The sequence below is a fragment of the Pseudomonas sp. WHRI 8519 genome (genome assembly GCF_040224055.2).
GTDB classification, from domain to species: Bacteria; Pseudomonadota; Gammaproteobacteria; order Pseudomonadales; family Pseudomonadaceae; genus Aquipseudomonas; species Aquipseudomonas putida_X.
This window is the reverse complement of sequence record NZ_CP167996.1, coordinates 4,788,026-4,900,976: the sequence shown is the minus strand read 5'-3', so window position 1 is coordinate 4,900,976 and position 112,951 is coordinate 4,788,026. Positions and strand designations below refer to the sequence as shown.

Annotated in this window: 105 protein-coding genes and 1 pseudogene (2 of these 106 cut by a window edge); 69 read left to right on the top strand and 37 right to left on the bottom strand. The window is 62.6% G+C overall.

What is annotated here, in order from left to right:
• Positions 1–1,151, top strand: partial view of a formate-dependent phosphoribosylglycinamide formyltransferase gene (gene purT / locus ABRP30_RS22395; RefSeq protein ID WP_267818355.1) — the 3' portion only. 31 nt of this gene lie to the left of the window's left edge; 1,151 of the gene's 1,182 nt are visible here — the last part of the coding sequence; the start codon falls outside the window, past its left edge; it ends in the stop codon at positions 1,149–1,151.
• A 107-nt stretch (positions 1,152–1,258) separates the two neighbouring features.
• On the opposite strand, the gene ABRP30_RS22390 is transcribed toward purT, so the two are convergent.
• The 3 genes from ABRP30_RS22390 to ABRP30_RS22380 all read right to left on the bottom strand — a co-directional run bounded on the left by ABRP30_RS22390 (position 1,259) and on the right by ABRP30_RS22380 (position 4,862).
• A complete protein-coding gene (locus ABRP30_RS22390; RefSeq protein ID WP_349974762.1) occupies positions 1,259–2,560 on the bottom strand; it encodes an MFS transporter in 1,302 nt (433 codons plus the stop codon).
• A 277-nt stretch (positions 2,561–2,837) separates the two neighbouring features.
• Positions 2,838–4,043: a transporter associated domain-containing protein gene (locus ABRP30_RS22385; RefSeq protein WP_349974761.1), complete on the bottom strand. Its 1,206-nt coding sequence runs from the start codon at positions 4,041–4,043 to the stop codon at positions 2,838–2,840.
• A gap of 9 nt (positions 4,044–4,052) precedes the next feature.
• A complete protein-coding gene (locus ABRP30_RS22380) occupies positions 4,053–4,862 on the bottom strand; it encodes an inner membrane protein YpjD (protein ID WP_241804334.1) in 810 nt (269 codons plus the stop codon).
• Between the two features lie 295 nt (positions 4,863–5,157).
• Here ABRP30_RS22380 and ffh point away from each other — a divergent pair, with 295 nt between their 5' ends.
• From ffh to ABRP30_RS22350, 6 genes are all read left to right on the top strand, one after another.
• On the top strand, positions 5,158–6,534 hold the full coding sequence (ffh, locus tag ABRP30_RS22375) for a signal recognition particle protein (protein ID WP_241804335.1): 1,377 nt from the start codon (positions 5,158–5,160) through the stop codon (positions 6,532–6,534).
• 235 nt (positions 6,535–6,769) lie between these two features.
• Positions 6,770–7,021, top strand: a complete 252-nt coding sequence (gene rpsP, locus ABRP30_RS22370; RefSeq protein ID WP_012315971.1) for a 30S ribosomal protein S16 — start codon at positions 6,770–6,772, stop codon at positions 7,019–7,021.
• A 5-nt stretch (positions 7,022–7,026) separates the two neighbouring features.
• A complete protein-coding gene (rimM, locus tag ABRP30_RS22365) occupies positions 7,027–7,563 on the top strand; it encodes a ribosome maturation factor RimM (protein ID WP_241804336.1) in 537 nt (178 codons plus the stop codon).
• A gap of 3 nt (positions 7,564–7,566) precedes the next feature.
• Positions 7,567–8,319, top strand: a complete 753-nt coding sequence (trmD, locus tag ABRP30_RS22360) for a tRNA (guanosine(37)-N1)-methyltransferase TrmD (protein WP_008094486.1) — start codon at positions 7,567–7,569, stop codon at positions 8,317–8,319.
• A 42-nt stretch (positions 8,320–8,361) separates the two neighbouring features.
• Positions 8,362–8,712 carry a 50S ribosomal protein L19 gene (gene rplS / locus ABRP30_RS22355; protein WP_008094487.1) on the top strand — a complete coding sequence of 117 codons (351 nt, stop codon included), beginning with the start codon at positions 8,362–8,364 and terminating at the stop codon, positions 8,710–8,712.
• A 94-nt stretch (positions 8,713–8,806) separates the two neighbouring features.
• Positions 8,807–9,214 (top strand): acyl-CoA thioesterase, encoded by a 408-nt coding sequence (locus tag ABRP30_RS22350; RefSeq protein WP_267818343.1) that lies wholly within the window; start codon positions 8,807–8,809, stop codon positions 9,212–9,214.
• A 4-nt stretch (positions 9,215–9,218) separates the two neighbouring features.
• Here the strand turns inward: ABRP30_RS22350 and ABRP30_RS22345 are convergent, their stop codons facing one another.
• Positions 9,219–11,045: a sodium:proton antiporter gene (locus ABRP30_RS22345; RefSeq protein ID WP_349974760.1), complete on the bottom strand. Its 1,827-nt coding sequence runs from the start codon at positions 11,043–11,045 to the stop codon at positions 9,219–9,221.
• A 68-nt stretch (positions 11,046–11,113) separates the two neighbouring features.
• Between ABRP30_RS22345 and xerD the strand changes: the two genes are divergently transcribed.
• The 6 genes from xerD (at position 11,114) to ABRP30_RS22315 (ending at position 16,764) form a co-directional block, all read left to right on the top strand.
• Positions 11,114–12,010 (top strand): site-specific tyrosine recombinase XerD, encoded by an 897-nt coding sequence (xerD, locus tag ABRP30_RS22340; RefSeq protein ID WP_349974759.1) that lies wholly within the window; start codon positions 11,114–11,116, stop codon positions 12,008–12,010.
• A 152-nt stretch (positions 12,011–12,162) separates the two neighbouring features.
• The gene (gene dsbC, locus ABRP30_RS22335) at positions 12,163–12,924 is read left to right on the top strand and encodes a bifunctional protein-disulfide isomerase/oxidoreductase DsbC (protein ID WP_241804340.1); all 762 of its coding nucleotides are present in this window, start codon (positions 12,163–12,165) and stop codon (positions 12,922–12,924) included.
• 82 nt (positions 12,925–13,006) lie between these two features.
• Positions 13,007–14,311, top strand: coding sequence for a homoserine dehydrogenase (locus ABRP30_RS22330; protein WP_241804341.1), 1,305 nt, complete (start codon positions 13,007–13,009; stop codon positions 14,309–14,311).
• A 157-nt stretch (positions 14,312–14,468) separates the two neighbouring features.
• Positions 14,469–15,878 carry a threonine synthase gene (gene thrC / locus ABRP30_RS22325; RefSeq protein ID WP_241804342.1) on the top strand — a complete coding sequence of 470 codons (1,410 nt, stop codon included), beginning with the start codon at positions 14,469–14,471 and terminating at the stop codon, positions 15,876–15,878.
• Positions 15,879–16,004: 126 nt separating this feature from the next.
• Positions 16,005–16,403: a histidine kinase gene (locus ABRP30_RS22320; protein ID WP_267818336.1), complete on the top strand. Its 399-nt coding sequence runs from the start codon at positions 16,005–16,007 to the stop codon at positions 16,401–16,403.
• Between the two features lie 79 nt (positions 16,404–16,482).
• Positions 16,483–16,764 carry a DUF3509 domain-containing protein gene (locus ABRP30_RS22315; protein WP_267818334.1) on the top strand — a complete coding sequence of 94 codons (282 nt, stop codon included), beginning with the start codon at positions 16,483–16,485 and terminating at the stop codon, positions 16,762–16,764.
• A 128-nt stretch (positions 16,765–16,892) separates the two neighbouring features.
• Here ABRP30_RS22315 and ABRP30_RS22310 read toward each other — a convergent pair whose 3' ends face one another.
• Together ABRP30_RS22310 and ABRP30_RS22305 are read right to left on the bottom strand one after the other, a co-directional pair.
• Positions 16,893–17,711 (bottom strand): TIGR02285 family protein, encoded by an 819-nt coding sequence (locus ABRP30_RS22310; RefSeq protein WP_372490505.1) that lies wholly within the window; start codon positions 17,709–17,711, stop codon positions 16,893–16,895.
• 56 nt (positions 17,712–17,767) lie between these two features.
• Entirely contained in the window at positions 17,768–18,967 is a 1,200-nt protein-coding gene (locus tag ABRP30_RS22305) for a CaiB/BaiF CoA-transferase family protein (protein ID WP_349974757.1), read from the bottom strand.
• Positions 18,968–19,099: 132 nt separating this feature from the next.
• Here ABRP30_RS22305 and ABRP30_RS22300 point away from each other — a divergent pair, with 132 nt between their 5' ends.
• Positions 19,100–19,642, top strand: coding sequence for a YaeQ family protein (locus tag ABRP30_RS22300; RefSeq protein WP_046784361.1), 543 nt, complete (start codon positions 19,100–19,102; stop codon positions 19,640–19,642).
• Positions 19,643–19,654: 12 nt separating this feature from the next.
• Positions 19,655–21,364, top strand: a complete 1,710-nt coding sequence (gene recJ, locus ABRP30_RS22295; RefSeq protein ID WP_349974756.1) for a single-stranded-DNA-specific exonuclease RecJ — start codon at positions 19,655–19,657, stop codon at positions 21,362–21,364.
• Positions 21,365–21,476: 112 nt separating this feature from the next.
• On the opposite strand, the gene ABRP30_RS22290 is transcribed toward recJ, so the two are convergent.
• Both ABRP30_RS22290 and ABRP30_RS22285 read right to left on the bottom strand, forming a co-directional pair.
• On the bottom strand, positions 21,477–21,740 hold the full coding sequence (locus ABRP30_RS22290; RefSeq protein ID WP_115274004.1) for a DUF3077 domain-containing protein: 264 nt from the start codon (positions 21,738–21,740) through the stop codon (positions 21,477–21,479).
• A 139-nt stretch (positions 21,741–21,879) separates the two neighbouring features.
• Positions 21,880–22,161, bottom strand: a complete 282-nt coding sequence (locus tag ABRP30_RS22285; RefSeq protein ID WP_241804348.1) for a hypothetical protein — start codon at positions 22,159–22,161, stop codon at positions 21,880–21,882.
• 452 nt (positions 22,162–22,613) lie between these two features.
• Between ABRP30_RS22285 and ABRP30_RS22280 the strand changes: the two genes are divergently transcribed.
• The gene (locus ABRP30_RS22280) at positions 22,614–23,720 is read left to right on the top strand and encodes an NADH:flavin oxidoreductase/NADH oxidase (RefSeq protein ID WP_241804349.1); all 1,107 of its coding nucleotides are present in this window, start codon (positions 22,614–22,616) and stop codon (positions 23,718–23,720) included.
• Between the two features lie 9 nt (positions 23,721–23,729).
• Here the strand turns inward: ABRP30_RS22280 and ABRP30_RS22275 are convergent.
• The 6 genes and pseudogenes from ABRP30_RS22275 to ydcS all read right to left on the bottom strand — a co-directional run.
• Positions 23,730–23,925 (bottom strand): annotated as a pseudogene (locus tag ABRP30_RS22275) (toxin-antitoxin system HicB family antitoxin); the annotation flags it as partial.
• 127 nt (positions 23,926–24,052) lie between these two features.
• Complete coding sequence (locus ABRP30_RS22270; RefSeq protein WP_349974755.1) at positions 24,053–25,477, bottom strand: gamma-aminobutyraldehyde dehydrogenase; 1,425 nt, start codon at positions 25,475–25,477, stop codon at positions 24,053–24,055.
• A gap of 17 nt (positions 25,478–25,494) precedes the next feature.
• Positions 25,495–26,301 carry an ABC transporter permease gene (locus ABRP30_RS22265; RefSeq protein WP_267818319.1) on the bottom strand — a complete coding sequence of 269 codons (807 nt, stop codon included), beginning with the start codon at positions 26,299–26,301 and terminating at the stop codon, positions 25,495–25,497.
• Positions 26,291–27,214, bottom strand: a complete 924-nt coding sequence (locus ABRP30_RS22260; protein WP_349974754.1) for an ABC transporter permease — start codon at positions 27,212–27,214, stop codon at positions 26,291–26,293. The genes ABRP30_RS22265 and ABRP30_RS22260 overlap by 11 nt, the downstream gene beginning before the upstream one ends.
• 1 nt (position 27,215) lies before the next feature.
• Complete coding sequence (locus ABRP30_RS22255) at positions 27,216–28,256, bottom strand: ABC transporter ATP-binding protein (RefSeq protein ID WP_349974753.1); 1,041 nt, start codon at positions 28,254–28,256, stop codon at positions 27,216–27,218.
• Positions 28,257–28,372: 116 nt separating this feature from the next.
• The gene (gene ydcS / locus ABRP30_RS22250; RefSeq protein ID WP_267818313.1) at positions 28,373–29,524 is read right to left on the bottom strand and encodes a putative ABC transporter substrate-binding protein YdcS; all 1,152 of its coding nucleotides are present in this window, start codon (positions 29,522–29,524) and stop codon (positions 28,373–28,375) included.
• Positions 29,525–29,730: 206 nt separating this feature from the next.
• Between ydcS and ABRP30_RS22245 the strand changes: the two genes are divergently transcribed.
• The 8 genes from ABRP30_RS22245 (at position 29,731) to wspR (ending at position 38,916) form a co-directional block, all read left to right on the top strand.
• Positions 29,731–30,420 (top strand): tellurite resistance TerB family protein, encoded by a 690-nt coding sequence (locus ABRP30_RS22245; RefSeq protein WP_241804355.1) that lies wholly within the window; start codon positions 29,731–29,733, stop codon positions 30,418–30,420.
• A gap of 128 nt (positions 30,421–30,548) precedes the next feature.
• Positions 30,549–32,171 (top strand): methyl-accepting chemotaxis protein, encoded by a 1,623-nt coding sequence (locus tag ABRP30_RS22240; RefSeq protein WP_349974752.1) that lies wholly within the window; start codon positions 30,549–30,551, stop codon positions 32,169–32,171.
• Positions 32,172–32,176: 5 nt separating this feature from the next.
• Positions 32,177–32,683, top strand: a complete 507-nt coding sequence (locus tag ABRP30_RS22235; RefSeq protein WP_267818307.1) for a chemotaxis protein CheW — start codon at positions 32,177–32,179, stop codon at positions 32,681–32,683.
• Entirely contained in the window at positions 32,680–33,924 is a 1,245-nt protein-coding gene (locus tag ABRP30_RS22230; RefSeq protein ID WP_267818305.1) for a protein-glutamate O-methyltransferase CheR, read from the top strand. Before ABRP30_RS22235 ends, ABRP30_RS22230 begins: the two co-directional genes overlap by 4 nt.
• Positions 33,921–34,586 carry a chemotaxis protein CheW gene (locus tag ABRP30_RS22225; RefSeq protein WP_267818303.1) on the top strand — a complete coding sequence of 222 codons (666 nt, stop codon included), beginning with the start codon at positions 33,921–33,923 and terminating at the stop codon, positions 34,584–34,586. Before ABRP30_RS22230 ends, ABRP30_RS22225 begins: the two co-directional genes overlap by 4 nt.
• Positions 34,583–36,850 (top strand): hybrid sensor histidine kinase/response regulator, encoded by a 2,268-nt coding sequence (locus ABRP30_RS22220; protein ID WP_267818301.1) that lies wholly within the window; start codon positions 34,583–34,585, stop codon positions 36,848–36,850. The genes ABRP30_RS22225 and ABRP30_RS22220 overlap by 4 nt, the downstream gene beginning before the upstream one ends.
• The gene (locus ABRP30_RS22215; RefSeq protein WP_349974751.1) at positions 36,847–37,860 is read left to right on the top strand and encodes a chemotaxis response regulator protein-glutamate methylesterase; all 1,014 of its coding nucleotides are present in this window, start codon (positions 36,847–36,849) and stop codon (positions 37,858–37,860) included. Before ABRP30_RS22220 ends, ABRP30_RS22215 begins: the two co-directional genes overlap by 4 nt.
• Positions 37,861–37,911: 51 nt before the next feature.
• Positions 37,912–38,916, top strand: a complete 1,005-nt coding sequence (wspR, locus tag ABRP30_RS22210) for a Wsp signal transduction system regulator diguanylate cyclase WspR (RefSeq protein ID WP_349974750.1) — start codon at positions 37,912–37,914, stop codon at positions 38,914–38,916.
• Between the two features lie 39 nt (positions 38,917–38,955).
• Here the strand turns inward: wspR and ABRP30_RS22205 are convergent, their stop codons facing one another.
• Entirely contained in the window at positions 38,956–39,351 is a 396-nt protein-coding gene (locus ABRP30_RS22205) for a hypothetical protein (protein ID WP_267818295.1), read from the bottom strand.
• A 211-nt stretch (positions 39,352–39,562) separates the two neighbouring features.
• Here ABRP30_RS22205 and prfB point away from each other — a divergent pair.
• From prfB to ABRP30_RS22170, 7 genes are all read left to right on the top strand, one after another.
• Positions 39,563–40,658, top strand: a protein-coding gene (prfB, locus tag ABRP30_RS22200; RefSeq protein WP_241804364.1) for a peptide chain release factor 2 whose coding sequence is annotated in 2 segments (ribosomal slippage) — positions 39,563–39,634 and positions 39,636–40,658 — 1,095 coding nt in all. Because the reading frame shifts where the segments join, the coding sequence is not laid out codon by codon here.
• An 89-nt stretch (positions 40,659–40,747) separates the two neighbouring features.
• Entirely contained in the window at positions 40,748–42,250 is a 1,503-nt protein-coding gene (lysS, locus tag ABRP30_RS22195) for a lysine--tRNA ligase (RefSeq protein WP_267818293.1), read from the top strand.
• Positions 42,251–42,509: 259 nt separating this feature from the next.
• The gene (locus tag ABRP30_RS22190) at positions 42,510–43,214 is read left to right on the top strand and encodes a TetR/AcrR family transcriptional regulator (protein ID WP_267824079.1); all 705 of its coding nucleotides are present in this window, start codon (positions 42,510–42,512) and stop codon (positions 43,212–43,214) included.
• 29 nt (positions 43,215–43,243) lie between these two features.
• Entirely contained in the window at positions 43,244–43,792 is a 549-nt protein-coding gene (locus ABRP30_RS22185) for a hypothetical protein (protein ID WP_349974749.1), read from the top strand.
• A gap of 74 nt (positions 43,793–43,866) precedes the next feature.
• Positions 43,867–45,144 carry a flavohemoglobin expression-modulating QEGLA motif protein gene (locus ABRP30_RS22180; protein ID WP_241804367.1) on the top strand — a complete coding sequence of 426 codons (1,278 nt, stop codon included), beginning with the start codon at positions 43,867–43,869 and terminating at the stop codon, positions 45,142–45,144.
• The gene (locus tag ABRP30_RS22175) at positions 45,116–46,039 is read left to right on the top strand and encodes an alpha/beta hydrolase (protein WP_349974748.1); all 924 of its coding nucleotides are present in this window, start codon (positions 45,116–45,118) and stop codon (positions 46,037–46,039) included. The genes ABRP30_RS22180 and ABRP30_RS22175 overlap by 29 nt, the downstream gene beginning before the upstream one ends.
• On the top strand, positions 46,036–46,362 hold the full coding sequence (locus ABRP30_RS22170; RefSeq protein WP_267818286.1) for a hypothetical protein: 327 nt from the start codon (positions 46,036–46,038) through the stop codon (positions 46,360–46,362). The genes ABRP30_RS22175 and ABRP30_RS22170 overlap by 4 nt, the downstream gene beginning before the upstream one ends.
• Positions 46,363–46,436: 74 nt before the next feature.
• Here ABRP30_RS22170 and ABRP30_RS22165 read toward each other — a convergent pair whose 3' ends face one another.
• The 3 genes from ABRP30_RS22165 to ABRP30_RS22155 all read right to left on the bottom strand — a co-directional run bounded on the left by ABRP30_RS22165 (position 46,437) and on the right by ABRP30_RS22155 (position 48,304).
• Positions 46,437–47,225, bottom strand: coding sequence for an OmpA family protein (locus ABRP30_RS22165; protein WP_349974747.1), 789 nt, complete (start codon positions 47,223–47,225; stop codon positions 46,437–46,439).
• Between the two features lie 50 nt (positions 47,226–47,275).
• Complete coding sequence (locus ABRP30_RS22160) at positions 47,276–47,689, bottom strand: DUF4398 domain-containing protein (RefSeq protein WP_267818282.1); 414 nt, start codon at positions 47,687–47,689, stop codon at positions 47,276–47,278.
• A 270-nt stretch (positions 47,690–47,959) separates the two neighbouring features.
• Positions 47,960–48,304, bottom strand: coding sequence for a pilin assembly protein (locus ABRP30_RS22155; RefSeq protein WP_241804372.1), 345 nt, complete (start codon positions 48,302–48,304; stop codon positions 47,960–47,962).
• Positions 48,305–48,474: 170 nt separating this feature from the next.
• Between ABRP30_RS22155 and ppc the strand changes: the two genes are divergently transcribed.
• From ppc to ABRP30_RS22120, 7 genes are all read left to right on the top strand, one after another.
• Positions 48,475–51,102 (top strand): phosphoenolpyruvate carboxylase, encoded by a 2,628-nt coding sequence (gene ppc, locus ABRP30_RS22150; RefSeq protein WP_267818281.1) that lies wholly within the window; start codon positions 48,475–48,477, stop codon positions 51,100–51,102.
• A 257-nt stretch (positions 51,103–51,359) separates the two neighbouring features.
• A complete protein-coding gene (adk, locus tag ABRP30_RS22145) occupies positions 51,360–52,010 on the top strand; it encodes an adenylate kinase (protein WP_267818278.1) in 651 nt (216 codons plus the stop codon).
• A gap of 87 nt (positions 52,011–52,097) precedes the next feature.
• Positions 52,098–52,772, top strand: a complete 675-nt coding sequence (gene tsaB / locus ABRP30_RS22140; protein ID WP_267818276.1) for a tRNA (adenosine(37)-N6)-threonylcarbamoyltransferase complex dimerization subunit type 1 TsaB — start codon at positions 52,098–52,100, stop codon at positions 52,770–52,772.
• Between the two features lie 129 nt (positions 52,773–52,901).
• Entirely contained in the window at positions 52,902–53,189 is a 288-nt protein-coding gene (locus ABRP30_RS22135) for a hypothetical protein (protein WP_267818274.1), read from the top strand.
• Positions 53,190–53,192: 3 nt separating this feature from the next.
• Complete coding sequence (locus ABRP30_RS22130) at positions 53,193–54,062, top strand: DUF72 domain-containing protein (RefSeq protein ID WP_267818272.1); 870 nt, start codon at positions 53,193–53,195, stop codon at positions 54,060–54,062.
• 29 nt (positions 54,063–54,091) lie between these two features.
• Entirely contained in the window at positions 54,092–54,922 is an 831-nt protein-coding gene (locus ABRP30_RS22125) for an oxaloacetate decarboxylase (RefSeq protein ID WP_241804378.1), read from the top strand.
• Between the two features lie 6 nt (positions 54,923–54,928).
• Positions 54,929–55,615 (top strand): extensin family protein, encoded by a 687-nt coding sequence (locus ABRP30_RS22120; protein ID WP_267818270.1) that lies wholly within the window; start codon positions 54,929–54,931, stop codon positions 55,613–55,615.
• A 2-nt stretch (positions 55,616–55,617) separates the two neighbouring features.
• Here ABRP30_RS22120 and ABRP30_RS22115 read toward each other — a convergent pair whose 3' ends face one another.
• Positions 55,618–56,238 (bottom strand): energy transducer TonB, encoded by a 621-nt coding sequence (locus ABRP30_RS22115; RefSeq protein WP_267818268.1) that lies wholly within the window; start codon positions 56,236–56,238, stop codon positions 55,618–55,620.
• A gap of 104 nt (positions 56,239–56,342) precedes the next feature.
• On the opposite strand from ABRP30_RS22115, the gene ABRP30_RS22110 reads away from it, so the two are divergent.
• Positions 56,343–57,119, top strand: coding sequence for a class I SAM-dependent methyltransferase (locus tag ABRP30_RS22110; RefSeq protein ID WP_267818266.1), 777 nt, complete (start codon positions 56,343–56,345; stop codon positions 57,117–57,119).
• Positions 57,120–57,146: 27 nt separating this feature from the next.
• Here the strand turns inward: ABRP30_RS22110 and ABRP30_RS22105 are convergent, their stop codons facing one another.
• On the bottom strand, positions 57,147–57,923 hold the full coding sequence (locus ABRP30_RS22105; protein WP_349974844.1) for an RHS repeat-associated core domain-containing protein: 777 nt from the start codon (positions 57,921–57,923) through the stop codon (positions 57,147–57,149).
• 400 nt (positions 57,924–58,323) lie between these two features.
• The gene (locus ABRP30_RS22100; protein WP_267818264.1) at positions 58,324–58,953 is read right to left on the bottom strand and encodes a TetR/AcrR family transcriptional regulator; all 630 of its coding nucleotides are present in this window, start codon (positions 58,951–58,953) and stop codon (positions 58,324–58,326) included.
• 181 nt (positions 58,954–59,134) lie between these two features.
• Between ABRP30_RS22100 and ABRP30_RS22095 the strand changes: the two genes are divergently transcribed.
• Complete coding sequence (locus ABRP30_RS22095) at positions 59,135–60,235, top strand: efflux RND transporter periplasmic adaptor subunit (RefSeq protein ID WP_267818261.1); 1,101 nt, start codon at positions 59,135–59,137, stop codon at positions 60,233–60,235.
• A gap of 6 nt (positions 60,236–60,241) precedes the next feature.
• Complete coding sequence (locus tag ABRP30_RS22090) at positions 60,242–63,307, top strand: efflux RND transporter permease subunit (protein WP_267818259.1); 3,066 nt, start codon at positions 60,242–60,244, stop codon at positions 63,305–63,307.
• Between the two features lie 36 nt (positions 63,308–63,343).
• Here ABRP30_RS22090 and ABRP30_RS22085 read toward each other — a convergent pair whose 3' ends face one another.
• The 4 genes from ABRP30_RS22085 to plsB all read right to left on the bottom strand — a co-directional run bounded on the left by ABRP30_RS22085 (position 63,344) and on the right by plsB (position 67,473).
• Complete coding sequence (locus ABRP30_RS22085; RefSeq protein ID WP_267818257.1) at positions 63,344–64,033, bottom strand: DUF4197 domain-containing protein; 690 nt, start codon at positions 64,031–64,033, stop codon at positions 63,344–63,346.
• Positions 64,034–64,066: 33 nt separating this feature from the next.
• The gene (locus ABRP30_RS22080; protein WP_267818255.1) at positions 64,067–64,465 is read right to left on the bottom strand and encodes a YbaY family lipoprotein; all 399 of its coding nucleotides are present in this window, start codon (positions 64,463–64,465) and stop codon (positions 64,067–64,069) included.
• Positions 64,466–64,538: 73 nt separating this feature from the next.
• The gene (locus ABRP30_RS22075) at positions 64,539–64,907 is read right to left on the bottom strand and encodes a YbaY family lipoprotein (protein ID WP_267818253.1); all 369 of its coding nucleotides are present in this window, start codon (positions 64,905–64,907) and stop codon (positions 64,539–64,541) included.
• A 79-nt stretch (positions 64,908–64,986) separates the two neighbouring features.
• Positions 64,987–67,473, bottom strand: coding sequence for a glycerol-3-phosphate 1-O-acyltransferase PlsB (plsB, locus tag ABRP30_RS22070; RefSeq protein ID WP_349974743.1), 2,487 nt, complete (start codon positions 67,471–67,473; stop codon positions 64,987–64,989).
• 231 nt (positions 67,474–67,704) lie between these two features.
• Here plsB and ABRP30_RS22065 point away from each other — a divergent pair, with 231 nt between their 5' ends.
• The gene (locus tag ABRP30_RS22065) at positions 67,705–67,914 is read left to right on the top strand and encodes a cold-shock protein (RefSeq protein WP_012315914.1); all 210 of its coding nucleotides are present in this window, start codon (positions 67,705–67,707) and stop codon (positions 67,912–67,914) included.
• A gap of 99 nt (positions 67,915–68,013) precedes the next feature.
• Here the strand turns inward: ABRP30_RS22065 and ABRP30_RS22060 are convergent, their stop codons facing one another.
• The 4 genes from ABRP30_RS22060 to ABRP30_RS22045 form a co-directional block, all read right to left on the bottom strand.
• Positions 68,014–68,391, bottom strand: coding sequence for a hypothetical protein (locus tag ABRP30_RS22060; protein WP_267818249.1), 378 nt, complete (start codon positions 68,389–68,391; stop codon positions 68,014–68,016).
• Between the two features lie 17 nt (positions 68,392–68,408).
• Positions 68,409–69,221 carry a putative RNA methyltransferase gene (locus tag ABRP30_RS22055; protein ID WP_267818247.1) on the bottom strand — a complete coding sequence of 271 codons (813 nt, stop codon included), beginning with the start codon at positions 69,219–69,221 and terminating at the stop codon, positions 68,409–68,411.
• A complete protein-coding gene (dapE, locus tag ABRP30_RS22050; protein WP_241804401.1) occupies positions 69,221–70,372 on the bottom strand; it encodes a succinyl-diaminopimelate desuccinylase in 1,152 nt (383 codons plus the stop codon). The genes ABRP30_RS22055 and dapE overlap by 1 nt, the downstream gene beginning before the upstream one ends.
• Positions 70,373–70,477: 105 nt before the next feature.
• Positions 70,478–73,069, bottom strand: a complete 2,592-nt coding sequence (locus ABRP30_RS22045) for a glycosyltransferase (protein WP_267818244.1) — start codon at positions 73,067–73,069, stop codon at positions 70,478–70,480.
• Between the two features lie 132 nt (positions 73,070–73,201).
• Here ABRP30_RS22045 and tcdA point away from each other — a divergent pair, with 132 nt between their 5' ends.
• A complete protein-coding gene (tcdA, locus tag ABRP30_RS22040) occupies positions 73,202–74,011 on the top strand; it encodes a tRNA cyclic N6-threonylcarbamoyladenosine(37) synthase TcdA (RefSeq protein ID WP_241804403.1) in 810 nt (269 codons plus the stop codon).
• Positions 74,012–74,031: 20 nt separating this feature from the next.
• On the opposite strand, the gene ABRP30_RS22035 is transcribed toward tcdA, so the two are convergent.
• From ABRP30_RS22035 to ABRP30_RS22020, 4 genes are all read right to left on the bottom strand, one after another.
• Positions 74,032–74,442: a SufE family protein gene (locus tag ABRP30_RS22035; RefSeq protein WP_241804404.1), complete on the bottom strand. Its 411-nt coding sequence runs from the start codon at positions 74,440–74,442 to the stop codon at positions 74,032–74,034.
• Positions 74,439–75,644 carry a cysteine desulfurase gene (locus tag ABRP30_RS22030; protein ID WP_267818240.1) on the bottom strand — a complete coding sequence of 402 codons (1,206 nt, stop codon included), beginning with the start codon at positions 75,642–75,644 and terminating at the stop codon, positions 74,439–74,441. The genes ABRP30_RS22035 and ABRP30_RS22030 overlap by 4 nt, the downstream gene beginning before the upstream one ends.
• 82 nt (positions 75,645–75,726) lie before the next feature.
• On the bottom strand, positions 75,727–76,761 hold the full coding sequence (gene dapD / locus ABRP30_RS22025) for a 2,3,4,5-tetrahydropyridine-2,6-dicarboxylate N-succinyltransferase (RefSeq protein WP_349974741.1): 1,035 nt from the start codon (positions 76,759–76,761) through the stop codon (positions 75,727–75,729).
• Between the two features lie 42 nt (positions 76,762–76,803).
• The gene (locus ABRP30_RS22020) at positions 76,804–77,151 is read right to left on the bottom strand and encodes an ArsC family reductase (RefSeq protein WP_241804440.1); all 348 of its coding nucleotides are present in this window, start codon (positions 77,149–77,151) and stop codon (positions 76,804–76,806) included.
• 435 nt (positions 77,152–77,586) lie between these two features.
• Here ABRP30_RS22020 and ABRP30_RS22015 point away from each other — a divergent pair, with 435 nt between their 5' ends.
• On the top strand, positions 77,587–79,233 hold the full coding sequence (locus ABRP30_RS22015; protein ID WP_267818236.1) for a Na+/H+ antiporter: 1,647 nt from the start codon (positions 77,587–77,589) through the stop codon (positions 79,231–79,233).
• Positions 79,234–79,293: 60 nt separating this feature from the next.
• Here the strand turns inward: ABRP30_RS22015 and dapC are convergent, their stop codons facing one another.
• The 3 genes from dapC to map are packed head-to-tail and all read right to left on the bottom strand — an operon-like array spanning position 79,294 to position 84,042.
• Entirely contained in the window at positions 79,294–80,490 is a 1,197-nt protein-coding gene (dapC, locus tag ABRP30_RS22010; protein WP_267818234.1) for a succinyldiaminopimelate transaminase, read from the bottom strand.
• Positions 80,491–80,520: 30 nt separating this feature from the next.
• The gene (locus tag ABRP30_RS22005; RefSeq protein ID WP_349974740.1) at positions 80,521–83,223 is read right to left on the bottom strand and encodes a [protein-PII] uridylyltransferase; all 2,703 of its coding nucleotides are present in this window, start codon (positions 83,221–83,223) and stop codon (positions 80,521–80,523) included.
• 36 nt (positions 83,224–83,259) lie between these two features.
• Positions 83,260–84,042: a type I methionyl aminopeptidase gene (gene map / locus ABRP30_RS22000; RefSeq protein WP_004375406.1), complete on the bottom strand. Its 783-nt coding sequence runs from the start codon at positions 84,040–84,042 to the stop codon at positions 83,260–83,262.
• Positions 84,043–84,456: 414 nt separating this feature from the next.
• On the opposite strand from map, the gene rpsB reads away from it, so the two are divergent.
• The 22 genes from rpsB (at position 84,457) to ispD (ending at position 109,555) form a co-directional block, all read left to right on the top strand.
• Positions 84,457–85,194 carry a 30S ribosomal protein S2 gene (gene rpsB, locus ABRP30_RS21995; RefSeq protein WP_012315900.1) on the top strand — a complete coding sequence of 246 codons (738 nt, stop codon included), beginning with the start codon at positions 84,457–84,459 and terminating at the stop codon, positions 85,192–85,194.
• 185 nt (positions 85,195–85,379) lie between these two features.
• Positions 85,380–86,243 carry a translation elongation factor Ts gene (gene tsf, locus ABRP30_RS21990; RefSeq protein ID WP_008094914.1) on the top strand — a complete coding sequence of 288 codons (864 nt, stop codon included), beginning with the start codon at positions 85,380–85,382 and terminating at the stop codon, positions 86,241–86,243.
• A gap of 183 nt (positions 86,244–86,426) precedes the next feature.
• Positions 86,427–87,170 (top strand): UMP kinase, encoded by a 744-nt coding sequence (pyrH, locus tag ABRP30_RS21985; RefSeq protein ID WP_008094912.1) that lies wholly within the window; start codon positions 86,427–86,429, stop codon positions 87,168–87,170.
• Positions 87,167–87,724, top strand: coding sequence for a ribosome recycling factor (gene frr / locus ABRP30_RS21980; RefSeq protein ID WP_267818224.1), 558 nt, complete (start codon positions 87,167–87,169; stop codon positions 87,722–87,724). The genes pyrH and frr overlap by 4 nt, the downstream gene beginning before the upstream one ends.
• 15 nt (positions 87,725–87,739) lie before the next feature.
• Positions 87,740–88,495, top strand: a complete 756-nt coding sequence (gene uppS, locus ABRP30_RS21975) for a polyprenyl diphosphate synthase (protein WP_241804412.1) — start codon at positions 87,740–87,742, stop codon at positions 88,493–88,495.
• Positions 88,495–89,310 (top strand): phosphatidate cytidylyltransferase, encoded by an 816-nt coding sequence (locus ABRP30_RS21970; RefSeq protein WP_267818222.1) that lies wholly within the window; start codon positions 88,495–88,497, stop codon positions 89,308–89,310. The genes uppS and ABRP30_RS21970 overlap by 1 nt, the downstream gene beginning before the upstream one ends.
• Positions 89,307–90,497 carry a 1-deoxy-D-xylulose-5-phosphate reductoisomerase gene (ispC, locus tag ABRP30_RS21965; RefSeq protein WP_349974739.1) on the top strand — a complete coding sequence of 397 codons (1,191 nt, stop codon included), beginning with the start codon at positions 89,307–89,309 and terminating at the stop codon, positions 90,495–90,497. Before ABRP30_RS21970 ends, ispC begins: the two co-directional genes overlap by 4 nt.
• Positions 90,498–90,558: 61 nt before the next feature.
• Complete coding sequence (gene rseP, locus ABRP30_RS21960; protein ID WP_349974738.1) at positions 90,559–91,911, top strand: RIP metalloprotease RseP; 1,353 nt, start codon at positions 90,559–90,561, stop codon at positions 91,909–91,911.
• A 70-nt stretch (positions 91,912–91,981) separates the two neighbouring features.
• The gene (gene bamA, locus ABRP30_RS21955; protein WP_267818215.1) at positions 91,982–94,336 is read left to right on the top strand and encodes an outer membrane protein assembly factor BamA; all 2,355 of its coding nucleotides are present in this window, start codon (positions 91,982–91,984) and stop codon (positions 94,334–94,336) included.
• 44 nt (positions 94,337–94,380) lie between these two features.
• Positions 94,381–94,884 carry an OmpH family outer membrane protein gene (locus ABRP30_RS21950; RefSeq protein WP_241804417.1) on the top strand — a complete coding sequence of 168 codons (504 nt, stop codon included), beginning with the start codon at positions 94,381–94,383 and terminating at the stop codon, positions 94,882–94,884.
• Between the two features lies 1 nt (position 94,885).
• Positions 94,886–95,941: a UDP-3-O-(3-hydroxymyristoyl)glucosamine N-acyltransferase gene (lpxD, locus tag ABRP30_RS21945; RefSeq protein ID WP_241804418.1), complete on the top strand. Its 1,056-nt coding sequence runs from the start codon at positions 94,886–94,888 to the stop codon at positions 95,939–95,941.
• Between the two features lie 113 nt (positions 95,942–96,054).
• Complete coding sequence (gene fabZ / locus ABRP30_RS21940; protein WP_012315891.1) at positions 96,055–96,495, top strand: 3-hydroxyacyl-ACP dehydratase FabZ; 441 nt, start codon at positions 96,055–96,057, stop codon at positions 96,493–96,495.
• Entirely contained in the window at positions 96,492–97,268 is a 777-nt protein-coding gene (lpxA, locus tag ABRP30_RS21935; protein WP_267818212.1) for an acyl-ACP--UDP-N-acetylglucosamine O-acyltransferase, read from the top strand. Before fabZ ends, lpxA begins: the two co-directional genes overlap by 4 nt.
• Before the next feature lies 1 nt (position 97,269).
• Positions 97,270–98,397 (top strand): lipid-A-disaccharide synthase, encoded by a 1,128-nt coding sequence (gene lpxB, locus ABRP30_RS21930; protein WP_241804420.1) that lies wholly within the window; start codon positions 97,270–97,272, stop codon positions 98,395–98,397.
• Position 98,398: 1 nt separating this feature from the next.
• Positions 98,399–99,022, top strand: coding sequence for a ribonuclease HII (gene rnhB, locus ABRP30_RS21925; protein ID WP_046788313.1), 624 nt, complete (start codon positions 98,399–98,401; stop codon positions 99,020–99,022).
• A gap of 89 nt (positions 99,023–99,111) precedes the next feature.
• Positions 99,112–102,636, top strand: coding sequence for a DNA polymerase III subunit alpha (gene dnaE / locus ABRP30_RS21920; protein ID WP_349974737.1), 3,525 nt, complete (start codon positions 99,112–99,114; stop codon positions 102,634–102,636).
• Between the two features lie 105 nt (positions 102,637–102,741).
• The gene (accA, locus tag ABRP30_RS21915; protein ID WP_241804423.1) at positions 102,742–103,689 is read left to right on the top strand and encodes an acetyl-CoA carboxylase carboxyl transferase subunit alpha; all 948 of its coding nucleotides are present in this window, start codon (positions 102,742–102,744) and stop codon (positions 103,687–103,689) included.
• A gap of 54 nt (positions 103,690–103,743) precedes the next feature.
• Positions 103,744–105,024 (top strand): tRNA lysidine(34) synthetase TilS, encoded by a 1,281-nt coding sequence (tilS, locus tag ABRP30_RS21910; protein ID WP_349974736.1) that lies wholly within the window; start codon positions 103,744–103,746, stop codon positions 105,022–105,024.
• 269 nt (positions 105,025–105,293) lie between these two features.
• Positions 105,294–106,922, top strand: coding sequence for a CTP synthase (locus tag ABRP30_RS21905; protein WP_241804425.1), 1,629 nt, complete (start codon positions 105,294–105,296; stop codon positions 106,920–106,922).
• Positions 106,923–107,117: 195 nt separating this feature from the next.
• A complete protein-coding gene (eno, locus tag ABRP30_RS21900; RefSeq protein ID WP_012315883.1) occupies positions 107,118–108,407 on the top strand; it encodes a phosphopyruvate hydratase in 1,290 nt (429 codons plus the stop codon).
• A gap of 162 nt (positions 108,408–108,569) precedes the next feature.
• On the top strand, positions 108,570–108,851 hold the full coding sequence (ftsB, locus tag ABRP30_RS21895; RefSeq protein WP_012315882.1) for a cell division protein FtsB: 282 nt from the start codon (positions 108,570–108,572) through the stop codon (positions 108,849–108,851).
• Complete coding sequence (gene ispD, locus ABRP30_RS21890; RefSeq protein ID WP_349974735.1) at positions 108,848–109,555, top strand: 2-C-methyl-D-erythritol 4-phosphate cytidylyltransferase; 708 nt, start codon at positions 108,848–108,850, stop codon at positions 109,553–109,555. Before ftsB ends, ispD begins: the two co-directional genes overlap by 4 nt.
• Before the next feature lie 35 nt (positions 109,556–109,590).
• Here the strand turns inward: ispD and ABRP30_RS21885 are convergent, their stop codons facing one another.
• Positions 109,591–110,487: a LysR substrate-binding domain-containing protein gene (locus ABRP30_RS21885; RefSeq protein ID WP_267818200.1), complete on the bottom strand. Its 897-nt coding sequence runs from the start codon at positions 110,485–110,487 to the stop codon at positions 109,591–109,593.
• Positions 110,488–110,594: 107 nt separating this feature from the next.
• Between ABRP30_RS21885 and ABRP30_RS21880 the strand changes: the two genes are divergently transcribed.
• The 3 genes from ABRP30_RS21880 to ispF form a co-directional block, all read left to right on the top strand.
• Positions 110,595–111,707, top strand: coding sequence for an S-(hydroxymethyl)glutathione dehydrogenase/class III alcohol dehydrogenase (locus ABRP30_RS21880; protein ID WP_241804428.1), 1,113 nt, complete (start codon positions 110,595–110,597; stop codon positions 111,705–111,707).
• An 8-nt stretch (positions 111,708–111,715) separates the two neighbouring features.
• On the top strand, positions 111,716–112,570 hold the full coding sequence (gene fghA, locus ABRP30_RS21875; protein ID WP_349974734.1) for an S-formylglutathione hydrolase: 855 nt from the start codon (positions 111,716–111,718) through the stop codon (positions 112,568–112,570).
• A gap of 152 nt (positions 112,571–112,722) precedes the next feature.
• A protein-coding gene (gene ispF, locus ABRP30_RS21870) for a 2-C-methyl-D-erythritol 2,4-cyclodiphosphate synthase (RefSeq protein ID WP_349974733.1) crosses the window boundary here: on the top strand, positions 112,723–112,951 show its 5' portion. 245 nt of this gene lie beyond the right edge of the window; only the first 229 of its 474 coding nucleotides appear in the window; it begins with the start codon at positions 112,723–112,725; its stop codon lies beyond the right edge, outside the window.

Genomic DNA, 112,951 nt, shown 5'->3' with positions numbered 1-112,951 from the left:
CCGCGACCCGTGTACTGCTCTGCGGCTGTGGCGAGCTGGGCAAGGAAGTGGTGATCGAGCTGCAGCGCCTGGGCGTCGAAGTGATCGCCGTGGACCGCTACGCCAACGCACCGGCCATGCAGGTCGCGCACCGCAGCCACGTGGTCAACATGCTCGATGGTGTCGCCCTGCGCGCCATTATCGAGGCTGAAAAACCGCATTACATCGTCCCCGAAATCGAAGCCATCGCCACCGCTACGCTGGTCGAGTTGGAGAACGAAGGGTTCAACGTCGTGCCGACCGCCCGCGCCACCCAGCTGACCATGAACCGCGAGGGCATTCGCCGCCTGGCGGCCGAAGAGCTGGACCTGCCAACCTCGCCGTACCACTTCGCCGACACCTTTGAAGACTACGCCAAGGCTGTGGCCGATGTCGGTTACCCGTGCGTGGTCAAGCCGGTGATGAGTTCGTCCGGCAAGGGCCAGAGCCTGCTGCGCAGCGATGCCGACCTGCAGAAGTCTTGGGACTACGCTCAGGAGGGTGGCCGCGCCGGCAAGGGCCGCGTGATCATCGAAGGCTTCATCGACTTCGACTACGAGATCACCTTGCTGACCGTGCGCCATGTTGGCGGCACCACGTATCTGGAGCCAGTCGGTCACCGTCAGGAGAAGGGCGACTATCAGGAGTCGTGGCAGCCCCAGGCGATGAGCCCGAAAGCCTTGGCCGAGTCGCAGCGTGTGGCGAAGGCGGTCACCGATGCGTTGGGCGGCCGTGGTTTGTTCGGCGTCGAGCTGTTCGTCAAGGGCGATCAGGTGTGGTTCAGCGAAGTCTCGCCACGCCCGCACGATACGGGCCTGGTCACCCTGATTTCCCAGGACCTCTCGCAGTTCGCGCTGCATGCCCGTGCCATTCTGGGCCTGCCGATCCCGGTGGTACGCCAGTTCGGCCCTAGCGCTTCGGCGGTGATCCTGCCTGAAGGCCAGTCGCAGCAGACCAGCTTCGCCAACCTCGGCGCAGCGTTGAGCGAGCCGGATACCGCGATCCGCCTGTTCGGTAAGCCGGAAATCAACGGCCAACGCCGCATGGGTGTGTGCCTGGCACGTGATGAGTCGATCGAAGCGGCGCGCGCCAAGGCGACCCGTGCGGCGCAGGCGGTCAAGGTCGAGTTCTAAGCTTTGAGCTGCAAGCTGCAAGCTGCAAGCTGCAAGCTGCAAGCTGCAAGGGGATGCCTTTGCTTGCAGCTTGAGGCTTGCAGCTTCAAGCCTGCAGCTTCAAGCCTTCAAAGCTCCGTGTGGCGGGTCTCTTTCAGGCACAGCACAGCGATCAGGCTGATTACCGCCGCAACCGATACATACCCACCTACCCAGCTCAGCCCGCCCATGCTCACCAGCTTCTGAGCAAAGAACGGCGCCGCCGAAGCCCCGACGATGCCGCCCAGGTTATACGCCGCCGATGCGCCGGTATAACGCACGTGAGTAGGGAACAGCTCTGGCAGCAATGCGCCCATCGGTGCGAACGTCACGCCCATCAGAAACAGCTCGATGGCCAGGAACAACGCAACACCTGTGGTCGAGCCAGAGGTCAGCAAAGGCTCCATGGTGAAGCCCGAGGCCACCGCCAGCAGACCGCCGACGATCAGCACCGGCTTGCGCCCGTAACGGTCGCTGAGCCAGGCCGACAGCGGCGTGGCCAGGGCCATGAAGACCACGGCGAAGCAAAGCAGGCCTAGGAACGTCTCGCGGCTGTAGCCCAACGTCGTGACGCCGTAGCTCAGCGAGAATACCGTCGAGATGTAGAACAGCGCATAGCACACCACCATGGCCGCGGCCCCCAGCAGTGTCGGCAGCCAGTACTTGCTGAACAGGTCCACCACCGGCATTTTCACCCGCTCGTGGCGGGCCACGGCCTTGGCGAACACCGGGCTTTCTTCAAGCTTGAGGCGTACGTACAGGCCTACCAGCACCAGCGCGGCACTGAGCAGGAACGGAATGCGCCAGCCCCACTCACGGAACTGCTCGTCGCTGAGCAGCAGGGCCAAGGTCAGGAACAGGCCGTTGGCCGCCAGGAAGCCGATCGAAGGGCCTAGCTGCGGGAACATCCCGAACCAGGCACGCTTGCCCGCCGGCGCGTTCTCGGTGGCCAGCAACGCCGCACCACCCCATTCCCCGCCCAGGCCAAGGCCCTGGCCGAAGCGCAGCAGGCACAGGATGATCGGTGCCCACACGCCGATGCTGTCGTAGCCTGGCAGCACGCCTATCAGCGTGGTGGATACCCCCATCAGCAGCAGCGAGGCGACCAGCGTCGACTTGCGCCCGATGCGGTCACCGAAGTGCCCGAACAGTGCGGATCCCAGCGGGCGGGCGAGGAAGGCGATGCCGAAGGTAAGAAAGGCCGCCAGCATCTGTGCGGTGCCCGACCCCGAAGGGAAGAACACGGGCCCGATCACCAGCGCAGCGGCAGTGGCATAAACGTAGAAATCGTAGAACTCGATGGCGGTGCCGATGAAACTGGCAGTGGCGACCCGCGCGGGGGAGTTGACCGGCGCGGCAGGCGCCTGGGCATACGTGCTGCTGGTTGTCATTAAGTAGGTCCCTAACAGTCTGGTCGTGCTCCATGGGCTTTGCCCGCGAAGGTTTCCGCCGGCCAGTAAAGGGCAGGTACGGTTCGCGGACGCCGGAGCGTATTGTTCTTGTTCGCCCGACTGACGATAGCCCAAGGGGGATAGGGGCGGGAGCGGGCACTGTTCAGGGTGTTGAAGCAGGACCGCAGGGCGCGTCAGTGGGGCGCGCTGGCCGTGAGGCGCCGGGTGCGGGTAGCGGGCGGGACGGCAGGGCTGGGTAAGCGTGACCCGAGTATAGCTAGCGGGTCACGGTCCACACCAGTACCTTGCTGGCGCAATTGTCCTCTGTTTCGAGGATTTCCAGGCGATAGCGGCCGATCTTCAGGCACACAGCGCTTTCCGGGATGCTTTCCAAGGCCTCGGTGACCAAGCCGTTCAGGGTCTTCGGCCCACCGTCGCTGGGCAGGTGCCAGCCCAGGGTGCGGTTGATTTCGCGCAGCGAAGCGGCGCCCTCGATGACGAAGGTGCCATCGGGCTGTGGGTGAACATGGGGGTTGTCGAGGCTGTGCTCTTCCTCGAACTCGCCGACGATCTCTTCGAGTATGTCTTCCAGGGTGACGATACCCAGTACCTCACCGTATTCGTCTACCACCACGCCTAGCCGGCGCTGCTGCTTGTGGAAGTTCAGCAGCTGCAATTGCAGTGGCGTGCTTTCGGGGACGAAGTAGGGCTCGTAGCAGGCATCGTGAAGTTTCTCCAGCGTCAGCTCGGCCTTGGGCAGCAGGTGGCTGATCAGCTTGGTGTTCAGGATGGCTTCGACTTGGTTGATATCGTTGTGATACACCGGCAGGCGCGTGTGGCGGCTGAGGATCAACTGCTCGATGATGCGTTCGATCGGCTCGTCGAGGTTGATGCCGTCGACCTCGTTGCGCGGCACCAGAATGTCGTTGACGGTGACCTTGTTCAGCGAGTGCAGGCCATCGAGCAGGCCGTGGCGCGGCATGTCGTGGTCTTCATCGTCGCTGAAGTCATCATCTGCCTGCGGGTGCAGGGCCACTGCGGTGGGCGGCACGCGAAACGGCCGCAACAGCAGCCTGGCGCAGCCGTCCAGCAGGCAGGCCAAGGGTTGCAGCAGCGCCAATGGCAGCTTCAGCAGGCTGACGCCCAGGCTGATGAAGGCCTGCGGATTGCGCCGCGCCAGGCGCCGCGGCAGGTACTCGGCAAAAATCAGCAAGCCAGCGGTGGCGGCCAGGCCTGCCAGCCAGAAACCGTGCTCGCCGTTGAAGCGTTGGCCCATCAGGCAGGCCAGGCCCAGCACCAGAAGCTTGCCCACGCTGGCACACAGCACCAGGGCCTGGGCTGGCAATACGGGGTGCTCGTCATGACCGGGGCGTAACGAGCCGTTGAGCTGCAGGCGGGCGGCATCTACCGCGCTAAACAGCGCCGACCACAGCAGCGCCAGTGCCAGAGTGCCGAGTAGCGGAGCGTACGGCAGGGTGTCCATGGGCGACCGTCAAATATGCAGGATGAATTCGCGAACCAGCTTGCTGCCGAAATAGGCCAGCATCAGCAGGCAGAAACCGGCCAGCGTCCAGCGGATCGCCTTGTGGCCACGCCAGCCCAGGCGGGTGCGCCCCCACAGCAGTACGCTGAAGACGATCCAGGCCACGCAGGCCAGCAGGGTTTTGTGTACCAGGTGCTGGGCAAACAGGTTGTCCAGGAACAACCAGCCGGAGATCAGCGACAGCGACAACAGGCACCAGCCCGCCCAAAGGAAGCCGAACAGCAGGCTTTCCATCGTCTGCAACGGTGGGAAGTTGCGGATCAGCCCGGAAGGGTGCTTGTTTTTCAGCTGGTGGTCCTGCAGCAGCAGGAGCAGCGACTGGAACACCGCGATGGTGAACAGCCCATAGGCCAGGATCGACAGCAGGATATGGGCGAGAATCCCCGGCTCTTCATCGATCAGCGGAACGGTGCCGGGTGGGGCGAACTGGGCCAGCAGGGCCGTGATGGCGCCGAGCGGGAACAGTAGTACCAACAGGTTTTCCACCGGTATGCGCAGGCAGGCCAGCAGAGTCAGGGTAATGACCGCCACGGCGATCAGGCTGGCGGCGCTGAAGAAGTCCAGGCTCAGCCCCAGCGGGGTGATCAGTTGAAAGAACAGTGCGCCGCTCTGGGCGATCACGGCGAGGGCGCCGAGCAGGCCGAGCAGCCGTTTGTCGGCTTTGTTCGACTGGGCCAGGCGCGAACCCTGATAAACGGTCGCCGCTATATATAGGCCGGCGGCGATCAGGTTGGGGATGAGGCTGGGTGAGGAGACCATAAGTCCTGGTGGGCAAGCCTTAAAGAAACGGAGTTTGGCATAGATCGCGCTGGGGGGGCTAGTGAGCTGCATGCTTCAAGCGGCACGCCGCAAACGAAGGCAGATCCGTGGGGGGAGGGGATTTTCTGGTGGTTCGCGGCTTGCGCCTGGCAGCTTCAAAGGTGCCGCCGGGAAGCTGAGGTGTGCGCCGCCGCCGCTCTTCGCTATAATCGCCGCCTTGCTGTGCCCAGCGCGTGTGCATATTCATCTGGGCGCCTGACAAACCTCGGCTTTTACTTGGCCTGAAAGGATCACCATGTTCGAAAACCTGACCGACCGCCTGTCACAGACGCTGCGCCATGTCACCGGCAAGGCCAAGCTGACTGAAGACAACATCAAGGATACGTTGCGCGAAGTGCGCATGGCCCTGCTCGAGGCCGACGTTGCCCTGCCGGTGGTCAAGGATTTTGTCAACAGCGTGAAAGAACGCGCCGTCGGCACCGAGGTGTCGCGCAGCCTGACCCCGGGCCAGGCGTTCGTGAAGATCGTCCAGGCCGAGCTGGAAAGCCTGATGGGCGCGGCCAACGAAGACCTCGCGCTCAATGCTGCCCCGCCTGCCGTGGTGCTGATGGCCGGCTTGCAGGGTGCGGGCAAGACCACCACCGCCGGCAAGCTGGCGCGCTTCCTCAAGGAGCGCAAGAAGAAAAGCGTGATGGTCGTTTCGGCCGACGTTTACCGCCCGGCAGCCATCAAGCAGCTGGAAACGCTGGCCAACGACATCGGCGTGACCTTCTTCCCGTCCGATATCAGCCAGAAGCCTGTGGCCATTGCCGAAGCGGCGATCCGCGAGGCCAAGCTCAAGTTCATCGACGTGGTCATCGTCGACACCGCCGGCCGTTTGCACATCGACGCCGACATGATGGACGAGATCAAGGCGTTGCATGCTTCGGTCAAGCCGGTCGAGACCCTGTTCGTGGTCGATGCCATGACCGGCCAGGACGCCGCCAATACCGCCAAGGCCTTCGGTGAAGCCCTGCCGCTGACCGGCGTGGTGCTGACCAAGGTCGACGGTGATGCCCGTGGCGGTGCTGCGCTTTCGGTGCGTGCCATCACCGGCAAGCCGATCAAGTTCATCGGTATGGGTGAGAAAACCGAGGCGCTCGAGCCCTTCCACCCGGACCGTGTGGCATCGCGCATCCTCGGCATGGGTGACGTGCTCAGCCTGATCGAGCAGGCCGAGCAGACCATCGACAAGGCCAAGGCCGACAAGCTGGCCAAGAAACTGAAGAAGGGCAAGGGCTTCGACCTCGAAGACTTCCGCGATCAGCTGCTACAGATGAAGAACATGGGCGGCCTGGGCGGCCTGATGGACAAGCTGCCGAGCATCGGCGGGGTGAACCTGTCGCAGATGGGCAATGCCCAGGGCGCGGCCGAGAAGCAGTTCAAGCAGATGGAGGCGATCATCAACTCCATGACCCCGGCCGAGCGTCGCGACCCTGACCTGATCAGCGGTTCGCGCAAGCGCCGGATCGCCCTGGGTTCTGGTACCCAGGTGCAGGATATCGGGCGGCTGATCAAGCAGCACAAGCAGATGCAGAAGATGATGAAGAAATTCTCCGCCAAGGGCGGCATGGCCAAGATGATGCGCGGCCTGGGCGGGATGCTGCCGGGTGGCGGCATGCCTAAGCTGTAACCCTTATTCCGGGCGCTTGTCTTTTGCAGGATGAGCGCTCAGAACCCCCGCTGCGGCGGGGCAACGGCCACGCAATCCGTGGCTCAACCGGCAAATCTGGACGGCAGGGCGAGGCCTTGTCGAAAAAGTCATTTGCAAATGTCCGTGTATTCCCCGAGAATATGCGGCCTTTTGGGCACCCGTGTGCCTATTTGGCATTCAGATTTGCAGCACCGACTATAGGAACGATGTTCACATGGTAACCATCCGTCTTGCCCGTGGCGGCTCGAAAAAGCGCCCTTTCTACCACCTGACCGTGACCAACTCGCGTAACGCCCGTGACGGCCGTTTCGTTGAGCGCGTAGGTTTCTTCAACCCGATCGCTGCTGGCGCTGAAGTCAAGCTGTCGGTCAACCAAGAGCGCGTCAGCTACTGGCTGAGCCAAGGCGCACAGCCGTCTGAGCGCGTTGCTCAGCTGCTGAAGGACGCTGCCAAGGCCGCTGCCTGAGCAATATGAACGCGACGCCAGAAAAGGCTGACGACCTCATCGTCGTTGGCAAGATTTTTTCGGTTCACGGCGTTCGCGGCGAGGTGAAGGTGTATTCCTTTACCGATCCGATTGAAAACCTGTTGGATTATCCAAGCTGGACGCTTCGGCACGAAGGCAAGGTAAAGCAGGTCGAGCTGGTCAGCGGTCGTGGCTCCCAAAAGGGCCTGGTCGTTAAACTGAAAGGCCTCGATGATCGTGATGAAGCGCGTCTTCTGAGCGGCTACGAAATCTGCATTGCGCGGAGCCTTTTGCCCAACCTGGCCGCAGACGAGTACTACTGGTACCAGCTGCAGGGCCTGAAGGTCATCAACCAGGACGAACAGCTGTTCGGCAAGGTCGATCACCTGTTGGAGACCGGTGCGAACGATGTCATGGTGGTCAAGCCCTGCGCAGGCAGCCTGGATGATCGCGAGCGTCTGTTGCCCTATACGGCGCAATGTGTGCTGGCAATCGACCTGGAAGCAGGCGTGATGCGGGTTGAATGGGACGCGGACTTCTAAACGATGGGTAACCTTCGCGTAGACGTCATCACGTTGTTCCCCGAGATGTTCTCGGCCATCACGGAGTACGGCATTACCAGCCGCGCGGTAAAACAGGGGTTGCTTCAGGTGACCTGCTGGAACCCGCGGGACTACACCACAGATCGCCACCACACGGTGGATGATCGGCCGTTTGGCGGTGGCCCGGGCATGGTGATGAAAATCAAGCCTCTGGAAGACGCCCTGGTTAGCGCCAGGCAAGCGACCGGAGCATCGGCAAAGGTGATTTACCTTTCGCCGCAAGGCCGCAAGCTGACTCAGCAAGCGGTCAAAGGCCTGGCCGAACAGGAATCGCTGATCCTGATCGCCGGTCGTTATGAAGGCATCGACGAGCGTTTTATCGAAGCTCATGTCGATGAGGAGTGGTCGATTGGCGACTATGTGCTTTCCGGTGGCGAGCTGCCGGCCATGGTACTGATCGATGCGGTTACACGGCTGCTGCCCGGAGCTTTAGGGCATGTGGACTCGGCGGAGGAAGACTCCTTCACCGACGGTCTGCTCGATTGCCCGCACTACACCCGACCTGAGGTGTATGCGGATCAGCGTGTTCCCGACGTGTTGCTAAGTGGCAACCATGCACACATCCGGCGTTGGAGGATGAAGCAGTCCCTTGGTAGGACCTTCGAACGACGCGCCGATCTTCTGGAAAGTCGCTCGCTTTCTGGAGAAGAGAAGAAGCTGCTCGAGGAATATCTCCGCGAGCGGGACGATAGTTAAACGTATCGATGGTGGATCACGTATCCATCTTAGGAGCACAGCATGACCAACAAGATCATCCAGCAGCTCGAAGCCGAGCAGATGAGCAAGGAAATCCCGACCTTCGCACCAGGCGACACCATCGTCGTTCAGGTTAAAGTGAAGGAAGGTGAGCGTTCCCGTCTGCAGGCGTTCGAAGGCGTCGTTATCGCCAAGCGTAACCGTGGCCTGAACAGCGCCTTCACCGTGCGCAAAATCTCCAGCGGCGTTGGCGTTGAGCGTACCTTCCAGACCTACAGCCCGCAGATCGACAGCCTGGCCGTGAAACGTCGTGGTGACGTGCGTAAAGCCAAGCTGTACTACCTGCGCGACCTGTCCGGCAAAGCCGCTCGCATCAAGGAAAAACTGTCCTGAGTACAGTTTGCCCGGTGGCTCTGGCCGCCTAGCGAGAAAAAAGCAGCCTTCGGGCTGCTTTTTTGCGTTTTGAAACCCGAAAGAAGTGACGGACATGACCAGCCGAGACCAGGAAATTCAGCGCCGTACCGAGTTGTCGGTGACCCGCGTGACCAAAGCGGTATTCCCCAGCACCACCAACCACCACAACACCTTGTTCGGCGGCACTGCGCTGGCCTGGATGGACGAAGTGTCGTTCATCGCCGCTACGCGCTTTTGCCGGTTGCCGCTGGTGACCGTCTCCACCGACCGCATTGACTTCAAGCACCCGATCCCGGCGGGCACTATCGTCGAGCTGGTGGGCACGGTGATCAAGGTCGGAAACACCAGCCTGCAGGTTCAAGTGGACGTATTCGTCGAGAACATGTACCTGGATGGGCGCGAGCGGGCGATCCATGGAGTGTTCAGCTTTGTCGCCATCGACGAGGACAAGCGCCCGGTGCCGGTGTTGCCACAGGCCTGAGGGCTCAACCCGGCGCGGCAGTCGTCTCGGTGACGGGGGCCGGTTCTACCAGCGCCACCAAGGTCCAGCCAGGCTGCGGCGCAAACGGGTTCTCGGGGCTTGATACATGCACCCAGCCCTGGGTATCCCGGGCAAACAACAGATGTGCGCGCTCGCCATGCAGCGCCTGGTAATTGCCCCAGTCGAAGCCCTCGGTCAGGGTGGTGCTGTACAGCTCCGCGCCATGATGCAGGCGATTGGCCATTTGCTGGTAGGTCATCGGGCTGGAGCCCAGCAGTTGGCCGCGGTGCTCTTCGCTGGCCCGGTGTTTGTCGCTGCGCTGCTTCTCCAGGCCGCTGGCCAGCACATACAAACGGCCGTGGCCGAAGTCATGGCGAAAGCGCGCACAGGCCAAGGCGTTGATTTCTCCGGCAGGTGACAGCCCTAGCAGGTGGCCGAGGCCTACCAGGTCCAGGTGCGCGTCGGCATGTTGCGAAGCCGGGTTGCCAAAGTAGGTTGGCAGCCCCTCCATGCGTGCCGCACGAATGTTTTCCCAGCTCGAATCGGTCAGCAACACACGGCAACCCAGTTGTTGCAGAGCCTTGCCGAGGGTGCGTGCAGGCTCGTTGGCGCCGACGATGAGAAAACCGCTGGGCGCAGGCTCCGCCACTTTCAGCAGGCGCGCCAGGGGGCGCGCCGTTGCGCTCTGCAGCACGACCGTGCCGATGATCACTGCGAAGGTGAGCGGCACCAACAGCAGCGCGTCCTGATGCCCGGCCTCATGCAGGCGGATGGCGAATATCGCCGACACTGCGGCGGCTACGATACCGCGCGGTGCGATCCAGGCCAGCAGCGCCCGTTCCCGCCAGTTCAGCGTGGACCCCAGCGTTGACAGCAAGACATTCAACGGCCGCGCCACCAGCTGGATCACCAGCAGCAGTGCCAGTACGGCCGGGCCCAGCCCCAGCAGGGCGTGCAGGTCGAGCCGAGCGGCCAGCAGGATGAACAGGCCAGAGATCAGCAGTACGCTGAGGTTCTCCTTGAAGTGCAGGATCTGCCGTACATCCACGCCACGCATGTTGGCCAGCCACATGCCCATGACCGTCACCGCCAGCAGCCCGGACTCGTGAACGATCTGGTTGGCGGCGATGAAAATACCCAGTACGGCAGCCAGCGACGCCAGGTTGTGCAGGTATTCCGGCAGCCATTGCTCGCGCATGATCTGCCCCAGTAGCCAGCCGCCGGCGGCGCCCAGGGCGCTGCCGCAGAAGATCACCCCGGCAAAGGTGCCCAGGCTCTGGCTCAGGCCATCGCCATCGGCGCTGGCGATGATGAAGCTGTACACCACGACGGCGAGCAGGGCACCGATCGGGTCGATGACGATGCCTTCCCAACGCAGGATGTTGGCAATGGTTGCCTTGGGCCGTACCACGCGCAGCATCGGTACGATGACCGTAGGCCCTGTCACCAGGGTCAAGGTGCCGAACAGGATTGCCAGCGGCCAGTCGAACCCCAGCAGCCAGTGCGTGGCCAGGGCGATCACCAGCCAGGTCGACAGGGCGCCGACGGTGACCAGTCGGTGCACCACGCTGCCGATCTCCCGCCATTGCGAGAGGTGCAGGGTCAGGCTGCCTTCGAACAGGATCAGTGCCACCGCCAGTGACACCAGAGGCATCAGCAACGGGCCGAACAGCGCTTGCGGGTCGAGCCAGCCGAGCAACGGCCCCAGCGTTATGCCGGCCAGCAGCAGGAAGAGAATCGCCGGAAGCTTCAGGCGCCAGGCCAGCCACTGGCAGGCGAGGGCGGCGGCACCGATACCGCCCACACTGAGAAGGATCTGCTGTTCGTTCATGCGGGCTCCCTATGCCGGCGTTGTTATGAAAGACTAAGCGTCATTTCGTCGTTTGCCACCGAGTTTTCATGCCTGCCCTTGACCACCCCTTGATCGACCAGTTCCTTGATGCCCTGTGGCTGGAAAAAGGCCTTTCAGACAACACTCGCCTCTCCTATCGCAGTGACCTGGCACTGTTCAATGGCTGGCTGCAGGATCACGGCCTGGCCTTGCCTGAGGCCGGTCGGGAGCTGATCCTCGATCACCTGGCCTGGCGCCTGGATCAGGGTTACAAACCCCGTTCTACAGCGCGTTTTCTCTCCGGTCTGCGTGGCTTTTTTCGCTACTTGCTGCGGGAAAAGCTCGTTGCCGTCGACCCGACCCTGCAGATAGAGATGCCGCAGCTGGGCAAGCCCTTGCCCAAGTCGCTGTCGGAAGCCGACGTCGAGGCCCTGTTGCAGGCCCCCGACCTTGGCGAACCCATTGGCCAGCGCGACCGGGCCATGCTTGAGGTGCTGTACGCCTGTGGTCTGCGCGTTACCGAACTGGTCAGCCTTGCCCTGGACCAGGTGAACCTGCGCCAGGGCGTGCTCCGGGTGATGGGCAAGGGCAGCAAGGAGCGCCTGGTGCCCATGGGCGAAGAGGCGGTGCTGTGGCTGCAGCGCTACCTGCGCGACGGGCGCGCCGAGCTGCTCAGCGGGCGCCCGAGCGATGTGTTGTTCCCCAGCCTGCGCGGTGAACAGATGACCCGCCAGACGTTCTGGCACCGCATCAAGCATCACGCGCGGGTAGCCGGTATCGACAAGCCCCTGTCGCCGCACACCTTGCGTCACGCCTTCGCCACCCATCTGCTCAACCACGGTGCCGACCTGCGCGTGGTGCAGATGCTGCTGGGGCACAGCGATCTGTCGACCACGCAAATCTATACCCATGTGGCCAAGGCCCGCCTGCAGCAACTGCACGCACAGCACCACCCACGTGGATGAATGATTTTCATGTTCCGCCGGCCGGTACTCGCAGACCCCTTCACCGGTAGCGTGTTGTGGTAGGCTTGGGCGGTTTGCACCAAGGGCCGCACGGTCGCCGCGTTTTTCCGCAGGTGACGCCCCTCGGCCCCTGTCCGCCTTCAGGAGTTCCCATGCGCGTGACCCAGATTTTCGCCGCCGCCGCGTTGGCGCTGGCCAGTACCTTTGCCGTTGCCGCGGCGACCGACAGCAATGCCGCTGCCGAGCAGGCGATTCGCAAGTCGTTGCAGAACCTTGAGCTGGAAGTGCCGGTCGAGAGCGTGGCCAGCAGCCCGCTCAACGGCCTGTATGAAGTCAAGCTGCAGGGCGGCCGTGTGCTGTACGCCAGCGCCGATGGCCAGTTCGTCATGCAGGGCTACCTGTACCAGATCCAGGACGGCAAGCCGGTCAACCTGACCGAAAAGACCGAACGCCAAGGGGTCGCCAAGCTCATCAATGGCATTCCAGCCGCCGAGATGGTGGTTTATCCTGCAAAGGGCCAGACCAAGTCGCACATCACCGTATTCACCGACACCACCTGCCCGTATTGCCACAAGCTGCACGCCGAAGTGCCAGAGCTCAACCGTCGCGGTATCGAAGTGCGCTATGTCGCCTTCCCGCGCCAGGGGCTCGGCTCGCCGGGTGACGAGCAGCTGCAGGCCGTGTGGTGCTCCAGTGACCGCCGCGCAGCGCTGGACAAGATGATCGACGGCAAGGAAATCAAAGCCGCCAAATGCACCAACCCGGTGGGCAAGCAGTTCCAGTTGGGCCAGTCGATCGGCGTCAACGGCACGCCGGCGATCGTGCTCGAAAATGGCCAGGTGATTCCAGGTTATCAACCGGCACCGCAAGTGGCCAAACTGGCCCTGGCCGGCCAACAGCAGGCCGCCAAGTAAATCATTCAGTACGCCGTCGTCATGGGGTGACGGCATGTTTCACGGTCGGCGCAGGTGCCGGCCGTTCAATGGGGAGTTCACAGTGAAACCGGTCAAAGTAGGCATCTGTGGGTTGGGGACCGTCGGTGGCGGAACCTTCAATGTACTTCAGCGCAACGCCGAGGAGATTGCCCGCCGTGCCGGGCGCGGTATTGAAGTGGCACAGATCGCCATGCGCTCGCCTAACCCGAACTGCCAGATTACCGGTACCCCCATTACCGCTGATGTGTTCGACGTTGCGAGCAACCCGGAGATCGACATTGTCATCGAGCTGATCGGTGGCTACACCATCGCCCGCGACCTGGTGCTCAAGGCCATCGACAACGGCAAGCACGTGGTCACCGCCAACAAGGCGCTGATCGCCGTACACGGCAACGAAATCTTCGCCAAGGCCCGTGAGAAGGGCGTGATCGTCGCCTTCGAAGCCGCAGTGGCAGGTGGCATCCCGGTGATCAAGGCGATCCGCGAAGGCCTGTCGGCCAACCGCATCAACTGGCTGGCCGGGATCATCAACGGCACCGGCAACTTCATCCTCACCGAGATGCGTGAAAAAGGCCGCGCCTTCCCCGACGTGCTGGCCGAAGCGCAGGCGCTGGGTTATGCCGAAGCCGACCCGACTTTCGACGTCGAAGGTATCGATGCCGCGCACAAGCTGACCATCCTGGCGTCCATCGCCTTTGGTATCCCGCTGCAGTTCGACAAGGCCTACACCGAAGGCATCACCCAGCTGACCACCGCCGACGTGAACTACGCCGAAGCCCTGGGCTACCGCATCAAGCACCTGGGTGTGGCCCGCCGCACTGCAGAAGGCATCGAGCTGCGCGTGCACCCGACGCTGATCCCGAGCGACCGTCTTATCGCCAACGTCAATGGCGTGATGAACGCCGTGATGGTCAATGGCGATGCGGCAGGCTCCACCCTTTACTACGGCGCCGGCGCCGGCATGGAGCCCACCGCCTCCTCGGTGGTCGCCGACCTGGTCGACGTTGTCCGCGCCATGACCAGCGACCCTGAAAACCGCGTACCGCACCTGGCCTTCCAGCCGGATTCGCTGTCGGCGCACCCGATTCTGCCGATCGACGCCTGCCAGAGCGCCTACTACCTGCGTATCCAGGCCAAGGATCACCCGGGCGTGCTGGCCCAGGTGGCGAGCATCCTCTCGGAGCGCGGCATCAACATCGAGTCGATCATGCAGAAAGAAGCCGAGGAACAGGACGGCCTGGTGCCGATGATCCTGCTGACCCACCGTGTGGTCGAAAAGAGCATCAACGACGCCATCGTTGCTCTGGAAGCCTTGCAGGACGTGGTCGGTAAGGTCGTGCGCATCCGCGTCGAACAGCTCAACTAAGCGGCAAGCTTCAAGCTGCAAGCTGCAAGAAAAGCAGTTCGGTGTTGAGGCTTTTAACAGTTTAAATTTGCGGCAAGGGCAGTGCAGGGCGTAAGAGAAATGCCGATCGGCTTTTTCTTGCAACTCGCAGCTTGCCGCTCAAACCGAAGGTTTGCATATGCGCTATATCAGCACCCGCGGCCAGGCACCGGCCCTGAATTTCGAAGACGTCCTGCTGGCTGGCCTGGCCAGCGATGGCGGCCTGTACGTGCCAGAGAACCTCCCACGCTTCACCCAGGAAGAAATCGCTTCCTGGGCGGGCCTGCCGTATCACGAGCTGGCTTTCCGTGTGATGCGCCCGTTCGTCGAGGGCAGCATTGCCGACGCCGACTTCAAGAAGATCCTGGAAGAGACCTACGGCGAGTTCGCCCACGCCGCGGTCGCTCCGCTGCGCCAGCTGAACAGCAACGAGTGGGTTCTTGAGTTGTTCCACGGGCCGACGCTGGCCTTCAAGGACTTCGCCCTGCAGCTGCTCGGGCGCCTGCTCGATCACGTGCTGGCCAAGCGCAACGAGCGCGTGGTGATCATCGGCGCGACCAGCGGCGACACCGGCTCTGCCGCGATCGAAGGCTGCCGCCGCTGCGACAACGTCGACATCTTCATCCTTCACCCGCACCAGCGCGTGTCGGAGGTTCAGCGCCGCCAGATGACCACCATCTTCGGCGACAACATCCACAATATCGCCATCGAAGGCAACTTCGATGACTGCCAGGAGATGGTCAAGGCCAGCTTCGCCGACCAATCGTTCCTCAAAGGCACCCGCCTGGTCGCAGTCAACTCGATCAACTGGGCGCGGATCATGGCCCAGATCGTTTACTACTTCCACGCTGCCCTGCAGCTTGGCGGCCCGGCGCGTTCGGTGGCGTTCTCGGTGCCGACCGGTAACTTTGGCGACATCTTCGCCGGCTACCTGGCACGCAACATGGGCCTGCCGGTCAGCCAGCTGGTGGTTGCCACCAACCGCAACGACATCCTGCACCGCTTCATGAGCGGCAACCAGTACGTCAAGGAAACCCTGCACGCGACCTTGTCGCCGTCGATGGACATCATGGTCTCGTCCAACTTCGAGCGCTTGTTGTTCGACCTCCATGGTCGCAACGGCGCGGCTATCGGCGAATTGATGGCCAACTTCAAGCAGGGTGGCGGTTTCAGCGTCGACCAGGACCGCTGGACCGAGGCGCGCAAGCTGTTCGATTCGCTGGCCGTCAGCGACGAGCAGACCTGCCAGACCATCGCCGAGGTCTTCGCCAGCACAGGTGAAGTGCTCGACCCGCATACCGCGATCGGTGTGAAGGCCGCGCGCGAATGCCGTCGCAGCCTGGATACCCCGATGGTGGTGCTGGGCACCGCGCACCCGGTCAAGTTCCCGGAGGCCGTGGAGAAGGCGGGGGTCGGCAAGGCGCTGGAGCTGCCTGCGCACCTGAGCGACCTGTTCGGCCGAGAGGAGCGCTGCACGGTTCTGGCCAACGACCTCAAGGCCGTCCAGGCCTTCGTCAGCCAGCACGGTAACCGCGGCAAGCCGCTTTAATCGTGATGAAGGGGGCCGCTGCGCGGCCCCGCTTTTAGACTTTTCCCTGGTTTTATTCAGATTTTTCCTATGTAAAACGCGTTAAGCGCTGCATACAGTGGCCCGTCCTTCCCTCAGGAGCGGCTCATGCATCAGCCCTACGTGTTGATTCACCAGGCTCGGCCTTCCCACCAGATTCTTCTGCATCAGGCGTGCAATGCCCTGGGCGTTTTCGACGTGCGCATCACCCATGATCTGGTTGACCTCAATGCCTGCCTTGCACGCAAGCGCGGTGCCGACCTGCTGATCCTCGACCATTCGATGAAAGGCGGCCAGGCCCTGCTCGAACGTCTGCAGCGCAACCGCTGTTCACGCGCCTTGCTTTTTGTCGGCTGTGCCAGCGAGCACCGTCCCAACCTTGCCGAGCAAGCACGCGAGCGTGGCCTCTGGGTGCTGGCCGATTTGCCGTGGCCGCTGCCGGTGCGGCGCTGGCAACAGGCCTTGCAGCGTATTCAAAGGTTCACATCCCCCACGCATGCTCATTGAAACAGCTCAAGCGTAACGAACTTTCCGTTGCGCTTGCTGGTCAGTTTCTTCATAGACCACCACGCAGCGAGTGATCCGGATGGAAAGAATCTGCAGCCTGCTTAATGACGCACTGAGCCCTTATCAGACCCAGCTTGGCGCCGCCGATGCCAGCGGTAATCGGCAACTCACCGTTTTCGACAGCCTCGGTGGCATGACCTTGCGCCGAACGGTCAGCCAACGCCAGTTACAGGAGCAGCGCCTGCTGATCGACCTGGTCGATGGCCTTCACCGTGACCTGCAGATCGCCGAAGGGCGCCTGCAGCCCTGTGTCATCGCGGCTTTGCAGCAACGCCAACAACCTGCGGGAACCTTTGCCTGAGTGGCGCATCAGACACAGTAGGGCAGCCAGCCAGCACACAGCTCCGGTGATGGCGGGTTGTCACGGGAAGTCCATGAGGACTTTCGATTGGCCCCGGGCGTCCTCCCCAGCGTCCCGGGGTTTCTTTTTTATCGCCCTTCGAAAAAATGCCTGCTCTGCTCCAGGTACTCTGTCTGGAACTCCGCGTCCAGCCACCTGGCATAGAGCGCTGGAAGTGTGTCCTGGCGCAGCGCGGACAGCAGTTGGTCTATATGCGTGATGGCTGCGCGCCCCGATGGCGTATCGGAGCAGCCCACATGCAGGAACTGATAGCGGTCCACGCCTTGTATCGGGTGAAACTGATAGTCATCGAGCGAGCCGCCTTGTTGCTGGATCAGGTAGCGCACTTCCGGCCAGTAGCCGAGCACCAGTTGCAGGCGCCCCAGGCGCTGCATCTGCAGTAGGTTGGCAGTGGCATCGTTACCATAGTGGCGGCTGAGAACCGAGTCGGGAAGCGGGTGCAGGATCGCATCGATCTGGGTGCTGTAGCTGCGCCCGGCGACGATGCCGAGCTTCAGTTGCGTGTCGCTCAACAAGCGCTTGAGATCGATCTGCGCGCCATCCAGAAACGGTGCCAGCAGTGGTTCGGCTTGCTTGCGCACCACCAGGCCACCGCTCATCGCCCCCAGCGCCGGTTTGGAGAAGTGCACGAACTTCGCGCGCTCCGGTGTCCACATCAAGGTCGGGTCGCAGGTGAAGCTGGCAGGGTCCTGCAGCATCTGTATGCCGCGCGCCCGAGTGACGCGCACGATGTCGTGGTCGTATTCGGGCATCTGCTCGATCAGCAGCGCCAGCATCCGGTCGATCGCACCTTGGCCTTTGGCCGCACCCTCCAGGATGGTGAAAGGCGGCAGGTCGCGGACCAGCCATAGCAGGCGTTCCTTGGCCTGCACTGGCGCGATGGCCATGGCGAGCAGCAGCCCGCACAGCAGGGACAGGCGCGCGCGCACGGGCGGAGGCGACCTCAGACCGCGCCGGCCTGGCGCAAACGGGCGATGGCGGCGGCGTCATACCCCAGGGTGCCAAGCAGGGCATCTGTGTGTTCGCCTAGCGCCGGGCCCACCCACTCGGCCGAGCCGGGTGTCTCGGACAGCTTGGGTACGATGCCTGGCATCTTGAACGCTTTACCGTCTGGCAGGCGGGCCTGCAGGAACATTTCGCGGGCCAGGTACTGCGGGTCGCTGAACATGTCTTGCGCCGAATAGATGCGGCTGGCCGGAACATCGGCGACGGTCAACGTCTGCATCAGCTGCTCCAGCGGCAAGCTGTTGGCCCAGCGGTCGATAACGCCATACAGCTCGTCACGCCGTGCATCGCGGCCATCATTGCTGGCCAGCGCCGGGTCGTCGGCCAGGTCGTGACGGCCGATGGCCTGCATGAAGCGTCTGAAGATCGCATCGCCATTGGCACCGATCTGCACGTGCTTGCCGTCGGCGCTGGTGTGGATGGAGGAGGGCGTGATGCCTGGCATGATGTTGCCGGTGCGTTCGCGAATGAAGCCAAACACATCGAACTCCGGGACCATGCTCTCCATCATGGCGAAGATTGCTTCGTACAGCGCCACGTCCACCACCTGGCCCTGACCGCCGTTGACTTCGCGGTGACGCAGCGCCATCAGTGCGCCGATCACGCCCCACAATGCAGCGATCGAATCGCCGATGGAGATGCCGGTGCGTACCGGTGGGCGGTCATCGAAGCCGGTGATGTAGCGCAGGCCACCCATCGACTCGCCCACGGCGCCGAAGCCTGGCTGATCCTTCATCGGCCCGGTCTGGCCGAAGCCTGAGAGGCGCACCATCACCAGTTTCGGGTTGAGCGCGTGCAGCACATCCCAGCCCAGGCCGAGCTTTTCCAGCACGCCCGGGCGGAAGTTCTCGATGAGAATGTCGGCCTCGGCCAGCAGCCGCTTGAGGATCTCGCGGCCATCGGGATGCTTGAGGTTCAGGGTCAGTGACTGCTTGTTGCGCGCCTGCACGAACCACCACAGCGACGTACCCTCGTACAGCTTGCGCCATTTGCGCAGCGGATCACCGCCGTCGGGCGACTCGACCTTGATGACCTCGGCCCCGAACTCGGCGCAGATGCGCGAGGCGAACGGGCCAGCGATCAGGGTGCCAAGCTCGATCACTTTCAGGCCGGCGAGGGGTTTGCTCGGTGTAGGCATGGGGCATCCGGGGCGAATGGGCAGAGGAGTGGTTTTATCATAGGTCGTTGGCGGCAGATACTGCTGCGGCGCAACGAAGAGCAGGATCGGTTAGACTGTGTGACTTTTCTTTGCGCAAGAAGCCCATCGACCATGGCCCAGCCGTCCACCACCTACAAATTCGAACTGAATCTGACCGATCTCGATCGCGGCGTGTACGAAAGCGTCAAGCAGACCATCGCCCGTCATCCTTCGGAAACCGAGGAGCGCATGGCCGTGCGGCTGTTGGCCTACGCACTTTGGTACAACGAGAATCTGTCGTTCGGCCGCGGCCTGTCGGATGTCGACGAGCCTGCCCTGTGGGAGAAGAGCCTGGACGACCGCGTGCTGCACTGGATCGAAGTGGGCCAGCCTGACGCTGATCGCCTGACCTGGTGTTCGCGTCGTACCGAGCGCACCAGCCTGTTGGCCTACGGCAGCTTGCGGGTATGGGAGTCCAAGGTGGTGGGCGCGGTCAAGAACCTGAAAAACCTGAACATCGCCGCTGTACCGCAAGAGGTGCTCGAAGTGCTGGCCACGGACATGCCGCGCAGCATCAAGTGGGACGTGATGATCAGCGAAGGCACGGTGTTCGTCACTGACGACCGTGGCCAGCACGAAGTGCAGCTGCAGTGGCTGCTCGGTGAGCGTGGCTGAGCCAACCGACCCATGCGTATCGAACCCCGCCCGCTGCCGCCGACACTGCCGTTTCTCGGTAACCTGCCACCCTTGCTGACCCGACTGTATGCCGCCCGTGGCGTGCAATCTGAGGCAGAACTGGACAAGAGCCTGGCGAGGCTGTTGCCGTACCAGCAGCTAAAGGGCATTGATGCCGCGGTAGACTTGCTGGTCGAAGCGCTCGACCAGCGCCAGCGCATCATCATCGTCGGCGACTTCGATGCCGACGGCGCCACCGCCAGTACGGTCGGCGTACTCGGGCTGCGCCTGCTGGGGGCAGCCCATGTCGACTACCTGGTGCCCAACCGTTTCGAATATGGCTATGGCCTGACGCCAGAGATCGTCGAGGTGGCGCTGCAGCGCCAGCCACACTTGCTGATCACGGTCGATAACGGCATTTCCAGTGTCGAGGGTGTGGCGGCAGCCAAAGCGGCCGGGCTCAAAGTGCTGGTCACCGACCACCACCTGCCAGGCCAGCAGTTGCCGGACGCCGACGCCATCGTCAACCCGAACCAGCCAGGTTGCGGCTTCCCGAGCAAGTCGCTGGCCGGGGTCGGGGTGATCTTCTATGTGCTGATGGCCTTGCGCGCCCGCCTGCGCAGCCTGGGCCGCTACGAAACACAACCACAACCGAACATCGGTGAACTGCTCGACCTGGTCGCGCTGGGCAGCGTTGCCGACGTGGTGCCGCTGGATGCCAACAACCGCATTCTGGTGCACCAAGGCCTTGAGCGCATCCGCGCCGGCCGGGCACGGCCGGGGCTCAAGGCGATTCTGGAGGTGGCACGTCGCGACCACCGGCGTATCACCTCCACCGACCTGGGCTTCATTTTAGGCCCGCGGCTCAATGCCGCCGGGCGCCTGGACGACATGAGCCTGGGTATCGAGTGCCTGTTGTGCGAGGACGAGGCGCTGGCCCAGGACATGGCGCAGCAGCTCGATGGCCTGAACCAGGACCGCAAGTCGATCGAGCAGGGCATGCAGCGCGAAGCGTTGGCCCAGCTCAAGGATTTGCCGGTCGAGGCCATGCCGTACGGCCTGTGCCTGTTCGATGCCGAATGGCACCAAGGTGTGATCGGCATTCTTGCCTCGCGCCTGAAGGAGCGTTACCACCGCCCGACCATCGCCTTTGCCGATGCTGGCGACGGCATGCTCAAGGGCTCCGCACGTTCGGTGCCGGGATTCCATATCCGCGATGCGCTGGATGCAGTGGCGGCGGGCCATCCGCAGTTGATCAGCAAGTTTGGCGGCCATGCCATGGCTGCAGGCCTGTCGTTGCCCGAAAGTCATTTCCCGGCGTTCGCCGAAGCGTTCGATGAAGAAGTCCGTCGCCAGTTGCGCGAAGACGATTTGACCGGCCGTCTGCTTTCGGACGGCAGCCTGGCGGTGGAGGAGTTTCACCTGGACCTGGCCAAGGCCCTGCGTAATGCCGGGCCTTGGGGGCAACACTTCCCCGAACCACTGTTCCATGGCGTGTTTCAGTTGGTCGAGCAGCGTGTGGTCGGCGAGCGGCACCTGAAGGTGGTGCTAAAGAGCGAATGTGGCTCGGTTCGTCTGGACGGCATCGCCTTTGGCATTGACCGCGAAGTCTGGCCCAACCCGACCGTGCGCTGGGTGGAGCTGGCGTACAAGCTGGATGTGAACGAGTTCCGCGGGAACGAAAGTGTGCAGTTGATGATTGCGCATATGGAGCCGCGCTGAGGAGCCTGCAGGTGCCTGACTTGTCTTTGAGGGGCGGTGCTCGATTGCCCTGGCGCCGTAAACCTAAAGGTCAAGACCTAGGCTCCCTGACACTTTAGCCATCCGAAGAAAGTTAGCCTGTCATGCCTAACTCGGCATCATCCATCAGTGCCTTGGCCATGGCACTGAGGTAGTGGGATGCCCAGATCATCATCGGTTTTTCATCCATCAGGCCGATGATGGTCAGCTCTCGTACATAACCCATCAATTCCGAGGCCTGCTCACGGGCATCGCGGCAGGGAATCCCTGGCTCGATGCGGAACAGTGGGTGAGTCTGGTGTTCACCTTGAAAGAAGGTGGTCTTCCCGACAGTAAAGTGGGTGTCGTCTGTGGTCATCGAATTCCCTCCTGAAGTTTCTCGATTGCTTGTTCTGGCCTCTTTTTGGGCAAGCTCCCACAGGTCATCTGCAAGTTTTGAGGATTGGGATGCCCCGGTGGCTGCGGGGTTACCCGCGAAGAGGCCAGTGGATCCAACCTCAATGCAGGGTAGTAGTACGCTCCAAGGCCAATGACAGCGCATCCGCTTGGCCCCAGGCAATCTGCAGGGCACGCAGCCCATTCACAAGCGATTCCCGGGAGCTGTCATCTTCGACGGCATCGAGGACTCGATGGCAATGGTTGTAAGCGAGCATCAGGTAATGGGTGACATTCATCAACACGTGATCGATTGGCACGATGCCTTCGTTCACGGCGTTGGTCAGGGTCTTGTCGGAGGGAAGGTCGAAATGGTGCGGTGGATCGGGGACTAGTTTTTTCATAGTGAACGACTCGTAAGGTTACTGATTGACCGACCTGTCCGATTCCACACGGATGGGTGGCAGTTGTACGCGGTGTGGAATCCAGGCTACGAGTAAACCCGGTAGGCTTTGCCGCCTCCCGCGCACAACTGCCATGACGACAGCAACTCAGTAATTGACAGGATTCCACTCCCGGACGCCAAACATCAGCGACGCAAGAAGCCTAAAGGGTGGGGTTTCCAGGGACAATCAGCCGCGAGTCGACAAGATTCGTAGGATATTTTCCTGATGTAAGTATCGCTAGCTCATATGTGTAGGAAATATCTGGTGCGCGCGTCGGAGCAGTCAGCAATCTGAGGGAACCTTCCCCCCCACCAATCTGGTCTAGTCTGATTAATGACCGGCACCGGGCCAGGGATGTGCACTTGAATGCCCGGGCCGGATCACCATTGGAGTCCTTGGGAGGTGCCCTCATGAGCCTGCTGCTCGAGCCTTACACCCTGCGTCAGCTGACGTTGCCCAACCGCATCGCCGTCTCGCCGATGTGCCAGTATTCCGCCGTCGATGGCCTGGCCAACGACTGGCACCTCGTTCATCTGGGTAGCCGCGCCGTCGGTGGCGCCGGGCTGGTCATCACCGAAGCGGTAGCCGTGACCGCCGAGGGCCGTATCACCGCCGAGGACCTTGGTCTGTGGACCGATGATCAGATCGCGCCATTGCAACGCATTACGCGGTTCATCACTGCCCAGGGCGCTGTGCCGGGCATCCAGCTGGCCCACGCCGGGCGCAAGGCCAGCACCTATCGCCCTTGGCTGGGCAAGCATGGCAGCGTCAAGATCGAGGAAGGAGGCTGGCAGCCGGTGGGCCCCTCGAAAATTGCCTTCGACCCTGAACACACGGCGCCGCGTGAGTTGAGCAAGGACGAGATCCAGGATGTTGTAGCCGAGTTTGTCAAAGCCACCGAACGCGCGTTGCAAGCGGGCTTCAAAGTGGTCGAAATCCACGCCGCCCATGGCTACTTGCTGCACCAGTTCCTCTCGCCGCTGAGCAACCAGCGCCGCGATGAATACGGCAGTTGCTTCGAAAACCGCATCCGCCTGACGCTGCAGGTGACCGAGGCGGTGCGTAAGGTCTGGCCGCAGGAACTGCCGCTGTTCGTGCGTGTGTCGGCGACCGACTGGGTAGAGGACGGCTGGAACCCGGACGAAACCGTGGAACTGGCCCGCCGGCTACGTGTGCTCGGGGTCGACCTGATCGACGTGTCCTCCGGCGGTACTTCGATGAATGCGGAAATCCCCACCGGCCCCGGCTACCAGACCCGTTTCGCCGAGCGTGTACGCAAGGAATCGGAAATCGCTACCGGCACGGTGGGCATGATCACCGAGCCGGCCCAGGCTGAACACATCCTGCGCACCGGGCAGGCCGACCTGATCTTCCTGGCTCGCGAGCTGCTGCGCGATCCTTACTGGCCGTTGCATGCCGATGATGACCTGGGCGGTAACAGGGCTACATGGCCAGCGCAGTATCAACGGGCTACCAGCCGGGCAAATCCGATACATGAGTCGGATCTGCGGGACTGATTGACCCCCTCAGGTGTAAGCGGCCTTGCGCAACGTATCGCTGACCCACTGATTGATGCTTTTTCCGCCAGCTCGGCCTTTGCGGCCACGCTGGCGTGAAGGATGGGCTCAAGGCGCAGACTCAGCTTCCCCGAATAGGTCTTGTGCGGCTCACGGCCAAGGCGTTCACAGGTTCCGAGGTTTCATCAACGGCCTCCTCGACAGCCGGACTGTAGGAGATAGGGACCATGCTTGAAGGAAAGGCCCTAGGTATCCATGCGAGGACGATCGCCACTTTGTACCGGCCTCCTTGCTGACTTGTCTCAGCAGAGGCCGGTAGCTTCACATCACGTTCAGTGCTTGATCATCACATGCCGCACGCAGGTGTAGTCCTCAAGCCCATACATCGACATGTCCTTGCCATACCCCGAATGCTTCTGCCCGCCATGGGGCATTTCGCTGACCAGCATGAAGTGGGTATTGACCCAGGTGCAGCCATACTGCAACCGCGCCGCCAGGCGGTGGGCGCGGCCGGTGTCGCGGGTCCACACCGACGAAGCCAGGCCGTACTCCGAGTCGTTGGCCCATTCCAGCGCCTGCGCTTCGTCAGTGAAGCGTGTTACCGACACCACTGGGCCAAACACCTCTTGACGGACGATCTCGTCATCCTGCAGCGCATCCGCCAGCACTGTTGGCTCGAAGAAGAAACCCTCCCCCGGTAGTGCCTTGCCTCCAGTGACCAGGCGAATGTGCGGCTGGGCGATGGCGCGCCCGACCAGGCCGGCTACCTTGTCACGGTGCTGGGCGCTGATCAGCGGGCCGAGTTCGGTGTCCTCGGCATCCTGCAGGCCGGTTTTAAGGCTGGCCACGGCTTTGCCGAGGCGTTCGACGAAGCGTTCGTAGATGCCCGCCTGCACATACAGGCGGCAGGCCGCAGTGCAGTCCTGCCCTGCGTTGTAGAAACCGAAGGTGCGGATGCCATCGATGGCGGCATCGATGTCGGCATCGTCGAACACCAGCACCGGCGCCTTGCCGCCCAGCTCCATGTGCATGCGTTTAACGCTGCCCGCCGTGGCGCCGATGATGTGCGCGCCGGTGGGGATCGAACCGGTCAGCGAGACCATACGCACCTTGGGGTGGGTCACCAGTGGGCTGCCCACCGTCTGGCCGCGGCCGAAGAGGATGTTGAGCACGCCGGCCGGCAGTACGTTCTTGGCCAGTTCGCCGAGGCGCAGGGCGGTCAGCGGGGTGAGTTCGGACGGCTTGATGACCATGGTATTGCCAGCCGCCAAGGCGGGGGCGATCTTCCACGCCAGCATCATCAGCGGGTAGTTCCAGGGTGCGATCGAGGCCACTACGCCCAGCGGGTCGCGGCGGACCATCGACGTGTGCCCGGGCAGGTATTCACCAGCCGCCGAGCCACCGAGGCAGCGGGCGGCGCCGGCAAAATAGCGGAACACATCGGCGATGGCCGGTATCTCGTCGTTCAGGGCCGCTGCGAACGGTTTGCCGCAATTCTGCGACTCCAGTCTGGCCAGCTCATCGGCATGCGCCTCGATCGTGTCGGCCAGCGCCAGCAGGGCCAGCGAGCGCTCTTTCGGGCTGGTCTGCGACCAGCTGTCGAAGGCCTGGTCGGCGGCGCGCACTGCCGTATCGACCTGGGCCTCGGTGGCTTCGTTGATCTGTGCCAAGGCACTGCCTTCGGCGGGGTTGAGCACGGTCCAGGCCGGGCCATCGCCTGCGACCAGGCGACCGTTGATCAGCATGTTGGTTTGCATCGGGGGCTCCTTGTGGGTCATTTGCCGCTGCCCGCAACGCTTTCACCGTCGCGGGTCAGGTAATAGGCGCCGAGGATCGGCAGCATGGTCACCAGCATCACCAGCATGGCAACCACGTTGGTCACCGGCACGTCGCGCGGGCGGCTGAGTTGGTTGAGCAGCCAGATTGGCAGGGTGCGCTCGTTACCGGCAGTGAAAGTGGTGACGATGATCTCGTCGAACGACAGGGCGAAGGCCAGCATGCCGCCGGCCAGCAGCGCCGAGCCCAGGTTGGGCAGGATGATGTAGCGGAAGGTCTGCCAGCCATCGGCTCCCAAGTCCATCGAGGCCTCGATCAGGCTTTGCGAGGTGCGCCGTAGGCGGGCAATCACGTTGTTGTAGACGATCACCACGCAGAAGGTGGCGTGGCCGACCACGATGGTGAACAAGCCAGGCTCGATACCCAGGGTCTTGAACGCCGACAACAGGGCGATGCCGGTAATGATGCCGGGCAGGGCGATCGGCAAGATCAGCATCAGCGAGATGCTCTCCTTGCCGAAAAAACTGCGCCGGTACAGTGCCGCCGAGGCCAGGGTGCCGAGCACGAGCGCGATGAGCGTGGCCAGGCTGGCCACCTGCAGCGACAGCTTGATGGCTTCGAGCACGTCCGGCCGGGCGAAGGCGACGGCGATCCATTTCAGGGTGAAGCCTTTGGGCGGGAAGCTGAACGCCGCCTCTTCGGTGTTGAAGGCGTACACGAAGATGATGAGGATCGGGAAGTGCAGGAACAGTAACCCGCCCCAAGCCGCCAGGCGCAGGCCTGTGGACGCTTTTTCAGAGTGCATCGAAGGCCCCCAGGCGCTTGACGATGGACAGGTACACCGCGATCAGCACGATCGGCACCAGGGTGAACGCCGCGGCCATCGGCATGTTGCCGATCGCGCCTTGCTGGGCGTAGACCATGCTGCCGATGAAGTAGCCGGGCGGGCCGACCAGTTGCGGCACGATGAAGTCGCCCAGGGTCAGCGAGAAGGTAAAGATCGAGCCGGCCGCGATGCCGGGTATCGACAATGGCAGGATCACTTGGGTGAAGGTCTGCGCCGGCCGTGCGCCAAGGTCTGCCGATGCCTGCAGCAGTGAAGGCGGCAGGCGCTCCAGCGACGCCTGCACGGGCAGGATCATGAACGGCAGCCAGATGTACACGAACACCATAAAGCGCCCGAGGTGCGAGGTCGACAGCGTGCTGCCGCCCACCGCGGGCAAGGTCAGGAGGGCCTGCAGCAGGCCTTCGAGGTGCAACTGCTGGATGAACCACTGAGCCACACCCCCCTTGGCCAGCAGCAGGGTCCATGCGTAGGTCTTGACGATGTAGCTGGCCCACATCGGCAGCATTACGGCGATATAGAAGAATGCCCGGGTCTTGCCGCGGGTGTAGCGCGCCATGTAATAGGCGATGGGGAAAGCCAGCATGGCGCAGGCCAGCGAGACTGCCACGGCCATGGCCAAGGTGCGCAGGATGATGTCGAAGTTCGACGGGTTGAACAGCGCGGCGAAGTTGCCCAGGGTCAGTTGCGGGGTGACTGCCATGGTGAAGTCGTCGAACGTGTAAAAGCCTTGCCACAAAAGGTTGAGCAGCGACCCTAGGTAGACCGCGCCGAACCAGGTCAGCGGTGGGGTCAGCAGTAACAGCAGGTACAGGTTGGGGCGGCGGTAGAGCAGGTTGGAAAACCTGCGTGACGGGCTCAGGGCCAGGCTCATGTCACTGGCCCTCGGTCAGGACAGTTTCCTGCAGCACCGTCATCGCTTCACGTGGCCAGTGGGCCTGTACCCGTTGGCCGGGTTGCAGGGGGTGTGGCTGGTCTTGCCAGCGGTCGTTGGCCTGGCTGACCGCCAGCGATTGGCCGCTGTCCAGCTGCACTTCATAGCGGGTGGTACTGCCTTGGTACTGGATATCACGCAGCAGGCCGCTGACCTGTACATCGCGGCCGGCCTCGGGCTGGCCGAGCAGGCGAATATGCTCGGGGCGAATGGAGAACGGCGTCCGGCTGCCGCTCAGGTGCTGAGCCAGATCGCCGCGCACCACGTTGGAGGTGCCGACGAACTGGGCGACGAAGGTGGTAGCCGGTTTCATGTACAGCGTGCGCGGTGCATCGACCTGTTCGATACGGCCGCGGTTGAACACCGCTACCCGGTCCGACATCGACAGCGCTTCGGTCTGGTCATGGGTGACGAAAATGAAGGTGATGCCCAGCTGGCGCTGCAGCTTTTTCAATTCGCCCTGCATCTGTTCGCGCAGTTTCAGGTCGAGGGCGCCGAGCGGCTCGTCGAGCAGCAGCACCCGCGGCCGATTGACCAGGGCGCGGGCCAAGGCAACACGCTGGCGCTGGCCGCCGGAAAGCTGTGCCGGTTTGCGCTCACCGTAGCCTGCCAGGGCCACCATCGCCAGGGCCTCTTCGGCGCGGGCATGGCGTTCGGCCTTGGCTATGCCTTTGACCTTCAGGCCATAGGCGATGTTGTCGCGCACGTTCATGTGCGGGAACAGTGCGTAGTCCTGGAATACGGTATTGACGTCGCGCTGGTAGGGCGGCACGCCAGCGGCTTCGACGCCATGGATGCGGATCGAGCCGCTGTCGGGCTGCTCGAAACCGGCTATGAGGCGCAGGCAGGTGGTCTTGCCCGAGCCTGAGGGGCCGAGCATCGAGAAGAACTCACCATCGATGATGTCGATGCTGACCTGGTCAACGGCCTTGACCTCACCGAAGGTGCGCGACACCTGGGTGAACTGGACGGCTAGGGGCATAAAGGGCTCCAGGTTGAAGCTGGGGCGCTTTGCGCCCCTTTGGCGACACAAGGCCGCTGCTGGAGAAACCGGGCGGCCCTTGTTCCTTCAGGCAATGCCACGATGCTCCGGGGGCGCTAGCGCCCGCCCATGATCGCAATGTAATCCTGGGTCCAGCGGCTGTACGGCACGAACTTGCCGCCCTGTGCCTGCGGGGTTTTCCAGAAGGCGATTTTGTCGAAGTTGTCGAAGCCATTGGTCTTGCAGCCCTCGGGCCCCAGCAGCGCATTACCGTTGCAGGCCGCAGGTACTGCTGGCAACGAGCCGAACCAGGCCGCCACGTCACCCTGCACCTTTGGCTGCAGCGACCAGTCCATCCATTTATAGGCGCAGTTGGGGTGCTTGGCCTCGCTATGCAGCATGGTGGTGTCGGCCCAGCCGGTGGCACCTTCCTTGGGCAGGGTGGAGGCCACCGGCTGGTTGTCCGCCTTGAGGCTGTTGACCATGTAGCCCCAGGAACTGGAGGCGACCACGCCTTCGTTCTTCACATCGCTCATCTGCACCGTGGCGTCATGCCAGTAGCGGTGGATCAGCGGTTGCTGCTGGCGCAGCAGTTCGAGCACTGCCTTGTACTGTGCTTCATTCAGTTCATAGGGGTCCTGAATGCCCAGTTCGGGCTTGGCCGACTTCAGGTACAACGCCGCGTCGGCAATGTAGATGGGCCCGTCATAGGCCTGAACGCGGCCCTTGTTCGGTTTGCCGTCGGGCAGGTCCTGCGGTTCGAACACCACGCTCCAACTGGTGGGGGGCTGCTTGAAGGTGTTGGTGTTGTACAGCAGTACATTCGGCCCCCACTGGTACGGGGTGCCGTAGACCTGTTTGTCGACCACGTACCAGCCACCGTCCTGCAGGCGCGGGTCGAGGTTTTTCCAGTTGGGAATCAGCGCGGTATTGATCGGCTGCACCTTCTTGCCGGCGATCAGGCGCAGCGAGGCATCGCCGGAGGCGGTGACCAGGTCGTAACCGCCCTTGTTCATCAGGCTGACCATTTCATCGGAGGTGGCTGCGGTCTTGACGCTGACCTTGCACCCGGTTTGCTTTTCGAAGCCTGTGACCCAGTCATAGGCCGTGTCGCTCTCGCCGCGCTCGATATAACCGGGCCAGGCGACGATATCCAGCCGGCCTTCGCCGGCACCGAGGGCCTTGGGCAACTCGGCGGCCTGCAGGCCTGCACTGGCCAGCAGTGCGCCGGTCACGGCGCCGAGCAATGCGGTCTTGTGCGCTGACATGGTGTTCCCTCTTTTGTAGAGCTTGGTCGGGGCAGTCATCAAGAAAGCAGTGGAGCGATCGTCATAGGTGTAAAGCGCTTGTGGCGAAATCGAGTCTAGTTGGCTTTTTGCCCACCGATGCAACATCCGGAAGCAAATCCATGGGTGGCCCTGGGCCCTGCAGGCCTTACTCTGAACGTCATTTTCCGCAGCGTGGAGCCATGCCAATGAATACTCGGGGTCTGCTCGATCAACTGCTCAAATCCGGCCAGGAACTGCTGAACAAACAGGGCGGCGCAAGCAAGCCGGCCGCAGGCTCAGGCGGCCTGGGCAGCCTGTTGTCCGGCGCTGGGGGCGGGGCGCTGGGTGCCGGCGCCCTGGGCTTGCTGTTGGGCAACAAGAAGGCGCGCAAGTACGGCGGCAAAGTGATCACCTACGGTGGCCTCGCCGCGCTCGGTGTGCTGGCCTACAAGGCCTATGGCAACTGGCAGGCCCGTCAGGGCGCAGGGCAGGGGGCCGAACCGCAAACCCTCGATCGCCTGCCCCCGGCCCAGGTCGAGCAGCACAGTCAGGCGGTACTGCGGGCGTTGGTGGCAGCGGCCAAATCCGATGGTCACATCGATGACCGTGAGCGTGCGTTGATCGAAGGCGAATTCACCCGCCTGGACAGCGACCGTGAACTGCAGCACTGGTTGCACGCCGAGCTGAACAAGCCGCTGGACCCGGCCGAAGTCGCGCGCGCCGCACAAACGCCGGAGATGGCTGCCGAGATGTACCTGGCCAGCCTGATGATGGTCGATCAGGAGAACTTCATGGAGCGTGCGTACCTGGATGAACTGGCCCGCCAGCTTCGCCTGGACCCAGCGTTGCGTCAGGAACTGGAAAGCCAGGCCCGCCTTGCCGCCGCAGGTCAATGACACGCACATGATCTGATCTCAAGGCAAGGATGCCTGATTACCCCGTATATTCAGCCGCCTAAGCGTAGGAAGCCTGGGCTATACTTCGGCGATTTTTCCCGCTCGTTGTGAATTCCTGAGGGCTGAATGTGAAGAACTGGACCTTGCGCCAACGGATCCTGGCAAGTTTCGCTGTGATCATCGCCATCATGTTGCTGATGGTGGTAGCTGCTTACTCGCGGCTGGTGGCGATTGAAAGTGCCGAGCAGGCAGTCGGTGACGACAGCATTCCCGGGGTCTACTACAGCTCGATGATCCGCAGTGCCTGGGTCGACAGCTATGTCACCAGCCAGCAGTTGGTGGGGTTGTCCGGCCACCGCGAGATCACAGCTGCTGACATGGAGCTGTTCAAAAGCTTCGATGATCGCCTCAAGCAATACCTGGCCAGCTACCAAGGCACCATTCACGAAAAGGACGACCAGGCCCATTTCGACGCCTTCATCCAGATGGAGGCGAACTACACCCAAATCATTGGTCAGGTGATCGAAGCCTACCGTCGGCGTGATTATGCCGAGGCAGAGCGGTTGATCAAGGACGTACTGACACCGGCGTGGTCGCAAGGCCGTAATCATCTCAACAAGATGATCGAGTACAACCGCGAAGCCGCCGACACCGCTAACCACCAGATCGTCGGTGCCGTGAGCACTGCCAAAGGCAGCATGATCGTTTCGCTGTTGTTGGCAATCATCGCGGCGGGCATCTGCGGCCTGCTTCTGATGCGTGCCATCACCGCCCCGGTGCAGCGCGTGGTGCACGCCCTCGACAAGCTGCGCTCGGGCGACTTGAGCATGCGCCTGAGCCTGGACCGCAAGGACGAGTTCGGCGCCATCGAAAGCGGCTTCAACGTGATGGCCGAGGCCCTGGCCAAGCTGGTGTCCCAGGCTCAGCGTTCTTCGGTGCAGGTGACCACCTCGGTCACCGAAATTGCCGCCACGTCCAAGCAACAGCAGGCCACCGCCACCGAAACCGCTGCGACCACCACGGAAATTGGGGCCACTTCGCGCGAAATTGCGGCGACATCGCGCGATCTGGTGCGCACCATGACCGAAGTCACCAGTGCCGCCGACCAGGCCTCGAGCCTGGCCGGTTCCGGCCAGCAAGGCCTGGCGCGCATGGAAGACACCATGCACCAGGTCATGGGTGCAGCCGACCTGGTCAATGCCAAGCTGGCGATCCTCAACGAAAAGGCCAGCAACATCACGCAGATGGTGGTGACCATCGTCAAGGTCGCCGACCAGACCAACCTGCTCTCGCTCAATGCTGCCATCGAAGCGGAAAAAGCCGGCGAGTATGGGCGCGGCTTTGCCGTGGTAGCCACCGAAGTAAGGCGCCTGGCGGACCAGACGGCTGTCGCCACCTACGACATCGAGCAGATGGTGCGGGAAATCCAGTCGGCGGTATCGGCAGGGGTGATGGGCATGGACAAGTTTTCCGAAGAAGTACGCCGAGGCATGTTCGAAGTGCAGCAAGTGGGCGAGCAACTGAGCCAGATCATTCATCAGGTACAGGCGCTGGCGCCACGGGTGTTGATGGTCAACGAAGGCATGCAGGCCCAGGCTACGGGTGCCGAGCAGATCAACCAGGCACTGGCTCAGCTCAGCGATGCCAGCACACAGACGGTGGAATCGCTGCGCCAGGCCAGCTTCGCCATCGACGAGTTGAGCCAGGTGGCCGCGGGCCTGCGCGGTGGTGTATCGCGCTTCAAAGTCTGACCGCCATGAGTGACCTGTACTCGCATGCGGCAGTAACGGCCAGCGCCAAGGGCAAGCTGTACCTGCTGTTTCGTCTCAACGAGCAACGCTTCGCCCTGGATGTGCGCGAGGTGATCGAGGTGCTGCCGCGCCGGCCACTCAAGCCGATCGCCCAGGCGCCGGCCTGGGTTGCTGGGATTGTCGCCCATCGTGGCGTGCTGGTGCCGGTGGTCGACCTGTCGGCCCTGAGTTTCGGCCAGCCTGCCACTGCGCGCACCAGCACACGGCTGGTGCTGGTGCACTATCGCGGCGAGCATCAACTGGGGCTGATCCTCGAACAGGCTACCGAGACCTTGCGCTGCCTCGCGGAGGAGTTTCAGCCCTATGGGCTGGACAACCCCGACGCGCGTTACCTGGGCCCGGTTCGCCAGGACGCCGATGGCCTGCTGCAGCGTATCGAGGTCGATGACTTGCTGTCGGACCCCGTGCGCGAACTGCTGTTCCCACCAGCATCGGGGCAGGTGTCGGCATGAGCGAGCAACGGTTTTTCCGCTTTCTGCAAGCGCGCATCGGCCTGGATGTCGAGTCGGTCGGCGTGCCCATGGTCGAGCGTGCCCTGCAGCAGCGCTGTGTCGCGGTCAATGCTCAAGACCTGAACGACTATTGGCTGTACCTGCAGCGCTCCGCAGAGGAGCAGCAAGCGCTCATCGAAGCGGTCATCGTCCCGGAGACCTGGTTCTTCCGCTACCCAGAGTCGTTTACCGCGCTGGTCGGGCTGGCCCACAAACGCCTGAACGAACTCGCCGGCGAGCGGCCGCTACGCTTGCTGAGCCTGCCGTGCTCCACGGGCGAAGAGCCGTATTCCCTGGCCATGGCCTTGCTCGATTCGGGGATGAACCCGGCTGCGTTTCGCATCGACGGTATCGACATCAGCCCCAACTCGGTGGCCAAGGGCGTGCAGGCGGTCTACGGTCGCAACTCGTTCCGCGGCGCTGAACTGGGCTTTCGCGAGCGCCACTTCAATGCGCTTGCCGAGGGCCATGAGTTGAATGAGCGGGTGCGCGCGCAGGTGGACCTGGCCGTAGGCAACGTGCTCGATCCGGCACTGGGCAGCCGTAATGGCTGTTACGACTTCGTGTTCTGCCGCAATTTGCTGATCTACTTCGACGTGGCGACCCAGCAGCGAGTCTTCGAGGTGCTCAAGCGCCTTACCCACGAGCACGGCGTGCTGTTCATCGGGCCGGCCGAGGGCAGTTTGCTGGCAAGGTTGGGGATGCGGCCACTGGGCATTGCCCAGTCGTTCGCCTACGTTCGCCAGCCGTTGGAGACGCCAGTCCAGCCTCGGCTCAGCCCGCCGGTGCCAGTCGCACCGACCCGCCCCGTGCCGGCCCCGGCGCCCATTTTGCGGCCATTGCGCTCGGTGCCGGTTGCCCCGCCCACAGCCGTGCAGCGCGAGAGCGCCAGTGAGTTGCTGGCCCTGATCGCGAAGCAGGCCAACGCCGGGGAGGGCGCGCAAGCGCGTGCCAACTGCCAGCGCTACCTGCAGCAATTCGAACCCACGGCTCAGGTGTATTACTGGCTGGGACTGCTCAGCGATACCGAAGGCGATGCCCGGCAAGCCCAGATTCACTACCGCAAAGCCCTGTACCTGGAGCCGCAGCACCCTGAGGCGCTGCTGCACCTGGCCATGTTGCTGGCGGCCCAGGGCGACGAAGCAGGTGCCCGCCGCTTGCAGGAGCGCGCGACACGCGCTGGCAGGGGGGCTGAACGATGAGCGTTGAAGACGCGATTGCACTGCTCGCCGAGGACGTTGAGCGTATCGACGATTGCTGGAACCGGATCGGCGTGCACGGCAACAAGCAATGCCCGCTGCTGGAAAGGCATATCCACTGTCGCAACTGTGAAATCTATGCGGCGGCCGCTACCCGTCTGCTGGATCGCTATGCATTGGTCCAGGACGATCAGGTGCAGGAGGCGGCGCAGGCCGAGGCCAGCGTCGGGCGCTCGCTGCTGCTGTTTCGTCTGGGGGAGGAGTGGCTGGCCCTGGCCACTGCCTGCCTGGCCGAGATCGCCCCGGTGCAGCCGGTGCATTCCTTGCCGCATCAGCGCTCCCGAGTGCTGCAAGGGGTGGCCAATGTGCGTGGCGCACTGGTGCCGTGCCTGTCGCTGAGCGAACTGCTGGGGGTGGCGCACTTCTCCGAGGCTGCACACAGCAGCCGGGCGATCCCGCGCATGTTGATTCTGGCGGCGGCAGGCGGGCCAGTGGTGCTGGCGGTGGACGAGATCGACGGTATTCATCGCCTGCAGCCCACACTACCGGGGGGCACTGAAGATAGCGCACCCTTCACCGCCGCCGTGCTGCAGTGGCGTGGGCGCAGCGTGCGTGTACTGGATGATCAACAACTACTGTCTGCCGTGCAGCGGAGCCTGTCATGACCCCTGAGCAAATGCGCGACGCATCGTTGCTCGAGCTGTTCAGCCTGGAAGCGGAAGCTCAGACCCAGGTGCTCATCACCGGGCTGATGGCACTGGAGCGTGACCCGACCCAGGCCGATCAGCTGGAAGCCTGCATGCGTGCTGCGCACTCGTTGAAAGGGGCTGCGCGCATCGTTGGCATCGACGACGGCGTCAGCGTGGCCCACGTGATGGAAGATTGCCTGGTAGCGGCCCAGGAAGGCCGGCTGTTGCTGCGCGCTGAACATATCGACGCCTTGCTGCGCGGTACCGACCTGCTGCTGCATGTCGCCACACCCGGTGACCCCGCCGGTGAGGGCGCGGTACCCGGCTTTCTGGCCCAGATGTCTGGCCTGCTGGGCCCTTCCAGTGCACCTGCGCCTGCCACGGAGCCGCTGCACAAACCATTAGCTGCGGCCGACCCGATCACTGCCGAGCCTGAGCCAGAAGCAGAGCCGCTTGTGCCGCGCAAAACAGGCAAACGCAGCGCACCAGGTGGCGAGCGGGTGTTGCGGGTAACCGCCGATCGACTCAACAGCCTGCTCGACTTGTCGAGCAAGTCGCTGGTCGAGACTCAGCGCCTCAAACCCTACCTGGCCACGCTGCAGCGCCTCAAGCGCATGCACGGCCAAGGCATGCGCGCCCTCGATGGCCTGAAAGCCCAATTGGAAGGCAGCGGCCAGAGCCTGCTGGTGCTCGAAGCGCTGGCCCAGACGCAACGGTTGTTGCTGGAAACCCAGCAGATCCTGCAGCAGCAGACCGCCGACCTCGACGAATTCGGCTGGCAGGCCAGCCAGCGCGCCCAGTTGCTGTACGACACCGCCTTGGCCTGCCGCATGCGCCCGTTCGCCGATGTGCTTACCGGCCAGAGCCGTATGGTGCGGGACCTGGGCCGCTCGCTGGGCAAACAGGTGCGTCTGCAGATTGACGGTGAAAAGACCCAGGTCGACCGTGATGTACTGGAAAAGCTCGAAGCGCCGCTGACCCATCTGCTGCGCAATGCAGTCGACCATGGTATCGAACTGCCTGAGCAAAGATTGCTGGCGGGCAAACCGCCAGAAGGCGCAGTACGCCTGCGGGCCTCCCATCATGCCGGCCTGTTGGTCCTTGAACTGAGCGATGACGGCGCCGGTATCGACCTGCAACAGCTACAGCGCAGTATCGTTCAGCGCGGCCTGTCCCCGGCCGATACCGTGGCGCAGATGAGCGAGGCGGAGCTGCTGACCTTCCTGTTCCTCCCGGGCTTCAGCATGCGCGACAAGGTGACCGAGGTCTCCGGCCGTGGCGTCGGCCTGGACGCGGTGCAGCATCTGGTGCGGGACCTGCGCGGCTCGATCGAGCTGACCCAGCAGGCCGGCCAGGGCTGCCGTTTCCATCTTGAAGTGCCGTTGACGCTTTCGGTGGTACGCAGCCTCGTGGTGGAGGTAGGCGGTGAGGCTTATGCGTTCCCGCTGGCGCATATCGAGCGCACCGTGGAAGTGACGGCCGAGCAGATCGTGCAAATCGAGGGGCGGCAGCATTTTTGGCATGAGGGCCGGCATATCGGCCTGGTGGCGGCCAGCCAGTTGCTCAACCGGCCTGCCGTGCAAGGTGATGAAAGCGGTTTGCCGGTGGTGGTGATCCGCGAACGTGAACAGCTGTACGGTGTGGCCGTGGAGCGGCTGATCGGTGAGCGGGTGCTGGTAGTGATGCCGCTCGATGCACGGCTGGGCAAGGTCCAGGACATTTCTGCGGGGGCGCTGCTGGACGATGGTTCGGTGGTGTTGATCGTCGATGTCGAAGACGTGCTGCGCTCGGTCGAGAAGCTGCTCAGCACCGGCCGCCTGGAGCGCATCGAGCGCGGCGTGCAGGCCGGCCGTGGTGCCAGCCGCAAGCGCATTCTGGTTGTCGACGACTCGCTCACCGTACGCGAGCTGCAACGCAAGCTGCTGAGCAACCGCGGCTTCGAGGTGGCTGTGGCGGTCGACGGCATGGACGGTTGGAATGCGCTGCGTAGCGAGGATTTCGACCTGCTGATCACCGACATCGACATGCCGCGCATGGACGGTATCGAGCTGGTCACATTGGTGCGCCGTGACCAGCGGCTGCAGTCGCTGCCGGTGATGGTGGTGTCGTATAAGGACCGCGAAGAAGATCGACGGCGGGGCCTGGACGCTGGCGCCGACTACTATTTGGCAAAAGCCAGTTTCCACGACGATGCGTTGATCGATGCTGTGATCGAACTGATCGGAGGTGCTCAAGGATGAAGATCGCCATCGTCAACGACATGCCCCTGGCGGTAGAAGCGTTGCGCCGGGCCCTGGCCCTGGAGCCTGCGCATGAGGTGATCTGGGTGGCCAGCAATGGCGCCGAGGCCGTGCGCCAGTGTGCCCAGGCAACGCCCGACCTGATACTCATGGACCTCATCATGCCGGTGATGGATGGAGTGGAAGCGACCCGGCAGATCATGGCCGAAACGCCCTGTGCCATCGTCATCGTCACCGTCGACCGCAAGCAGAACGTGCACCGCGTGTTCGAGGCCATGGGCCACGGGGCCCTGGATGTGGTCGACACCCCGGCGCTCGGCGCGGGTGATGCACGGGAGGCAGCGGCCCCGTTGCTGCGCAAGATCCTCAACATCAGCTGGTTGATCGGCCAACAGCGGCCCAGCGCGACCAAACCGGTCGCCGCGCCTTTACGCGATGCCGCCCAGCGCCGCGGCCTGGTGGCGATCGGCTCTTCGGCCGGGGGGCCTGCGGCCCTCGAGGTACTGTTGAAGGGGTTGCCCAAGGGGTTTCCGGCATCCATCGTGCTAGTCCAGCATGTTGACCAAGTGTTCGCTGCCGGCATGGCCGAGTGGCTTGGCAGTGCCTGTGGCTTGCCGGTGCGCCTGGCCCGTGAAGGCGAACCGCCGCAGCCCGGGCAGGTCCTGCTGGCGGGCACCAACCACCATATACGCCTGCTGCACAACGGCCAGTTGGCCTACACTGCCGAACCTGTCAACGAGATCTACCGGCCCTCGATCGATGTGTTCTTCGAGAGTGTGGCGCGCTATTGGCGCGGGCAGGCGGTGGGCGTGCTGCTCACCGGCATGGGGCGCGATGGTGCCCAAGGCTTGAAAATGATGCGCCAGCAAGGTTTCCTGACCATTGCTCAGGACCAGTCAAGCAGCGCAGTCTACGGTATGCCCAAAGCCGCCGCGGCAATCGATGCAGCGGTGGAAATCCGTCCGCTGGAGCGAATCGCCGGGCGCTTGATGGAAATCTTTGCACAATGACGATATGTATTGAGTCACACCGCTCCTGCGGCCGTGATCAGGTGAATAGGGATGATTGATCTACCGATCGAAGGGTTTGCGACCGCCAATGAAAATTCGGCGATGGTCTTGCTGGTCGATGATCAGGCGATGATCGGTGAAGCGGTGCGGCGTGGCCTGGCCCAAGAGGAAAACATCGATTTCCATTTCTGCGCCGACCCCCATCAGGCCGTGGCCCAGGCCATGCGCATCAAGCCCACGGTGATCCTCCAGGACCTGATCATGCCGGGCCTCGACGGCCTGACCCTGGTGCGCGAATACCGCAACAATCCGGCTACCCGGGACATTCCGATCATCGTGCTGTCGACCAAGGAAGACCCTCTGGTCAAGAGTGCCGCCTTCGCTGCCGGGGCCAACGACTACCTGGTCAAGTTGCCGGACACCATCGAGCTGGTGGCCCGCATCCGCTACCACTCGCGCTCGTACCTGACGCTGCTGCAACGTGACGAGGCCTACCGGGCATTGCGCGTGAGCCAGCAGCAATTGCTCGATACCAACCTGATGCTGCAGCGGCTGATGAACTCCGATGGCCTCACCGGGCTGTCCAACCGCCGCCATTTCGATGAGTACCTGGAGCTGGAGTGGCGGCGGGCCATGCGTGAGCAACAGCAGTTGTCGCTGCTGATGATCGATGTCGACTATTTCAAGGTCTACAACGACAGCTTCGGGCACCTGGCCGGTGATGAGGCGCTGCGCAAGGTGGCACAGGCCATTCGCGGTTCGTGTTCACGGCCTACCGACCTGCCGGCGCGCTACGGTGGCGAGGAGTTCGCGCTGGTATTGCCCAACACCTCCCCGGGCGGGGCGCGGCTGGTCGCGGAGAAACTGCGTCAGACCGTATATGGCCTGGATATCCCGCATACCGCGCCGCAGGACGACTCGCGCCTGACCGTGAGCATTGGCCTGGCGACGCAGACCCCGGCTGTGGGCAGCCATTGCCGGCAGCTTATATCCGCTGCCGACAAAGGCTTGTACCTGGCCAAGAACAGTGGTCGGAACAAAGTGGGTATCGCATAAGGGCTTGGCTGGCACGAGCGGGGTAGCCGCCAGTCAAGTTTATTTGGCGGCTTTTCTCTTGAGCCGGTAAGTGCGATCTGCAGAGCGGACGGTGAGCTCCGTTTCTTCGCCTGCGATCTTGAACCTGACGACCGCCCATATTCTGTAGCTGGCGGCCTCTTTCAGGACGGCGCCGGGTACATAGCCTTCAACGGTCTCTTCGCGTCGGGGGTCTGCAGGTGATCGTCCCGTTCCCCAATTATCGCCGTAACAGCCGACGGTGACGCTTTCGAGCCCGGGAATGTCCTCCTTCAACCCCGGGTAATGTACTTTTACAGGGTTACGGGCGGGCGCTGGGTCGAACTCTAGCGTGTCGTTCACGGCGTTCGTGAATTCTGGAGGCAGAATTTCGAACCCTTCCAGCATTTTCAATGCGCGGTCAAAGTCATCACTCATTTTCATTGCTCCCATTGAGGCGGCGGACGATCCGCATGCCTGAGGGCAAGTCTTGCGTGGCTCGACGCCTGGGGGCTACTGGCAGAATTGCCAGGAAATCACGCGCGGTCATGATCCGGCGCTGTGCGGGCTGCTCAACGGGCTGCTGTGCTTGGCTGTATGGGTTATACTCGCGGGCTTTTCACCGAATTCGTACGAGAGCCCCGCGCCCATGGAAATCCAACCGATCCTGAACACCATCAAGGACCTCACCGAACGCTCCCAGTCCATTCGGGGGTATCTTTGACTACGATCAAAAGCATGACCGCCTGATCGAAGTCAACCGCGAGCTGGAAGACCCCAACGTCTGGAACAAGCCTGAGTACGCCCAGGCCCTGGGCCGCGAGCGCGCCATGCTGGCGCAGGTCGTCGAGACCCTGGACAAGCTGTCCGGTGGCCTGGGGGACTGCAAGGACCTGCTCGACATGGCTGTCGAGGAAAATGACGAAGGCGCCGTCAGCGATGTCGTGACCGAGCTGGAAGGCCTGGAAGAAAACCTGGCCCAGCTTGAGTTCCGTCGCATGTTCAGCGGCGAGATGGACATGAACAACGCTTACCTGGACATCCAGGCAGGTTCCGGCGGTACCGAAGCGCAGGACTGGGCCAACATCCTGCTGCGCATGTACCTGCGCTGGGCCGACAAGCGCGGCTTTGACGCCACCATCATCGAGCTGTCCGAAGGCGAAGTCGCCGGCATCAAGGGCGCCACCGTGCACATCAAGGGCGAGTACGCCTTCGGCTGGCTGCGCACCGAAATCGGCGTGCACCGCCTGGTGCGCAAGAGCCCGTTCGACTCCGGCGCCCGTCGCCACACCTCGTTCTCGGCGGTGTTCGTGTCGCCCGAGATCGACGACAAGGTCGAGATCGATATCAACCCGTCCGACCTGCGTATCGACACCTACCGCTCCTCCGGTGCCGGTGGTCAGCACGTGAACACCACCGACTCCGCGGTGCGTATCACCCACGTGCCGACCAACACCGTGGTGGCGTGCCAGAACGAACGCTCCCAGCATGCCAACAAGGACACCGCCATGAAAATGCTGCGGGCCAAGTTGTACGAGCTGGAAATGCAGAAGCGCAACGCCGCTTCCCAGGCGTTGGAAGACAGCAAGTCGGACATCGGCTGGGGCCACCAGATCCGCTCCTACGTGCTCGATGACTCGCGCATCAAGGACCTGCGTACCGGCGTCGAGCGCAGCGACTGCAACAAGGTGCTCGATGGCGACATCGACCAGTACCTGGAAGCGAGCCTCAAGCAGGGGCTGTAAGCCGCACACCACCGCCGCGATGCCTGTACGCCGGCATCGCGTGCCCTGCCCGAAAAGGGCAACGAATACCTGATGGAAAGAATGACGACATGAGCGACCTCAAGACCGAATCGCAAGACCTGCAACAGGAAGAAAACACCCTGATCGCCCTGCGCAAGGAAAAGCTTGCCGCCGAGCGCGAGAAGGGTCAGGCCTTCCCCAACGACTTCCGCCGCGACAGCTACTGCAACGACCTGCAGAAACAGTACGCGGACAAGACCAAGGAAGAGCTGGAAGCGGCAGCGATCCCGGTCAAGGTTGCCGGTCGCATCATGCTCAACCGTGGCTCGTTCATGGTCATCCAGGACATGACCGGGCGCATCCAGGTCTACGTCAACCGCAAGACCCTGCCGGAGCAAACCCTGGCCGCGGTCAAGACCTGGGACCTGGGCGACATCATCGCCGCCGAAGGCACCTTGGCCCGTTCCGGCAAGGGCGACCTGTACGTCGAGATGACCAACGTACGCCTGCTGACCAAGTCGCTGCGCCCACTGCCGGACAAGCACCACGGGCTGACCGACACCGAGCAGCGCTACCGCCAGCGTTATGTCGACCTGATGGTCAACGAAGAAACCCGCCACACCTTCCGTGTGCGTTCGCAGGTGATCTCGCACATCCGCAAGTTCCTCATCGACCGCGACTTCCTCGAAGTCGAAACGCCGATGCTGCAGACCATCCCTGGCGGCGCCGCGGCCAAACCGTTCGAAACCCACCACAACGCCCTGGACATGGCCATGTTCCTGCGTATCGCGCCGGAGCTGTACCTCAAGCGCCTGGTGGTCGGTGGTTTCGAGAAAGTGTTCGAGATCAACCGCAACTTCCGTAACGAAGGCGTTTCGACCCGGCACAACCCCGAGTTCACCATGCTCGAGTTCTACCAGGCCTACGCTGACTACCGCGACAACATGGACCTCACCGAGGAGCTGTTCCGCGAGCTTGCCCAGCTGGTGCTGGGCAGCACCGATGTGCCGTATGGCGACAAGGTGTTCCACTTTGGTGAGCCGTTCGTGCGCTTGTCGGTGTTCGATTCGATCCTCAAGTACAACCCGGAGCTGACCGCAGCGGACCTTCAGGATGTCGAGCGGGCCCGCGACATCGCCAAGAAAGCCGGTGCCAAGGTGCTGGGCCACGAAGGCCTGGGCAAGCTGCAGGTGATGATTTTCGAAGAGCTGGTCGAGCACAAGCTGGAGCAGCCGCACTTCATCACCGAATACCCGTTCGAAGTGTCGCCGCTGGCCCGTCGCAACGACGACAACCCGGCCGTGACCGACCGCTTCGAGCTGTTCATCGGTGGCCGCGAGATCGCCAACGCCTACTCCGAGCTCAATGACGCCGAGGACCAGGCAGAGCGTTTCCTGGCCCAGGTGGCCGAGAAGGACGCCGGTGATGACGAAGCCATGCATTACGATGCCGACTTCGTTCGTGCCCTGGAGTACGGCATGCCACCGACTGCCGGTGAAGGTATCGGCATCGACCGCCTGGTGATGCTGCTGACCAACTCGCCGTCGATTCGCGACGTGATCCTGTTCCCGCACATGCGCCCACAGGCCTGAGTGGATTGAACAAGCCGCCTTTCGGGGCGGCTTTTTATTGCCTGAAGCCTTATTTTGTTTGTCAGAGCCCCTTCGCCGGCAAGCCGGCTCCCACAGAAACCGCACTGCGCTTGAACAGCGCGGGGTGTTTGGGCGGCCCCCGGACGTTGGACACCCATCCAATGTCGTTGGGCAGTGCCCGTTGTGGAAGCCGGCTTGCCGGCGATAGGGCCGGTGCAGTCACCCCCAAGATCGATGAGGTACACCCGTGACCCCCGCAATGGCCCAGCAAGGCGCCGCCGGCATTGCCACCGCCGTCGCCGAAAGCGTGCAATACCAGGGTCGCAAGACCGCCCGCCAAGGCAGCGAACAGCGCCGCCAGTTGATCCTCGACGCCGCCATGCGCATTGTCGTGCGTGATGGTGTGCGTGGCGTGCGCCACCGTGCCGTTGCCGCCGAAGCCGGTGTGCCGCTGTCGGCCACCACCTACTATTTCAAGGATATCGAGGACCTGCTCACCGATACCTTCGCCCAATACGTCGAACGCAGTGCCGCCTACATGGCCAAGCTGTGGGCCAATACCGAAGTGGTGCTGCGCCAGCTGCTTGCCCAGGGGGATGGCAGTGCGCAATCAAGGGCGCGCCTGGCTGACGAAGTGGCGCAGATGACTGCCGACTACGTTTCCCGTCAGTTGATCACCCGCCGCGACTTCCTGATGGCGGAGCAGGCCTTCCGTCAGGAGGCGCTGCTGTGCCCGCGCCTGGCCGAGTTGGTGTGTGCCCACGAACAGATCCTGCTGCATGGCACGCGCCAGCTATTGCAGGTGGTCGGTTCGCAGCAACCGGAACAGGACGCCCAGATGTTGACGGCGATCATCGAGCAGATGGAATATCAGGGCCTGCTCAAGGATGCCGATGCGCAAGCCGATGGGCAGATGCTCGCTATGCTTACCCGTTACCTGCACCTGGTGCTGGCATCGGGCTGAGCTGAGAACGAACTTTCAAGGAGAACTTGATGAAAGCCTGGCGTGTGGTGTTGTTGACGTTGTCATTCCTCGTGCTGGGCGGTTGTCTGGTGACCTTCCATGAGCCATTGCCGAGCAATCAGGCGGCGCCCAAAGCCCTGCTCGGCACGTGGAGCAGCAAGGACGCCTGGGGCGAGCCACTCAAGATGGTCATCAGCCGCAGTGGCGCCGATGCCTACAAGGCCGTGGCCACTGCCAAAGGCAAGAAGCCCGAAGAGTACGTATTCACCGTGTCACGCCACGGCAACCGCTGGTACCTCTCTGCCGGTGTCCCCAAACGCCTGGGCGGCCATTTCCTGATTGGCGGTTTCGATATCGTCGATGGCAAGGAGCTGGTCATCTACAACCTTGATGTAGAACAGGTGCAGCAGGCGCTGGAGAAAAAAGAGCTGAGCGGGCGTAGTACCGAGGTGCCGGAGGACAATGGCGAGGGCGTGTTGATCGACAGCCCTTCAGCGCGGGTGCTGGCCTACCTGGATGACCCGGCCAACTCCGACCTGTTCGTCGAGGTGGCGCGCTTCCAGCGAGTCGGCAAATGACCGTGCAGGCCCTAGCGCCGGCTTGCCGAGGCTAGGGCCAGTACAGGTGCCTTGTTCTAGAAAGGAGTTCCCCGTTGGACGAGTACCAGCAGACCATTCGCGCACTGTCCGATCGCATCGTCACCGCGCAGACCCCGATCCGAGTGCTCGACGCGGTCAAATGGGACGACAGCATCCGCCAAGGCTTTCTGAAGGCCAAGGGCAAAGAGCCGCCGGCCGTGGACCGCGCCTATTACCAGTCGCGGCCGCTGTCGTTCGATTCAAGTGCGGTCAAGGCCGAGTTCCAGAGCATCGAGCGCGACATCACCCGGCAATTGGGGCAGTTCAACCCGGTGGGGCAGATCATGCGGCGCATGTGCAAGGAGTACCGCATGGTGGTGCGCATGCTCGAGGCACGCGGCACCGAGGACTTCGGCCTGATCTCCCAGGAACTCTATGGCGCGGCGTCCGATGCCTTCCACGCTGGCGACCCGACGCTGGCCGACCTCGGCCTGATGCTTTCCGATTACCTGAACAACATCGACGGCCGTGGTGACCTCAAGGACGAGCCGAAAAACATCACTGCCAAAGAGACCGTGGATATCCTCCAGCATCGCCTGAACAAGGTGTTCGGCGAGGCTGAAGAGACCATCCGGGTGTTTGAGTCGGACGGGATCGTCGCCGATGCGGCGGCCGGTGCCGACTATATCAAGGTGCGCGCCGACGCCATGTTCAACAGCCGTGATGTGCGCGCGCTGGAAGTGCACGAGGGGCTGGTGCATGTGGGCACCACGCTCAACGGCCTGAACCAGCCGATCTGCACCTTCCTGGCCAAGGGCCCGCCTTCATCGACGGTGACGCAGGAGGGCTTGGCGATTCTCATGGAGGTGATCGCCTTCGCCTCGTACCCCAGCCGCCTGCGCAAACTCACCAACCGCACGCGCGCCATCCACATGGTCGAAGAGGGCGCCGATTTCCTTCAGGTCTTCGAGTTCTTCCGCGCCCAGGGCTTTGAAATGGCGCAAAGCTACAGCAATGCAAGCCGGGTATTCCGCGGGTCGGTGCCTGATGGTCTGCCATTTACCAAGGATTTGTCCTACCTCAAGGGTTTCATCATGGTTTACAACTACATTCAGTTGGCCGTGAGAAAGGGCAAGCTAGAGCAGATTCCGCTGCTGTTCTGCGGCAAGACTACCCTCGAGGACATGCGCACCTTGCGTCAACTGGTCGAAGAAGGCCTGGTGGAACCGCCCAAGTACCTGCCGGAGCAGTTCCGCGACCTCAATGCCCTGTCGGCCTGGATGTGCTTCTCCAACTTCCTCAACCACCTGAGCCTGGATCGCATTGAAGCCGACTACGCGAACATTCTTTGAGCGCTGCCGCTGCCTGGTCCTGGGCTTGGCGCTGCTGGGCCTGGGCGGCTGCAGCAGCCTGTTGTTCTACCCGGAGCCGGGCCAGCCGTTCACGCCCGAGCGTGCCAAGCTGCAGTACCGCGATGTCACCCTGACCACCGCCGACGGCGTTCGCCTGCATGGCTGGTGGCTGCCGGCCAAGGCCGGTGTCGAGGTCAAGGGCACGGTGCTGCACTTGCACGGCAATGGCGGCAACCTGGCGGGGCACCTGGGCGGTAGCTACTGGCTGCCGGAGCAGGGTTATCAGGTGCTGATGATCGATTACCGGGGCTATGGCCTGTCTGAGGGCAAGCCCGGTTTGCCGCAGGTCTACAACGACATCGCAGCGGCCATGGCATGGCTCGACCAGGCCCCCGAGGTCCAGGGTAAACCCCTGGTACTGCTGGGGCAGAGCCTCGGTGGGGCAATGGCCATCCACTACCTGGCAGCCCACCCCGAGCAGCGCCAGCGCTTCAGCGCACTGGTGTTCGACGGCGTACCGGCCAGTTACCGTGACGTCGGGCGCTTTGCGCTGAGCACATCATGGTTGACCTGGCCCTTGCAGGTGCCGTTGTCCTGGCTGGTACCCGATGGCGACAGCGCGATCCGCTCCGTCGAGCGCCTGAGCAGCCCACCCAAACTGTTCTTCCATAGCATCGACGACAACCTGGTACCCATGGACAACGGCATCCGCCTCTACCAGCACGCACCGCCTCCAAGGGTGCTGCAGTTGACCCGTGGCGGCCACGTGCAGACCTTCGCCGACCCGGTCTGGCGCCAGGTGATGCTGCGTTTTCTTGATGATCCCAGCCATTTCAACGGCCTGCGGCGGCTGGCCGAAGTGCCCAACTACCCCGACGAGAAGAGCAAGCAATGAGTGAAGAACGCAACGCCATCCCGCTGATCCTGACCGGTGTCGGCAGCATCATCGTGACGGTGGGGGCTCTGTGGTACTACGGCTACCTGCATTTCGCCAAGCCAGAAGACGCGCTGTTGCTGCAGGATTTCACCATGCTCAAGACCGTTCCGGGCGAGGATTACAAGGTGTCCCTCGACCCTGCGCCGCAGGTGGCGCAGTGTGTAGATGGGGTGCTGGTGCTGTTCGACACAGCGCAAAAAGGCCTTACCGGGGTACTGGTCGACAACCGCAAGCGTGCGGTGCGCTGCATGGGTGAACAAACCCCGCAACGCGTGCAATGACCCGTTCCAGCCAATGATCAAAAATGAAGAACCCCGCCATGAAGGCGGGGTTCTTTTTTAGCGGCCTGTGAGCGTTACTGCACTTGGCTCACCGAGCGCGGCGCTACCGGCTGGTTGTCGTTGGAGATGGTCACCTCCACCCGGCGGTTCTGCGCACGGCCCGAGTTGCTGGAGTTGTCAGCAACCGGGTACTCCTTGCCGTAGCCCTGAGCGACGATGCGCGCAGGGTCCACGCCTGCACGTACCAGCGCCATGCGTACAGCACCGGCGCGACGTTCGGACAGGGACTGGTTGTAGCTGGCCGAACCGACGCTGTCGGTGTAGCCCTCTACGATGACCTTGCGCTCAGGGTTTTCCTGAAGGAACTGGGCCAGCTTGGTCACGTTAGGGTAGGCGCTGCTCTTGAGTTCAGCTTTGTTGAAGTCGAACAGTACATCGCCGAAGGTCACCAGCGTACCGCGGTCGGTCTGTTTGGCGTTCAGGCTGTCCTGAAGCTTGGCGATCTGCGCGTCGCGGGCATCGAGCTTGGCTTGGGCACGTTGGGCCGCCGCGTTTTTCAGCTCGTTTTCGGCCGTGCGCAGGGCAATGGTCTGCTTGGCCACTTCAACGCGTTGGTTGGTCAGGTAGGCCAGTTGGTCGACTTTCTTGCTGTCTTCACGCTCCATGTAGGCCTTGTCGGCCTTGTTCAGCCAGTCCTGTGCGTCCTTGGTTTCAAGGGCTGCGACCTTGCTCGCCTGCGGATCGCTCTGCAGCGACGAGAAGTTGGTGCGGGCCGACTCCAGGTTGGCATTCGGGTCGTGCGAGCAGGCAGCGAGACCGACGCTCAGGGCCAACAGGGCGGGAATCATGACGTGTTTGCGCATAGTGTTCATCCTTTGATCGAGTGCGAAGGCTAAGGCAGGTTGGGCAGCGTTCACTGAACGCTACGCAGGCCTTCCTGACGTACGTCCTGAACGCCTTGGCGGGCGTCCTGCACGGCCTTCTGGGCTTTGGCCGCCTGGGCTTTGCGTTCGGCGAGGCGAGCGTCCCATTCGGCCTGCTCGGCCAGACGCTTGGCTTGCTCGTAGTTCTTGTCGTGCATGGCGATTTCGGCCTGCTTGAACTTGTCCTGCGCCGCTTTCATTTCAACGGCGGCAAACTCGGTACCGCCAGCGCTGACGGCGGAGTTCACGGCGGACTGGGTGACGGCATATTGCTCGGTGGGCGGGTTACCTGCACAGCCGGCCAGGACCAGGCTACTGCCCAGGGCCAGCGCGGCCAGCTTGAGCCCGCGCACATGAGTTGAGGAAAGTTTCGAAGTGCGGGTCTTCATGGTGGTCAGCTCCATTGGATCACTCCTGATAACGACGATGTCCGTAGCAGTCCATCCCATCGCTCAATCCCTGGCATCGCCGTGTGTGTCAGCTCAAGGGTGCACAACGACTGTGTGCAGGGTTTTAGCGTGATGGCTATTGGCTGTGACTGAGTCGTTTTTTGAATAGTTCAGAAAAAAATGCCAACTATTTCTGACTGATCGGTCAGTGGTATGGGGGCGGAACTTCCACTGTCAGAAGCGGTATTCCGGGCTGGAGGGCAGCCCGGAACGGGGGCTGGCACGTCAGTTTCCGCTGTTCTCGCCGGGGTGGCTGAGCGTGTGCAGATGGCGCCGTGAAAGCGCCAGAAAGCGCGGTGTAGAGCCTATGTCCTCGTACAACGGGTCGCCTTCTTCGTCGGTGGAAATGACCTTGTTGCCCTGCACGTAGGGGAAGCTGGCCTCAAGCTCCTCAAGCGCCGCTGCGACCAGTTCACCGAGCAACTCCTCGGCGGTGCGCTTGGGGTACATGTCGATGAGCGCCGCCAGGCGCGCCTCCGATTCCAGGTCAAGGTGCAAGGTATGGCCGGTCGGGCTCAGGGTGCCGGCGGCATTTTGTTCCCAGTGCTGGGCGAGTTCGCGGATTTTCATGATGACCTCTGTCAACGCCTTGAAAAGGCTGCACTGCATCGGACTGCTACGTGTTTACTTTAGTTTGCTTTACCGGTCATGGCTTGCCATGGCTGCCCCGCTATGGGCACTCTTGGGCCAGTGCTGTTTCCGGAGCAGAGCGCGGGCGAGCCGTGCCGAAGAGAGGGCCAATGACTGATATCGATGTGCGCTTGCGTGAAGATGTCCATGTGTTGGGGGATTTGCTGGGCGAAACCATACGCCAGCAGCACGGTGACGCGTTCGTGCAGAAGATCGAGGACATTCGTCATAGCGCCAAGGCGGACCGGCGCAGCGCCGGCGAACAGCTGAGCTCTACGTTGGCGGACCTGGCCGAAGACGACTTGCTGCCGGTGGCGCGTGCCTTCAACCAGTTCCTCAACCTGGCCAACATGGCTGAGCAGTACCAGTTGATCCGCCGCCGTGACGCCGAGCAGCCAGAACCTTTCGAGGCGCGGGTGCTGCCTGAGCTGCTGGCGCGGCTCAAGCAGGCCGGGCACAAGGACGATGCCTTGGCCAGGCAGTTGGCCAAGCTCGACATCCAGTTGGTGCTCACTGCGCACCCCACCGAAGTGGCACGCCGCACGCTGATCCAGAAGTACGATGCCATTGCCGGCCAGCTGGCCGCGCAGGACCATCGCGACCTGACCCCGGTCGAGCGCCAGCAGGTACGCGAGCGCCTGCGCCGGTTGATCGCTGAGGCCTGGCACACAGAAGAAATCCGCCGCACCCGGCCAACGCCGGTAGACGAAGCCAAATGGGGCTTCGCGGTGATCGAACACTCCCTGTGGCATGCCATCCCCAGCCACTTGCGCAAGGTGGACAAGGCGCTGTTCGACGCCACCGGCCTGCGCCTGCCACTGGAAGCGGCCCCTGTGCGCTTTGCCTCCTGGATGGGTGGCGACCGTGATGGCAACCCCAATGTGACCGCCGCCGTGACCCGCGAAGTGTTGCTGCTGGCGCGCTGGATGGCGGCCGACCTGTTCCTGCGCGATGTCGACGCGCTGGCCGCGGAGCTGTCCATGCAGCAAGCCAGCAGCGCTGTGCGCGAGCGGGTAGGGGATACCCCCGAGCCCTACCGCGCCGTTCTCAAGCGCTTGCGTGACCGCTTGCGGGCGACGCGCGCCTGGGCCCATGCGTCGCTCACCGCAACCCAGCCGGCCAGTGCCGAGGTGCTGGTGGACAACCGTGACCTGATCGCGCCGCTGGAGCTGTGCTACCAGTCCCTGCACGAATGCGGCATGGGCGTTATCGCCGATGGGCCACTGCTCGACAGCCTGCGACGTGCCGTGACATTCGGCCTGTTTCTGGGGCGGCTGGACGTGCGCCAGGATGCCGCCCGACACCGCGACGCACTGTCGGAAATCACCGACTATCTGGGCATGGGCAGCTATGCGGACTGGGATGAAGACAAGCGTATCGCTTTCCTGCAGGCCGAACTGAAAAACCGCCGGCCTTTGCTGCCGGCCCACTTCATGCCCCAGGCGGACACTGCCGAAGTGCTTGCCACCTGTCGCGAAATCGCTGCGGCGCCGGGTGCATCGCTCGGTTCTTACGTCATCTCCATGGCCGGCGCGGCATCGGACGTGCTGGCGGTGCAATTGCTGCTCAAGGAAGCGGGGCTGACCCGGCCGATGCGGGTCGTGCCGCTGTTCGAAACCCTCGCCGACCTGGACAACGCAGGCCCTGTGATGGAGCGGCTGCTCGGCCTGCCGGGCTACCGCGCGGGCTTGCGCGGGCCGCAGGAAGTGATGATCGGCTACTCCGATTCGGCCAAGGACGCCGGGACCACTGCCGCGGCCTGGGCCCAATACCGGGCGCAGGAAAACCTGGTGCGCATCTGCCGTGAGCATCAGGTCGAACTGCTGCTGTTCCATGGCCGTGGCGGCACTGTCGGCCGCGGCGGTGGCCCGGCGCATGCAGCGATCCTGTCGCAACCACCGGGGTCGGTGGCGGGGCGGTTCCGCACTACCGAGCAAGGCGAGATGATCCGCTTCAAGTTTGGTTTGCCAGGCATCGCCGAGCAGAACCTCAACCTGTACCTGGCGGCGGTGCTGGAAGCCACCTTGCTGCCGCCGCCACCCCCGGAGCCGGCCTGGCGCGCCTTGATGGACCAACTGGCCGCCGATGGGGTCAAGGCTTACCGCGGTGTGGTGCGGGAGAACCCGGACTTCGTCGAGTATTTCCGCCAGTCCACACCCGAACAGGAACTGGGGCGTCTGCCGCTGGGCAGCCGCCCGGCCAAGCGCCGTGCCGGTGGAATCGAAAGCCTGCGGGCCATTCCATGGATCTTCGGCTGGACGCAGACGCGTTTGATGCTGCCGGCCTGGTTGGGGTGGGAGACCGCATTGGGCAATGCACTGGCACGGGGGCAGGGTGAATTGCTGGCGCAGATGCGTGAACAGTGGCCGTTCTTTCGTACCCGCATCGACATGTTGGAGATGGTCCTGGCCAAAGCGGATGCGCAAATTGCCGAGGCCTACGACGAACGTCTGGTGCAACCGGAATTGCTTCCTTTAGGTGCACACCTGCGCGACCTATTGTCGCAGTCCTGTCAGGTGGTACTGGCCCTCACCGGGCAACAGGTGCTACTGGCGCACAGCCCGGAAACCCTGGAATTCATCAGCCTGCGCAACACCTACCTGGACCCGCTGCACCGGCTCCAGGCCGAGCTGCTGGCGCGCTCGCGCAGCCGCGAAGCCGCTCTGGACAGCCCGTTGGAGCAGGCCCTGCTGGTGACCGTTGCAGGGATCGCCGCAGGCCTGCGCAACACGGGCTGAGGCCCTGCCTGGGGGCTCGCGCGCAGGGCCTTGGTGGGGACCAGGCCAGGGCAGGGCAGGTGGTTGCGCTTGGCGCAACCATCCGCCGCCTCGGCTACAGATGGCCCATTCCTGCAACTTTGGGACGCTTGTCTGGCTGACGGGCGCTGTGTATCTTGAGCAGCCTTCTGACCGATTTATGGTCATACCCGATTTTCCGGACTTGGCCCTGGTTGCCGAATCCATTGAATTTCATAAAAAAATTTGAGGAGCACGAGATGCGCGTAATTCTGCTGGGAGCTCCCGGGGCCGGTAAAGGTACTCAGGCAAAGTTCATCACCGAAAAGTTCGGTATCCCACAGATCTCCACCGGTGACATGCTGCGTGCTGCCGTCAAGGCCGGTACCCCGCTGGGTCTGGAGCTCAAGAAAGTCATGGACGCCGGCCAGCTGGTCTCCGACGAGCTGATCATCAGCCTGGTCAAGGAGCGCATCGCCCAGCCAGATTGCGCCAACGGCTGCCTGTTCGACGGTTTCCCACGCACCATTCCACAGGCTGAAGCCATGGTCGCTGCCGGTGTCGACATCGATGCAGTGGTCGAGATCGCCGTCGACGACGAAGAGATCGTCGGCCGCATGGCGGGCCGCCGCGTGCACCCGGCCTCGGGCCGTACCTACCACGTTCGGTACAACCCGCCGAAAGTGGAAGGCAAGGACGACGACACCGGCGAAGACTTGATTCAGCGCGCCGATGACAAGGAAGAAACCGTGCGTCATCGCCTGTCGGTCTACCACAACCAGACCAAACCGCTGGTGGACTTCTACCAGAAGCTGTCGGCCGCCAACGCTGGCAAGCCCAAGTACATCCACATCGAAGGCGTGGGTTCGGTAGAGGACATTACCGCCAAAGTGCTGGCAGCCCTGAGCTGATCCATCACCGTGCGTCACGACGGCCCGCTTGCGGGCCGTTGTCGTCTATACTGCCGCTCTTTTCACTTGCTCCTGGATACCCGTTCGATGACCACCCTGCTGGCCCTGGATACCGCCACTGAAGCCTGTTCCGTCGCGCTGCTGCATGACGGCAAGGTAACCAGCCATTACGAGGTGATCCCGCGCATGCACGCGCAGAAGCTGCTGCCGATGATCAAGCAGCTGCTGAATGATTCCGGCGTGGCGCTCAATGCCCTCGATGCCATTGCCTTCGGCCGTGGCCCCGGCGCCTTCACCGGCGTGCGGATCGCCATCGGCGTGGTGCAAGGCCTGGCTTTCGCGCTGGAGCGCCCAGTCCTGCCAGTGTCCAACCTGGCCGCGCTGGCTCAGGGTGCCTTGCGCGAGCATGGCGCGCAGCAGGTAGCGGCGGCCATCGATGCGCGCATGGACGAGGTGTACTGGGGTTGCTACCAGGCGGTGGGTGGCGAGATGCGCCTGCAGGGCCTGGAAGCGGTGCTGCCACCGGAGCGCGTGGCGTTGCCAGAGGGCAGCAGCGGCGATTGGTACGGTGCCGGGACCGGCTGGGGCTATGCCGAGCGTCTGGCCGTGCAGGCCAGTGCCAGCAACCCGGCGGCATTGCCCAATGCGCTGGACATCCTCAACCTGGCCAGCTTCGCCTGGGCACGGGGCGAGGCAATCGTCGCCGATCAGGCGCAACCGGTTTACCTGCGCGATAATGTCGCTACGCCCAAAGCCCGCTGACGGCTGTCCGTCGGTTATCGCGCTTGTCGATAAAACCTTTGGTGCAAACTGTGGTCCAGTTATCACTAGGGCATTAGCGACGGAACACTGATGCTGCTAAATTGCCATCATTGGTCCTGAGTGCTCATCATGCGTATCGACGGTTTCTCATCGCAGTCCTATCCGGTAAAGCGCGCGCCGCGTAAGGCGCCGGTGCGCGATGAGAGCATCGACGATGCCGAGCTCATCGAAGAGGGCGATGCCGCTCAGGAAGCGGCGCCGCGCCGTCGCCCCGGTGGCCTGCCGGCCCGCCAGCAGGACATGGTGTTCCCACGGGCGCGGGACCGCCGCACGGCGACCGCGCTGGCCAGCTACCTCAGTACTGCAGGTTTTACCGATTGGGACATGGAAGTGCTGGGGCTGGACCTGTACATTTGAGGGATGAGTTCATCCCACCTGCCTTATTTCCTGGGTTGCCCGTCTTGGAGCGAAAGCGCCTGGCGCGACTACCTGTATCCCGCTGACGCCCGCACCGGCGAGTTTCTTGGCCTTTACAGCCAGGTGCTCAATGCGGTCGAGGGCAACACCACGTTCTATGCCCGCCCAGCGCCGAGCACTGTCGAGCGTTGGGCGCAGGTCATGCCCGCGCACTTTCGTTTCACTGCCAAATTCCCCCGCGATGTCAGCCATGAAGGCGACCTGCGCGAGCGACTGGAAGCAGCATTGGACTTCACCCGGCTGCTGGCGCCCCTCGGCCAGCGGGTGTCACCGTACTGGTTGCAATTGCCGGCGCAGTTCGGCCCGGCTCGGCTGGCTGAGCTGGGGCAGTTTCTCGATCAGATCGGTGTGCCTGTGGCGGTGGAAGTGCGTAATCAGGCTTTTTTCGCCAAGGGTGAAGAGGAGCGCCTGCTCAACCGTTTGCTGAATGAGCGCGGTGTTGAGCGTATCTGCCTGGACCCGCGTGCGTTGTTCAGCTGTACCTCACGTGAAGCCGCCGTGCTCGATGCGCAAGCCAAGAAGCCCAAGGTTCCGCCGCGCCCCGCAGCGTTCAGCCAGCACCCCCAAGTCCGTTTTATCGGCCACCCTGTGCTCGAGGCCAACGAAGCGTTCCTTTCGCCATGGGTTGAAAAGGTCGCCAGCTGGATCGAGGAAGGCCGCAGCCCTTACATCTTCCTGCACACCTCGGACAACCGCCTGGCCGCCGCGCTGGCCCAGCGTTTTCATCAGCGGCTGATGGCGCGCCTGCCGGGGCTGGCGGCGTTGTGGGAATTGCCACGGGCCCCGGAGGTCGAACAACTGGGGCTACTTTGACCCTCACCGACCAGTAGGAGGTTGTGACCATGGATGTACAAACCCTGCGTGCCGAAGCCTTCAAAGCCCTGCACGAGCGCGATGGGGCGTTCGTCATCCCCAACCCTTGGGATGCCGGCTCCGCCAAGCTACTGGCAGACCTCGGTTTCGAGGCCCTGGCTACCACCAGTGCAGGCCTTGCCTTCAGCCTTGGCCGAGCGGATGCCGAGGCGGCGCTGAGCCTGGAGGAAACCCTTGGCAACGCCGGGATGATCGTCGATGCCACTGCCTTGCCAGTTGCCGCCGACCTGGAAAATGGTTTTGGTGACCTGCCGGACGACTGTGCCCACGCCATCTTGCGAGCCGCCGAAGCAGGGTTGGTCGGCGGCTCGATCGAGGATGCCAGTGGGCGCCGCGACGCGCCGATCTATGACCTGGGCCTGGCGGTGGAGCGGGTGAGGGCTGCAGTGCAGGCGGCGCGCAGCCTGCCATTCCCCTTCACGCTTTGCGCTCGCGCGGAAAACCTGCTGCACGGGCGTATGGACCTGGATGACACCATCCTGCGCCTGCAGGCTTACGCCGAAGCGGGCGCCGACGTGCTCTATGCGCCGGGTTTGCGCTCTGCCGAAGAAATTCGCGCGGTGGTGCAGGCCGTGGCACCGAAACCTGTCAATGTGCTGATGGGGCTGGCGGGTGTGCCATTGAGCGTCAATCAGCTGCAGGACTTGGGCGTACGCCGCATCAGCGTGGGCTCTTCACTGGCGCGTGCAGCGCTCGGTGCGTTCCAGCGCGCGGCATTGGAAATTCGTGACCAGGGCACGTTCAGCTACGGTGAGCAGGCGCTGCCGTTCGCCCAGCTCAACGACCTGTTCCGGCGCTGAAGCGCGGTGCGCGCATTGGTGCTGCTGTGCGGGCTGCTGCTGGTAGCTGGCGTTTTATGGCAGCTGGGTTGGCGCCTGCCCCAGGCTTGGGATCCGTGGGCAGCACTGGACGTTGGTCAGCCGCCGAACCTGCTGACGCCTTACAAGCTTTCGCGTCTGCGCGATGACCCTCAGCTGTGCCGCCAAGCGTTGGCGACCACCAGCCTGCGCTATCGGACGCAGGCCGATAGCCCGGCATCGGCCAATTGCCCATTGCAAAACGTCTGGCGGATAGAAAGAGGCCAGGCGCGGTTGAGCAGCAGTTTTCTGGCCAGTTGCCCGTTGGCGGTGGCCTATGCGCTGTTCGAGAAGCATGGCTTGCAACCTGCCGCGCAGCAGGTGTTCGGCCAGCCGGTGGCGCAGGTCGATCATCTGGGCAGCTTTGCCTGCCGCAACGTCTATCACCGCAAGCAGGGCCGGCTCAGTCAGCACGCCACGGCCAATGCGCTGGATATCAGCGGCTTTCGTCTACAAGATGGGCAGCGGATCGTGCTGGCGCGGGACTGGCAGGCAGGTGGACAAAAGGCGGCCTTCCTGCGGCAGGTACAGCAAGCGGCCTGCAAGAGTTTCAGCACGGTGCTGGGGCCGGAATACAATGCCGCTCACCGCAATCACTTTCACCTGGACATGGGCGTGTGGCAGGTCTGCCGTTGACATCAGGCGTGAGCGCGAACGTTGTTCAGCACGACCGGCCGTGCCCAATGGATGTCGAACTCTAGGTCGTTCTGCTGCTTGGCCATGGTCGCGGCGTCTAAAGGCTCCGGCGCGGGGTCGAGCAGGGCAGTCTCGAACTCGGCGATAGGCAAGTGCAGCGGGCGCGGGGAGGGTGCAGGGCCTGGCTCGGCAAGCGGCTGCCCCTGGCTGATGACGACCGGGCGTAGCCAGCTGTTGGTGATGTCCAGTTGGCGCTGCTGCTGAATCATCTCGGCGGCGCTGAATGGCTCCGGCGCTGGCTCCAGCAGGCTGGCTTCGAGTTCGGCCTTGGGCAGGAACAGGGGCTCGGGTGGCGCAACGATGGTGTCGTGCACGGGGCAGGCGCGTTGGGCATCGATCAGGGCCAGGGCCCTGGCTCCGCCAATCGGCTCACCGCTGACGGTGTCATACTGCACCAGCGCCTGATGGCTGCTGTCTGCCTCATCCCCTTGCTGTTCGGCCATGGCGCGGGCAAAGAAATCCTGCCACAGGTGGCTGACGCCTCCCAGTGCCTGGGTATTCTGCCGACCGTAGTTGCCGACGGGCGACAGGTAGGTCAAGCCGATGGGAAGAGTATCTGTCATGGCAGTCGTGCGCGTTGTGCTCTGGCAGAATAGCGGGATATTGCCTGTATCGGCCGAGGGTGCCGATTCATTAAGGGCGTGGGTTGAATTTTCAGGTGTGGATGATGGAAGAGCAAGGCACGGGTATCAGAGTCGAAGCGATGTCGGCTGAGTATGCGCACCAGGCGACGGCATGGGCCGAGCGCCTCGGCCTGCCGCTGCAGGACGATGCGGCCGGTTTCGCTGTGCAGGTAGGCGCCGATGGCTTGCAGATCCAGCAGTTGGGCCCGCAGGCGCCCGGGCCGGTGCGGGTGGACTTCGTCGAAGGTCAGGCAGCGCATCGGCGCCAGTTCGGCGGTGGTAACGGGCAGATGATCGCCAAGGCCGTGGGTATCGCGCAGGGGGTGCGGCCGCAAGTGCTCGATGCCACGGCAGGTTTGGGCAAGGACGCGTTCGTGCTGGCCAGCCTGGGTTGCCAGATGACCCTGATCGAGCGCCAGCCGCTGATCGCGGCCTTGCTGGAAGACGGCCTGACGCGAGCCCGGTCGGATGACGAGGTGGGGCCCATCGTCGGCCGCATGCGCTTGCTGACGGGCAACGCCATCGAGCGTATGCGCGACTGGGAAGGGGAGGCGCCGCAGGTGATCTACCTTGACCCCATGTTCCCGCACCGGGACAAGAGTGCCTTGGTGAAAAAGGAAATGCGCGTGTTTCGGCCATTGGTGGGCGATGACCTGGACGCCCCCGCTTTGCTCGAAGCCGCGCTGGCGTTGGCCAGCCACCGGGTGGTGGTGAAGCGGCCGCGCAAGGCACCGATCATCGACGGGCCCAAGCCCAGCCACAGCCTGGAAGGCAAGTCTAGCCGGTATGACATATATCCGAAGAAGGCGCTGAAATCATAAAGAGCTAAAGTGGCTGTGACTGCTTGGCTAGCTTTCGCGTAATACCACTAACCTTGCGAGGAGCGCATCCAGATCTGTCTCTATTTGCGTCAGGGAGCTGGGAGATCTAGCGAAAGCATTCCGCACATTAGTTTCGACTTCTTCCAAGGTATTCCCATTGAGAAGCACCGGCCTCGATTCTGGAGGCGCACTCGAACCTGCAGGCAGCCCATGGGTCAGTAGATAGCGGGTCAGTTGACGGCTGTTCAGGTCTAAAGAAGACGCTGGCGCGTATGGCTTGGCAGGGGCGTGGTAGCGTGTTTTGCCGTCAACTTCAGAGGGCACTAACGACTGCAGTCTGGCTTGCTGCTGGGCGAGTCTGGATCGCTCGGCGTCGGCGAATCTGCCTTCTTGTTTTGTTAGCTTGCTCTGGCGTTTTGACAGGGATGCATCAAGCGAACGATATTCTCTCTGCGATAGGTTTGGTTTGGCTGAGTCCAGTCTCGGCGAAAGCCTTTTGTATGAGTATCCGCCCTGTAGTTTCTTAAGTAAGTGTATATTTGGTATAAAGCTTTGCCCTGTTGGGTCTGATTTATTGATTGGATCGTTGACGCAATAGGCGTAGGCATTCAGACCTCCTTTCCCGAATGGGGATAATCCGTCTGGTCTGGTAAACCGCATCAACCTTTGATCATAGAGGCGATGGCCATTTCCCAACAGGTAACCAACTGCCAATGGTAAACGGGGTTGTCCAGTGTATAGCGCCAGCACGTGACTGGCGGGCGGAAGATTGTCACAGCCATATGGACTATAGGCAGTAGACATTACGCTCTCTGAATGGGATATGACGGTCGACTCCTGCACGTCGGCGGCTAATAGATAGGCTTTTGATGTTTGGCTGGATGTTTCGCACAAGTTCCGGCCCTGGGCGCTGATGATGGCATGGTGAGCGTCGTCTCTTTGCAATGTAGACAGCTTGGTGCCCTTATAGAAGAGTCTCAGTGTTTCGCTTTTTGCAGGCATGGCCGTCGCACTCATATTCAAGGATGGTTATGAGTTTGTCGCGTGAAGGTGGAACTGACTACTGGCAAAAATGTTGGGAAACAAGGTTTGGCAAGGCCAGGGAAATATTCACGACAGCGCTGAGTTCCGGAGCCGCTTTGCGGCCCTTTTGCGACACAAGGCCACTCAGGTACTGCACCGTCCGATAGGTATAGGATGATCCTCAGGGTTGAAACGCCCGAATGAACACCCCCACCACCTCGCGCACATGCGCCTCGGCCTCAGCTCCCTCCAATGGCCCCGCACACCCCAGCAGCAGCCGGTAATCGGGCGCACCTTTGACCAGGCAGAAGAAGTGCTCGGCCGCGCGCAACGGATTGTCGATGCGCAACAGGCCGCGCTCGGCGACCTCGCGCAGCAACCCCTCCATGCCCGCCAGCACCCGTTTCGGGCCGGCTTCGTAGAAGTACTCGCCAAAACCGGGGTCCTGGCTGCCCTGGGCCATGATCAGGCGGCTGAGTTTTACCGCTTCATCACTGCTGATCAACGCCTGGAAGCCGCGGGCAATGGTAAGAAGCACTTCTTCCAGCGCGACGCCCTCGGGGTACTCGAACAGCAGATCAGGCAACTGGATCTGGCAGGTGGCCATGACCGCCGAGCAGAACAGGGTCTGCTTGTCGGTGAAGTGGCTGTACACGGTGAGCTTTGAAACACCTGCCGCCGCAGCGACCGCATCCATGCTGGTGTTGGCATAGCCGAGGCTGAGGAACAGCGTCTTGGCCGCTTCGAGGATCGCCTCGCGCTTGGCAAGGTCCTTGGGGCGACCTGGGCCGATGGGTGCGTCGTTGGGCATTGGAGTCCATGTCTGGTTGAAGGGGCCCCCATCTTACCGGCTCGTTTGCCTTCCGGCTTCAGGGAATGGCCCATCCTTAGCGCTGATTTTCTTTCCGACGCTGGCTTCCCGGCTTCGGTTCCCTGATTTAATATACTCGACAGTATAAATATTCGATGCGCTCGTCGCGAAAGGATTCATCATGTTGCGTCATGCCTTGTGCCTCGCTCTGCCTGCCGCTGCCGCGTTGTTGCTGGCCGCCTGCGGGCAGCAAGCGGCCCCGCCCACAGCTCCCCGCCCAGCGCTGGTGGTCCAGCCGCAGCCAGCCCAAGCCTCAGCCAACAGCTACCCTGGCGAGGTGCGAGCGCGTTTCGAGCCGGAGCTGGCGTTCCGCATCGCTGGCAAGGTCAGCAAACGCCTGGTCGAGGAGGGGCAGCGGGTTAAGGCCGAACAGCCACTGGCAGAGCTCGACCCCCAGGATGTGCGCCTGCAACTTGAGGCCAACCGTGCCCAGTTGGCGGCCGCCGAAGCCAACCTTGCCCTGGTACGCGCCGAGCGTGACCGCTACCGCACGTTGCTGGATCGGCAGATGGTCAGCCATTCCCTGTACGACAACGCCGAGAACCTCTACCGGGCCGGGCTCGCGCGCCTCAAGCAGGCCAAAGCCGAATTCGACGTGGCTGGCAACCAGGCCGGCTACGCCGTGTTGCGGGCGCCCCAGGCCGGCGTGATCGCCAAGCGTCAGGTCGAGGTCGGCCAGGTGGTGGCTGCCGGGCAGACGGTATTCACACTGGCGGCCGATGGTGAGCGCGAAGTCGTCATCGGCGTGCCGGAGCAGCAGTTCGCCCGCTTCGCCGTTGGCCAGCAGGTCAGTGTCGAGCTGTGGTCGCGGGGCAATGAGCGCTTTGAGGGCCGTATCCGGGAGTTGTCGCCTGCAGCCGACCCCCGTTCACGTACCTTCGCCGCACGCATCGCCTTCAACTCGGCCAAGGTGCCTGCCGACCTTGGGCAGAGCGCACGGGTATTCATTGCCCATGACGGGCTGATCCCACTGGCTGTACCTCTCTCGGCGGTCACCGCGGAAAACGGCCAGGCGTACGTCTGGCGGGTCAACCAGGACCGTCGCCTGGAGCGTGCCGCCGTGCGCCTGGGGCCTTATGGCAGTGACACTGTTCCCGTACTCGAAGGCCTGAACCCTGGCGACTGGGTGGTGGCCGCCGGCGGCCACGTGCTGCGCGAGGGGCAGGAGGTGCGGCCGGTGGACCGTACCAACCGTGTGGTGAACCTGACGGCCAAGGAGTAAGTCCCGATGGGTTTCAACCTTTCCGCCTGGGCGCTGCGCAATCGCCAGATCGTACTGTTCCTGATGATCCTGCTGGCTGCCATTGGCGCCATGTCTTACACCAAGCTGGGGCAGAGCGAGGATCCGCCCTTTACGTTCAAGGCCATGGTCATCCGTACCCTGTGGCCGGGGGCAACGGCCGAGGAAGTGTCGCGCCAGGTGACCGAGCGCATCGAGAAGAAGCTGATGGAAACCGGCGAGTACGAGAGGATCGTCTCGTTCTCGCGCCCCGGCGAATCGCAAGTGACCTTCATGGCCCGGGACTCGCTGCATTCCAAGGATATTCCCGAGCTGTGGTACCAGATCCGCAAGAAGGTCGCGGATATCCGCCACACCCTGCCCCCGGAAATCCAGGGGCCGTTCTTCAATGACGAGTTCGGTACTACCTTCGGCAATATTTATGCGCTCACCGGTAGCGGCTTCGACTACGCCGTGCTCAAGGACTATGCAGACCGAATCCAGATCCAGTTGCAACGTGTCAAGGACGTGGGCAAGGTCGAACTGATCGGCCTGCAGGACGAGAAAATCTGGATCGAGCTGTCCAACCTCAAGCTGGCCACCCTGGGCGTGCCGCTGGAGGCCGTGCAGCAAGCGCTGCGAGAGCAGAACGCGGTGAGCACCGCCGGCTTTTTCGAAACCCCCAGCGAGCGCCTGCAACTGCGCGTCAGTGGCCAGTTCGACAGCGTCGAGCAGATTCGCCAGTTCCCCATCCGGGTAGGGGATCGCACCTTCCGTATCGGCGATGTCGCTGAGGTGTACCGGGGCTTCAATGACCCTCCCGCGCCGCGCATGCGCTTCATGGGTGAAGACGCGATCGGCCTGGCCGTGTCGATGAAGGATGGCGGCGACATCCTGGTGCTGGGCAAGGCACTGGAAGGTGAGTTCGAACGCTTGGCGCGCAACCTGCCGGCCGGGATGCAGCTGCGCAAAGTCTCCGATCAGCCGGCTGCGGTCAAGGCGGGCGTGGGCGAGTTCGTCCAGGTGCTGGTCGAGGCGCTGGTCATCGTGCTGTTGGTGAGCTTCTTCTCGCTTGGGCTGCGTACCGGCTTGGTGGTGGCCCTGGCTATACCCTTGGTGCTGGCGATGACGTTTGCCGCCATGCACTATTTCGGTATCGGCCTGCACAAGATCTCGCTGGGCGCGCTGGTGCTGGCCCTGGGCCTGCTGGTGGACGACGCGATCATTGCCGTGGAAATGATGGCGATCAAGATGGAGCAGGGCTACGACCGGTTCAAGGCTGCCAGTTATGCCTGGACCAGCACGGCTTTTCCGATGCTGACCGGTACGCTGATTACCGCTGCCGGCTTTCTGCCGATTGCCACGGCAGCGTCCAGTACGGGTGAGTACACCCGCTCTATCTTCCAGGTGGTGACCATTGCGTTGCTCACCTCGTGGGTGGTGGCTGTGGTGTTCGTCCCTTACCTGGGTGAACGGTTGCTGCCGGACCTGGCCAAGCTGCATGCCGCCCGTCATAACGGTAACGGGCATGCGCCGGACCCCTATGCCACCGCGTTCTACCAGCGTGTGCGACGTGTAGTGGAGTGGTGCGTGCGGCGGCGCAAGACGGTCATCCTGCTGACCATCGCAGCCTTTGTCGGCAGCATTGCGATGTTCCGCTTCGTGCCGCAGCAGTTCTTCCCGGCGTCCGGCCGCCCAGAACTGATGGTCGACCTCAAACTGGCCGAGGGCGCGTCGCTGGGCAATACCACCGAGCGGGTCAAGCAGCTCGAGGCCCTGCTCAAGCAGCTGGATGGCATCGACAACTATGTGGCCTACGTAGGCACCGGGTCGCCGCGCTTTTATCTGCCATTGGACCAGCAACTGCCCGCCGCGAGCTTTGCCCAGTTCGTCGTGCTGGCCACGTCTTTGGAGGAGCGCGAGCGCTTGCGCAGTTGGCTGATCGACACGGTGGACCAGCGATTCCCCGACCTGCGCGCCCGCGTCACCCGCCTTGAGAACGGCCCGCCGGTGGGCTACCCGGTGCAGTTCAGGGTCACGGGCGAGCATATCGAGAAGGTGCGCGCCCTGGCCCGTGAGGTGGCGGACAAGGTGCGTGAAAACCCCCATGTGGTGAACGTGCACCTTGACTGGGAAGAGCCAAGCAAGGCGGTGTTCCTGGCGATCGACCAGGACCGTGCGCGTGCACTTGGCGTAAGTACCGCGCACCTGTCGAGCTTCCTGCGCAGCTCGCTCACCGGCACCACGGTGAGCCAGTACCGGGAGGACAACGAGCTGATCGAAATTCTCCTGCGTGGCACGCAGAAGGAGCGTGGCGAACTGGGCAACCTCGGCAGCCTGGCGTTGCCCACCGACAACGGCCAGAGCGTGGCGCTGTCGCAGGTAGCGACCCTGGACTATGGCTTCGAGGAAGGCATCATCTGGCACCGTAACCGCTTGCCGACGGTGACGGTACGCGGCGACATCTATGACAAGGAGCAGCCGGCAACCCTGGTCAAGCAGATTGCCCCGACCTTGCAGGCAATCAAGGACAAGCTGCCGGATGGCTACCTGCTGGAAGTGGGCGGCACTGTCGAGGACTCCGAGCGCGGGCAGAAGTCGGTGAACGCCGGCATGCCGCTGTTCATCGTCGTGGTGCTCAGCTTGTTGATGATCCAGCTGCGCAGCTTCTCGCGCACGGTGATGGTGTTCCTCACGGCGCCACTGGGGCTGATCGGCGTGACCTTGTTCCTGCTGGTGTTCCGCCAGCCGTTCGGCTTCGTCGCCATGCTTGGCACCATTGCCCTGGCGGGCATGATCATGCGCAACTCGGTGATCCTGGTGGACCAGATCGAACAGGATATCGCTTCGGGGCTGGACCGTTGGCAGGCCATCATCGAGGCCACGGTGCGGCGCTTCCGGCCGATCGTGCTGACGGCGCTGGCGGCAGTGCTGGCGATGATCCCGCTGTCGCGCAGCGTGTTCTACGGGCCGATGGCGGTGGCGATCATGGGCGGGTTGATCGTTGCCACGGTGCTGACCCTGTTGTTCCTGCCGGCACTGTATGCGGCGTGGTTCAGGGTGAAGAAGGGCTGAAGGCTGCGGGGGAGGGCATAGCCCTCCCTTCGCGGGTCACAGGGCGCCAAATACCTTCTTGGCCAGGCTGGTAGCTGCCTGTGCGGGGTTCTGGCGAATGCTCTGTTCTTGCTTGGCGATCATTTCAAACAGGCCGTCTAGGGCTTTTTCGGTCACATAGCTCTCGACATTGGCACTCTTGGCATCGCCCAGGCCCAGGGCTGAGGCCTGGCCGGCAAAAGCGTTGTACTGTTGAACCACGCCCACCTTGTCGGTCGCCGCCTTGACGATGGGCAGGAACTTGGCGCGGATCTTCTCGCGGCTGCTCTTGTTCAGGTATTGGGTGGCCGAATCATCGCCCCCGCTGAGGATGCCCTTGGCATCGGTCACGCTCATGTTCTTCACCGCATCGACCAGGATCGCCTGGGCTTGCGGCACCGCCGCTTCCGCGGCCTTGTTCATGCTGTCTTCCAGGGCCGTGACCTGGTCACCTTTGCCGAACATCTTCATGGCCTTGGCGGCCTTGCCGAGGTTGCCTGGCAGTTCGATGCGCACATCCGGGTTGTTGCTGAAACCACCGGGGGTGCTCAATTGCTTGACGGCGACCTGTGCACCTTGGGTGAGCGCATCTTTCAGGCCGCCGGTGGCGTCCTTCTGGGTCAGGTCGCCCAGTGACAGGGCCAGGGCGCTGGCGGACAGCAGCAGGCCGGCGCACAGGGCGGTGAAGCGCAGGGAGGAGCGAATCATGAAAGGGTCCCTTTCAACAGAAGTAGGCGGATGTCAGCGTACGGGATCGACTTTGATCCGTACCGGCTGGGCGTCGCTGCCATCGAGCTCGACGCCGTGGTGTTCGGTGTTGATGAACAGCAGCTTGCCGCCCAGTTCGATGCGCGCGCTGACCGCGTAGCGGTGGCCGGGCTTGACTTGGGCGGGGTCGTAGGTGAGGTGGAACGGCAGCGGTACGTTGCCTTTGACCGGGCCGGCCTGGCGCGCCAGGGTGACGGCGGGGGCGTCCATCAGCGATACGTCCTGCAGTTCCACGCTCAAGGTGGCGGCGGGCGGCAGGGCGATGCGCTGAAGGTAGAAGACTTCGCCATCCAGGCTGGCCTGGGGCGGCGAGGTGTGGGTGGAACAGGCTGCGAGCAGGGATGCGCACCACAGCATTACGAGCTTTTTCATGGAATCTCCAAAGTCCTTGGGGTTGGCTTGTGGCCAACCCCAAGGACTTTAACGGATTTTCCAGGGCAGGTGGTCAACCCATGAGGTTGCCGCCGTGGAGACCTTCAGCGACCGAGTGCACCTTCTCGACCTCAACCTGATAGGTGCCTACGCCTGGTTTCAGCGTGTAGTTCGTGGTGTTGATGTACACCAGTTGCCCATCATTCTCGATGCGCGCACCGATGGCATATTCGTGTTTCTGGTTGATCTGGCTCCAGTCAAAGGGCAGCGGCAGGGTGATCGGAAAACCGCTTCCCCAGCGCAGATCGAGTTCGGTAACAGGGGTGGACGGCGCATCTGCTAGCGAAACATCAGCCAAGCTCAATTTGACGAGGGCTCCCGCCGGCGGGGTGGTGGAGTCTGAGCAGGTGATTTCGACGGTCACCGATTTGATCTGAGGCATATTGATAGTCCTTGAAAGGGATGTGGGGTGCAGCGAATCGATGTTGATCCCTTTCAAGGACCGGGCGCAGGCTGAAAATCTACCCCTGCACGATGTCCACCGGCTCATCACGGTGCAGCGCCACCTGGCGGATCGACAGGCGCAGCTCGGCTGACAGCACGCGCTTGGCCACGCCCTCGGCCAGCTCTCCCAGCTTGTCGTGATAGCCCAGCTTGCCATTGCCGTCCGGGCGCAACACGCCCTGCTCGACCAGGGTCTGGATGAAGTGGCGGAACAGGGTCTTGTCGAAGAACTCCGGGGCATTGAGACCGTGCAGGATCGACAGGCGTTGAGCCATCATCACGCACAGGTCTTCGAGTTCTTCCGCGCTGAGGGTGTTCTGCCCACTGTTGAGCAGCAGCGAAGTGGCCATGTAGAAGCGTTGCAAGGTCTGGGTGATGGAGCGGGCCAGCAGGGTCAGCAGGACGAATTGGCGCGAACTCGGAGCAGGGCGAATGTAGCTGTCTTGCTCCTGGCGTAGCAGCCCCTGTTCGACCAACGCGGCCAGCCACTGGTCGATCACCTCGTCCAGTTGCTCGGGTGACCAGCGCAGGAACAGCTCGGCCTGCAGGTACGGATACAACGCGTGTACATACTGCCCGAGCAGGTCACGGCTCATTCGTGAGCTGCTGTGGAAGAAGCTTGCCAGTAACGCCGGCAAGGCAAAGATGTGCAGGACGTTGTTGCGGTAATAAGTCATCAGCACCGCATTGGCTTCATCCAGGTAGAGGATGCGGCCCAGGGCGTCTTTCTGCTCCGCCAGCAGGTTCATGCCCCTGACGTGCTCGATCAGCGCCTGGCCGTCGCCCTCGGGCAGGGTGGTGTGCTGCGAATAGGGGACCTTGCGCAACAGGGCCAGGTACAGGTCCAGCACCCGGATCAGGGCACTTTCGTCCAGTGCCAGGCGGCTGGTGGAGAGCAACGCCAGGGCCACCAGGTTGACCGGGTTGACCGCTGCAGCCTCGTTGAGGTGGCGGGCCACGGTTTCACCCAGGCGGGTGGTGGTCTCGTTCAGCCAGGCGGGACGGAACTGCGGGCCAAGTGCCTGCTCACGCCAGCCGGGTTGCTGTTGGTCGAGAAAGCCTGCCAGGCGAATCGGTTCGCCGAAGTTGACGTAGACCTGACCGAAACGCTGCTTCAGCGCGCCGATGACTTTGAAGATGTCGAAGATCGACTCCTTCTTCTTGCTGGCGCCACGCAGTTCACCCAGGTAGGTGCGGCCTTCCAGGACCCGTTCGTAGCCGATGTACACCGGCACGAAGACGATCGGTGTGCGCGATGAGCGCAGGAAGCTGCGCAAGGTGATCGCCAGCATCCCCGTGCGTGGTTGCAGCATGCGCCCGGTGCGCGAGCGCCCGCCCTCGACGAAGTACTCGACCGGGAACCCCTTGGTGAACAGGGTGTGCAGGTATTCGTTGAACACTGCGGTGTACAGCGGGTTGCCCTTGAAGGTGCGGCGCATGAAGAAGGCGCCGCCGCGGCGCAGCAAGCCGCCGATCACTGGCATGTTGAGGTTGATGCCGGCCGCGATGTGCGGTGGCGTCAGGCCGTTGCGAAACAGCAGGTACGACAGCAGCAGGTAGTCGATGTGGCTGCGATGGCAGGGTACATAGATGACTTCGTGGCCCGGTGCGATGCCCTGCACCTGCTCGATGTGGTTGACCTTGATACCGTCGTAGATCTTGTTCCAGAACCAGCTGAGCACCACTTCCAGAAAGCGGATCGCGGTGTAGGTGTAGTCCGAGGCGATCTCGTTGCCGTAGCGCAGGGCCTGAGCTTCAGCCTTGGCCTGGGGAATGTTTTCCCGTTGGGCTTGTTCGCTGATGGCCTGGCGCACCAGTGGCGCGTGCACCAGGCCTTTGACCAGATTGCGCCGGTGCGAGATGTCCGGGCCGATCACTGCAGTCTTGAGGTTGCGAAAGTGCACGCGCATCAGGCGTTGGGCCATGCGCACGGTGCGTTCATGGCCTTTGTTGTGCTGCACCAGCTCACGCACCTGGATAGGCGCCGAGAACTGCACGCGGGTCTTGCGCCCCAGTATCAGGATGGTCAGCAGCCGGCGCAGGCGCCCGGTTACCGCCCAACTGTCAGCGAAGAGCAATTTCCACGGGCTCGATTCGCTGGCAGGCGTCTGGCCCCAGAACACACTGACCGGGATGATCTGTGCGTTTTCTTCGGCATGCTGGCTGACCGCTGCAATCACCCGCTCAAGGGTGGGGGGCGCGCCGCGCTTGTCGTGGCGGCCGAGCCAGTCCGGGTCGGGCGTGAGGTAGAAGAACCCGGCCGGCTCGTGCAGCGTGCCCACCGCTACCGGCAGTACCGGGCGCGGCAGCCCCGCCTTGGTGCACTCATGGTCGAGTACGGCCAGGTCGGTGAGCGATGGCGAGGGCAGGGCATAGAACACCGGGCGGCTGCGGTCGAGCTGCAGGCTCATGGCGGACTGGTTGATGGTCTCGGAGCGCACCCACAGGTACAACAGGCGACGCAGAGCGCCAAAGATCAGGCGGCGCAGGGGAGAACGGGTCATGGGGTGTGTGCCCTGGGTGTGATGTTCAGTGAATGTGCAAACGGTTAGTCTGCCGTATCTGCGTAAGTTCAGCAAAATCCTGCAAAGGGCGCGGCGGTCATGAAAATTATTTGTTCTGTGGCATATACTCGGCCTGCCACTTGCAGGATATTTCGGCAAGCGGCGTCGGCACGGGGAGGAAACCCTGTGTCTACAAGGCGATCTTCACAATAAAAATCCGGAGTAGTTCAGATGTCGTCTCGTGAGACTGGGAATGTAAAGTGGTTCAACGATGCCAAGGGCTTTGGCTTCATTCAGCGCGAAGGTGGTGCGGATGTATTCGTCCATTATCGGGCGATCCGCGGTGAGGGGCATCGTACCCTGGTCGAAGGGCAGCGGGTCGAGTACTCCTGCGTGCAGGGCCAGAAAGGCCTGCAAGCCGAGGACGTCGTAGGGCTCTGAGTCCTGCGCTTCGAGCCTCAAGCTTCAAGCTTCAAGCTTCAAGCTGCAAGTTGACCGTGTAACTTGCAGCCTGATGCGAACTCTTTTGTAGCGTGCTGCTCACGAGGTACGCCAGGTGATCTCCTCTTCACCGTCAGCGCTGATGCGGATCCAGCGATCGGCATCTTCCTCGCCATCTTCCTCGACCCAGCCACCTGGCGCGCAGCGCACTTCCACGCCCAGTGCGGCGAATGCGGCGCGGGCGCAGGCGACGTCATCGTCCCATGGCGTCTGGTCGCTTTCCAGGTACAGGCTGTTCCATTTCCCTACAGCCTTGGGTAACCAGGTGACCGGAATGTTACCGGCCTTGCATTTGAAGGTCTGGCCTTTCTGCTGCCATTCGCTGCAGGGGCCAATCACTTCGCCGAGCCATTGGGCAATCTGCTTGTGGTCGACGTCAGCGTCCTTCAGGTAGATCTCGATATCAGGTTGGCGCATAAGGGCTCCAGGTGTGCTCAGTCTTGGCGCACGAAATAGTCATAACGCATCGAAACCGTGACGTCGAAGGGCTCGGGCTGGTCTATCACCCGCGCACGTTTCTCAGCACTGGCGCGCCAGCCGTGCGGCGTCATGGCCAGCAGGTCGGCCCGGGCTTTGGGGGCCGCCAGGCTCAGCCGGAACTCAAGGGTTTCGCTGTGGGTATGGGCCATGCCCTGGGGGGGCAGGGCCAGGTGTTTGTCATCGGCATAAGGGCGTACTTCATCGTAGAGCACTTCGCGCAATTCCATCAGGTGGCCGCTGGTCGGGCCCACCCGCATCAGGCCGCCACCCGGGCTCAGCAGGCGCTGGGCCTCGGCCCAGTCCAACGGGCTGAACACGCTGGCGATGAACTGGCAACTGGCATCGGCCATGGGGACGCGGGCCATGCTGGCGACCATCCAGGTGACCGAAGGGTCGCGGCGGCAGGCACGTTTGACGGCCTCCCGCGAGATGTCCAAAGCGTAGCCGTCAGCCTGTGGCAGGGCCTGGGCGAGTTGCGCGGTGTAATAGCCTTCGCCGCAGCCGATGTCCAGCCAGGCGCCAGGCTGGCGCTCGGCGGCCAGTTCAGCCAGGCGACGGGCCACGGGCGCGTAATGGCCGGCATCGAGGAAGTCCCGGCGCGCTTCGACCATGGCCTGATTGTCGCCAGGGTCACGGCTGTTCTTGTGCTGCACAGGCAGCAGGTTCAGGTAACCCTGGCGGGCACGGTCGAAGCGGTGGCCGGCCGGGCACACCACACCGTTGTCGAGCCGCGTCAGTGACGCCTGGCAAATAGGGCAGGCGAGCATCAGGCGAGCAACCGCACCAGGGTCTGGTAGTAGATCTCGGTCAGCAGGTCGAGGTCGCTGGCCAGGATGCGTTCGTCGACCTGGTGGATGGTTGCATTGACCGGGCCCAGTTCGACGACCTGGGTGCCCATGGTGGCGATGAACCGGCCATCGGACGTGCCCCCGCTGGTGGACGGCTGAGTATCACGGCCGGTGACCCCCTTGATGCTGGCCGAAACGGCATCGAGCAGTTCGCCGGGCTCGGTGAGGAATGGCAGGCCCGAAAGCGCCCAGTCGATCGACCAGTCCAGTTCATGCTTGTCGAGGATTGCCGAGACTCGCGCCTGCAGGCCTTCGACCGTCGACTCGGTGGAGAAGCGGAAATTGAACAGCGCGGTCAGATCACCCGGCACCACATTGGTGGCGCCGGTACCGGAATTGAGGTTGGAGATCTGGAAACTGGTCGGTGGGAAGAACGCGTTGCCTTCATCCCAGTGTTCGGCGGCCAGCTCCGCCAGCGCTGGCGCGGCTAGGTGGATCGGGTTGCGTGCCAGGTGCGGGTAGGCCACATGGCCTTGTTTGCCGCGCACGGTCAGTTTGGCGCCAAGCGAGCCACGGCGGCCGTTCTTGACCACGTCACCGAGCAGGCTGGTGCTCGACGGCTCGCCGACGATGCACCAGTCCAGGCGCTCGTTGCGCGCGATCAGGCGCTCGACCACAGCCTTGGTGCCATGGTGTGCCGGGCCCTCTTCATCGCTGGTGATCAGGAACGCGACCCTGCCGCGGTGGTTCGGGTAGTCCTGCACGAACCGCTCGCTGGCGACCACCATGGAGGCCAGGCTGCCCTTCATGTCGGCAGCGCCACGCCCGCAGAGCATGCCATCGGCATCGATCAGTGCCTCGAACGGCTCATGCTGCCACTGCTGTACCGGGCCGGTAGGGACCACATCGGTGTGGCCGGCGAAGCACAGCACCGGCCCGTCCTGGTGACCATGGGTGGCCCAGAAGTTGTCGACGTCTTCGATGCGCATCGGTTCGAGCTGGAAGCCCACGGCGCCCAAGCGGTTCATCATCTGCGCCTGGCAATCGGCGTCGACAGGGGTGACCGAGGGACGACGGATCAGGTCGCAGGCCAGTTGGAGGGTGGGCGAGAGCTCGGCTGGGGCCGTCATGGGGAACTCCGGGGCAAGGCAAGGCGGAAAAACGAGGGGCGTTATCTTATATCAAACAAGGTTTGTCGGCACGGGGCTTTGGGCCGCTGCGCGGCCCCGCGATGTTCAAGCCTCCTGAGGCTCGGCCATTGTGTGCTCGGGCTTGGGCAGCGACGACAGCAGTGCCATTACCAGCGCCGCCAGGTAGGGCAGTGACTGCACCAGCAGCATCGCGACCCAGAAGCGCATGTCCGAGCTCGGCAACCCTTGCACCAGGTAGATCCCGGCTGCCGCTCCCCACAGCAGCAGCATGATGAACAGTTCTTCGCGCGCTTCGGAAATCGCGACCAGCAGCCCATGGCTGTCGGCATTTTTCGGCGTGCGGAAGAACGGCATGCTGCTGGTGAAGAACCCGTACAGCACCGCCTTGGCGATGGTGTGCGACAGTGCCAGCCCCGCCAGGGCCGCTGCGAATGCGTCCTTGAGGTTGACCCCGACCGCCCGGCGGTAAAGGAAGATGATTTTGGCGACCTTGAAGAAGAACAGCGCCAGTGGCGGGATGGCGAAGATCATCAGGGGGGGATCGACCCGGTGCGGCACGATGATCATCGCCGCCGACCAGAGCAGGGCACCGACCGTGAAGAAGATGTTCATGCCATCGGCGACCCAGGGTAGCCAGCCGGCCAGGAAATGATAGCGCTGGCCACGGGTCAGCTCGCTGCCCTTGCCGCGCAGCAGGGCGGCGGCGTGGTGCTTGATGATCTGGATGGCGCCATAGGCCCAGCGGAAACGCTGCTTCTTGAAGTCGATGAAGGTGTCGGGCATCAGGCCCTTGCCATAGCTGTTGTGGGCGTAGGCAGCCGACAGGCCTTTCTCGAACACCCGCAGGCCCAGTTCGGCGTCTTCGCAGATGCACCATTCGGCCCAGCCCAGTTCTTCCAGCACGGTGCGCCGGGTCATGGTCATGGTGCCGTGCTGAATGATCGCGTCACGGTCGTTACGGGTGACCATGCCGATGTGGAAGAAGCCTTTGTACTCGCTGTAGCAAAGCTTCTTGAAGGCGCTCTCATGCTGGTCGCGGTAGTCCTGGGGCGACTGCACCACGGCGATCTTCGGGTCGGCGAAATGCGGCACCATGTGCTTGAGCCAGTTGCGGTCCACGCAGTAGTCCGAGTCGATCACTGCGATCACTTCGGCATCCTTGGCGGTGTGCGGCAGCAGGTAGTTGAGCGCACCGCCCTTGAACCCGGCCAACGGCGCGACGTGGAAGAACTTGAAGCGCTCGCCGAGCTTTTCGCAGTGGGCCTTGAGCGGCTCCCAAACGGCTGGATCCTTGGTGTTGTTATCGATCACCAGCACTTCGTAGTCCGGGTAATCCAGGGCGGCCAGGGCGTCGAGTGTCTGTTTGACCATCTCGGGCGGTTCGTTGTAGCACGGTACATGTACCGAGACCTTGGGCCGGTAGGCGCTGTCGCCCTGCACCGGCAGAAACTCCCGGCGGCGTTTGTGAATCCACACCGCCTCGGCCAACTCGTGCGCCTCGGTCAATAGCACGATGAAGACGCCGAGCGCGCCGAGCGCCAGCAGCACGCCGACAGTCAGGCTGAACCAGGTGCTGTACTGCTGGCTGTAGTCGTAACCGATCCACACCAGCACTGACCCACAGAGGAAGGTGATGAAGGTGAGGAACGTTCGCCCGCGTTGGCGCAAGGCCGAGCCGTCGATCAGCAATACGGTCAGGGCGATCATCGCCAACACCACCGAGGCGACCGCCAGCGCACGCCATTGCGGTATCGCCACCACCGGCCCTTCAAAATTGAATTTTTGCTGGCGTTGGGCATTGAATACGCCCCAGTAGGCGCCCACCGAGCCCTCGTCACTGGCTTTCCAGGGTTGGTCGTAGGCTTCGATGACGAAATAGTTGTAGCCGCGGCGGTTGAGGGTGTTGACCAGCGTGCGCAGGTAGATGGCCTGGTCGGCCTGGGTCGCGTCGGCGCCGCCGCGCATGCGGCCGTTGCTCGGCCAGCCGACTTCCGAGAGCAGCAATGGCTTGCGCGGGAACTGTTGTTTCAGCTCACGGGCCCGATCCAGGACGAACTCCACGGAATCCTTCATGGGCACGAATTCCCAGTAGGGCAGGATGTGCGCGGCGATCAGGTCGACATGCTTGGCCAGTTCCGGGTGTTCCTTCCAGATGTGCCACTGTTCACTGGTGGTGACCGGCACCTTGACTGCGGCTCGCACCCGGTCGAGGTACTGGATCAAGGCTTCGGGCGTGACTTCTTCGCGGAACAGCGCTTCGTTGCCGACCACCACGCGAACCACACTGCGCGAGGTGTTGGCCAGTTCGATGGCGGTGGCGATCTCTCGCTCGTTGCGCTCCAGGTCCGGGCTGATCCAGATGCCCAGGGTGACGCGCAGCCCAAGCTCCTCTGCCAGGCGCGGGATATCGGCCTGGGTGCCTTCGACGGTGTAGATACGGATGCTGTCGGTCAGCGTGTTCATCTGCTCCAGGTCTTGGCGCATCTCGGCATCGCTTGGGTACTGGCCTTTTTGCGGGCTTTCCCCCAGACGAAATGGCGAGTACGAGAAGCCTGATATCTGCTCAGGCCAGGCCGGCGCCGAGACCGGCCGATTGACCAGCGCCCAGAACCCGGTGAACAGTGCGGCGATGGCCAGGACAATCACCAGGTTCAAGCCGAATTTGCGAGATGACATTGTCGTCCATATCTGTCGAGGTAGTAGGACATTAAAGCAGGATCAGTAGGTGTTTTCCTAACGATGGAGGTCATCGGCGCTGCTGGCCTATAATGCGCGCCGTTTTGGCGGTATGAGCTTCGGGGTACGAACATGAGCACAGAAGATCCACGCTTTGCCGGCGTTGGCCGGCTGTACGGCGACGAAGGGCTGCAACGCCTGAACCAGGCCCACGTGGCGGTCGTCGGTATCGGCGGGGTGGGCTCCTGGGTGGCCGAGGCGCTGGCGCGCAGTGGCGTGGGTGAGATCACTTTGTTCGATCTGGATGATGTCTGTGTCAGCAACACCAACCGCCAGGCCCATGCCCTGGAAGGGCAGGTGGGGCGCCCCAAGGTCGAGGTGATGGCCGAGCGTCTGCGTGCGATCAACCCGGCCTGCACAGTGCATGCGGTGGCTGACTTCGTCACCCGCGACACCATGGCTGAGTACATCACCGAGCAGCTCGATTGCGTCGTCGACTGCATTGACAGCGTGATGGCCAAGGCGGCGCTCATTGCCTGGTGCCGGCGGCGCAAGATCGCGATCGTCACCACCGGCGGCGCAGGTGGGCAGATCGACCCCACACAGATTCAGATCGGCGACCTCAACAAGACCTTCAACGACCCGCTGGCATCGCGGGTACGTTCGACCCTGCGGCGTGACTACAACTTTTCGCGCAACGTCAGCCGCAATTACGGGGTGCCGTGTGTGTTCTCCAGCGAACAGCTGCGCTACCCCAAGGGCGATGGCAGCGTGTGCCTGCAGAAGAGCTTCGTGGGCGAGGGTGTGCGCCTTGACTGCGCCGGGGGCTTTGGCGCGGTGATGATGGTGACGGCGACCTTTGGCATGGTGGCGGCGAGCAAGGCCGTGGAAAAGCTGGTGGCTGGCGCCCGGCGCCCGTCAGAGCGGGTCAAGGCCGAGTGAGGCGCACGGCCGAGCTGGGTTCAGTGGTCTGAAACCAGCTCGGCCATGCGCAGCAACACTGCATGCAGGCCATTGCTGCGCGATGGCGACAACTGCCGCTCCAGCCCCAATTGGGTAAACCATGCGCGCAGGTCAAGCGCTGCCAGTTCGCGGCTGTCCAGCCCTTGCACCCGCACCAGCAGCACTGCCAGCAGGCCACGCAACAGTCGCGCATCACTGCTCGCCTTGAACTGCCACTGGCCGTCGTGCTGTTCAGCTACCAGCCATACCAGGCTTTCACAGCCGTGCACGCGGTTGTCCTCGCCTTTTTGCGTATCGCTCAGCGGTTCCAGTTGCTCACCCATCTGCATCAGAAGCCGGGCACGCTGCTCCCAGCCGCGGGCCTGCTCGAAACGCTCCAATACTGCCTGGGCGCGTACTGGCAGGCTCATCGCAACAGCTCCAGGCCTTGATCGAGGGCATCGAAGAAACGTTGCAGGTCATCGCTGTCGTTGTACATGCCCAGCGATACCCGAATCGCGCCTTCGAGCCCCAGCCCCTTGAGCAGTGGCATGGCGCAGTGATGGCCGGCACGCACGGCAATGCCTTGCTCTGTCAGCAGGTGGGCGATGTCGGCATTGTGCACGCCTTCGATGACAAAGCTGGCCAAGGCAGCCTGTGGCGCGCCCAGCACCCGCACCCCATCACGGTCGGCCAGCCCGCGCAGCAGGTGATGATGAAGGTGGGTCTCGTGATTCTCGACGGCCTGGCCATCGAGGCTGGCCAGGTAATCGAGCGTCGCCCCCAGGCCGATCACCCCGGCGATCGGCGGAGTGCCAGCCTCGAAGCCCAGCGGTGCGGGGCGGAAGCTGGCACTCTGGTAGTCAGCCAGCTGTACCATTTCACCGCCGAACTGCCAGTGGCGCAGCAGTTCCAGCGCCTGCGCACGGCCATAAAGTACGCCGACCCCTTCCGGGCCATACAGTTTGTGGCTGGAGAATACGTAGAAATCACAGCCCAGTTGCTGAACATCGTGGCGGCCATGCACCACACCCTGGGCGCCATCGACTACCGTCAGCGCCCCTTGGGCCCGGGCATGGGCGAGTAACGCTGGCAGCGGCTGCCAAGTGCCGAGCACGTTGGACAACTGGCTGACCGCAAGCACGCGGGTACGCGGGCCAATCAACTGCAGCGCCTGCTCAAGGTCGATGCGGCCATGCTCATCCAGCGGCAGCACCACCAGGCGCAGGTTGCGCCGCCGCGCCAGTTGTTGCCAGGGCAGCAGGTTGGCATGGTGCTCCAGCGCGCTCACCGCGATTTCGTCGCCTGCCTCGAAACGGTGTTCCAGGCCATAGGCCAACAGGTTCAGGGCCGACGTGGCGCCGTGGGTGAAGATGACCTGCCGCGATTCGCCAGCGTTGAGCCAGGCGGCGACCTTGTCGCGGCTGGTTTCGAACGCCTGGGTCGCCAGTGCGCCCGGCAGGTGCTGGGCACGGTGCACATTGGCTGCGCCGTGGCCGTAATAGTGGCTCAGGGCATCGAGCAGGGCCTGGGGCTTCTGGGTGGTGGCAGCGCTGTCCAGGTAGGTCTGGTGCTGGCGTTGCAGGGCGTCGATGGCGGGGAAATCGGCACGCCAGGGGGAGGGCTGGAACATGATCACGGGGCCTGGAATGAAAATCGGGTCTGGCGTGAGTGCGCCAGACCCGATCTTAACACTTCGAACCCTTGGGGAGTTCTCAGTTGTGGGCGTGCAGCGCCTCGTTCAGCTCGATCGCCGATTTGTGCGTCTTGCACTCGACGGCGCCGTTGAGCGAGTTGCGGCGGAACAGCAGGTCGGTCTGGCCAGCCAGGTCGCGCGCCTTGACCACTTTGACCAGCTCATTGTTTTCGTCGAGCAGGTTTACCTTGGTGCCGGCTGTGATGTACAGGCCAGCTTCGACGGTGTTGCGGTCGCCCAGCGGGATGCCGATGCCGGCGTTGGCGCCGATCAGGCAACCTTCACCGACCTTGATGACGATATTGCCACCACCGGACAGGGTGCCCATGGTCGAGCAGCCGCCGCCCAGGTCCGAACCCTTGCCGACGAATACACCGGCCGATACACGGCCTTCGATCATGCCCGCGCCTTCGGTGCCGGCATTAAAGTTGACGAAGCCTTCGTGCATGATCGTGGTGCCTTCGCCGATGTAGGCGCCCAGGCGCACACGGGCGGTGTCGGCGATACGCACGCCGGCCGGGACCACGTAGTCGGTCATCTTCGGGAACTTGTCCACCGAGAACACTTCCAGCAGCTCGCCTTTGAGGCGCGCCTCCAGTTGCAGTTCGGCCAGCTCTGCCAGGTCGACGGCGCCTTGGTTGGTCCAGGCGACGTTCGGCAGCAGCGGGAAGATGCCTGCCAGGCTCACGCCGTGCGGCTTGACCAGGCGGTGCGACAGCAGGTGCAGCTTCAGGTAGGCCTCTGGGGTCGACGCCAGGGCAGCGTCTTCGGCCAGCAGGGTGGCGACCAGCGGCTTGTGGCTTTCGGCCAGGCGGGTCAGCAGGGCGGCCTGGGCGGCATCGATGCCTTTGACGGCTTCGGCCAGTTGCGCGGCCTGGGCATTGCTGAAGGTGATGGCGTGGTTGCCACCTTCATAGCCGAGGATCGGCGCAACAGCGGCGACCAGCTCGGCGCTCGGCTTGAGCAGCGGCTGTGCGTAGAAGACTTCCAGCCAGGTGCCCTGGCGGTTCTGGGAGCCGACACCGAAGGCCAGGCTGAACAGGGTAGTGGACATATGATTACCTCGTGCGAAATAGGGGGCGATGCGTAGATGGACTCAGGCCAGCGCAGCGGCGTACAGGTCAGGTTTGAAACCGACCAGGGTGCGCGCGCCAAGGTCGAGCACCGGCCGCTTGATCATCGACGGCTGGGCCAGCATCAGCTCGACGGCCTTGGCCTGGTCGAGGTCGGCCTTGCTGGTATCGTCGAGCTTGCGGAACGTGGTGCCGGCACGGTTGAGGATCACTTCCCAGCCGTGCTCGTCGCACCAGCGGTTCAGGCTGTCACGGTCGATGCCTTGAGTCTTGTAGTCATGGAATTCGTAGGCGATGGCTTGATCTTCGAGCCAGGTGCGCGCTTTTTTCATGGTATCGCAGGCTTTGATGCCGTAGAGCGTGTAGGTCATTGTGTGCATTGGGGTCACAGGCTGCCCCAATCTCTCCATTTCCGAATGTCAGTCACGCGATTATGCGGGAACGATCCTCGGTGCGCCACGCCCGAGGCGCCCTGACGACGGGTCAGGATGTGTCTTGATCGACCAAACGGTGAACCGCCTGGATGATTTCATTGCCCTATTGCTGCCTGGCTGTGCGCAGCGGGTAGGTGCTCTGCAAGTTGAGCCAGCACTCGGGGGTGGGCGTATGCAAGTGCCGGATTTCATTGCACCTGTGGAGGCAAACGTCAGCATCTGCACGTTAGGCGGGTATCATCATGTTACATATTCATGCGCCGCCTGCGACTTTCGTGCAGCGGCCCAGGGTTGCCACACAGCGCTAACATGTTGTTTCCATGGCGGTCTTTCGCCTGGATTGATTTCGGTTCACAAAGGAAGCTTTAACGGATGCAGTCCGCCTATACCGTCCTCATCCTGCTGACGCTGGTAAGCGTGTCGAAACTGGTCGGGCGGGTAATCCCGTTGCCGCTGCCGCTGGTGCAGATCGCTGCCGGTGCGCTGTTGGCCTGGCCGAGCCTGGGGCTGCATGTGGCCCTGGACCCTGAACTGTTCCTCTTCCTGTTCCTGCCGCCGTTGCTGTTTGCCGACGGCTGGCGCATCCCGAAACGCGAACTGTGGCGCATCCGCGGGCCGGTGGTGGCGCTGGCTGTAGGGCTGGTGCTGTTCACTGTGGTCGGTGCCGGCTACTTCATCCATTGGCTGCTGCCCAGCATCCCGCTGGCGGTCGCCTTTGCCCTGGCGGCCGTATTGTCGCCGACCGACGCCGTGGCCGTCTCGGCCATCACCCAGGACCGCCTCCCCACTCCCCTGATGCACATGCTTCAGGGGGAGGCGCTGATGAATGACGCCTCTGGCCTGGTGACCTTCAAGTTTGCGCTGGCAGCGGCGATCACCGGCGTATTTTCACTGGCCGATGCCAGTTTCAGTTTTGTCTTGGTTGCCATCGGCGGGTTGGCGGTCGGCGTGGCTCTGAGCTGGCTGATTGGCAGGCTGCGCGCCTGGATGATCGCCCGTGGCTGGGATGACCCGGCCACTCACGTGGTATTCATGCTGCTGCTGCCGTTTGCCGCCTATGTATTGGCCGAGCGCCTTGGGGTATCGGGCATCCTCTCGGCGGTCGCCGCCGGCATGATGCAGAGCTGGCTCGATCTGCTGCCGCGCCAGACCAGCACCCGCCTGCTCAACCGTAGTGTCTGGTCGCTGCTGGAATTCGCCTTCAATGGCCTGATCTTCCTCCTCTTGGGCCTGCAATTGCCGGACATCATCAAGGCGGTGGTCAGCCATGAGCCTACCCTGTGGCCGACACTGGCCTGGCGTTGCCTGGATGTGCTGGCGATCTTCGCGGCGCTGATCCTGCTGCGTTTCATCTGGGTGCAAAGCATCTGGCGGGCGGTTGGGGTCGTGCGTCGCTGGCGGGGCAAACCGGCACTGGTACTGATGCCCACCGCGCGCTCATGCTGGCTGCTGACCCTAGGTGGGGTGCGCGGGGCCGTGACCCTGGCGGGTGTGATGTCGATACCGCTGCTGATCGGGGCTGGCCAGGATTTCCCAGAGCGCGACCTGCTGATTTTCATCGCTGCGGGCGTCATCTTGCTTTCGCTGGCCAGCGCCTGCGTGGCTCTGCCTTTTCTCTTGAAAGGTGTCACCCGCAGCCCGGACGAGCGGCTGCATCAGGAGGTGCAGGAAGCCTGGCGGCGCACGGCCGAGGCTGCCATTCATGCCCTGGAGGCCGAGGAAGTGATTGATGCCAGCGCGCCTCAGGATGCGGCGCAGGCGACCCTGGCCACGGAGCTCAAGGCACGGTTGATGGCCGAGTACCGCGATGAACTGGACAGTTACAACGACACGGCCGAGGCGAGGGCCTTGGCAGAGCAGATGGACTTGCTGGAGCGCCGCCTGCGCCTGCGGGCGCTCAGGGCGCAGCGCCTGGAGTTGTATAACCTGCATCGCCAGCACCTGGTAGGCGACGAGGTGGTACGGCAAGTGTTGGGTGAGCTGGACTTGAGCGAGGCGAACCTGGGGGCAGTCAAATGAGCCGCTGTAGCTCAAGCGCCGGTAAGCCGGCGTTCGAGCTACAGTGCGGCACTCACTCGATCAACGGTTTTGCACGAACGCACGAATCCGCTCAGCCGCTTCGATGCACTCGGCCAACGGTGCGACCAGTGCCATGCGTACCCGCCCGGCCCCCGGATTGACGCCGTCCACGTCGCGCGACAGGTACGAACCAGGCACCACCGTCACATGCTGGGCTTCGAACAGGTCGCGGGTGAAGTCAGCATCGCACCCCGGCACCTTGGCCCACAGGTAGAAGCTGCCATCGGGCCGCTGTACGTCCAGCACGGGCTGCAGGATATCCAGCACGGCATCGTATTTGGCGCGGTACTGGTCGCGATTCTCGCGCACATGCGCTTCATCCTGCCAGGCGGCGATGCTGGCCAGTTGGGTCTGCACTGGCATGGCGCAGCCATGGTAGGTGCGATAGAGCAGGAACGGCTTGATGATTTCCGCATCGCCGGCAACGAAGCCCGAACGCAGGCCCGGCAGGTTGGAGCGTTTGGACAGGCTGTGGAATACCACGCAACGCTTGAAATCACTGCGACCCAGTTCGGCACAGGCACTGAGAAGGCCCGGTGGTGGGGCGTCTTCGTCAAAGTAGAGCTCGCTGTAGCACTCGTCGGCGGCGATGACGAAATCGTGCTCGTCGGCCAGTGCAATCAGCTTCTTCAGGGTGTCCATCGGTACCAGTGCGCCGGTGGGGTTTCCCGGTGAGCACAGGAACAGGATCTGGCAGCGCTTCCAGACCTCGGCGGGCACGGCGTCGAAGTCCGGGTTGAAACCGTTGTTTTCCAGGCACGGCAGGTAATGCGGCGTGGCGCCGGCGAGCAGGGCCGCGCCTTCGTAGATCTGGTAGAACGGGTTGGGGCTGACCACCAGGCCATCATCGGCGCGGTTGACCACGGCCTGGGTGAAGGCGAACAGCGCTTCACGGGTGCCGTTGACCGGCAGCACATGGCGGTCTGCGTCCAGCCAGCCGGCCGGTACGCCGAAGCGGCGCTCGCACCACTGGGCAATGGCCTGGCGCAGCGCTGGCAGGCCGATGGTGCTGGGGTAGACCGCCAGCTTGTCGAGGTTGTCGGCCATGGCCTGGGCTACGAATGCCGGCGATTCGTGCTTCGGCTCACCGATCGACAGGGCGATGGCGCGCTTGTCCACCGCAGGCTTCACGCTGCCCAGCAGCGCGCGGAGTTTCTCGAACGGGTAGGGCTGAAGCTGGGTCAAGGCATGGTTCATCGGCGCAAGGTCTCGTCAATCGTCTAATCGTTAAAAGGTCACGCGGGCCGGGCTGGCATCGCTGGCCTGGCCGGCCTGCAGCTGTTGCACGATCGCTTCCTGCAGGCGGCTGCACAACTGCGGGTCGGACAGCGGTTGGTTGTCGGCGTCGGTAATGAAGAATACGTCTTCCACGCGTTCGCCGAGGGTGGCGATCTTGGCGTTCTGCAGTGACAGGTCGAACTCCAGGAAGATCCGCCCGATCCGCGCCAGCAGCCCGGGGCGGTCCGGCGCGGTGATCTCGAGGATGGTCACCGCCCGCTGGGCATCGTTGAGGATGGTCACCTGCGGCGGGAAGTTGAAATGCTTGAGCTGGCGGGGTACCCGACGCTGGATGATGGTCGGGTAATCCTCGGGGTTGCGCAGCGCCTCGGTCAGGCCGTCGCGGATCTGCTTGACGCGTTGCGGGTTGTCACCGATGGAGCCGCCGTCATTGTCGAGCACGATATAGGTGTCGAGCGTGAACTGGCTGCTCGAGGTGATGATGCGCGCGTCATGGATGTTCAGGTTGAGCTGCGACATGGCCGCTACGGTCACGGCAAAGAAGTCGTGCTGGTCGGGGGCATAGATGAAAATCTGCGTACCGCCCTCGAACTCACGCTGGGTGGTTTCCTTGATCAGTACCAGCGGCCCGCCGTCGGCAGGCTGCTGCAGGATCGCATCACTGTGCCAGGCCACATCAGCGGCGTTGTGCTTGAGGAAATAGTCGTCACCCAGTTGCGACCAGAGTTGCTCGACGTCGTCCGGGTCGGTGCCCTCTCTGACGAGGATGTCCAGCGCAGCGCTCTGTGTCTGACGGATCTGCTCCTCGCGGTCCAGCGGGTTTTCCAGGCCGCGACGCAGGGCCCGTTTGGTCTCGCTGTACAGCTGGCGCAGCAGGCTGGCGCGCCAGGAGTTCCACAGGCTGGGGTTGGTGGCATTGATGTCGGCCACGGTCAGCACATACAGGTAGTCCAGGCGCGTCTCGTCGCCGACATGCAGGGCGAAGTCGTTGATCACCTGCGGGTCGGACAGGTCCTTGCGTTGCGCGGTGGTGGACATCACCAGGTGGTTCTGCACCAGCCAGACGATCAGCCGGCTGTCCCAGGCGGGCAACTGATGGCGCTCACAAAATTTCTTCGCATCCACAGCGCCCAGCTCGGAGTGGTCGCCCTGGCGCCCTTTGCCGATGTCGTGGTACAGACCGGCCAGGTAGATGAGCTCAGGTTTGGGCAGGCGGCCCATGAGCTTGCTGGCCAGCGGGAATTTTTCGGATACGGGCGTGTACTGCAGCTTGCGCAGGTGCTTGATGAGGTTGAGGGTGTGCGCGTCGACCGTATAGATGTGGAACAGGTCGTGCTGCATCTGCCCGACGATCAGGCCGAACTCTGGCAGGTAGCGGCCGAGGATGCCGTAGCGGTTCATCCGCCGCAGGTTGCGATGGATGCCGATTTCGCACTTGAACAGCTCGATGAACAGGCTGGTGTTGCGGATATCGTTGCGGAAGGTGTCGTCGATCAGGTGGCGGTGCTCGCGCAGCAGGCGCACGGTGTCAGCGCGCACACCCTTGATTTCCGGGTGCTGCGCCATCAGCACGAAGATCTCCATCATGGCGAACGGCGTGCGCTTGAAAACGTTGGCGTTGACCGCTTCGATGTAGCCGTCGTGCAGGCGGAAGCGTGTATTGAGCGGCTGGGTGGTGCCACTGTCATCGTCGGCGAGGATGACTTCCTCGAAGTGCTGGATGATCAGGTCGCACAACTGGCTGATGCTCATCACCACCCGGTAGTACTGCTGCATGAACTGTTCGATGGCGCGCTTGGGATTTTCGTCGCTGTAGCCCAGCAGTGCGGCGATGCTGCGCTGGTGGTCGAACAGCAGGCGGTCTTCGGCGCGGCCGGCGAGCATGTGCAGGGCGTAGCGCACCTTCCACAAGAAGTCCTGGGAGGAAGCCAGCAGTTCGTTTTCGCTTTCCAGCAGGAAGCCTTCGCCAGCGAGGGCGTGCAGGTTCAGGGTGCCGTACTGGCGACGGGCTACCCAAAGGACTGTCTGGATGTCGCGAAGGCCACCGGGCGAGCCTTTTACATTGGGCTCGAGGTTGTACTCGGTGTCGTTGTACTTGTGGTGGCGGGCCTTGAGCTCTGCACGCTTGGCCAGGAAGAACTCCTTGCTAGGCCACATGTGCGCGGTGCTGGTGACCTCCAGCATGCGCTGACGCAGGGCTTCAGGGCCGGCGATGGTACGGCTTTCCATCATGTTGGTGATGACCGTCAGGTCGGCACGGGCCTGTTCGGCACACTCGTCGATGGTGCGCACGCTTTGGCCCACTTCCAGGCCGATGTCCCACAGCAGCGTAAGGAGGCGTTCGATGGCATCGCGGTACTGCTCGTGTTCGACGTCGCGCAGCAGGATCAGCAGGTCGATGTCCGAGTGCGGGTGCAGTTCACCGCGTCCGTAGCCCCCGACCGCCACCAGCGCGATGCCGTCCGCGTCGCCCCAGTCGAACTGCTTCCAGGCCTGTTGCAGGATGTTGTCGACGAGCCAGGCACGGTCCTCGATCAGCTGACGGATTTCACGGCCGTCACGGAAACGCTTGTCGAGCACCTCGCCGGCCTGGCGGATGGCCTTCTTGAAAGCGGCGATGGGGCTCGCCTTGAGGGCCAGTTCCGCCTGGAACTGGCCGCGGTCGAACAGCTCGGGATCCACCTGGGGCATGCATCGCGTTCCTGTCGTAGGGGCTTTGGCGTGAATTCAGGCCGAAGTGCGCGGGATGGTGTCGTCCTTGCGCAGGGTGAAGATCTCGTAGCCGGTGGCAGTCACCACCAGGGTGTGTTCCCACTGCGCCGAGAGCTTGCGGTCCTTGGTGATGGCAGTCCAGCCGTCGCCCAGTACCTTGGTGTCGGCCTTGCCCTGGTTGATCATCGGTTCGATGGTGAAGGTCATGCCCTCTTTGAGCTCCATGCCGGTGCCGGCACGGCCGTAGTGGAGGATCTGCGGCTCTTCGTGGAACACCTTGCCGATGCCGTGGCCGCAGAATTCACGCACCACCGAAAAACCGTTCTTTTCGGCGTGCTTCTGGATCACTTCACCGATATCGCCCAGGCGGCAGCCTGGCTTGACCAGTTCGATGGCCTTGTACATGCATTCCTGGGTGACTTTGGACAGGCGTTCGGCCCAGACCGGCACAGTGCCGACGTGGAACATGCGGCTGGTGTCGCCGTGGTAGCCATCCTTGATCACGGTGACATCGATGTTCAGCGTGTCGCCGTCCTTGAGTGGCTTGTCGTTGGGGATGCCGTGGCAGACCACGTGGTTGATCGAGGTGCAGATCGACTTCGGGTAGCCTTTGTAGTTGAGCGGTGCCGGAATGGCCTGCTGCACGTTGACGATATAGTCGTGGCACAGGCGGTCGAGCTCTTCGGTGGTGACACCGGGCTTGACGTGTTCTTCGATCATTTCCAGCACTTCGGCGGCCAGGCGGCCGGCGATGCGCATCTTCTCGATGTCTTCTGCGGTCTTGATGGTAACGGTCATTACAGGCTCTCTACGGCGCCGCAGGTGGCGCGAACAAACGGAAAAGGCCCTCATTCTATCAGAGGGCGGCTGTGAACCCAGCATCAAGCTTCAAGCTTCGAGCTGCAAGCTGCAAGCTGCAAGCTGCAAGCTGCAAGCTGCAAGCTGCAAGCTGAGCGGCGTGGCTTGGGGGTCTGCGGTCGGCTTTCTCTTGCAGCTTGAAGCTTGCAGCTCGAAGCTTAAAGCTGCGGGTTCCGTTCGTTGGCGGTCTGTGGTATAACATGCGCCGCTTTCGGGGACGACCCCGTCAGCTCAAACCCACACACGTGTCGACACGATGACCTGGGTGCCCCGCATTCTCGAACTTCTCGTTCAGCTGCGTGGGTTGGTCATTGGGATACGTGGAGGCCCAACCCGACTTATCAAGGAACTATCATGTCCCAAGTCAACATGCGCGATATGCTGAAGGCCGGTGTGCACTTCGGCCACCAGACCCGTTACTGGAACCCGAAAATGGGCAAGTACATTTTCGGCGCGCGTAACAAGATCCACATCATCAACCTGGAAAAAACCCTGCCAATGTTCAACGACGCTCTGTCGTTCGTAGAGCGCCTGGCCCAGGGCAAGAACAAGATCATGTTCGTCGGCACCAAGCGTTCCGCCGGCAAGATCGTCGCCGAGCAAGCTGCTCGTTGCGGTTCGCCATACGTTGACCACCGCTGGTTGGGCGGCATGCTGACCAACTACAAAACCATCCGCGCTTCGATCAAGCGTCTGCGCGACCTGGAAACCCAGGCCGAAGACGGCACCTTTGCCAAGCTGACCAAGAAAGAAGCCCTGATGCGTTCGCGCGATCTGGAAAAGCTGGACCGCAGCCTGGGTGGTATCAAGGACATGGGCGGCCTGCCTGATGCCCTGTTCGTGATCGACGTTGACCACGAGCGCATTGCTATCACCGAAGCCAACAAGCTGGGCATCCCGGTTATCGGCGTTGTCGATACCAACAGCAGCCCGGAAGGTGTTGACTACATCATCCCAGGTAACGATGACGCCATTCGCGCTATCGAGCTGTACATGACTTCGATGGCTGACGCCGTCATCCGCGGTCGCAACAACGTTGCTGGCGGCACCGAAGTCTACGCTGAAGAAGCGGCTGCACCTGCTGCCGAGTAATAGACGCTAGCGTCTGCTTGGCACGCAAAAAGGGGGCTTTGCCCCCTTTTTGCCACCTTGAAATCCTGCTGTCAGCAAGCGCCCCGCATTATGGGCCGGCTGAGGTTGAAACAGCGGATTTGCAGAATTGAACGCCCGTGATGAGCGGGTGGAATGGTTGAAAAACTTTCCAAGAGGATTTTGAAATGGCAGCAATTACTGCAGCGCTGGTCAAAGAACTGCGCGAGCGTACCGGCGAAGGCATGATGGATTGCAAAAAGGCCCTGGAAAAGGCCGGCGGCGACATCGAAAAAGCCATTGACGACATGCGTGCCTCGGGCGCCATCAAGGCCGCCAAAAAGGCTGGCAACGTCGCTGCTGAAGGCGCGATCGCCGTCAAGACCGACGGTAAATCCGCCGTCCTGCTGGAAGTCAACTCGCAGACCGACTTCCTGGCCCTGCAAGACGACTTCAAGAACTTCGTCGCTGAAAGCCTTGAAGAAGCTTTCGCCCAGAAGCTGACCGACGCCGCTCCGCTGATCGCCTCGCGCGAAGCCGCTCGTGAAGCCCTGGTCGCCAAGTGCGGCGAGAACGTCAACATCCGTCGCCTGGTGCGCGTTGAGGGTGACGTTGTCGGTGCTTACCTGCACGGTAACAAGATCGGTGCTGTTGTCGTCCTCAAAGGCGGCGACGTCGAGCTGGCCAAGAACATTGCCATGCACGTTGCAGCTTCGAACCCAGAGTTCCTCGATGCGTCGGAAATCTCCGCCGAGGCCATCGAGCGCGAGAAGAACGTCTTCCTGCAGCTGAACGCTGACAAGATCGCCGGCAAGCCGGAAAACATCGTTGAGAACATGATCAACGGCCGCATCACCAAGTTCAAGGCAGAAGCCTCGCTGAAAGAGCAAGCCTTCGTCATGAACCCAGAAGTCAAAGTCGGCGAGCTGGCCAAGAAAGCCGGTGCTGAAATCGTTTCCTTCACCTACTTCAAGGTAGGCGAAGGCATCGAGAAGCCGGTCGACGACTTCGCTGCTGAAGTTGCCGCTCAGGTAGCTGCCGCCAAGCAGTAAGACAGGCTCGTCTGTCGCCCCAAAGAGGCTGCCCGCTCACGCGCGCAGCCTCTTTGTCAAAGCGGGAGCGGTTTTCAAAGCCGTTGCTCGCTGACGCAGTCGCTGCGTCACGTTAGAGTTACAGGCAGGCTCAAGCGCAAGCAGCCCGCCAGAATTTTACAAACGCCGCAGGAGAGATTCGCAATGGCTCAGCAGGGCAGTGGTTATCAGGCTCGCTATAAACGCATTCTACTCAAACTTAGCGGCGAGGCCCTGATGGGCTCGGAAGAGTTCGGGATCGACCCCAAGGTCCTGGATCGCATGGCCCTGGAAGTCGGCCAGTTGGTCGGCATCGGTGTCCAGGTCGGCCTGGTGATCGGCGGTGGCAACCTGTTCCGTGGTGCGGCGCTCAGTGCAGCCGGCATGGACCGTGTTACCGGTGACCACATGGGTATGCTGGCGACGGTAATGAACGGCCTGGCCATGCGCGACGCGCTGGAGCGGGCGAACATTACCGCTATCGTCATGTCGGCCATTTCCATGGTGGGTGTGACCGATCACTATGACCGCCGCAAAGCCATGCGCCACCTGAACGCCAAAGAAGTCGTAATCTTCGCTGCCGGTACTGGCAACCCGTTCTTCACCACCGACTCCGCCGCGTGCCTGCGTGCCATCGAAATCGATGCCGACGTGGTATTGAAGGCAACCAAGGTCGATGGTGTATACACTGCAGATCCATTCAAGGACCCGCATGCCGAGAAGTTCGATCATCTGACCTACGATGAAGTGCTGGATCGCAAGCTGGGTGTAATGGATCTCACGGCAATCTGCCTTTGCCGCGACCACAAGATGCCGCTGCGCGTCTTCAACATGAACAAACCCGGCGCCTTGCTGAACATCGTGCATGGCGGCGCGGAAGGAACTCTGATCGAGGAAGTTCAAAAATGATCAACGACATCAAGAAAGACGCTCAGGACCGCATGGGCAAGTCTATCGAGGCTTTGGGCCGCCACCTGGCGTCCATTCGCACCGGTCGCGCCCACCCAAGCATCCTGGACAGCGTCAAGGTCACGGCGTGGGGCAGCGAAATGCCGCTGAACCAGGTCGCTGCAATCACTGTTGAAGATGCGCGCACCCTGAAAATCGTCGCCCACGACAAGAACCTCAGCGCTGCCATCGAGAAGGCCATCCTGACTTCCGACCTGGGCCTGAACCCGTCCAGCGCCGGCACCACCATCCGTGTACCGATGCCGGCCCTGACCGAGGAAACCCGCAAGGGTTACACCAAGCAGGCCAGCGGCGTTGCCGAAGATGCCAAGGTTGCGGTGCGCAACGTGCGTCGTGATGCCCTGGCCGACCTGAAGAAGCTGACCAAGGACAAGGAAATCAGCGAAGACGAAGAGCGTCGTGCGGCTGACGAGATCCAGAAGCTGACCGACAAGTTCGTCGCCGAGATCGACGCTGCGTTCAAAGCCAAGGAAAAGGACCTGTTGGCCGTCTAAGGCCGAGGTTTTTTAATGGAAAAGACCAAGCTGGCGGCACCGTCTTCGGTGCCGCGACACGTCGCGATCATCATGGATGGCAATAATCGCTGGGCGAAGAAGCGCCTGTTGCCCGGCGTAGCCGGGCATAAGGCCGGCGTCGATGCCGTACGTGCGGTTATCGAGGTCTGCGCCAAGTCCGGTGTCGAGGTGCTGACGCTGTTCGCCTTCTCCAGTGAGAACTGGCAGCGCCCTGCCGAGGAAGTGGGGGCGTTGATGGAGCTGTTCTTCTCGGCGCTGCGCCGCGAGGCCAAACGCCTGAACGAGAACAATATCAGCCTGCGCATCATCGGCGACCGTTCGCGGTTCCATCCAGAGCTGCAGGCCGCCATGCGCGAGGCCGAGGCGCAGACCGCCGGCAATAACCGTTTCATCCTGCAGATCGCCGCCAACTACGGCGGGCAGTGGGATATCGCCCAGGCCGCCCAGCGGCTGGCGCGTGAGGTTCAGGCCGGTCATCTGCGTCCGGACGACATTACGCCCGGGCTTTTGCAAACCTGCCTGGCGACGGGCGACCTGCCGTTGCCGGACCTGTGCATCCGCACGGGTGGCGAGCACCGCATCAGCAACTTCCTGCTGTGGCAGTTGGCTTACGCCGAACTGTATTTCTCCGACCTGTACTGGCCGGACTTCAAACACGAGGCCATGCGCAATGCCCTGGCCGATTTCGCTTCGCGCCAGCGCCGCTTCGGTAAGACCAGCGAGCAGGTCGAGGCTGGAGCTCGTGCTTAATGCTTAAACAACGCATCATTACCGCGCTGATCCTGCTGCCGGTCGCGCTGGGTGGTTTCTTCCTGCTCAACGGCGGGGATTTCGCTCTGTTCATCGGCTTCGTGGTGACCCTGGCGGCCTGGGAATGGGCGCGCCTGGCCGGGTTGATGGCCCAGCCGCTGCGCATTGCCTATGCCGCTGTCGTCGCTGGTGCGCTGATGCTGCTCTACCTGATGCCTGACCTGGCGCCCTGGGTGCTGGGTGCGTCGGTCATCTGGTGGGGCATGGCCACCTGGTTGGTACTGACCTATCCGCGAAGCAGTGAGCTGTGGGTCAGTGCTGCCTGTCGTCTGCTGATCGGTCTGCTGATCCTGCTACCTGCCTGGCAAGGGCTGGTGTTGCTCAAGCATTGGCCGCTGGGTAACTGGCTTATTCTCTCGGTCATGGTGCTGGTGTGGGCGGCCGATATCGGCGCTTACTTCTCGGGCCGTGCTTTCGGCAAGCGCAAGCTGGCCGCGCAAGTCAGCCCGGGCAAAAGCTGGGAAGGCGTCTATGGTGGCCTGGCGGTCAGCCTGGTGATTACGCTGGCGGTCGGCATAACTCGCGATTGGGGTGTCGGCCAGATTCTGCTGGGGCTCCTGGGGGCTGCGCTGGTGGTCATGGCATCGGTGATTGGTGACCTGACCGAGAGCATGTTCAAGCGCCGCTCCGGGATCAAGGACAGCAGCAACCTGCTGCCCGGCCATGGCGGGGTGCTTGACCGCATCGACAGCCTGACTGCCGCCATCCCGGTGTTCGCAGTGTTGCTGTGGGCTGCCGAATGGGGTGTGATGTGACAGCGCTACAGCGTATTACCGTGCTGGGCGCCACCGGCTCCATCGGCCTCAGTACCCTGGATGTGATCGCCCGCCATCCCGACCGCTACCAGGTATTTGCATTGAGCGGCTATTCGCGCATCGATCAACTGCTGGCCCTGTGCGTGCGGCATCGCCCGGCCTATGCCGTGGTGCCTAACGGCGAAGCAGCTGTGCGCTTGCGCGAAGGCCTGGCAGCTGCGGGCTGCGCCACCGAGGTGCTGGAAGGGGAGGCGGGCCTGTGCGAGGTCGCTGCCGCCCCGGAAGTGGATGCGGTGATGGCGGCCATCGTCGGCGCTGCGGGCTTGCGCCCAACGCTGGCCGCCGTCGAGGCGGGCAAGAAGGTGCTGTTGGCCAACAAAGAGGCGCTGGTGATGTCCGGCGCGCTGTTCATGGAAGCTGTGCGACGCAGTGGTGCAGTGCTGCTGCCGATCGACAGCGAGCACAATGCCATCTTCCAGTGCCTGCCGGGTGACTATGACCGGGGTCTTAGCCAGGTGGGGGTGCGCCGAATTCTATTGACTGCCTCGGGCGGGCCGTTTCGCCAGACCCCTCAGGCCGAGCTGGCCGATGTCACGCCAGAGCAGGCGTGTGCCCACCCGAACTGGTCCATGGGGCGCAAGATTTCCGTGGACTCGGCGAGCATGATGAACAAGGGCCTGGAGCTTATCGAGGCCTGCTGGTTGTTCGATGCGGCGCCAAGCCAGGTCGAAGTGGTGGTGCACCCGCAGAGCGTGATCCATTCCCTGGTGGACTACGTAGACGGTTCGGTGCTGGCCCAGTTGGGTAACCCGGACATGCGCACGCCCATTGCCAATGCCCTGGCCTGGCCAGAGCGGATCGATTCTGGTGTGGCCCCGCTGGACCTGTTCGCCATCGCTCGCCTTGATTTCCAGGCTCCCGACGAGCTGCGCTTTCCCTGCCTGCGCCTGGCACGGCAGGCTGCGGAGGCGGGCAATAGCGCGCCAGCGGTGCTCAATGCGGCCAACGAAGTTGCCGTGGATGCATTTCTTGAGCGGCGTATCCGCTTCCCGGAGATCGCGAGTATGATCGAACAGGTGTTGGCCCAGGAACCTGTGGTGCCTGTGCCTTCGCTGGAGGCGGTGTTTGCAGCCGATCAGCGCGCCCGAGAGTTGTCCCGCGAGTGGTTGAGGCGCCACGGCCGCTGATGCTGCCCGGCCCAGAGGATGTGCGAAAAGTCGTTCCGCTGAACGTCATTCGGAGAAAGACATGACTGCGCTGTACATGATTATCGGCACCCTGGTGGCCTTGGGTGTACTGGTCACTTTCCACGAATTCGGCCACTTCTGGGTGGCTCGGCGTTGCGGGGTCAAGGTGCTGCGCTTTTCCGTGGGCTTCGGCCCCGGGCTATTGCGCTGGCATGACCGCCACGGTACCGAGTTCGTGGTGGCGGCCATTCCTTTGGGCGGTTACGTCAAGATGCTCGACGAGCGTGAAGGCGAAGTGCCGCCAGCGCTGGCCGACCAGTCCTTCAATCGCAAATCGGTTCGCCAGCGCATCGCCATCGTCGCCGCAGGCCCCATTGCCAACTTCCTGCTGGCCATCGTTTTCTTCTGGTTGCTGGCGATGCTCGGTACCCAGCAGATCCGCCCGGTCATCGGTGCGGTAGAGCCTGGCAGCCTGGCTGCATCGGCTGGCCTGGTTGCCGGCCAGGAAATTGTTTCCATCGATGGCAAGGCGACCAGTGGCTGGTCGGCCGTCAACCTGCAGCTGGTGCGTCGCCTGGGCGAAAGCGGAACATTGCAGGTCGGTGTACGCGATGAGGGCGCCAGCGCCGAGCGTCAGTTGCAGGTCAAGCTCGATAGCTGGCTCAAGGGTGCAGACGAGCCTGACCCGATTCAGTCGCTCGGGCTGCGGCCATGGCGGCCGGTCGTGGCGCCCGTGCTGGCCGAGATCGATCCAAAAGGTCCAGCGGCAGCTGCCGGCCTGAAAACCGGCGACAGGCTGCTGAGTCTCGATGGGGTGGCCTTGAGTGACTGGCAGCAGGTTGTCGATAGCGTACGCGCTCGCCCTGAAGCCAAGGTCGTGGTGCGTGTCGAGCGCGACGGTGCGGCGCTGGATGTGCCGGTAGCGTTGGCTCGAAAAGGTGAGGGCGCCGCTGCCGCAGGGTACCTGGGCGCCGGGGTGAAAGGCGGCGAATGGCCAGCCGGCATGCTTCGTGAGGTCAGCTACGGTCCGCTGGACGCGGTAGGCGAGGGCCTTTCCCGGACGTGGAACATGAGCGTCCTGACCCTCGAATCCCTGAAGAAAATGCTGTTCGGTGAGCTCTCGGTAAAAAACTTGAGCGGACCGATAACCATTGCTAAAGTGGCGGGCGCTTCAGCCCAGTCCGGCGTGGGGGATTTCTTGAACTTCCTCGCCTACCTGAGCATTAGCCTGGGGGTTCTTAACCTGCTGCCCATTCCAGTGCTGGATGGGGGGCATTTGCTGTTTTACCTGGTCGAGTGGGCGCGCGGTCGTCCATTGTCGGATCGGGTTCAAGGTTGGGGGGTCCAGATCGGTATCAGTTTGGTCATAGGGGTGATGTTGCTCGCCCTGATCAACGATCTGGGTCGACTATAAAAGCTTCGCATTGCAAACCTGCCGCCAATTGCGGCAGGTTGTTTATTGCCAGTTGGAATAAAAGGACTTCATGAAACGTCTGCTGCTAACTGCGGTCCTCTCCGCATTGATGATCGCTGAAGTTCACGCCGAGTCCTTCACCATCTCCGATATTCGTGTCAACGGCCTGCAGCGGGTATCCGCCGGCAGCGTTTTCGGTGCCTTGCCCCTGAACGTGGGCGATCAGGCCGATGACCGGCGCCTGGTGGAGTCGACCCGGTCGCTGTTCAAGACCGGCTTCTTCCAGGACATTCAGCTGAACCGCGACGGCGATGTCCTGATCATCAACGTGGTCGAGCGCCCGTCGGTGTCGAGCATCGAGATCGAAGGCAACAAGGCGATCAGCACCGAAGACCTGATGAAGGGCCTGAAACAGTCGGGCCTGGCCGAAGGCGAGATCTTCCAGCGTGCCACCCTCGAAGGCGTGCGTAACGAGCTGCAGCGCCAGTACGTGGCCCAGGGCCGCTACTCGGCCGAGGTCGACGCCGAGGTGGTGCCGCAGCCGCGCAACCGGGTTGCCCTGAAGATCAAGATCAACGAAGGCACCGTCGCTGCCATCCAGCACATCAACGTCGTTGGCAACACCGTGTTCGACGATGAAGAGCTGTCGCAGCTGTTCGAGCTCAAGACCACCAACTGGCTGTCGTTCTTCAAGAACGACGACAAGTACGCCCGCGAAAAGCTTTCCGGTGACCTGGAGCGCCTGCGTTCCTACTACCTGGACCGCGGCTACATCAACATGGACATCGCTTCCACCCAGGTGTCGATCACCCCGGACAAGAAGCACGTCTATATCACCGTCAACGTCAACGAAGGCGAGAAGTACACCGTTCGCGACGTGAAGCTGTCGGGTGACCTGAAGGTGCCGGAAGACCAGGTCAAGTCGCTGCTGCTGGTGCAGCCGGGCCAGGTATTCTCGCGCAAGGTGATGACCACCACGTCCGAGCTGATCACCCGCCGCCTGGGTAACGAAGGCTACACGTTCGCCAACGTCAACGGCGTGCCACAGCCCAATGACGAAGACCACACCGTCGACATCATGTTCGTGGTCGACCCGGGCAAGCGTGCCTACGTCAACCGCATCAACTACCGCGGCAACACCAAGACCGAAGACGAAGTGCTGCGCCGCGAAATGCGCCAGATGGAAGGCGGCTGGGCCTCGACCTACCTGATCGACCAGTCCAAGACCCGTCTGGAGCGCCTGGGTTTCTTCAAGGAAGTCAACGTCGAGACCCCGCCAGTGCCGGGTACCGACGATCAGGTCGACGTCAACTACAGCGTCGAAGAGCAGGCGTCCGGCTCGATCACTGCCAGCGTGGGCTTCGCCCAGAGCGCCGGCCTGATCCTGGGCGGTTCGATCAGCCAGACCAACTTCCTCGGTACGGGTAACAAGGTTTCCATCGGGTTGACCCGCTCGGAATACCAGACCCGCTACAACTTCGGTTTCGTTGACCCCTACTTCACTGCTGACGGTGTGAGCCTGGGTTACAACGCGTTCTATCGCAGCACCGACTACGACGACCTCGACGTTGACGTGGCCAGCTATGCGGTCGACAGCCTGGGTGCCGGTGTGAGCCTGGGCTACCCGATCAGCGAAACCTCGCGCCTGACCTACGGCCTCAGCGTGCAGCAGGACAAGATCAAGACCGGTCGCTATACCGTTGACGAGATCTTCGACTTCCTCGATGAAGAGGGTGATAACTTCCTGAACTTCAAGGCGTCAATCGGCTGGTCCGAGTCGACCCTGAACAAAGGCGTGCTGGCGACCCGTGGTCACTCCCAGAGCCTGACCCTGGAATCGACCATTCCAGGCAGCGACCTGTCGTTCTACAAGCTTGATTACCGCGGCCAGCTGTTCAAGCCGATCAACAACGAGTACACCCTGCGCCTGCACACCGAATTGGGCTATGGTGATGGTTTCGGTGGCACTTCGGGCCTGCCGTTCTACGAGAACTACTATGCGGGTGGCTTCAACTCCGTTCGCGGCTTCAAGGACAGCAGCCTGGGCCCACGCAGTACGCCCAGCAGAGGTTTAGCTAGCAAGCCGGGCACTGAGTTTGACCCGGACCAAGACCCGCTGCCGTTCGGTGGCAACGTCCTGGTGCAGGGTGGCGTAGAGCTGCTGTTCCCGCTGCCGTTCGTGAAGGACCAGCGCTCGCTGCGCACCTCCGTGTTCTGGGATGTGGGTAACGTGTTCGACACCAATTGCGGTTCCAAGCCTGACTGCGCCAAGGTCGGTTTCTCGGACATGGCCAGCTCCGTTGGTTTGGGTGTGACCTGGATCACCGCACTGGGCCCGTTGAGCTTCAGCCTGGCGATGCCGGTCAAGAAGCCGGACGATGCCGATACCCAGGTGTTCCAATTCTCTCTGGGCCAGACCTTCTAAGGTCGGCCCTTGCTTAACGACAACGGTTTATCCAGGAGTGCATCGTGCGTAAGTTGACTCAACTGGCCATACTGGCCGCGGCGCTGGTCGCCACCCCGGCTTTCGCCGAAATGAAGGTTGCCGTGCTGAACTATCAGATGGCGTTGCTTGAATCCGATGCCGCCAAGAAGTACGCGGTGGATGCCGAGAAGAAGTTCGGCCCGCAGTTGACCAAGCTCAAGACCCTCGAAAGCAGTGCCAAAGGCATTCAGGACCGCTTGATCAAGGGCGGCGACAAGTTGGCCCAGCCAGAGCGCGAGCGCCTGGAGCTTGAGTTCAAGCAAAAGGCACGTGACTTCCAGTTCCAGTCCAAGGAGCTGAATGAAGCCAAAGCGGTCGCTGACCGCGACATGCTCAAGCAGCTCAAGCCCAAGCTCGACGGTGCTGTCGAAGAAGTGATCAAGAAAGGCGGTTACGACCTGGTCCTCGAGCGTGGCGCGGTCATTGATGTCAAGCCTCAGTACGACATCACCCGCCAAGTCATCGAGCGCATGAACCAAGCCCGTTGATATGACCGTGACCATGACGCTCGGCCAGTTGGCCGAGGCCCTCGGGGCCACTCTCAAAGGCTCCGAGGCGCTACAGATCACCGGGCTGGCCACCTTGCAGGAGGCCGGCCCCGGTCAGTTGAGCTTTCTTGCCAACAAGCAGTACCGCAAGTACCTGGATAACTGTCAGGCAGCAGCGGTATTGCTGCAGGCTGCAGATGCCGAAGGCTTCGCCGGGAATGCGCTGATCGTGGCGGACCCGTACCTGGCCTACGCGCGCATTTCCCACCTGTTCGATCCAAAACCCAAGGCTGTAGCGGGAATTCATCCCAGCGCCGTGGTCGCCGAGGATGCACAGGTGGATGCCAGCGCCAGCATCGGGCCGTTCGTGGTCATCGAGAGCGGCGCCCGCATTGGCGCGAACGTCAGTATCGGTGCGCATTGCGTGATCGGTGCCCGTTGTGTGGTCGGTGAGGGTGGCTGGTTGGCACCGCGGGTCACGCTGTATCACGACGTGACCATTGGCAAGCGCGTGGTCATCCAGTCTGGTGCGGTGATCGGTGGCGAGGGCTTCGGCTTTGCCAACGAGAAGGGCGTATGGCGCAAGATCGCCCAGATCGGCGGTGTCACCCTGGGTGATGACGTCGAAATCGGCGTGAACACTGCGGTGGACAGGGGCGCATTGTCCGACACGCGGATCGCTGACGGCGTCAAGCTCGACAACCAGATCCAGATCGCTCACAACGTGCAGATCGGCGAGCACACGGCCATGGCTGCCTGCGTCGGGATTTCCGGCAGCACGCGCATTGGCAAGCACTGCACCATCGCTGGCGGCGTCGGCATGGTGGGGCACATCGATGTGTGCGACAACGTATTCGTCTCCGGGATGACCATGGTCACTCGTTCGATCACCGAACCGGGTGCCTATTCTTCCGGTACTGCCATGCAGCCACTGGCTGACTGGCGCAAGAGCGCTGCGCGTATCCGCCAACTGGATGACATGTCCAAACGTCTCCAGCAGCTGGAAAAACGTGTCGATACCGTGACCTCAGGTGGCCAGCCGACATCAGAAGGCTGATACCATTTCCTGAGCAAGAGTGAACAGTCGCTAGCTGGCTCCTCTTTGGATTGCAAAAGGAGCGTGTGGTCAGCACCTGCGCTCCCTATTCTTATTACAGGCTTCCCCCCGAAATGATGGACATCAACGAGATTCGCGAATACCTGCCTCACCGTTACCCGTTCCTGTTGGTGGATCGTGTAACGGATCTGGACTTCGAGGCCCAGAGCATTCGTGCCTACAAGAATGTCAGCATCAATGAGCCGTTCTTCAACGGGCATTTCCCGGAGCACCCGGTGATGCCAGGCGTGCTGATCATCGAAGCCATGGCACAGGCTGCAGGCATTCTCGGTTTCAAGATGCTCGATGCCAAGCCGGCCGACGGCACGCTGTATTACTTCGTTGGTTCCGACAAGCTGCGTTTCCGTCAGCCCGTCCTGCCGGGCGACCAGTTGGTGCTTGAGGCCAAGTTCATCGGCCGTAAGAAGACCATCTGGAAGTTCGAGTGCCGGGCTCTGGTCGATGGCAAGCCAGTGTGCTCGGCTGAGATCACCTGTGCGGAACGTGAGCTATGAATTCGATTGATCCACGGGCGATCATCGATCCGTCGGCCAAATTGGCCGATGGCGTCGAGGTCGGCCCGTGGTCGATCGTTGGCCCTGATGTTGAAATCGGGGAGGGTACCGTCATTGGTCCTCACGTGGTGCTCAAAGGTCCGACCCGGATCGGCAAGCACAACCGCATCTACCAGTTTTCCTCGATCGGCGAAGACACCCCGGACCTGAAGTACAAAGGTGAACCGACGCGCCTGGTGATCGGTGATCACAACGTGATTCGCGAGGGTGTGACCATTCACCGTGGCACGGTTCAGGATCGCGCTGAAACCACGCTGGGTGACCACAACCTGATCATGGCCTACGCCCATATCGGCCATGACAGTGTGATCGGAAACCATTGCATCCTGGTCAATAACACTGCGCTGGCCGGGCATGTGCATGTGGGTGACTGGGCGATCCTCTCCGGGTTCACCCTGGTGCACCAGTACTGCCACATCGGCGCGCATGCCTTCTCCGGCATGGGCACGGCAATCGGCAAGGACGTTCCGGCATTCGTCACGGTATTCGGCAGCCCCGCCGAAGCCCGCAGCATGAACTTCGAAGGCATGCGCCGTCGCGGTTTCAGCGACGAGGTCATCCATGCCCTGCGTCGTTCCTACAAGATCGTCTACCGCCAGGGCCTGACCGTTGAAGAAGCGGTCAAGGAGCTGGATGAGCTGGCCGGCAAACACCCACAGGTCGACTTGTTCCGTCAGTCGATCGTGAACTCTGCTCGCGGCATTACCCGCTGACATGGCGCAACTTTGCGTAGCCTTGGTCGCGGGTGAGGCCAGCGGCGATATTCTGGGTTCCGGTCTGATGCGCGCCTTGAAGGCGCGTCATCCCCAGGTGCGGTTCATCGGTGTTGGCGGTCCGCTGATGGAAGCCGAGGGCATGCAGTCGTATTTCCCGATGGAGCGTCTGGCGGTCATGGGCCTGGTCGAGGTGCTGGGGCGCCTGCGCGAGCTGCTCAAGCGGCGCAAGGCACTGATCCAGACCCTCATCGCTGAAAAGCCCGATGTGTTCATTGGCATCGATGCACCTGATTTCACCCTCAATATCGAACTGAAGCTGCGCCAGGCGGGTATCAAGACTGTGCATTACGTCAGCCCTTCGGTCTGGGCATGGCGGCAGAAGCGCGTGCTGAAGATTCGTGAAGGTTGCGATCTGATGCTGACGCTGCTGCCCTTCGAAGCACGCTTCTATGAAGAACAGGGCGTGCCGGTAAGGTTCGTCGGCCATCCCTTGGCCGATACCATACCGTTGGCTGCGGATCGGCAGGCTGCACGCGGGGCGCTGGGGCTCGATGCAGGGCCGGTGGTTGCCCTGATGCCCGGTAGCCGTGGCGGGGAAGTCGGGCGCCTGGGGGCGTTGTTCCTGGATGCGGCGCAGCGCCTGCGCGAGCTGATACCCGGCGTGCAGTTTGTATTGCCGTGCGCCAATGGCGCGCGGCGCGCACAGCTCGAACAGATGCTGGAAGGTCGCGATTTGCCTTTGACGTTGCTCGATGGCCAGTCGCATCAGGCGCTCGCTGCCTGTGATGCGGTGCTGATCGCCTCGGGTACCGCCACCCTGGAGGCCATGCTGTACAAGCGCCCCATGGTCGTTGCCTATCGCCTCGCGCCATTGACCTACTGGATTCTCAAGCGTCTGGTGAAAAGCCCCTACGTGTCTTTGCCCAACTTGCTCGCCCAGCGCGAGTTGGTGCCCGAGTTGCTGCAGGATGCCGCCACCAGCGAGGCCCTGGCGCAAACCCTGGCCCCCCTGGTGGCCGATGGCAGGCAGCAGACCGAGCGCTTCGACGAGATTCACCGCACCCTGCGCCGCGACGCCTCCAACCAGGCGGCCGACGCGGTGCTGGCTTTGCTCAAGGACCGCTGACATGCAGATAGGACTGGATTTCAACCTGGTCGAGGACCTGGTTGCCGGCGTCGACGAAGTCGGGCGCGGCCCGCTGTGCGGCGCCGTTGTCACAGCCGCGGTGATTCTTGACCCGGCGCGGCCGATCCTCGGCCTCAACGATTCGAAGAAACTCACCGAAGCCAAGCGCGAAGCGCTGTTCGACGAGATCTGTGCGAAAGCCCTGAGTTTTTGCATTGCCCGCGCCGAAGTGGAGGAAATCGACCGTCTCAATATTCTGCAAGCGACCATGCTGGCCATGCAGCGTGCGGTCGAAGGCCTGAGCGTTACTCCCAGGCTCGCTCTGATCGACGGTAACCGCTGCCCCAAACTGTCGGTGCCGGCTGCTCCGGTCATCAAGGGCGATAGCCAAGTGCCGGCCATCGCTGCAGCGTCGATCCTGGCCAAAGTGACCCGCGATCGCGAGATGAGCGCATTCGAGCTGATTTATCCGGGGTACGGGATTGGCGGGCACAAGGGCTACCCGACGCCGGTACATCTGCAAGCCCTGGCCCGCCTCGGGCCCACCCCCATCCATCGGCGTTCCTTTGCGCCGGTACGGGCCGCTTGGGAAGCCCGTGAAGGCATTACCGATTCTCTGATCTAGCCTATTGGGGGCGCCTTGCGTCCCCAACCCCCCCTCGCTTTTACGCTACAATCCCGCCTTTGTCGTTCAGCACTGCTACAGGATCTTCCATGTCGGTTCCCTTCGTTCACCTGCGCGTCCACTCCGAATTCTCGCTGGTCGACGGCCTGGTGCGGATCAAACCGCTGGCCAAGGCGCTGGCCGGGATGAACATGCCCGCGGTGGCGATCACTGACCAGAGCAACATGTGTGCGCTGGTGAAGTTCTACAAGACCGCCATGGGCGCGGGCATCAAGCCGATCTGCGGTGCTGACCTGTGGCTGGCCGGTGCCGATCCTGAAGCGCCGCTGTCGCGTATCTGCTTCCTGGCGATGAACCCCAAGGGTTACCGCAACCTTACCGAGCTGATCTCCCGAGGCTGGACCGACGGCCAACGCAATGGCCTGGTGATTCTTCAGCGTGAATGGGTCGCCTCGGCCAGCGAAGGCCTGATTGCCCTGTCTGCTGGCAAGGAGGGCGATATCGGTATGGCGCTGATGGCCGGCCGTGCCACTGAGGCCGAGGCGCTGCTACACGACTGGATGGGCATGTTCCCCGAGCGTTTTTACGTCGAGGTGCAGCGCACCAATCGTGCCGGTGACGAAGAGTACGTGCACGCTGCCGTGGCGCTGGCCGACAAGGTCGGCGCGCCGCTCGTGGCCACCAATGATGTGCGCTTTATCAAGCAATCGGACTTCGACGCCCACGAAAGCCGGGTGTGCATCGGTGAAGGCTGGACCCTGGACGACCCGCGTCGCCCGCGCATGTACAGCGACCAGCAGTACCTCAAAAGCGCGGAGGAAATGGCCGAGCTGTTCAGCGACCTGCCCGACGCCATCGCCAACACCGTCGAGATCGCCAAGCGCTGCAACATACAGGTACAGCTGGGCAAGTACTTCCTGCCGGATTTCCCCACGCCCAATGGCATGGGGATCGACGACTACTTGCGCCATGTCTCGCACGAAGGCCTGGAGGAGCGCCTGGCAGTGCTCTGGCCCAAGGAGACCACGCCCAATTACGAAGAGAAGCGCCAGGTCTACCTGGACCGCCTGAAATTCGAACTGGACATCATCATCCAGATGGGTTTCCCGGGTTACTTCCTGATCGTTATGGACTTCATCAAGTGGGCCAAGAACAACGGCGTGCCGGTAGGCCCTGGCCGTGGTTCGGGTGCCGGCTCGCTGGTGGCCTACGTACTGAAGATCACCGACCTCGATCCTCTGGCCTATGACCTGCTGTTCGAACGGTTCCTGAACCCTGAACGTGTTTCCATGCCCGACTTCGACGTCGACTTCTGCATGGATGGCCGGGACCGGGTGATCGACTACGTGGCCGACGCCTACGGGCGCAACGCGGTCAGCCAGATCATCACCTTCGGGACCATGGCCGCCAAGGCGGTGGTACGCGACGTGGCGCGGGTGCAGGGCAAGTCCTATGGCCTGGCTGACCGTCTGTCGAAGATGATCCCGTTCGAAGTGGGCATGACCCTGGAGAAGGCCTACGAGCAGGAAGAGATCCTGCGCGACTTCCTCAAGGGCGACGAAGACGCCCGCGAAATCTGGGAAATGGCGCTCAAGCTCGAAGGTGTCACCCGTGGTACCGGCAAGCACGCCGGTGGTGTGGTCATCGCCCCGACCAAGCTCACCGATTTTTCGCCGATCGCCTGTGACGAAGAGGGCGGCGGCCTGGTGACCCAGTTCGACAAGGACGATGTCGAGGCCGCCGGCCTGGTCAAGTTCGACTTCCTTGGCCTGCGTACCCTGACCATCATCAAGTGGGCCATGGAGACGATCAACCGCGAGCAGGCCAAGAACAATCTGCCCGACGTCAACATCGACTTCATCCCGCTGGACGATCGCAAGACCTACGAGTTGCTGCAGAAGGCCGAAACCACGGCGGTGTTCCAGCTCGAGTCGCGGGGCATGAAAGAGCTGATCAAAAAGCTCAAGCCTGACTGCCTGGAAGACCTTATCGCACTGGTGGCGTTGTTCCGCCCAGGCCCCCTGCAATCGGGCATGGTGGACGACTTCATCAACCGCAAGCACGGCCGCGCCGAGCTCGCCTACCCACACTCGGACTACCAGTACGAAGGCCTCAAGCCTGTTCTTGCGCCGACCTACGGCATCATCCTGTATCAGGAGCAGGTGATGCAGATTGCGCAGGTCATGGCGGGGTACACCCTGGGCGGCGCCGACATGCTGCGCCGCGCCATGGGTAAGAAAAAGCCTGAAGAAATGGCCAAGCAGCGCGGCGGTTTCATCGAGGGTTGTGTGGCCAACAACATCGATGCAGACCTCGCCGGCAACATCTTCGACCTGGTGGAAAAGTTTGCCGGTTACGGCTTCAACAAGTCCCACTCGGCGGCCTACGGCCTGGTGTCTTACCAGACCGCCTGGCTCAAGACTCATTACCCGGCGCCGTTCATGGCCGCGGTGTTGTCAGCGGACATGCACAACACCGACAAGGTGGTGGTGCTGATCGAAGAAGTGCGCAGCATGAAGCTGCGCCTCGACGCCCCGGACGTGAATGCCTCGGAGTTCAAGTTCACGGTCAATGACGACGGCCGCATCATCTATGGCCTTGGCGCTATCAAAGGCGTGGGTGAAGGCCCGGTGGAGGCGATTGTCGAGGCACGCGCCCAGGGTGGCCCGTTCAAGGATCTGTTCGACTTCTGTGAGCGGGTCGACCTCAAGCGGGTGAACAAACGTACACTCGATGCGCTGATCCGCAGTGGCGCGCTGGACCGGCTGGGCCCGCACTTCCATGATGAGATCAAGGCGTACCACGCCAGTATCGACATCAATCGCGCGACCTTGCTGTCGGCACTCGAAGAGGCGATCAAGGCGGCAGAGCAGACCGCACGCACCGCTGATAGCGGCCACGTGGACCTGTTCGGCGGGCTGTTCGTCGAGGCGGACTCCGATGTCTACGCCAACCACCGCAAGGTGCGTGAGCTGACGCTCAAGGAGCGCCTGAAGGGCGAGAAGGATACCCTTGGCGTGTACCTCACCGGCCACCCGATCGATGAGTATGAAGGGGAAATCCGCCGGTTCGCCCGCCAGCGCATCATCGACCTGAAACCCTCCCGCGAAACGCAGACGATCGCCGGGATGATAATTGCGATGCGGGTGATGAAGAACAAGAAGGGCGACAAGATGGGGTTTGTCACCCTCGATGACCGCTCCGGGCGCATCGAAGCCTCATTGTTCGCCGATGCCTTCATGGGGGCTCAGGCGTTGTTGCAGAACGATGCCATGGTCGTGGTCGAGGGTGAGGTCAGCAACGACGACTTCTCCGGTGGCCTGCGCCTGCGCGTCAAGCAGGTGATGACCATGGAGGATGCCCGTACCAAGCTTGCCGAGAGCCTGCGGCTGAAGATCACCCACGATGCCCTCAAGGGCGATCGCCTGAACTGGCTGGGCGAGCTGATCACCCGCCATCGCGGTGGTTGCCCGATCACCCTCGAGTACACCGGCAGCGACGCCAAGGCGATGCTGCAGTTCGGCGACCAGTGGTCGATCGACCCGGCCGATGGCTTGATTCAGGCGCTGCGTGACCAGTTCGGGCGTGAGAACGTCTTCCTGCAATATCGTTGAACCGACGAAATTTAATCTCGACCTGAATGCGCCTGATCCCTTAAGGTAGGGCGCCAAACGGATCAACCGGCCGGCCGCCTGGCCGTAGACCCAAGACGGATGACTATGAACCCGAATTTTCTCGATTTCGAACAGCCGATTGCCGACCTGCAAGCCAAGATCGAAGGGCTGCGTTTGGTGGGTAACGACAACTCGCTGAACATCAGCGATGAAATTGCCCGTCTGCAAGACAAGAGCAACACTCTGACCGAAAGCATCTTCGGCAACCTGACCAGCTGGCAGATCGCCCGCCTGGCCCGTCACCCGCGTCGTCCGTACACACTGGACTACCTGGAGCACATCTTCACCGAGTTCGAAGAGCTGCACGGCGACCGTCACTTCTCCGACGATGCCGCCATCGTCGGTGGTACCGCGCGCCTGGATGGCCGGCCGGTCATGGTCATCGGCCACCAGAAGGGCCGTGAAGTGCGCGAAAAGGTTCGCCGCAACTTCGGCATGCCGCGCCCTGAAGGCTACCGCAAGGCTTGCCGCCTGATGGAAATGGCCGAGCGCTTCAAGATGCCGATCCTGACCTTCATCGACACCCCGGGTGCATACCCAGGCATCGACGCAGAAGAACGCAACCAGAGCGAAGCGATCGCCTGGAACCTGCGTGTCATGGCACGCCTGAAGACGCCGATCATCGCCACCGTCATCGGTGAAGGTGGTTCCGGCGGTGCGCTGGCCATCGGTGTGTGCGACCAGCTGAACATGCTGCAATACTCCACCTACTCGGTGATCTCGCCGGAGGGTTGCGCCTCGATCCTGTGGAAAACCGCCGACAAGGCCGCCGACGCTGCCGAGGCCATGGGCATTACCGCCGAGCGCCTGAAAAGCCTGAACATCGTCGACAAGGTCATCGAGGAACCGCTGGGCGGTGCCCACCGTGACCCGGCGCAGATGTCCGAAAGCATTCGCGCTGACCTGGTTCAGCAGCTGGACATGCTCGGCAAGCTCGATAACGACACGCTGCTGGCCCGTCGTTATGAGCGCCTGATGAGCTACGGCCTCTGATGCACCACTGGGGGCGCCAAGCGCCCCCACGCTTTCAAGCCGCGTGAGGCGCCAATGATCAACCTCACCCCTTGGCTCAATGCCCCTGCCTGGTACATCGCTTTCTCCGGTGGCCTCGACTCCACGGTCCTTCTGCACTGGCTGGCCGACTACGCCAGCATCCACGCAACGCCTCCGCTCCATGCCATCCACATCCACCACGGCCTGCAACCCGCCGCCGATGCCTGGCCAAGCCATTGCACCGCAGTGTGCGAACGGCTCGGGATCGAACTCACCGTCATCCACGTTCAGGTCGCTGCCGAGGCGAGCCTGGAGCAGGCTGCGCGCGATGCTCGGTATGCGGCATTCGAGACCGTTCTCGGCGCGGGCGACGTTCTTTTCACGGGGCAGCACTGTGATGACCAGGCCGAAACCTTGCTGTTCCGGCTTCTGCGTGGTGCCGGCCTGCGTGGCCTGGCGGCGATGCCGCAACAGCGCCCGCTGGGGCGCGGCCACCTGGTCAGGCCGCTGCTCAACGTTTCACGTGTGCAGTTGCATGACTATGCACAAAGCCATGGGCTGATCTGGGCCGAAGACCCATCCAACGCAGACAGGGCCTTTGCCCGCAATTTCTTGCGCGCTGAAGTGTTCCCGCTACTGCAGCAGCGTTGGCCCCAGGCCAGCCAGGCCCTGGCTCGCACCGCCGGGCACCTGGGGGAGGCGCTCGGGCTGCTCGATGAACTGGCCCAGGCTGACCTCGCCGTGGCCCAGGAGGGCGCGCCGGCCATGTGGTCTGCGGTGGACTCCCTTGACCTTGCGAGCCTGGCGGCGCTGTCGCCGGCCCGTCAGCGCAACGCCCTGCAGTATTGGTTGAGCTTGCGCACCCGTTTGCCCGACACCCGGCATTGGGCTGGTTGGGCGGCTCTGCGTGATGCGGCAGTCGATGCCCAACCTGCCTGGCAGCTGACCGATGGCAAACTCGAGCGCAGCCACGGACGTATCTGGTGGTTGTCTGGCGACTGGCTGCAGCCTGTGTGCGGAACGCTGCGCTGGGACAAGCCCGGTAGCCCGTTGCCATTGCCCGGGAACGGCAGCGTCAGCCTGCAGGGCGCCCCGGAAGGCGATTTGCGCATCGCCTATCGCCAGGGCGGGGAAGTGCTGGACATACCAGGCCGTGGCAAGCGCGACCTCAAGCGCCTGCTCAACGAATCGCACGTCCCGCACTTCGTGCGACCGCGCCTGCCATTGCTGTATCGTGGCGAGCGCTTGCTGGCAGTGGCCAATCTGCCGCGACTGGCGCAGGCCGATTGCCAGCTTCATTGGCAGCCTCCGACGAACGCGCAAGGTTTGAGCTGAAGGGTACATTCCGGTAGACTACCCTCCCTTCTTGATACAACTTCTGTGCGTTCCTCGGAAACACGGCAGTTGCCGATTACCACGCAGTTTTTTGCTGGGCTGATTCTGGAAATGACGAGCGAACTCCATGCCGGGGATGACCCTGGTCTGTACAGGCGCGGCAGTTTTTCGAGATGCACTGTGATTGACGCAGGTGATCGGGGGCTTCGGCCTTCCTTCGCTTTCTCCGGCGGCGCTGGCCGCCTTAACGCAGACTTCTAGGGTTTTTCATGACGCGCTACATATTCGTCACGGGCGGTGTTGTTTCTTCATTGGGGAAAGGCATTGCCTCGGCTTCCCTGGCGGCCATCCTGGAAGCGCGGGGGCTAAAGGTCACCATGCTCAAGCTGGATCCGTACATCAACGTCGATCCTGGCACCATGAGTCCGTTCCAGCACGGTGAAGTATTCGTCACTCACGACGGCGCCGAGACCGACCTCGACCTGGGCCACTACGAGCGGTTCATCCGCACGACCATGACCCAGAACAACAACTTCACCACCGGCCGCATCTACGAGCACGTGCTGCGCAAAGAGCGTCGTGGTGATTACCTTGGCGCGACCATCCAGGTCATCCCGCATATCACCGACGAGATCAAGCGCCGCATCATCAAGGGCGCCGGCGATGCCGATGTGGCCCTGGTGGAAATCGGTGGCACCGTGGGCGACATCGAGTCGCAACCGTTCCTCGAGGCGATCCGCCAGTTGCGTTTCGAAGTCGGCGCCAAGCGCGCGATGCTGATGCACCTGACGCTGGTGCCGTACATCGCCACCGCTGGTGAGACCAAGACCAAGCCGACTCAGCACTCGGTCAAGGAGCTGCGCTCCATCGGCCTGCAGCCTGATGTACTGGTCTGCCGCTCCGACCACCCGATCGACAGCTCGTCGCGCCGCAAGATCGCCCAGTTCACCAACGTTGAAGAGCGTGCGGTGATTGCCCTTGAAGACGCCGACACCATCTACAAGATCCCAGGCATTCTGCATGCCCAGGGCCTGGATGATTTCGTCGTCGAGCGCTTCGGCCTGCAGTGCAGCAGCGCCGACCTGTCCGAGTGGGACAAGGTGGTCGACGCCAAGCTCAACCCTGAGCACGAAGTGACCATCGCCATGGTCGGCAAATACATGGAGCTGCTGGACGCGTACAAGTCGCTGATCGAAGCGATGAGCCACGCCGGCATCACCAACCGCACCAAGGTCAACCTGCGCTACATCGATTCCGAAGATATCGAGAACCAGGGCACCAGCCTGCTCGAAGGCGCCGACGCCATCCTGGTACCGGGCGGTTTCGGCCTGCGTGGCGTGGAAGGCAAGATCACCGCGGTGCAGTATGCCCGTGAGAACAAGGTGCCGTACCTGGGTATCTGCCTGGGCATGCAGGTTGCCGTGATCGAGTTCGCCCGTAACGTGATGGGCTGGCAAGACGCCAACTCCACCGAGTTCGATCGCAATAGCGGCCACCCGGTCGTTGGATTGATCACCGAGTGGGCCGATGCCACCGGCGCCGTCGAGACCCGTACCGAAGCCTCCGACCTGGGTGGCACCATGCGCCTGGGCGCGCAGGATTGCCAACTGGCAGCCGGCTCCAAGGTACATGACTGCTATGGCAAGGACGTGATCACCGAGCGCCATCGCCACCGTTACGAAGTGAACAACAACCTGCTGCCGCAACTGGTCGATGCCGGCCTGGTGGTCTCGGGTCGTTCCGAAGACGGTGCGCTGGTTGAAGTGGTCGAGTCCAAGGACCACCCGTGGTTCGTCGCCTGCCAGTTCCACCCGGAGTTCACCTCGACTCCGCGTGATGGCCACCCGCTGTTCAGTGGCTTCGTCAAGGCTGCTCTGGCACAGAAGAACAAGGCCTGAGCCCAGGCTGGGTGAGTTTTCCGACGGTATAAACCGCGCAAAGCTCATTTCTCGGGTAAAGTACCGTCCGTTCTGCCCCTGACCCCCAGGTCAGGGGCTGCTTCTGCCAGGCCTGCCTGCTGCATTTACGCCTGGTGCAAGGCAAGAATTTCCTAAAGCTGCGTTGTTTTCGTCAATTCTGGAGTGCTTACAACAATGGCAAAAATCGTCGACATCAAAGGTCGTGAAGTTCTCGATTCGCGTGGCAACCCCACCGTGGAAGCCGATGTACTGCTCGACAACGGCATCATCGGCAGCGCTTGCGCGCCGTCCGGTGCTTCCACCGGCTCGCGCGAAGCGCTGGAGCTGCGTGATGGCGACAAGAGCCGTTACATGGGCAAGGGCGTGCTGAAAGCCGTTGGCAACATCAACGGCCCGATCCGTGACCTGCTGCTGGGCAAGGACCCTTCCGACCAGAAGGCCCTGGACCGCGCCATGATCGAACTGGACGGTACCGAGAACAAGGCCAAGCTGGGCGCCAACGCCATCCTGGCGGTTTCCCTGGCTGCCGCGAAAGCTGCTGCCCAGGACCAGGACCTGCCGCTGTACGCGCACATCGCCAACCTGAACGGCACCCCAGGTCAGTACTCGATGCCGGTTCCGATGATGAACATCATCAACGGTGGCGAGCACGCCGACAACAACGTCGACATCCAGGAGTTCATGGTGCAGCCGGTTGGCGCCAAGACCTTCTCTGATGGCCTGCGCATGGGCACCGAGATCTTCCATCACCTCAAGGCTGTGCTCAAGGCCCGTGGCCTGAACACTGCAGTGGGTGACGAAGGTGGCTTCGCGCCGAACCTGGCTTCCAACGAAGACGCCCTGGGCGCTATCGCTGAAGCCGTGGAAAAAGCCGGTTACAAGCTGGGCACCGACGTGACCCTGGCCCTCGACTGCGCGGCCTCCGAATTCTACGAAGACGGCAAGTACAACCTGTCAGGCGAAGGCAAGTCGTTCGACGCCGAAGGCTTTGCCGATTACCTGAAAGGCCTCACCGAGCGCTTCCCGATCATCTCGATCGAAGACGGCCTGGATGAGTCCGATTGGGCGGGCTGGAAGATTCTCACCGACAAGATCGGCGAGAAGGTCCAGCTTGTCGGTGACGACCTGTTCGTGACCAACACCAAGATCCTCAAGGAAGGCATCGAGAAGGGCATCGGTAACTCGATCCTGATCAAGTTCAACCAGATCGGCTCGCTGACCGAAACCCTGGAAGCCATCCAGATGGCCAAGGCCGCTGGCTACACCGCCGTGATCTCGCACCGCTCCGGTGAAACCGAAGACTCGACCATTGCCGACCTGGCTGTGGGTACCGCCGCTGGCCAGATCAAGACTGGCTCGCTGTGCCGTTCCGACCGCGTCTCCAAGTACAACCAGTTGCTGCGCATCGAAGAACAACTGGGCGCCAAAGCGGTTTACCGCGGTCGCGCCGAGTTTCGCGGCTAAGCAAGAGATGGTAAAAAGACAGCAGCCGAAGCTGTCGGAACTTTCATACTGAAATTTCTGACACATGATGCGGGTTTCTGTCGACGAAGCCTGGCCTCGGCCAGGCTTCGTGCTATTTGAGGTCTGCCTTTTCGCGGCGGTCTTTTTAACCTGGATACCTTGATGCGCAGTCCCTATTGGTTGTTCCTTGTCCTGCTCCTGCTGCTTGGTGGCCTGCAGTACCGCCTGTGGGTGGGTAACGGAAGCCTGGCGCAAGTGGCTGAGCTCAAGCAGCAGATCGACGAGCAGCATGCCGAAAACGAGCGGCTGCTGGAGCGTAATCGCGTGCTCTATGCCGAGGTCCTGGAATTGAAAAAAGGTATGGAGACCGTTGAAGAACGGGCTCGTCACGAACTGGGGATGGTCAAAGAGGGTGAAACCCTCTTCCAGCTGCCGCAAAAATGATCGAAACCCTACCGGCCTTCTGGGCCGTGATTCCTGCTGCGGGTGTAGGTGCCCGCATGGCTGCCGACCGCCCGAAGCAGTATTTGCAATTGGGCGGGCAGACCGTTCTCGAGCATAGCCTCGACTGTTTTCTTGGCCATCCGACGCTCAAGGGCGTGGTGGTCAGCATTGCTGCAGATGATCCTTACTGGCCTGGCTTGCGCTGCGCCAGCGATCCTCGCATCCAGCGTGCGCCAGGTGGGCATGAGCGTGCCGACTCGGTGCTCAACGCGTTGTTGCTGTTGCATGCCCAAGGTGTGCCGGACACTGACTGGGTGCTGGTGCACGATGCGGCGCGGCCAAACCTGGCACGTACCGATCTTGACCGTCTGTTGTCGCAGTTGGCGGATGACCCTGTTGGCGGGCTGCTGGCGGTGCCAGCGCGTGACACGCTAAAGCGCGCCGATGTCGATGGCCGGGTCAGTGCGACCGTGGATCGCAGTACCATCTGGCAGGCCTTCACGCCTCAGATGTTCCGCCTTGGTGCTTTGCACCGGGCGTTGGCCGAGTGCCTGGTGTCCGATGGGGTGGTCACCGATGAAGCTTCGGCCATCGAGTGGTCCGGCCAGGCGCCGCGGCTGGTCGAGGGGCGCAGCGACAACATCAAGGTGACCCGCCCGGAAGACCTGGAGTGGCTCCGCCAGCGGTGGGCAGGGCGGCGTTGAGGTTACCGGGGCCGAAAAGCGGCCCCGGCAAACTGTCAGACCGTTCGGTACTCCGGCATCCCCGCTAACCCTTCCTTGAGATAGTCCACCAGCCGCCGGACCTTGGGCGACAGGTGGCGCTGCTGCGGATACAGCGCCCACACCGCCGTATTGGGCGGCTGATGCGCCTCCAGTAACGACACCAGCGCGCCGCTGTTGAGGTGTTCCAGCACGTAGTAATCCGGCAACTGGCACAGCCCCATCCCCAGCAAAGCGGCATCCAGCACCGCCTGGCCACTGTTGCACCGCCAGTTGCCCTGCACCCGCTGGCTGATCTCGCGGCCGTCCTGTTGCAGCGCCCACAGGTCCGAGCTGCCCACCAGGCAGTTGTGCCGGGCCAGTTCCGAAAGGCTGTGCGGACGGCCGTAGCGTTCAAGGTAGGCGGGTGAAGCGCACAGATACATGCGCCGAGGCGCCAGGCGCGTCGCCACCAACCTTGAATCGGCAAGCCGCCCCAGACGAATCGCCAGGTCCATGCCTTCGTGCAGCAGGTCCAGCGTGCGGTTGCTCAACTCCACCTCGACCCGCAACTGTGGATACAGCGTCATGAAGCGCGTCACCAGCGGCACGATGAAGCGCTCGCCATAAGCCACCGCGCAGGTCATGCGCAGTAGCCCCTTGGGTTCGCTGGCCAGATCGCCTACGGCACGCAGCGCTTCTTCACGGCCATCCTGCAGGCGTTGGCAATGTTGCAGGAATGTCTGCCCGGCTTCACTCAGGGTCACGCGGCGCGTACTGCGATACAGCAGGCGCGTTTGCAGGCGCTCCTCCAGGCGGGCGATTTGCCGGCTTATATGCGACGACGATACGCCCATGCGTTCGGCTGCAGCCGTGAATTGGCCCAATTCGGCCACCGCTACGAATTCATCGATGCCCTCCCAGCGGCTGGTCATGGATTGTCCCTATACAGCAATAATGTTTTGTCTTGGCCACGATTATTCATCAAAACAAGCTGAATTACACTGCCTGCCTGAACTGACCCTTTGTCTGGAGAACGTTGATGATCAAGTCCCGTGCCGCTGTAGCCTTCGAGGCTAAAAAACCGCTGGAAATCGTCGAGGTGGACGTGGCCATGCCCAAGGCTGGCGAAGTGCTCCTGCGCGTGGTCGCCAGCGGCGTTTGCCACACCGATGCCTATACCCTGTCGGGTGCCGACCCAGAAGGTATCTTCCCGTCGATTCTGGGTCATGAAGGTGGCGCGATCGTCGAGGCGGTAGGTGAGGGTGTCACCTCCGTGGCGGTCGGCGATCACGTGATCCCGCTGTATACCCCTGAGTGTGGTCAGTGCAAATTCTGCCGCTCGGGCAAGACCAACCTGTGCCAGGCCATACGGGCCACCCAGGGCAAAGGACTGATGCCGGACGGCACCACCCGTTTCTCGTACAAGGGCCAGCAGCTGTTCCACTACATGGGCACCTCGACCTTCTCCGAGTACACCGTGCTGCCGGAAATTTCCGTCGCCAAGATCCAGAAGGAAGCGCCGCTGGAAAAGGTCTGCCTGCTAGGTTGCGGCGTCACCACCGGCATCGGTGCGGTGCTGAACACTGCCAAGGTCAAACCCGGTGACACCGTCGCCGTCTTCGGCCTGGGCGGCATCGGCCTTTCAGCGATCATCGGTGCGGTCAAGGCCAAGGCCTCGCGCATCATCGCCATCGACATCAACCCAGCCAAGTTCGAGATCGCTCGCCAGCTGGGTGCCACCGACTGCATCAACCCGAAAGAGTACGATCGCCCGATCCAGGAAGTGATCGTCGACCTTACCGATGGTGGCGTGGACTTTTCGTTCGAATGTATCGGCAACGTGCAACTGATGCGCGCGGCCCTGGAATGCTGCCACAAGGGTTGGGGTGAGTCGGTGATCATCGGCGTTGCCGGCGCTGGCCAGGAAATCGCTACTCGCCCGTTCCAGTTGGTGACCGGTCGCGTCTGGCGCGGGTCTGCTTTCGGTGGCGTACGCGGCCGTACCGAACTGCCAAGCTACGTGGAAATGGCCGAGAAGGGCGAGATTCCGCTGGATACCTTCATCACCCATACCATGGGCCTGGAGGATATCAACAAGGCGTTCGACCTGATGCATGAAGGCAAGAGCATCCGCAGCGTGATCCACTTCTGAGGTGAGCCATGAGCCTGGATAACATCTCCTGCCAGAAAAGCTTCGGCGGCTGGCACAAGCGTTACCGGCATCACTCCAAGGTGCTGGGTTGCGACATGGTGTTCGCCGTTTACCTGCCGCCGCAGGCCGAACAGGGCGAAAAGCTGCCCGTGCTGTACTGGCTCAGCGGCCTGACGTGCACCGACGAGAACTTCATGCAGAAGGCCGGCGCCCAGCGCCTGGCCGCTGAGCTTGGCCTGATCATCGTCGCGCCCGATACCAGCCCGCGTGGCGAGCAGGTGCCAGGCGACCCTGACGGTGCCTGGGACTTCGGCCTGGGCGCCGGCTTTTACCTCAACGCCACCCAGCAGCCTTGGGCGCAGCACTACCGCATGCACGATTATGTGGTCAAGGAGCTGCCAGAGCTGATCGAAGCGCACTTCCCGGCCTCGGATCAGCGCAGCATCAGTGGCCACTCCATGGGTGGGCACGGCGCGCTGGTCTGCGCCCTGCGCAACCCGGGGCGCTATCGTTCGGTATCGGCGTTTTCTCCGATCAGCAATCCGATGGATTGCCCTTGGGGTGAAAAGGCGTTCAGCCGTTACCTGGGGGAAGACCGGGCGCGCTGGCGTGAGTGGGATGCCAGTGTGCTGCTTGCCGAGACGCCAGCGGGCCAATGCCCACCATTGCTGGTCGATCAAGGCGATCGTGACGACTTCCTGGCCAAGCAGCTCAAGCCTGAAGCGTTGGAGCAGGCGGCCCGCAAAGGGGGGCATGCCTTGGACCTGCGGCTGCAACCTGGCTATGACCATAGCTATTACTTCATCGCCAGCTTCATTGATGAGCATCTGCGCCATCACGCCGTGGCACTTGGGCGGGGGTAGGGGGGCAAGCTTCAAGCTTCAAGCTGCAAGCTGCAAGCTGCAAGGCAGTGCGGTTGGCGCAGCGCCTGCTTTTGGCTTGCGGCTCGTAGCTTGCAGCTTGCAGCTGCAAATGCAGGTAGAATCACGCCCTGACTCAATCAGGGCGTTTTTCTATGCGTATTGGCCACGGCTACGATGTGCACCGTTTTTGCGACGGTGATTTCATTACCCTGGGTGGGGTGCGTATCCCCCACAAATACGGCCTCCTGGCCCATTCCGACGGTGACGTGCTGCTGCATGCACTGAGCGATGCCTTGCTTGGCGCGGCGGGGCTGGGTGACATCGGCAAGCACTTCCCCGATACCGATCCCCAATTCAAGGGTGCCGACAGCCGTGCGCTGC

Coding starts and splice junctions, on each gene's coding strand:
- ABRP30_RS22390 (WP_349974762.1), bottom strand. CDS start 2,560: ATGACAACCAGCAGCACGTATGCCCAGGCGCCTGCCGCGCCGGTCAAC.
- ABRP30_RS22385 (WP_349974761.1), bottom strand. CDS start 4,043: ATGGACACCCTGCCGTACGCTCCGCTACTCGGCACTCTGGCACTGGCG.
- ABRP30_RS22380 (WP_241804334.1), bottom strand. CDS start 4,862: ATGGTCTCCTCACCCAGCCTCATCCCCAACCTGATCGCCGCCGGCCTA.
- ffh (WP_241804335.1), top strand. CDS start 5,158: ATGTTCGAAAACCTGACCGACCGCCTGTCACAGACGCTGCGCCATGTC.
- rpsP (WP_012315971.1), top strand. CDS start 6,770: ATGGTAACCATCCGTCTTGCCCGTGGCGGCTCGAAAAAGCGCCCTTTC.
- rimM (WP_241804336.1), top strand. CDS start 7,027: ATGAACGCGACGCCAGAAAAGGCTGACGACCTCATCGTCGTTGGCAAG.
- trmD (WP_008094486.1), top strand. CDS start 7,567: ATGGGTAACCTTCGCGTAGACGTCATCACGTTGTTCCCCGAGATGTTC.
- rplS (WP_008094487.1), top strand. CDS start 8,362: ATGACCAACAAGATCATCCAGCAGCTCGAAGCCGAGCAGATGAGCAAG.
- ABRP30_RS22350 (WP_267818343.1), top strand. CDS start 8,807: ATGACCAGCCGAGACCAGGAAATTCAGCGCCGTACCGAGTTGTCGGTG.
- ABRP30_RS22345 (WP_349974760.1), bottom strand. CDS start 11,045: ATGAACGAACAGCAGATCCTTCTCAGTGTGGGCGGTATCGGTGCCGCC.
- xerD (WP_349974759.1), top strand. CDS start 11,114: ATGCCTGCCCTTGACCACCCCTTGATCGACCAGTTCCTTGATGCCCTG.
- dsbC (WP_241804340.1), top strand. CDS start 12,163: ATGCGCGTGACCCAGATTTTCGCCGCCGCCGCGTTGGCGCTGGCCAGT.
- thrC (WP_241804342.1), top strand. CDS start 14,469: ATGCGCTATATCAGCACCCGCGGCCAGGCACCGGCCCTGAATTTCGAA.
- ABRP30_RS22320 (WP_267818336.1), top strand. CDS start 16,005: ATGCATCAGCCCTACGTGTTGATTCACCAGGCTCGGCCTTCCCACCAG.
- ABRP30_RS22315 (WP_267818334.1), top strand. CDS start 16,483: ATGGAAAGAATCTGCAGCCTGCTTAATGACGCACTGAGCCCTTATCAG.
- ABRP30_RS22310 (WP_372490505.1), bottom strand. CDS start 17,711: ATGGCCATCGCGCCAGTGCAGGCCAAGGAACGCCTGCTATGGCTGGTC.
- ABRP30_RS22305 (WP_349974757.1), bottom strand. CDS start 18,967: ATGCCTACACCGAGCAAACCCCTCGCCGGCCTGAAAGTGATCGAGCTT.
- ABRP30_RS22300 (WP_046784361.1), top strand. CDS start 19,100: ATGGCCCAGCCGTCCACCACCTACAAATTCGAACTGAATCTGACCGAT.
- recJ (WP_349974756.1), top strand. CDS start 19,655: ATGCGTATCGAACCCCGCCCGCTGCCGCCGACACTGCCGTTTCTCGGT.
- ABRP30_RS22290 (WP_115274004.1), bottom strand. CDS start 21,740: ATGACCACAGACGACACCCACTTTACTGTCGGGAAGACCACCTTCTTT.
- ABRP30_RS22285 (WP_241804348.1), bottom strand. CDS start 22,161: ATGAAAAAACTAGTCCCCGATCCACCGCACCATTTCGACCTTCCCTCC.
- ABRP30_RS22280 (WP_241804349.1), top strand. CDS start 22,614: ATGAGCCTGCTGCTCGAGCCTTACACCCTGCGTCAGCTGACGTTGCCC.
- ABRP30_RS22270 (WP_349974755.1), bottom strand. CDS start 25,477: ATGCAAACCAACATGCTGATCAACGGTCGCCTGGTCGCAGGCGATGGC.
- ABRP30_RS22265 (WP_267818319.1), bottom strand. CDS start 26,301: ATGCACTCTGAAAAAGCGTCCACAGGCCTGCGCCTGGCGGCTTGGGGC.
- ABRP30_RS22260 (WP_349974754.1), bottom strand. CDS start 27,214: ATGAGCCTGGCCCTGAGCCCGTCACGCAGGTTTTCCAACCTGCTCTAC.
- ABRP30_RS22255 (WP_349974753.1), bottom strand. CDS start 28,256: ATGCCCCTAGCCGTCCAGTTCACCCAGGTGTCGCGCACCTTCGGTGAG.
- ydcS (WP_267818313.1), bottom strand. CDS start 29,524: ATGTCAGCGCACAAGACCGCATTGCTCGGCGCCGTGACCGGCGCACTG.
- ABRP30_RS22245 (WP_241804355.1), top strand. CDS start 29,731: ATGAATACTCGGGGTCTGCTCGATCAACTGCTCAAATCCGGCCAGGAA.
- ABRP30_RS22235 (WP_267818307.1), top strand. CDS start 32,177: ATGAGTGACCTGTACTCGCATGCGGCAGTAACGGCCAGCGCCAAGGGC.
- ABRP30_RS22230 (WP_267818305.1), top strand. CDS start 32,680: ATGAGCGAGCAACGGTTTTTCCGCTTTCTGCAAGCGCGCATCGGCCTG.
- ABRP30_RS22225 (WP_267818303.1), top strand. CDS start 33,921: ATGAGCGTTGAAGACGCGATTGCACTGCTCGCCGAGGACGTTGAGCGT.
- ABRP30_RS22220 (WP_267818301.1), top strand. CDS start 34,583: ATGACCCCTGAGCAAATGCGCGACGCATCGTTGCTCGAGCTGTTCAGC.
- ABRP30_RS22215 (WP_349974751.1), top strand. CDS start 36,847: ATGAAGATCGCCATCGTCAACGACATGCCCCTGGCGGTAGAAGCGTTG.
- wspR (WP_349974750.1), top strand. CDS start 37,912: ATGATTGATCTACCGATCGAAGGGTTTGCGACCGCCAATGAAAATTCG.
- ABRP30_RS22205 (WP_267818295.1), bottom strand. CDS start 39,351: ATGAGTGATGACTTTGACCGCGCATTGAAAATGCTGGAAGGGTTCGAA.
- lysS (WP_267818293.1), top strand. CDS start 40,748: ATGAGCGACCTCAAGACCGAATCGCAAGACCTGCAACAGGAAGAAAAC.
- ABRP30_RS22190 (WP_267824079.1), top strand. CDS start 42,510: ATGGCCCAGCAAGGCGCCGCCGGCATTGCCACCGCCGTCGCCGAAAGC.
- ABRP30_RS22185 (WP_349974749.1), top strand. CDS start 43,244: ATGAAAGCCTGGCGTGTGGTGTTGTTGACGTTGTCATTCCTCGTGCTG.
- ABRP30_RS22170 (WP_267818286.1), top strand. CDS start 46,036: ATGAGTGAAGAACGCAACGCCATCCCGCTGATCCTGACCGGTGTCGGC.
- ABRP30_RS22165 (WP_349974747.1), bottom strand. CDS start 47,225: ATGCGCAAACACGTCATGATTCCCGCCCTGTTGGCCCTGAGCGTCGGT.
- ABRP30_RS22160 (WP_267818282.1), bottom strand. CDS start 47,689: ATGGAGCTGACCACCATGAAGACCCGCACTTCGAAACTTTCCTCAACT.
- ABRP30_RS22155 (WP_241804372.1), bottom strand. CDS start 48,304: ATGAAAATCCGCGAACTCGCCCAGCACTGGGAACAAAATGCCGCCGGC.
- ppc (WP_267818281.1), top strand. CDS start 48,475: ATGACTGATATCGATGTGCGCTTGCGTGAAGATGTCCATGTGTTGGGG.
- adk (WP_267818278.1), top strand. CDS start 51,360: ATGCGCGTAATTCTGCTGGGAGCTCCCGGGGCCGGTAAAGGTACTCAG.
- tsaB (WP_267818276.1), top strand. CDS start 52,098: ATGACCACCCTGCTGGCCCTGGATACCGCCACTGAAGCCTGTTCCGTC.
- ABRP30_RS22135 (WP_267818274.1), top strand. CDS start 52,902: ATGCGTATCGACGGTTTCTCATCGCAGTCCTATCCGGTAAAGCGCGCG.
- ABRP30_RS22130 (WP_267818272.1), top strand. CDS start 53,193: ATGAGTTCATCCCACCTGCCTTATTTCCTGGGTTGCCCGTCTTGGAGC.
- ABRP30_RS22125 (WP_241804378.1), top strand. CDS start 54,092: ATGGATGTACAAACCCTGCGTGCCGAAGCCTTCAAAGCCCTGCACGAG.
- ABRP30_RS22115 (WP_267818268.1), bottom strand. CDS start 56,238: ATGACAGATACTCTTCCCATCGGCTTGACCTACCTGTCGCCCGTCGGC.
- ABRP30_RS22110 (WP_267818266.1), top strand. CDS start 56,343: ATGGAAGAGCAAGGCACGGGTATCAGAGTCGAAGCGATGTCGGCTGAG.
- ABRP30_RS22105 (WP_349974844.1), bottom strand. CDS start 57,923: ATGTCTACTGCCTATAGTCCATATGGCTGTGACAATCTTCCGCCCGCC.
- ABRP30_RS22100 (WP_267818264.1), bottom strand. CDS start 58,953: ATGCCCAACGACGCACCCATCGGCCCAGGTCGCCCCAAGGACCTTGCC.
- ABRP30_RS22095 (WP_267818261.1), top strand. CDS start 59,135: ATGTTGCGTCATGCCTTGTGCCTCGCTCTGCCTGCCGCTGCCGCGTTG.
- ABRP30_RS22090 (WP_267818259.1), top strand. CDS start 60,242: ATGGGTTTCAACCTTTCCGCCTGGGCGCTGCGCAATCGCCAGATCGTA.
- ABRP30_RS22085 (WP_267818257.1), bottom strand. CDS start 64,033: ATGATTCGCTCCTCCCTGCGCTTCACCGCCCTGTGCGCCGGCCTGCTG.
- ABRP30_RS22080 (WP_267818255.1), bottom strand. CDS start 64,465: ATGAAAAAGCTCGTAATGCTGTGGTGCGCATCCCTGCTCGCAGCCTGT.
- ABRP30_RS22075 (WP_267818253.1), bottom strand. CDS start 64,907: ATGCCTCAGATCAAATCGGTGACCGTCGAAATCACCTGCTCAGACTCC.
- plsB (WP_349974743.1), bottom strand. CDS start 67,473: ATGACCCGTTCTCCCCTGCGCCGCCTGATCTTTGGCGCTCTGCGTCGC.
- ABRP30_RS22065 (WP_012315914.1), top strand. CDS start 67,705: ATGTCGTCTCGTGAGACTGGGAATGTAAAGTGGTTCAACGATGCCAAG.
- ABRP30_RS22060 (WP_267818249.1), bottom strand. CDS start 68,391: ATGCGCCAACCTGATATCGAGATCTACCTGAAGGACGCTGACGTCGAC.
- ABRP30_RS22055 (WP_267818247.1), bottom strand. CDS start 69,221: ATGCTCGCCTGCCCTATTTGCCAGGCGTCACTGACGCGGCTCGACAAC.
- dapE (WP_241804401.1), bottom strand. CDS start 70,372: ATGACGGCCCCAGCCGAGCTCTCGCCCACCCTCCAACTGGCCTGCGAC.
- ABRP30_RS22045 (WP_267818244.1), bottom strand. CDS start 73,069: ATGTCATCTCGCAAATTCGGCTTGAACCTGGTGATTGTCCTGGCCATC.
- tcdA (WP_241804403.1), top strand. CDS start 73,202: ATGAGCACAGAAGATCCACGCTTTGCCGGCGTTGGCCGGCTGTACGGC.
- ABRP30_RS22035 (WP_241804404.1), bottom strand. CDS start 74,442: ATGAGCCTGCCAGTACGCGCCCAGGCAGTATTGGAGCGTTTCGAGCAG.
- ABRP30_RS22030 (WP_267818240.1), bottom strand. CDS start 75,644: ATGTTCCAGCCCTCCCCCTGGCGTGCCGATTTCCCCGCCATCGACGCC.
- dapD (WP_349974741.1), bottom strand. CDS start 76,761: ATGTCCACTACCCTGTTCAGCCTGGCCTTCGGTGTCGGCTCCCAGAAC.
- ABRP30_RS22020 (WP_241804440.1), bottom strand. CDS start 77,151: ATGACCTACACGCTCTACGGCATCAAAGCCTGCGATACCATGAAAAAA.
- ABRP30_RS22015 (WP_267818236.1), top strand. CDS start 77,587: ATGCAGTCCGCCTATACCGTCCTCATCCTGCTGACGCTGGTAAGCGTG.
- dapC (WP_267818234.1), bottom strand. CDS start 80,490: ATGAACCATGCCTTGACCCAGCTTCAGCCCTACCCGTTCGAGAAACTC.
- ABRP30_RS22005 (WP_349974740.1), bottom strand. CDS start 83,223: ATGCCCCAGGTGGATCCCGAGCTGTTCGACCGCGGCCAGTTCCAGGCG.
- map (WP_004375406.1), bottom strand. CDS start 84,042: ATGACCGTTACCATCAAGACCGCAGAAGACATCGAGAAGATGCGCATC.
- rpsB (WP_012315900.1), top strand. CDS start 84,457: ATGTCCCAAGTCAACATGCGCGATATGCTGAAGGCCGGTGTGCACTTC.
- tsf (WP_008094914.1), top strand. CDS start 85,380: ATGGCAGCAATTACTGCAGCGCTGGTCAAAGAACTGCGCGAGCGTACC.
- pyrH (WP_008094912.1), top strand. CDS start 86,427: ATGGCTCAGCAGGGCAGTGGTTATCAGGCTCGCTATAAACGCATTCTA.
- frr (WP_267818224.1), top strand. CDS start 87,167: ATGATCAACGACATCAAGAAAGACGCTCAGGACCGCATGGGCAAGTCT.
- uppS (WP_241804412.1), top strand. CDS start 87,740: ATGGAAAAGACCAAGCTGGCGGCACCGTCTTCGGTGCCGCGACACGTC.
- ABRP30_RS21970 (WP_267818222.1), top strand. CDS start 88,495: ATGCTTAAACAACGCATCATTACCGCGCTGATCCTGCTGCCGGTCGCG.
- rseP (WP_349974738.1), top strand. CDS start 90,559: ATGACTGCGCTGTACATGATTATCGGCACCCTGGTGGCCTTGGGTGTA.
- bamA (WP_267818215.1), top strand. CDS start 91,982: ATGAAACGTCTGCTGCTAACTGCGGTCCTCTCCGCATTGATGATCGCT.
- lpxD (WP_241804418.1), top strand. CDS start 94,886: ATGACCGTGACCATGACGCTCGGCCAGTTGGCCGAGGCCCTCGGGGCC.
- fabZ (WP_012315891.1), top strand. CDS start 96,055: ATGATGGACATCAACGAGATTCGCGAATACCTGCCTCACCGTTACCCG.
- lpxA (WP_267818212.1), top strand. CDS start 96,492: ATGAATTCGATTGATCCACGGGCGATCATCGATCCGTCGGCCAAATTG.
- lpxB (WP_241804420.1), top strand. CDS start 97,270: ATGGCGCAACTTTGCGTAGCCTTGGTCGCGGGTGAGGCCAGCGGCGAT.
- rnhB (WP_046788313.1), top strand. CDS start 98,399: ATGCAGATAGGACTGGATTTCAACCTGGTCGAGGACCTGGTTGCCGGC.
- dnaE (WP_349974737.1), top strand. CDS start 99,112: ATGTCGGTTCCCTTCGTTCACCTGCGCGTCCACTCCGAATTCTCGCTG.
- accA (WP_241804423.1), top strand. CDS start 102,742: ATGAACCCGAATTTTCTCGATTTCGAACAGCCGATTGCCGACCTGCAA.
- tilS (WP_349974736.1), top strand. CDS start 103,744: ATGATCAACCTCACCCCTTGGCTCAATGCCCCTGCCTGGTACATCGCT.
- ABRP30_RS21905 (WP_241804425.1), top strand. CDS start 105,294: ATGACGCGCTACATATTCGTCACGGGCGGTGTTGTTTCTTCATTGGGG.
- eno (WP_012315883.1), top strand. CDS start 107,118: ATGGCAAAAATCGTCGACATCAAAGGTCGTGAAGTTCTCGATTCGCGT.
- ftsB (WP_012315882.1), top strand. CDS start 108,570: ATGCGCAGTCCCTATTGGTTGTTCCTTGTCCTGCTCCTGCTGCTTGGT.
- ispD (WP_349974735.1), top strand. CDS start 108,848: ATGATCGAAACCCTACCGGCCTTCTGGGCCGTGATTCCTGCTGCGGGT.
- ABRP30_RS21885 (WP_267818200.1), bottom strand. CDS start 110,487: ATGACCAGCCGCTGGGAGGGCATCGATGAATTCGTAGCGGTGGCCGAA.
- ABRP30_RS21880 (WP_241804428.1), top strand. CDS start 110,595: ATGATCAAGTCCCGTGCCGCTGTAGCCTTCGAGGCTAAAAAACCGCTG.
- fghA (WP_349974734.1), top strand. CDS start 111,716: ATGAGCCTGGATAACATCTCCTGCCAGAAAAGCTTCGGCGGCTGGCAC.